The organism is Neolewinella lacunae, assembly GCF_014349155.1.
GTDB lineage: Bacteria > Bacteroidota > Bacteroidia > Chitinophagales > Saprospiraceae > Neolewinella > Neolewinella lacunae.
The window spans coordinates 40,666-144,736 of sequence record NZ_JACSIT010000139.1; the positions used below are offsets into that span (position 1 = coordinate 40,666).

Consider the following 104,071-nt stretch of genomic DNA (forward strand, 5'->3'; position numbering starts at 1 on the left):
AAGCCGCGACAATACCTTGCCCGACCCAAGCCCCCAAAAAAAAGCCCTCCCCATCTGTTAAATCCTCTTCCCAGCGCCACATTCCCCCCCGCAGCCCTATCTTGGTAGCAGAGAAAAGCCCTGTCCCCAACCCTGGGGGCCTATCTTTCCGGCCCTTACCTTCCGACCTCTACCAAACTTACCCATGCGGATTCTGTCGTTCTTCCTTTGGCTCTGCCTCACCGCCCCCCTTACCGCCCAGGTGGGTGGCATTTCTGCCTACGAGTTCCTCAACCTGCCCAACTCCGCTACCATCGCGGCCATGGGGGGGCACCACATTGCCTTGATGGACGATGACCTGAGCCTGGCCCTGCGCAACCCCAGTCTGCTCAATCACCGCATGGACCGCAGGGCGGCCCTCAGCCACGCCTTTCACCCGGCGGGCATCAGCAACAGCTCCCTGGCCTACGGGCACTACCGCGAGTCCATCAAAACAACCTTTCAAGTCGGCCTGCAATACGTGGACTACGGGGGGGACCTGGTGCGGCGCGACAACACAGGGACCGTGCAAGGAAGCTTCTCGGCTTCCGACTATGCCCTGACCATCGGCGCTGGCCACCAGATTGAAGATCGGCTTTCGCTCGGGGCCAACCTCAAGGTCGTATCCTCCCAGCTCGCGGGCTACGGAAGCATCGGGCTGGCCACTGACCTTGCCGTTCACTACCAGGATACCTCCGGCCGCTTCGGCATCAGCCTGCTGGCCCGCAACGCCGGCCGCCAGCTTTCCACCTACGACGAACTCAGCGGCCGCGAACCCCTACCCTTCGAACTCCAACTCGGCATCAACCGCGAACTGCGCTACCTCCCCTTCCGATTTTCCCTTATCTACCGCTACCTCGACCGCTGGAACATCCTCTACGATGACCCCGACGCCGAAAACACCTCCCTCACGCTGGGCCCCGATGATCAGCTGGCCGAACGCGGCGCCGGTGCCGTATTTCTGGATAACCTCGCCCGCCACTTCGTCTTCAACGGCGAACTCCTCATCGGCAAGGCCCGCAACTTTCGCCTCCGCTTTGGCTACAACCACGGCCTGCGCCGAGAACTTCGCCTGGTGGATTTTCGCAGCGGCGCGGGCTACTCCTTCGGCTTCGCCTTCCGCACCAAACGCTTTTCCCTGGCCTACGGACGCAGCACCTACCACCTCGGCGGCGGCATCAACCAGTTGGGGCTCGACATCGGGTTTGGGCAGCGTTAGGGTCAGATGACTTACGGGAATCCTCCCGGCACTACTCCCCTCCGGCAAAACCATCCAATAAGCGCCCGGTAGAAGCCCGGATTTTTCGCCGCAGCATGGGCGACCAACCCACCAACCACCCCGGCAGCCCTAGTGCCTGCCGCGACCACTTCCAAAGATCAAACACATCGGTGTGGCGGATGATTTTGCCGTCTTGAAACACGAAGGAGGCGTGAATTTCATTGACCACTTTGCGTCGCTTGGGCCCGTAGAAATATTCTGCCCGCCAGCTGGCACTGCCCCGGTCGCCCGTTGTCGCCACCTCTCCGTAGCTCACCCGCAACTCACTGCCCCCCCGGGAAAGCAGCATCCTCCACATATTTTTGGCCCGCTCGCCGCGCAACATCCCAAACGCAGGGTCTTCGAAAACGACATTATCCGCGTAGCAAGCCAGCATCCCGGCGGCATCACCCGCAGCAAAGGCAGTGTAAAATTGGTGGATCAGCGCGGCGTTAGAAGGCATTTTGACGGAGGCTTTTTTTGCAATATACACCAAAGGTAGTGATGGGTACTGCCGCAGCTTCAGCCTGACCCCCAGGTATTGTCGCGGCTTTAGCCAGACCTGTATAGTCGGGCTAAAGCCGCGACAATACCTTCCCCGCCTGAAAGGTCGGACGAAAGCCACGATAATACTAACCCCCTCAATTCGACATCTCCCGCACCGCCGCCGGCACCAGCAAATCAATCATCGACGCATTCTCCGGCCGGTATTCTACAAAATACCAAGGCGCGTTTTCCTTCCTCCGGATGGCAAACATGGATTTGCGGGTGGTTACCTTCAGAATGTTCCTGGTCCGGTCCACCGTCACCTTGCCGTAATTCTTTTCCAGCATCCGCACCACCCGCTGGAGGTTGTCTGGTTCGCAGTACTTTGCGGAAACGAGGTGAAAAGAGATGCCGTGGTGAAAATCGACCGGTGCGTAATCCACCCCCCGGCTGCTGACGATTTCCCCAATGCGGTCAACGGTAAAGTCGGTAACCTTGATGGTGATGTTTTCGTCCGATTGCAGGTTGTTGAACTGGTGGACCAACACTTCGCGGGGGACGATTTCAAACAGCTGGGGGTCCGTCAAATCCAGCAAGCCTTCTACGTTCCAGGCCATTGTTTGGCGGCCGTATTCGGCCAGTCGGTTGGCTATGGCATTGTATTCTCCTCCCGGCTGGGCGGCGAGGGAAAAAGCTAGAAAAAAAACAAAGCAGCAAGCAGATAGGCGCAAATCGGGATAATTTAGCAACGCGACCAACCGGAAGTCTCACTACTATAGAACGTAGGATCACCGAATCAGCCATAAGACATGGCAAAGATACGGGGCTCCGGTAGGGAAACCAGCAAACGGCCCGTTTTCCCGTATTATTTTTGCGAGGATGCTTGTTTCCTCTCCCCCCTGGTCTGATTTATCCGCTGCCCTGACGGGCGAACTGCACTTCGATGAAGCCCACCGGATGCTCTACGCAACCGACGCAAGTGTGTACCGGGAGTTGCCACTGGCCGTGGCTTTCCCCCGCCACGAAGCGGATATTGTGACCTGCGTCCGCTTCGCTGCCCAGCACGGCATCTCCATCACCCCCCGGGCCGGGGGCACCAGCCTGGCCGGACAGGCCGTCGGCGGCGGACTGGTGGTCGACGTCAGCCGACACCTCCGCCAGATCCTCGAAATCAACACCGCTGAGGGCTACGCGGTGGTTGAACCCGGCGTCGTCCGCGACCAACTCAACGCCGCCCTCCGCCCCCTCGGCTATTGGTTCGGGCCCAACACCAGTACCGCCAACCGCTGCACCCTGGGCGGCATGTTCGGCAACAACAGCTGCGGCAGCACGAGCATCACCGTAGGCAGCACGCGCGATCATACGCTGGCCGCCCGCGTGGTGCTTTCCGATGGGGAGGTACACGACATCGGGGCGCGGCCGCAGGTGCAGGCAAAGGACCTGGAGCAAGGAACGGCCACCGGAGCCCTCGCCCGTGCCCACCGCTACCTTGCCCAAACCCTGACCAACCCTGCCACCCGCCGCGCCATCGCCGAAGCTTTTCCCAACCCCGCTATTCAGCGTCGCAATACGGGTTACGCCCTCGACCTCATCGCCCGGCAAAAGCCCTTCGACCCGGCGGGGCCCGACTTCAACCTCTGCACCCTCCTGGCCGGATCGGAAGGAACCCTGGCCTTCACCACCCGCCTGACGCTGCGCATCCTGCCCCTGCCCCCCGCGGGTACGGCCGTGGTAGCCCTTCACTTCAATTCCATCGACGCCGCCCTCCGCGCCACCCAGGCCGTGATGCTACACCGGCCCTTCAGCTGTGAGTTGATGGACGACACCATCCTCCGCCTGGCCCTCGAAAACCCCGAACAACGCAAAAACGCCCGCTTCGTCGTCGGCATACCCCGCGCCCTGTTGCTGGTGGAGTTTCGGGCGGAGACCGACGCTGCCGCCGCCGCCCTTGCCCTGGCGGCCACCAGCCAGCTGGCCGGCGAGGCCCCCTACGCCCAGCCCGTCCTCGCCGGCAGCCCCGCCGCCAACCAGGTCTGGGCCCTCCGCGCCGCCGGCCTGGGCATCCTCGGCAATATGGTCGGCGACGCCAAAGCCGTAGCCTGCATTGAAGACAGCGCCGTAGCCCTGCCGGACCTGGCCGACTACATCGCCGACGTTACCAAACTCATGGACTTCTACGGCCAACACCCCGTGTACTACGCCCACGCGGGAGCCGGGGAGATTCACCTGCGGCCCGTCCTGGACCTCAAAACCACCCAGGGCCGCACCGACTTTTACCACATCACCAAAGACGTGGCCGCCCTCGTCAAGCGCTACCGGGGCAGCTTCAGCGGTGAGCACGGCGACGGCCGGGTGCGGGCACCGTTTCTGCCCGACTTGCTGGGCCCCGAAGTCTACCAACTCCTGGTAGGCCTCAAACGGGCTTTCGACCCCCAAAACCTCTTCAACCCCGGCAAGATCGTCGAAGCCCCCCCGATGAACGAAGGCCTCCGCTACGCCGCAGACCAGCCCACGCCGGAGTACCGGACGGCGCTGGACTTCAGCCGCGAAGGAGGCCTCCTGGCCGCGGTAGAAAAATGCAATGGCTCCGGAGATTGCCGCAAACTGGAAGGGGGGGCCATGTGCCCGAGTTACCGCGCCTTGCTTTCAGAACAACACAGCACCCGCGGCCGCGCCAATACCCTGCGCGAGGTACTCACGCAGCACCAACACGCCGAACCCTTCGGCCACCCCGCCCTGGCCGAGGCCCTCGACCTCTGCCTGGCCTGCAAGGCCTGCACCAGCGAATGCCCCAGCTCGGTGGACATGACCAACCTGCGCGCCGAGTACCTCTACCAGCGGGGGCGGGTGAGCCTGCGGACGCGCCTGTTTGCCGCCAACGAACACCTGTACGCCCTGGGGAGCTGTCTGCCAAAGCTGGCCAATTTCCTGCTCCGCACCACTGCCCCCGTCCTCAAACGCCTGGCGGGCATCGCCCCGGAGCGCAGTTTGCCCGTCTTCCCGGCCGAGCGGCTGCGCACCTGGTGGCAACGCACCCCTGCACCTGCCACCGGGCCCACGGTTTACCTCTTCGGCGACGAATTCACCGACCTCCAGGATCCGCACACCGGCCGCGCCGCCATCACTCTGCTGCGCCGGCTGGGCTACCAGGTGGTGTGGCCCGCCCACGCCAGCAGCGGCCGCGCCCAACTGAGCAAAGGCCTCCTCAACGCCGCCCGCCGCCGCGCCAGCCGCAACGTAGCCACCTTCGCCCCCCTCGTCTCGGCCAGCACCCCCCTGGTGGGCCTCGAACCCTCTGCACTGCTGGGCTTCCGCGATGAATACCCCAAGCTGCTCCGTGGCCAGGAAGCCGAAACCGCCCGCGCCCTGGCCCGGCACGTTTATACCCTCGATGAGTTTCTCTTCCGGGAATTTACCGAAGGACGGCTCAGCCCCGCCAGCTTTGGGCCCCACCCCGCCCGACTGGTCTTGCACGTGCACTGCCACGAAAAAGCCCTGGGCGAAGCCGCCCAGTGCGCCGCAACGCTCGCGCTGCCCGCCAATTTTTCCGTTACCCTTCTGGACAGTGGCTGCTGCGGGATGGCAGGCTCCTTCGGCTACGAAGCGGAGCACTATGACCTGAGCACGCGCATCGCCGAAGACTCCCTGCTGCGGCATCTCCGTACTTTGCCTGCCCACACCAAGCTCGTCGCCAACGGCACCAGCTGCCGCCACCAGGTTAAAGACCTCCTGGGGCTGCGCGCGCTGAGCACCGCCGAAGCCCTGCTGGCCAGCTGGGATCCGCTGGATTCCGGCCACTGAAGTCCGCAGCGCATAACCATGCCCCACCCTCTTGCGTTAAGCATTTTACCCCTCCCCAATTTCAGCGCTCCCGGAAGGAAATCCCCGCCAGGGCCGTTGCCGCCTTCATACCATTACCTATGTACCTGATTGGATCCGTGCTGGTTAGTACCGACGTCGTCGAAGAACAATTTGCCTGCAACCTGAGCGCCTGCAAGGGTGCCTGCTGCTGGGAAGGCGATTTTGGTGCGCCCCTCGAAGCGGAAGAACTGCCCATCCTCGACGACATCTACCCCCGCATCGCGCCTTTGCTCAGCCCCGAAGGCCGCGCCGCCATCGCAGCACAGGGGCGCTATACCAAATCCCCGGAAACGGGTGGACACGATACGCCCCTGCTCGCCAACGGCGCCTGTGCCTACCTCACCAAAAACGCGCTCGGCATTGCCCAGTGCGGCATCGAGCAGGCCCACCAGGCGGGGCTTACCGACTGGAAGAAGCCCATCAGTTGCCACCTCTACCCCATCCGGGTGAAGTCGCGGCCGGAGGTGCGTTTTGAAGCCCTCAACTATGACCGTTGGGACATCTGCTCGGCCGCCTGCACCCGGGGAGCCCAGGAGAAAATCCGCGTGTTTGAGTTCGCCCGGCCCGCGCTGGAACGCAAATACGGCACCGCCTGGTACGAAGAACTGGAAGCCGCCGTAGCCCAGGGAACGGAGTAAGCAGGTGCCAGCCCAACGCCCGGCTACCGGGCCATACCAGCGGGAAAATGCCAAAAATCACGGCCGAAATCCGGGATTATTTACCGATACCGCCAAAATTCCATTTTCTGGCATATTAACCACCTGATTATCAATAGCTAACGACCCAAAAAACAGCCTCACAATGAGAAAAAAGATGGAAATAATAAAAATAAAAAGACCGGTTGTGCAAAGCACAGCCGGTCCAGAAATAAACACCTAAAACCCTATTAACATCTTCAGAATGTTGGGGCAAACCAACACCCAGAAATTTATGAGTAGCCTGAGCAGGCACCCATCGTTCTTAAGTTGGTGATACGTAGTCTCTCCAACTTGATTGCGAAGTTAAGTACAATACTCGAACCTGCCAAAGATTTGTAAAAAAAATTTATGCTCGATCTGCTAATCGCCCTGGTGCTCGCCGTTGTCATGTTCAGTATTGGATTGAGTCTCAAAGCTTTATCTTTCAGAAGATTGTTTACATCGCCACTAGTGTTGGTACTTGGGTTACTCCTGCAACTATTGTACTTACCAGCTTTGGCCTTTGGGGTGGCGCTGTTGCTGGACCTTCCTCCAGCCTTTGCCACGGGCCTCGTGATTCTTTCGGCTTGCCCGGGTGGCCTAACGAGTAACTTCATCAGCTATCTCCTGAAGGCGAATACTACGCTGGCGGTCAGCCTGACGATTTGCAACACTTTTTTGTCCATGCTCACCATCCCGCTCATTGTGAATTTGGGGCTGGATGTGTTTTGGACGGGCGAGGGCCTGGCCCACCTCCCGGTGCTCCCTACGGCGGCGCGGATTTTTGTGGTGGTGCTGATTCCCGTCCTTCTGGGCATGGTCTTCCGGGCACGGTGGGAGGAGCGGGCGGAGGTTTTGCAGCGGCAGCTTCGTTGGGTCAGCGTCGTACTGCTGGGCATCCTGTTCGGTCTCAAATTGTTTGCGCCCAGCAGCGCCGGGGGCAGCAACCTGACGCTGGCAGAAATTGGCATCATCCTGCCCGCCTCCTTGCTCGTTAATGTCCTGGCCTTGTTCTCCGGCCACGTTTTTGGCAGGCTTTTTGGCTTCGGGCGCAATGCCCAGATCACGCTGGGCGTGGAGGTTGGTATCCAGAATACGAGCCTGACTTTTCTGATCACCTCTACCTTGCTGCAAAACGAGCAAATGCTCAAACCCGCCCTGGTGTACGCCATGTTCACCTTCTTCACGGCGCTGGCCTACGGTCTTTGGCTGAAACCCGGTGCGTGGCGGAAGATGCTCTAAAGCCGGGGTGCTGCCACACCTTCCCACTAATTTTCCTTTCCACTGTTGCTCATAATAAACGGAGCGCTTATCTTTGCACCCGCTTAAGCCCAGGGCCACCTGGGTTGGGCGCCTTTGGCGCGGTAGCTCAGCCGGTTAGAGCGTGCGATTCATAATCGCAAGGTCGGGTGTTCGAGTCACCCTCGCGCTACCAAAATGAAAAGGAGTTGGGGTTTTCCCCGGCTCCTTTTTGATTTTCCCAACCTCCCCTCTTTTTGCTGCTGGCGAGCAGCCATTTGGCGCGGCCGCAGGTGCAGCTACAGGGACCATGAGCAACGGAAGTCCCAGCACAGGTACTTTACTGTGGCACCCGCAGTAATTTCAACGCAGCATTATTTCTAGCCACGAGAAAGGCCGGGCGGCCGCCAACGGTAATGGGACGAATGGCGCGGACCTCGCCATCAATGCGCAAATTCCCCAGGCGCTGGGTCCCGAGGACTCCCTCCGGGCTCACCGTCAGGGCCTGTACCGTGCTGGCGTCGTACCAGCCCATTTCGATGTTGGACCCCTTGAAATTACCACCCACCAGCCAGGTGCTGCCGCCATTTTCCATGGCTGGCATCCGGGCGGCCGCGCCGAGGGTGGAATACTGGAGGGGATCGGGGAGCAGTTCGGTGGAGAAATTGCCGTTGCCGTCGTTGGCCAGGTAGGCGCTTTCCAACTGGGTGACCTGAATTTTTTTGGCCTTCGTCAGTTTGTCCTTCCCAAAAATTTCGTCCATGCTGGATTTGGCCATGTCCTGGGCAAAGAGGTAGCGCTTCTTCATGGACGGAAACTGCTTCATCAATTCGGAGTGGCTGGCGAAAGGGATTTCCACCCCTTTCACGTAATAGGTCAGCACCTGGTCGAGTTTCTCATCGCCATCAAAATCGTTGAGGTAGAGGGAAAGCGGAGTTTGGGGGGTGGGTTTGAATTTGTTGTTCGCGCCCAGGTTACCCGCCAGGATATCCAGGTCGCCGTCACCGTCAAAGTCGGCCGCCTCTACCGTATTCCACCAGCCGGCTACGGTAGTGAGTTCCCGCCGGACGAAGCGGTCGCCCTCGTTTTGAAACAGCAAAATGGGCTCCCAGTCTACGGCCAGGAGGAGGTCCTGGTCTCCGTCCTGGTCCAGATCCACCCACTGCCCGTCTTTCACCATGCCTGCTGCGGGTAGTTCTGGGGACCAGTCGGCAGTGCGGTCCTCGAATTGTCCGTTGCCCAGGTTGATGAAGAGGTAGGAGGCCGGGATTTCTCCGTAGAACCGGGGAACGACGCGGCCGGCAAAGAAGAGGTCCGTAAGCCCATCACCATTGACGTCGGCGGGCAACACCCGGGAGGCGGTCATGAAGAGGTCGGGGAAAACAGCCTGCCGGGTAAATTCGCCTTGGCCGTTGTTCACGTAGACGCGCTGGCCGCGGGGCTCCTGGTTGGCAAAGTACTCGTTGCCGCCGGCGGCGACCACCAGATCGAGATCGCCGTCATTTTCCAGGTCAAAAAAGGCAGCATCAACGTCTTCAAAAATGCTGTCCTGGTAAATTGCCCGAGCATCGCTTTGCTGAAAGGACCCGTCGGGCCGTTGGAGGTACAGGGCGCTGTGAAAGCGTTTGGAAGACCCCACGAAGAAGTCGTCTAACCCATCGCCATTCACATCGCCCACCGCCAGGGCTGGCCCTTCGGTGGAGACCATGTGGGGAATGAGGGGCTCGCGCGTAAAGTCGACGAAGGGATTTTCCTCGTGGAAAAAGTCAATACCAGTTTCCTGCGTAATGTCCTCCAGCGCCAGTTCAGCAGGACTGGCCACGGTACGCCGCGAAAAGTCGTAGGCAGGCAAGCCCGCCTCCCAGGCAACCGTCAGCAGGGTGTCGTATTGCACCGTCGGCATACGGGTGTAAGTGCGGTCGGGCCAGACGACAAGAATGGAGTCAATGTCTTCTACCCCCCCCAGGCCAAGGTGCAGGGGGCCGGCGCTGCTGGATTGGTAGCCGCGCACGGGGTAATTTTCATAAATCTTACGACTACCAGCGGCATAAACGATGGCAGAAGCCCCGATGGCATTGCGGTTGCCAGTGGGTCCGCGCAAGTCCAATTGTAAATAATGCCCCCGCCCGGGCTGGCCATTGATGAGGTTCTCGTACACGAAGGGCTCGTCGTCAATGTTGTTGGTCACCACGTCCAGATCCCCGTCGTTGTCCAGGTCGGCCACTATGGCGCTGCTGGAGTAGGATACTGCGCCGTTGCGTACCACCTCGCTGAGGTCTTCAAAGCGCAGATTGGCCTGGTTGCGGTAAAACTTGTTCTTTATTTTGACCTCTGGCATTTTATCCACGTAGGAAAGATCATCCTTATTGATGTCATTGAAGCTTTCCTTGAATTTGAGGTCATCGTTGGTCTTGAAGTTGATGTAATCGATGTCGTTCATCCGCCGGGGAATGCCGTTGCTGACGAACAAATCCTTCAGCCCGTCGTGGTCCATATCGAAGAAAAGCGGGGCCCAAGACCAGTCCGTAGCGTGAATACCCGCAAAGGCCCCGATCTCACTGAAGGAACCGTCACCGTTGTTCAGTTGCAGGGTATTGCGCGAAAACTGGGGGTTGTACCCGAAACCGAGCTTGAATTTAAAGACGTCAAAACCGTCTTCGCCCAACGAGCTTTTCAGGATGACCGGGTCTTCGGGCAACATATCGAGGGAAAGGATTTCCGCGTTGCCGTCGTTGTTGAGGTCGGCAATATCCACGCCCATGGAAAAGCGGCTGGTGTGCTGGATTTGCTCGGTGAGCACTTCCCGGAAGGTGCCGTCCTGGTTGTTGAGATAGAGATAGTCGTTTTCGTGAAAGTCGTTGCCGATGTAGAGATCGGGCCAGCCATCGCCGTTTATGTCGCCTGCCGCGACGCCCAGCCCGTAGCCAACGACGGAGCTGATGATGCCCGCGCTGGCGGTGATGTCGGTAAAACGCCCGCCGTCGTTGCGCAGCAGCCGGTCTCCCGACAAGGGGTGGGGGGCGTCTTTGAGGCCCGCCCTTTTGCCGAAGGTGCCGTTCTGGTGCAGGGAGTGGTTGAGTTGAAAAAGGTCCAGATCGCCGTCCAGGTCGTAATCAAAAAAAGTGGCCTGGGTACCGAAACCGACCAGGTCCAGCCCGTATTCGGCGGCCATATCCTTGAAAACCGGCGTGCCGTTTTCGATGCCTTGGCAGACGTAAAGCTGGTTGCTGCCTTGCAGGACGAGGTAATTGCCTACCTGCGAGACGTAGATGTCCAGCAGACCATCTTGGTTGATATCGACTACGGAGGCTCCGGTCGTCCAGCCGCTTTGGCCCGCGAGGCCCGCTTCTGCGCCGACCGGACGAAACTTCAACTGGCCTTCGTTGAGATACATTTTGTTCTCCCCCATGTTGCTGGTGAAGAACAAATCGATCAGGCCATCCTGGTTGAAATCCCCGGCGGCGAGGCCACCACCGTTGTAGAAATACATGTAATTGAAAACGTTGAACTCCGGGCTAAGGGTCAGGGTATTCCGAAAATCCAGGCCAGTCTCCGCCTGTCGCAGCAACTGAAAAGGAGGCTGGCTGGCTGGGGCCTCATTTTTCGGTTCGCAATTCACTAAAGCCAAGCCCAACCATAGTAATAGTCCTGCTTTTAAAAAGGAATTCATTCCTTGCATGGTATGTTTTTTTGCCGGCAAATCTTCCCGGAAGACCGTCCTTTTACTGAACGGGCGCGTTTTCCAACCTAAACACCTGCGGGGGGGCGTCGTTTACGGTGGCCACCAGATAGGCCCTCCCCCCGATGCTGATGCGGGTCAGCGACTTCATATCGCCGGCCACGGTAAAACCGCTGCGCTGGTTGGGCAGGAGGGCAAAATTGCCTTGGTTGTCGTTGAGTAACACGTGGCCGTAGCTCGCGTCGAGCTGCGAAAATTGGGGGAGAAAACCGGAAAAATTACCGCCCATTATCAGGTCAGTCGCTCCGTCGCCATTGACGTCCGTACAGCTGATGTCACAAACGCACGAGAGCTGAACCTCCTTGGGCAAGGGGCGCAGGGTAAATTGCCCGTTGCCCTCATTGATGGCTACGGCGGATTTGAAGTAGTTGGCCTCCAGCACGCGGGCTTTTCCCAGCGCTTCGTGCGTAAAGAGATCCTGTATCGATTTTTTGGCGTATTCCTCGTGTTTGAGGATGGTCTTTTTCAGGCCCGGCAGTTCGGCGGTCAGGTTACGGCGCATGGCCAGCGGCATATCTTTTCCGTCCAGGTGCTGCGTCATGATTTTTTCGGTGCGTCCGTTGTTGTCAAAGTCCGCCACCCAGAGTTTAGCGGGGTGTTCGGCGTCGGCGCTGAAGTAAAAATTCTCGCCCCGGTTGCCCAGGATGAAGTCCTGGTCGCCGTCGCCGTCCACGTCGGCAGCTTCAATGACGTACCACCAGCCGGCGTAGTTGGCCAGGTTGGTTTCCATTTCTTCCAGTTTTTGGCCGTTGAAAGTAAAGAAGCGGGGCGTTCCCCATTCACTTACAATGGCCAGGGCGCGGGCGCGGGTGCCGGGCCCGTTGTCGAGCGATGTCCAGACCGCATCAGTGACCATCCCTACGGATGCCAAAACCGGTGCTTGCTCCCGGGTAACGTCGCGGAACGATCCCGTGCCGTTGTTTTCGTAGAGGAAGCTGACGGTCTGGGCGGCGTAGTCCTGGGGTTTGCCGCGGGTCCCGACGAAGAGGTCGAGGTCGCCGTCACCGTCGTAATCCAGCGGCACGGCCACGGAGGTATTGTAGGCGTAACGGGGCAGCGAATTGCTGCGCATGCTGAAGTTGCCCGCCCCGTCGTTGAACAAGAGCTTATCCCCCAGAAAGGGGGAATTGACGCCATCAAAGTTGCCGCCCGATCCGGCAAAAATATCCAGATCGCCGTCGCCATCAGCGTCAAACAAGGCGATCCCCGTGTCTTCCGTTTCCGATAGCTGCCGGAAAATGGATTGCTCCTGCAAGACCAGTTTGCCGTCTTGCTGAAAGTACAATTGGGCGGCCTGGTAGCGGGCACCGCCGATAAAGAGATCGTCTTGGCCATCGCCGTTGAGGTCTCCGCTGGCGGCAATGGGGCCTTCGTTGGTCAGGGAACGGATGACTAAGCCTTCGTTGAGCAAGTCCAGGTAATCGTCTTCCCGATGGGCAATAAGTCCCAGGTCTACCGGCGTAAACGGGCGGTCGGCCAACTCCGTCTGGGCCGACTTATCCGCAGGAGCCCGGCGGGTGGCGGAAGCATAGTCGATGGTAAGCAGGGTATTGGCCGCAGGTTGCAGCAGGGTGCTGACCGTCCGATCTGGCCAGGTCACGCGGAGGGAATCTGCTCCTGGCCCTTGCCCCAGACCGAAAATGGCTTTGTAGTCCACGCTCGACTGAAATCCACGCGTGGGCATAACCTGAGCAGACTTTACTTCCTCTCCTTGGAAAACGTCAATGCGGGCACCAACGGCGAAGGTGTTTGTTCCGCTGCCCTTCAGGAGAACGGAGAGGTGCTGGTTGGCTAGCGTTTCTGAGCGGTTTTGCATCAGGAAGGTTTCCTGATTGACGTTGTTGACAACCAGGTCCAGGTCGCCGTCGTTGTCGAGGTCGCCGTAGGCAGCACCGTTGGAGAAGGAGGGCAGATCGCCGCCCCAGCTGAGGGTTACGTCGGTGAAGCTGAGGTCGCCGTTGTTCCGGAAAAACTTATTGGCGAGGGGCTCGGAAGGCATCTGGGCCAGGACTTTGTCAAAGGATTCCTTCTCTCCGGTCAGTACCATTTTCTGAACGACGTCGTTGGCGAAAAAGTCGATAAAATCCTGGTTGGTCAGGTTGTGGTAAATGCCGTTGCAGACGAAAATATCCCGTAAGCCATCGTTATCGGCGTCGAAGAGGAGTGCTCCCCAGCTCCAGTCGGTAGCCTCCACGCCGGCGAAGTGGGCGATTTCGCTGAATACCCCGTTGCCCGTATTGAGCTGGAGGGTGTTGTGCATGTATTGGTTGTAGAAACCGCGTTGTTTTTTGAGTTCAAAGACGTTGAGGTCTTCGAATTGTACCGTGGTTTTACGGCGATAGTCGCTTTCGGGCAACATCTCGGTGGCGAAGATCTCCGGCGCACCGTCGTTGTTAAGGTCGGCCATATCCGCCCCCATGGAGGCCAGGCTGAGGTGGCGGGTGCGCTGTTCTACTTCTTCGCGGAAGGTGCCGTCTTGCTGGTTGATGTAGAGATAGTCCCGCTCAAAGAAGTCGTTGGAGACGTAGAGGTCGGGGTAAAGATCGCCGTTTACGTCGCCGACGGTGATGCCCAGCCCGAAACCGATGAGGCTGCCGTAGATGCCCGCAGCTTCGCTGACGTCGGTGAATTTGCCATTGTCGTTGCGCATTAATTTGTCGCCGCCCCCTTTAAGGAAGTCGCGGACTTTCCAGTCGCGGGCGTACAGTTCGCGGTTGTTGCTGTAGTTGAGGGTGTTAACGGGGATGAAGCTGTTGTTGAGGATGTAGGCATCCAGGTCGCCGTCCAGGTCGTAATCGAAGAAGGCGACGTGGGTGGTGTAGCCTTCGTCGGCCAGGCCAAATTCCGTGGCAGCTTCGCGGAAGGTGCCGTCCTGGTTATTGATGAAGAGGCTGTTTTTCTGGTCGCTGCCCTTTTGGAAGCCGGCGTTGCAGACGTAGATGTCGAGCCAGCCATCGGCATTGAGATCCACCATTGCTACGCCGGTGCTCCATTTGTCGGCCAGTTCAATGCCTGCGGTGGTGGAGACGTCGTCAAATTTCCAGTTGCCCCGGTTGAGGTAGAGCTTATTGGGGCCCATGTTGGCGGTGAGGAAGACGTCGGCCAGGCCGTCGTTGTTGACGTCGCCGATGGCTACTCCGCCGCCGTTGTAAAAATTGCGGTAGTTGAAGATGTTGAAATCGGAGGAATTGACCACCTCGTTTTTGAAGGCCAGGCCGGTGGTGGCGGCGGGCATCAGGTCAAAAAGGCGTGGGCCATTTGCAACGGAGTTCTCCTGCCCTCCCTTGCTCCCACAAGCCAAACACAGCACCAGCGTCAGCGCCCCAATAAGGTACTTCATAGTAAAGATAGGTAAGTAGTAAAAAGGAGAGAGCGAGCGGATGGTCCACTCGCTCTCTCCGGCCAGGCAGGGTCATTTCATAGCAATGGCCCTTCCAATTTCCTGGTTAGTATCCAGGGTTCTGCTGCAGGTTGGGGTTAGAGTCCAGGGCCTGTTGCGGGATCGGGAAGAGTACGCGGGTGGGGTCGCTACTGGTCTTTTCCGTCCAGCTGTCGGTGAAGGTTCCGAAACGTACCTGGTCGATGCGACGGAGGCCTTCCCAGTAGGTTTCGAAGCTGCGCTCGGCCAGCATAGCTGCTTCGTCAATGGAGCCCAAGGTGGCACCACCGCGGGCGGTACGCATTGCGTTGATGGTGGCGAGGGCACCGGCGCTGTCTCCTTTGCGGAGTTGCGCTTCGGCCTTGTTCAGCTGCGCTTCGGCGTAGCGGAGGATGATGTATTTAGAAGCGCGGGCGGGGTGGTACTTGATGACGCGGATACCCTGGGCAGTTGGTGCGCCGGCGAGTTTCACCTCTTCGGTGAACTGGAGGGGCATCTGCGTGCGGGTATCAATAATGATATTGCCGTTGTCATCAAACTGCTGTCCTTGGAGCATACCGACGCCAATGCCGGAGAAGGCCGTTCCATCGGGCGTCGCGTCCCGGCCGAAGCGGGGGTCGTTCTGGTCCCACTGGTCGTAGAAATCAGAAATGGTGGTGAAGCCGTTCCAGCCGGAGGGGTTTTGGCTGTAGTGAAGCGTCATCATCCAGCGGTTCTGGCCGGAGCCTTGGTTGCTGACGAGGATGGGCTCTTTGTCGGTGCCAACTTCCCAGATGCTGAAGTAATCGTCGTCGAACTCGTAGCCTTCGGCCGTGAGGAGATCCGCGTACTGAATCACTTTGTCGAGGTCTGCGGGATCGTGCTGGTAGGGACCAGCGGGGTCGGCGGCCGTGTAAACGGCTTTATTGAGGTACATCCGGGTCAGGATGGCGTAAGCGGCTGCTTTGCTGCCACGGATGTTCTCGCCGGGCCCCACGCTGGGCAGGTTGCTGATGGCACCTTCTACCCTCTCGATGGCACGGTTGAGTGCTTCGGAACGGGAAAGGACGCGGGGAAGGACGTCCACGCCTTCGTCGAATTCACGGAAAGGAACCTGACCGTAGAGGTCAAGTACGTGCCAGATGTAGAACCCTTGCAGGAAGTTGGCCTGGGCAGCTTGCTCCGCATTGGGGTTGGAAGCCAGGATTTCTGCAGTTTTGAAGATCCGCTGGTTGAGGGCGTTCCAGGCGTTGAGCACCTGCTCGTGGGTAGGGTCCCAGGAGTGTGCGTGCAGGGTACGCCATACGCCGTTGTCTCCCCAGTCTACCCCACGAGTAGGTGGGATCATCTCATCGGAAGGGTGCTGGAAAAGGCTGTAAAGATTGGCCTGGTCGGTGAAGACGCTCAGGTCGTTGTACGCCGCTTCGATTAACTGCGCAGGGTCTCCTGCGCTCGCGCCGCCGGAAGACTCAATGACGACCGAGTCAATCTCTTCAACCTGAAGGTCGGTACAACTATTGAAGGCAAAAAAGGAAAAAGCCACCGTGGCGATAATTCCTTTTGAAAGATAGTTAGACTTCATGTCTTGTTTATTTAGGAAAGTAAACGGACAAAAATGTTAATGCACTTGGGAAGAATACCCAGAAATTCCAGGCCAATATACGCCCAAATGCATTAACAATTTGTCAGTTTAACTTCATAAGTTAATTAAAATGATGCGTTTACACCAATGGTGACGGTACGGGCCCGTGGGTAGGCCGTGTAGTCGATCCCGATGGAAGGAACACCATTGATGGGTTTGCTGATGCTGACCTCGGGGTCCTGGCCGCTGTAGCCAGTGATGACGAACAGGTTCTGACCAGAAACGGTGAAGCGCAGGTTAGAGAACACGTTGCCGGATACGGGTACGGTGTAACCGAGGGATACGTTCTGGAGGCGTACGAAGTCACCTTTCTCGAGGAAGCGGGTGGATACGTCGGGGGCATTGAGGGGACCTTCACCGTTTCCAACTACGTCACGGGTTACGTTGCGGCCGTTGGCCAGAGAGCCAGCGGTGAAGAAGGCGTTGGCCGTATTGCTGTAGATGGAGTGACCGAACTGGCCGGAGAAGAAGATGTTCAGGTCGAGGTTACCCAGGCGGAAGATGTTGGTAAGGCCACCGGTAAGGGTGGGCAGGGGGCTGGCACCGACGAACTCCTGAAAGTCACCGTTGGGATAGATGGATACCCCTTCTGCATCGTAACCGCCGAACTCCCGGAGGAAGTAAGCGTAAAGCGGCTGTCCTTCGGCAATCCGCTGGGCAAAAGCACCGGTAAGACCCTGACCGTTGATTTGTCCGGTATTGATCAAGCCGCTGAAGTTTTTGACTACGTTGTTGTTGTAACCGGCGTTGAAAGAGATATCCCAGCCAAAGTTTTCCTTGTCTACTGCGACGAGGTTAAGGGCAAGTTCTACCCCTTCGTTGATGATGTCAGCGTCGAGGTTGTCCCACACGAAAGGCGTAACGGCCGGCTGAGCAGAGGTGATCTGGATCAGGAGGTCATTGGTATTCTTGCGGTAGTAATCAAAAGAGCCGGAGATGCGGTTGTTGGCAAAACCGAAGTCAATACCAGCGTTGATCTGCGCGGTAGACTCCCACTTCAGGTCGGGGTTGGCAAAGGCGATGGTGCTCAGGTTACCACCGTCGATGTTGTCGACACCGTTGTTGAAGTTAAAGTCGCTGTAACGCTGGCGGGTTTGGTAGAGGTTGTGGGGCAACTCCTGGTTACCCGTGATACCGTAACCTACCCGCAGGCCGAGGTCGGAGAATGCATCCGGCACAAATCCCTCGTCAATCATACGCCATTTGAAAGCCGCCGAGGGGAAAACACCGTAGCGGTTTCCACCACCGAAGCGAGTGGAACCATCCGCACGGACGGTAGCCGTAAGGAGGTACTTATCGGAAATACCGAAGTTAACCCGGGTGTAGTAAGACTGAAGTTCGTCTACCGTGCGGAAAGAGTTCGTACCCACAGCACCTGCATTACCCAAAGACTGATTTGCAGAAGCCAGGTTGTTGATCATAATGTCCAGGTCAGACGTGCGGAAATCGGCGTAAGCAGCTCCTTTTCCGGCACGCTCGAAGCGCTGGTAGGAATAGCCAACAAGGCCGGTGAAGTCTACTGAACCCACTTTCCTGGTATAGGTGAAGTAGTTTTCCCACAGGTCATTCTCCACCTGGATATCGTTCAGGTTCAAACGGCCGATACCGAATACCCCGGTGCCGGCCAACAAGTCCCGGGACTGTGCATCAACGCGGCTGGAGAAAGAACGGTCCAGACCAACGACGGTCTTGAAATTCAGGCCTTCGGCGATTTTGAGGTCGGCAGAAACGTTGCCCAGCATGCGCAGGGTATTGGTGAAACCTTCGTAGAGGTTCAGCAGCGCTACCGGGTTAGGCTCGGTGTTGCTCAATTGGTTGAGGGTACCATCGGGGCGGAAAACGGGTTGCGTCGGGTTCGCTTTCAGGATGTTGCCCAGCAGGTCACCTTCAAAACCAGAGTTGGTCGTGATGGGAACGTTGTCGTCGTGGATGTCAGACACCGTTACTTGCGTACCGAGGGTCAGACGGTCGTTGATGAACTTCTTGGTACCGTTGAAACGAGCGGAAAGACGCTGCAGGCCAGACTCTTCCACGATGCCCTCCTGGTCCATGTAAGATACGGAGAAACGGTAGTTGCCGTCGGTATTACCGCCACCAAAAGAGAGGTTGTGGTTGGTGGTGATGCCCGTGCGGAAAATTTCGTCCTGCCAGTCGGTTTCGGTACCGCCATCCAGCACGGCGGCAGCCGCAGCACCGTTGAAGTCGGTGTAGGCGTCAAGGAATTCATCGGCGTTGAGCAAGTCGTAGCGACGGGAAATTGCGGCAAAACCTACGCTGAAGTTGTAAGACAATGAGCCACGCTCACCCGCACCAGACTTGGTAGTGATGATTACAACACCGTTGGCACCCCGCGAACCGTAGATGGCCGTTGCAGAGGCATCCTTGAGTACGTCAATACTGGCAATGTCGTTAGGGTTAAGGAAGTTGAGCGGGTTACGCGCGGTGGTGTTACCCAGACCGCTGATGGAACCGTCGGCGGAAGTGTTTTCGCCGGACAGCGGAACACCATCCACCACGAAAAGCGGGTTGTTGTTACCGCGCACGGAAGAAGTACCACGGATGCGGAAGTTGACGCCCGCTCCTGGCTCACCGCTGGTCTGCGTAATCTGCACACCGGCCGCGCGGCCCTGGATGAGTTCTTCGGGAGAGGTGATCACCCCGGCGTTGAAATCCTCTTCCGTAAGCGCAACCACCGCTCCGGTGATATCAGACTTCTTCACCGAACCGTAGCCAACAACAACTACCTCGTCCAGCAACTCGCCAGAGGAGAGTGACACGGTGAAAGTTGTCTGGCCATTGATGTCAACAACCTGGGTTGAATAGCCCGTGTAAGAAATGGTGAGGGATTCGGCGTTGGCGGGCAGGTTGATGGAAAACTTGCCGTCAAAATCAGTTACCGTTCCCGTGGTGGTTCCAGTAACGAGAACACTAGCCCCGATGAGGGGGTCGCCACTATCCGCGTCAGTTACTGTACCGTTTACAGTGGTCTGTGCCGTCAGCACGCCGGTAAACGCTACAAACAGCGCGAAAAGGCAACCACGCATAAAATGGTTGGAAATAAGCTTCATACTACTACTTAATGTTTGAAAATTGTGAATGTTATGTAACCCCTACGCATCCGTACGGGAGAGGGCGCTCGTCTTTGCAGGACGATGCCATGATTTACCAAAGTGTTGGGGGAAGCGTGTATCCGGCATTGCCTGAGCCGCCGGAACCGGAGAATTGCGTGATCGTGTATTGCATGTTCGTAAAACAAAAAATCCCAAGAATAGTATGCAGGCAAATATTATTGCGTAAACATCAACCAGAGCTGAGCCTTTTGCCCCGCAAAAATGATAATTCCCGGAGTAAGAAACAAGCTATGGCCTCATAATTTTCCCTGCCAATCCCTCGGGCAGGGCAGAGTAAACGCTAAAACTTAACACAAAAGTAACGAAACCGTTGGGCTAACGCTGCCTTAGGCCATAGAATTTTTCTCCAAACTACCGAAAGAGCGCAGGATTATTGCCAACGATTCTTCTTTTTCACCAAACCTTGTTCTGACAACGATTCAAAAAAATGCCTTCCACCGTCAAAAGTTGCGTTGCAACACCTAACTGACCGATCGGGAGACAGCCTTAGTATACTGCTTTGGCAATGGCCTCAATCGTGCTGGAATCGCCCATCGTGTAGTAGTGCAGGCAAGGGGCGCCGCGCTCTTTTAGCTCCTTGCTCTGGGCGATACACCACTCAATACCGACCTGGAGCCGGGCCGCGTCGGTTTTGGCATCGGTGATGGCCTTGACCAGGTCATCGGGCAAATCGATGTAAAACATGCGGGGAATGCTGTGCAACTGGTAGAGCTTGGTGAGGGGCTTGAGGCCGGGGACGATTGGGGCGTCGATGCCAGCGGCGCGTACCGCATCCACGAAGTCGAAGTACTTCTGGTTATCGAAAAACATCTGGGTGACGATGTAATTCCCGCCAGCGGCGATTTTTTCTTTCAGGTAGCGCAGGTCAATTTCGCGGTTGGGTGCTTCGAAATGCTTTTCGGGGTAGCCCGCTACGCCGATGCAGAAGTTCGTGCGGGAGGCTTCGTCGGAGACGGTGAGGTCGTCCAGATAAATCCCGTTGTTCATGTCGTTGATCTGCCGGACCAGGTCGGAAGCGTAGTGATGCCCATCGGGCTCGGGGATGAATTTGCCCTCGAACTTGCGGGCGTCGCCGCGCAGGGCCAATACGTTTTGCACGTCGAGGAAACCAAGATCGATCAGGGCATTCTCGGTGTCCTGTTTGGTAAAACCGCCGCAGAGTAAGTGGGGCACGGCATCCACACCGTAGCGGTGCATGATGGCTGCACAGATACCGACGGTGCCCGGGCGTTTGCGGATGGATGACTTCTCGTAGTAACCACTTGGCCGGCGTTTATAGACGTATTCCTCGCGGTGATAGGTAACGTCAATGAAGGGCGGCTTGAATTCCATCAAAGGGTCCAGCGTATCAAAAATGGCTTGCATGCTACCGCCTTTCAGGGGAGGCAGGACTTCGAAGCTGATGAGGGTGTTGCCTTTGGCCTGGGCGAAATAGTCGGTTACGCGCATTGTGCGTGAGCTGTGCTTGTTGGGGACGGCAAAGATACACGCTCACTTACGATATGCCGGAATGCCTTGCGTAAAGCTTTAGTAAAAGGCCTTCCTGGCCTTTTGGACCAATTGCTACCGCAAAGCCTCGGAGAAGCATGTGACGCGCGCAACTTATCTTGTCCGCCGGAGAACGCCGAGCCCACCCCACTCTTTCAGTTCCATACCCTACTGTGATGCATCCCGCGCTCGCTTTATCCATTGCTCTTTGTTGGCTCCCCTTTTTGCTGCCCGCCCAGTGTGACATTTTCCTCACGGCGGGCCCCGACCAGAAAGTTTGCCCGCCCGGGGGGAACACCCTCCTTCTCGGCGAGGTGCTCGGTGATAATGTGGTGGCGGTGCAGTGGACGCCCGAGGGCAGCGTTTCCGACCCGCGCAGCCTCACGCCGGTAGCGTTCGGGCCGGGCACCTATACCTTAACCGCCCAAGTCATCGACCCCACGGTCAACCTCATTGTCAACGGCGATTTTAGCGCTGGCGACTCTGGCTTTACCACCGAGTACGGGCCCGGGACGGGGGGGGCTTTCGGACCACTATCCACCGAGGGCACCTACGCAATTGTGGCAAATAGCAGCGCGGCCCACAGTAATTTTGCGGCCTGCTCGGACCACACCGGCGGAGGAAATATGCTGGTCATCAACGGAGCAACCACGCCTAACGAGCAGGTATGGTGCCAGACGGTTGCCGTCCCTGCCAATACCCTCCTCAGTTTTACCGCTTGGGTAGCTTCGGCCATCAGTGAAAACCCCGCTTTGCTTCAATTTTCCGTCAATGGAGAACTTTTGGGGGAAAGCTTCCGGGCCTCATCCGCTACTTGCAGCTGGAACCGCTTCGCCGAAAATTGGTTCTCCGGGGGTGCCATGAGCGCAGAAATCTGCATAGTGAACCAAAATACGGTGGGCTCGGGGAACGACTTTGCCATCGACGACATCTTCTTCGGCCCCTTGTGCGAACAAAGCGACGACGTAGAAGTGACCCTGGCCACCGTAAACGCAGAAGCACCCGCCACCGTTTTCCTCCCCTGCGACGGAGGATTCAGCGTAGTCCTCGACGGCTCGGCCTCCAGCGCTGGGCCTGGCTATTTTTACCAATGGTCCACCCCCAATGGCAACATCCTCTCCGGAGCTACCACCCGTACCCCCACCGTGGCTGGCGCGGGCACCTACGTACTGGATGTGAACTACGATAACGGCAGCATCCAGTGCACCGACCAAACCACCGTCGTGGTTGCCGAAAATCCGGAGATCCCCCTCGCCTTTGTAGACAAGTTCGGCGACATCACGTGCAATTCAACAACCGTCCAGCTCAACGCCCTCGGCTCCTCCTCCGGCCCGGGCTACAGCTACCAGTGGAGTACTACCGACGGCTTTTTGGTTTCCGGCACCACGGGCAGCAACCCCACGGTTGGAGCGGCAGGAACCTACCGACTGCTGGTAACCCACGGCCCCAGCGGATGCACCGCCACGGCGGAGGTCCGGGTGGACGAATTCCGGACGCCCCCGCCGATCCAAATAGAAACACCCGCTCCCTTGGGCTGCGGCAGCCCAACGGTGCAGCTCGACGCCCGCCCCTCTAACCCTGCGCCGGGGGTACAAGCCAGCTGGACCACCACGGATGGAAGCATAGTAAGTGGTAGCAACGGACTACGCCCCACCGTCGATGCCCCCGGCACCTATACCCTCCGTCTCACCGACGGGGCCACCGGATGTTTTAGCGAAGCTTCGGTGACGGTGGTGGCCAGCCCCAGTCCGGTCAGCGCCCAAATCACCCCGGCCGACACGCTGAGCTGCCGCCAAACCCAAATTGGGCTCGTTGCCGAAACTAATGGCAACAGCACCGGATTCACTTACGCCTGGAGTACGGAACTCGGTACCATCGTTGCGGGAGTTATGAGTGATTCCGCCACCGTTAGCGCCGCTGGCCCGTATTTCCTTACGGTGCTCGATCCCGCTACGGGTTGTGAGGCCCGGGATACCGTAGTGGTAGTGGCAGACCTTGTCTTGCCGGACGTGGCCGTCTCGTCCAACGGACCTTTCACCTGCGGCCGCGCCCTAATTACGCTGAACAGTATTGGATCCTCCATTGGACCTGCTTTTGACTACTTATGGTCGACCAACGATGGTACAATCCTCAGCGATACCACGGGCCCGATGCCCACGATCGGTGCCCCGGGGAGTTATACCCTGACCATTGAAAACCAGGCTAACGGCTGCCGCGCCGACAGTACCCTGCGGGTGGGCATTGATACTTTGGCCCCGGACATCAGTGCGGGGACGTCCTTCACCCTGACCTGCGCGGCCGAACAAGACACCCTGGCGGGCGCGGTACTCGGCGTACCGCCCCCTGCCTATACGGTGGCGTGGACGACCCTCGACGGAATAATTTTGGCCGACGCCGACAGCCTGCGCGCCATCATCGGCGCTCCGGGCACTTACCTGCTGCGGGTAACCAACCCCGCCAACGGGTGCAGCGCGCTCGATAGCGTGCGCATTTTGCGGGACGACAACCTGCCCACGGTGACCATCGCGACGCCGCCACCGCTGGATTGTAACGTGACGACCATTGACCTGAACGCCACGGGCAGCAACGCTGGCGCGGGATTTGCGCTGACCTGGTCGAGCCCCAACGGCAATTTCCTGGGTGCTACCGATGGGCTCGTGGCCCGGATTGGTGCGCCGGGCAACTACACCCTGCGCGTTCTCAATGTCGATAATGGCTGTGTGGATAGCCTGGGGGTCGTCGTTTTGCAGGATACCGTTCGTCCGGTAGTCACCGCGGCCCCACCCCTGCGGCTCGACTGCGCTACCCCGGTGGGCACGCTCCAGGCGACGGTGAATACGGCCGAGACTTTTGATTTCGCCTGGACCACGCCAAATGGCCGCATCCTGGCAGGCAGTGATGGGCCAAGTGTGCAGGTGGATACGGCGGGCACGTACCGGCTCGTGGTCAGTAATCCGCGCAACGGCTGTACGACGGAAAGCACGACTACGGTGACGGAAGACTTCCGGTCCCCAGTGGCCATCGTTGGGCCGACGCAGCGGGTATTGACCTGCCGCGACACCATTTTTGCCCTGGGCAGTACGGCCTTAGTTCCCGATTTGCGTTACGCCTGGCAAAGCAGTGGAACCCTGCCTGCGGGCAGTTTAAATGGACCTTCCCTCGTGGTTAATGCCCCGGCGACTTACCGTTTGCTCGTGGTCGACACCCTGAACGCCTGCCGGGATTCGGCGGTAGTCACGGTAACGGAAGACCGGGAGATCCCCGTCGCTACCGTGGAAACGCCCGCAGTGCTCACCTGTGTGACGCCGCAAACGACCTTACGCGGGAGCGCCCCGGCGGGCTTCACCGGGCTGGAGATCCGGTGGACCACTACGGGCGGAAACATCACCAGCGGGGCAACGGATTTCTTTGCCAACGTGGCGGCGGCGGGCACCTACCAGCTTCACCTGTTTGATCCCCGGACGGGCTGCGCAGACTCGGCACAGGTGGAAGTTTTGGAAGACCTGAATCCTCCGTTGGCGGAGGCTGGGTTGGATGCAGTAATCAACTGCGCAGCACCGGTAGCCACCTTGAGCGCGGAGGGATCGGCGAGTGGTCCGTCCATCAGCTACCAGTGGACTACCTCCGACGGAACTTTCTCCGGCCCGGCAGATGCTTTTACCAGCATGGCCACCGCCCCTGGCCACTACTTTTTGGAGGTCCGCAACGACCGGAATGGCTGTGCGGCCACCGACAGCGTGCGGGTGCGGGCGGATTTCGTGGAGCCGGTGGTTAACCTGGGCCCGGACAGTCTGACCCTGACCTGCCGGGATACCCTCTTCACACTGACCAACCAGGGAGCGAGTGCGCCGGGGTTGCAGTATGACTGGTCGGTACGTAACGGCGGAGCTTTATTGGGTGCAGATACCCTGCCGGTGGCCATGCTGCGTTCGCCGGGCGTTTACCTCCTTCGCATCAGCAATCCGGGGAACGGGTGCCGCGCCGAAGATTCCGTGCGCATCGGGCAAAACACGGTGCTTCCGCGCCTGGCCATCGTCGCACCCGCAGACCTGAACTGCGCCGTAACGGAGCTGACCCTCGACGCCACGGGCTCTTCGGCGGGTGCGGGTTTTGGCCTGCGGTGGACGACGGGAAGCGGCAACATCCTAAGTGGTGCCACCGGACCAACACCCGTAGTAGACGCGCCGGGCACCTACCAATTGAGGGTTGAGAACCTAAGCAATGGCTGCGTAGACAGTGCCCAAGTGACGGTGACCCAAGACCGCCAAGCGCCCGAAGCCAACATCGCCCTACCAGCATCGCTAAATTGCACGGATACGCTGGTGGTACTGGACGCGCGGACTTCCAGCCAGGGCAACCAATTTCGCTACACCTGGACCACCCCTTCCGGTAGCATCGTGGCAGGAAGCACTACGCTCTCCCCCGCCGTAGCGGCACCGGGTACTTACTTTTTGCGCGTAACGAACATCCAGAATGCCTGTTTCCGCCTGGATTCCGTGACCGTAACCCAGGACGCAGCTCCCCCGGTGCTCGCGCAACTTACGCCGGAGGTACTCACGTGTACCACGCGTTCGGTACTGCTCAATGCCTCGGCAAGCGGCGCGGGGGCGGAACCCTCGGTACGCTGGACCACCGTGAATGGCAATATTTTGTCGGGAGAAGACTCCTTCACCCCACGGGTAGACCGGCCGGGAGATTACCGCCTGCTGGTGATCAACCCGGAGAACCAGTGTACCAATGATCTCGTCATTAGGGTACTCCAAGACACCATCCCTCCCGGGTTGCTCCTGCCGGATACGCTCGACCTGGGTTGTGATACCATCCCCGTCCGCCTGGCGGCGATGGTAACGGATGCTGGCAGCTATCGCTTCGTTTGGACTACGGAAGGGGGACGCATCGTAGCCGACGGCAATACGGCGCGGCCGCAGGTGCAAGGTCCGGGCAACTACAGGGTGATGGTGACCAACGCCAACAATGGTTGCCAACGGGAGGGCAATGTCGAAGCCGTTCAGGACCTCCCCCTCGACTTCACTTTTTCCCTCGCGCCGCCGACTTGTGCCATGCCCCTAGGGACCCTCACCTTTACGGGTGTTACCGGCGGACGGGAGCCCTACCTCTACGCCACTGACGGAGGCCTCGGATTCCGTACCGATACGGTAGTGACGGGCCTCGCCCCGGGAAATTACCCGCTGGTGGTGCAAGACGCCCAGGGCTGTGAATTGCGGGCAAGCGTATCCGTTCCCAACCCGCCTGAGCTCGGCCTGGTCTTGTCCCCCCGGGTAGTCATTGCCCTGGGCGAAGACTATCGCCTCAATGCCCTGACCAACTATCCCGCTGCGGCCCTGGCCAGTGTATTATGGACACCCGCGACGGGACTAGATTGCCCCACTTGTTTGCGTCCCCGGGCTTCACCCCTAGCAAGTACGGTCTACACCCTTGAGATCAGTACTGCCGACGGCTGCGTGGCTACGGCCAGCACCGAAATCATCGTCGATCGCCAACGCAACGTCTTTTTTCCCACCGCATTCTCTCCGAACGGCGATGGCATCAATGATGTCTTCATCCCCTACGCTGACCCCAAACTGGTCAGCCGCGTAATGGCCTTCCACATTTACGACCGCTGGGGCAATGAAGTCTTCGTCGGCAGCGACTTCGCCCCCGGAGATGGCGCAGCGGGTTGGGATGGTCACTTCAACGGAAAAAGGATGAATCCCGCCGTCTTCGTCTTTACCGCCACCGTAGAATTTGTTGATGGCAGACAGGTGGATTACCGGGGAGAAGTGGCGCTGGTGCAGTAAAAACAAAAAGGTCGCTGAGCCCCCAAACAAAAGCGCCCCCGCCTGGATGACCAAGACGGGGGCGCTTCATGCTGTAATGCGCTCTGGAGCGTCCTTCAGTTAGTTCAACATCACCTTCTTGGCGGTGACGCCTTCATCCAGGCGAAGCTGGAGGATGTAGGTGCCGCGGGGCAGGTTGCCACGTTCGATGCGGAAAGTGCTTTGGTTAAGGTTGTTGAAGGTGGCAACAATGCGGCCGCTGAGGTCAATCACGTTGATGCTACGGATGGGGTGACCCGTGGCGGTTTTCACGGTAAAGCCTTCGTTGGCGGGGTTGGGGAACACCTCGAGGCCTACGGCGCTGTTCTGCACCAGGTCATTGCGGGAGGATACCAGTCCGTCCAGATCCAGGGCGTAGTAAGCGCGGGGGATGAAGTAGGCAATCAGGGTATCGATGTTCGCTTTGGCGGCGGCTGGGTCATCGCGGTGGGGGTTCGTCTGGTCTTCGCCGGCGATGATGTTGTTAGCGTTGAGGTTGGCCGTAGGTACGTTGACGTTGATGGCGGCAATCGTGGCGCGCAGGGCAGCTTCATCGAACCAGTTCCAAACGCCGGTAGTAGCACCCGAACCACCAACATTGGGGGGAACCGTGCGCAGAACGGGCCACAGGTTATCACGACCCAACTGGAATTCGTCCAGGGTGCTGGTGGGAATCGGCGAGGTAGTTGTCACCGTTTTGTAAGCGGCGCTGAACTGGTTGAGGATACGGGAGAGGCTGCCGAATTTGGACTCCAGGGCCACTGAGTTGGCAGGAACGAGGACGTCGTTGAGGCCTTTATCATTGGCAATCATGGTCACCAGGTTCGAGCCCTGAACGTCCACCACCGGCATGGGAGGAGACGTAGGAACAATAACGGTTCCGGCGTAGAAGGGCGCGAAGGGATCAGTCAAAGAGTGCATCGAAATGGTCGGCGCTTCTTCACTCATGCCATCCATCCAAAGGGTATCTCCCAGGGCACCGGCCAGGTTGACCGTGAAGGCTACATTGGAGTTGTAACCGGGGTGGTTTACGACGTTCTGCATCGTGGGCAGCAGACCCTGGGGATTGGAGTTGATGGCTTCGTTCACCAGCGGAATACCGGAGGGGGTGTAGAAGTTGGGGTTCTGGAGAATTTCATCCACCCGGTCGAGGAAGTTGTGGGCCAGCACTACGTAGCCACCGGAGCCAAGGCCCCAATAGGTAATCCGGCTGGTATCAATGCGGTATGGGTTGCCATCCTCGGCAACGCTCTTACGCAGGAACCGCGCCAGGGCGTGGGCATCCTGTGAAGCCCGGTATACGGCTTGCAGCAGGCTACCCGTACGAATGGAATCCGCCGTAGCGGTAGGCTGCCAGCCCTTACGGTAGGTGGCGGAAATGCCCACGTAGCCACGCTGCACCAGGCGGCTGATGATCTCCACGTTAGCAGAGTCAGTGGTTGAACCGTAAGGGCCACCGTTGAAGTACTGAGGAAGGAAGTTCCCCGTGTGGAAAGTTACTACCACTGGCCGCAGGGCCACCGTATCGCCCACGGGTTCGTAAACGTCCATCGTTTGGGGAACAGGACCGGTGGCACCCTGGGAAAGGGCGATGAGGTCGATATTGTTGGAGTAAACAACGTTGACCGTCGGGTCGCCTACCTCGAACAAGGGATCGATATAGCGGTTTTGCGCGGCCAGCGTGCTGCACAGACAAAGGCAGGCGGCCAGAAAAAGGGTTACGTTTTTAAGCATGACACATAGGTTGATTAAGAGCGATTGTGAAATTTATTTCCGCTTCCACTCGTAGGTAGCGGAGATATAGGCCAGGCGGCCAATGCGGGGGCCACCATATACCTGAAATACCTGGTTGTCTAAGATGTTCGAAGCACCAATCTTAACTACGGTGTTGATGTTCGACAGCGAGAAGTTGATCTGGGCATCGAGCAAGCCATAGCTCTCGATAAAACCCGTAAACTGCGGAGACCCTTCGAAGATAAACCCATCCACCCACTTGTAGGCAATACTGAAGCCAAACTCCCGGACGCCGTCACCCAGCAGACTAAACGGAACGTCGCGCCCGCTTACTCCCACGTTGTACTTATGTTCCGGGGTATTGAAGGCCGGAATGATGGGGTCGTCCGTTGCCGTATTGAGGATGTTCCAGCTGTAGTTGCCATTGAAGGCGAAGTAGTCGGCAAAGTAGTAGTTGCCCCCGATGCTGAAGCCCTGGGTAGTCACCCGGTCCGTCGCATTAGCCGATACCCGGTAAGCCTGGGCACCGGTGATCTGGGAATTGACAAAGTCGAGATCAACCCCCAGGTTGAAGCCAATGAAATCCTGGTAGAAACTATAGTAATACGTAGCATCCAGGTACAAACGGTCGAAAAAGGTAGAACGGTAACCCACCTCCAGGGTGCGGACCTGCTCGGGGCGGATCGGCGCGACGTCAAAGAAGACGAGGTCGCTCGGCATCCCCGAGTTGGAAAAGTTCCGTACGCTTTCAAGTGTGTTGAGGCCCGTCACCCCATCAATGTTGCCCAGCAGAATGGCCCGGCCTACGTTGTAGAACAGGTACTGGTCGTTCAGCGTAGGGTTGCGGATGGCCGAACTGAAGGAAACCCGCGCCGTCGTCCCCTGCGTAGGGGTGAAGACAAAGCTTGCCGCCGGACTGAACAGCAGATTAAAGTTCTGGTTTTTGTCCGCCCGCAAGCTCGCGCTGATCTTGTAGCGGTTGTTGAGGTGCAGCGTGCCGCCACCGTAGGCTCCAACTTCCCAGGTATCAATGTTGCGGCCCATGGTGTCCAGCAACAAGGTACCCCGCGAGTCGGGGGTAAACAGACGACCATTGGCACCCACCGTCATCTCCAGTCGGCTGTCGGCGTTGGGTGCCCAGACGTTGGCAAAAATTTTCTCACCGTGCAGGTGGTACAGCGCCGAACGATCGAAAAACAGGGTCCCCCCCTCGCTGGCCAGCGTTGAGGTGATGCTGTCAAAAGCCCGGTTAAAACGATCCGTGCCCACCACGTATTCGTCGCGGCTGTTGATGCCCCGTGCTGCCCGCGCCGCCTCGCGCGCATCGGCGTGGAAACCAAAGAGCAAGTCCTGGTTCTCCGGCCGGGCCAGGAACTCCCGCTGCTGCGCATCCTGTTCCGGCAACGTACAGTTGACGGGGAAACAGTTCGGCCAGCCTTCCAACATACGAATCTGGGGGGTTACCACCGATTGCCAGTAGCTGGAATAGTCTCCCGCCCAGGCCCCGTCGCTCTTGGAAAGGTCCTGGAGCTTGATGGCCGTAAAGTAGGGGTCGTAGCTCCGTCCAGCGTCTTCGTGGGTGACGTAGGCCCGCACGAAGAAGTTGTCCCGGTTGCGCAGTTCGATCCGGTGCTGAAAGAACTGGATGTCGCGTAGGCTGAAACGGTTGTCGCCCTGGTACACGGTAGTCCCGGTGCTGTAGTTGGTGGTCAGCAGCAGCTCGGTGCTTTCGAGCGTTTTCTCGGGCTGGAGGCGGAAATGGAAGGCTGCACCCAGCTTGAGGTTCTTGGAGTCGTAGTCCACCAGGTCCTCTTCGTTGTAGCCACCGCGGAAGATGTGACCGAGGCCCGGACGCGTGCGCAGGAAGCCGAAGTCGGTGGAGCTGCTGGCCTCGTCTCCGTACCGGTTGATCGCGTCGTAGCCGCCGGGGTTGCTCGGCGACTCCTCGGTGTCAAAAACCTGGTCGTAATTATCGGCCACCCAATCGTCGGCCCGGAAGCCAAAGGCATTGAGCTTATAGGCAAACCACTCATTGCCATCCTTATTCTTCAGGGCGTCGGCCCAACGGAAGCCGCCCTCGAACAGGTTGCGCTCGGCAACTTTTACCTGGGCGGAAAGCCCCTTTTGCAGGAAGGGGTCTTTGGTTTCGATCGCAATGACGCCGTTGAAGGCGTTGGGACCGTAAAAAGCGGAGGAGGCGCCCACTACGAGGTTGACGCGGTTGACGTCCAGCTCCGAAGCCCCCAGGAAGTTGCCCAGGGAGAAGTTCAGGCCCGGGCTCTGGTTATCGACCCCATCGATGATCTGGAGCGAACGCACGGGGTTGGTGGAGTTGAAGCCCCGCGTGTTGATGATCTTAAAACCGAGGCTGGCGGCGGTCAGGTCCACATCCTTAAGGCTGCCAAGGCCATCGTAGAAATTGGCCGCCGGCGTTTGCTTGATGGCAATGGCGTCGAGGGTCTCCACCGTCAGGGCCGCCTGCCGCTGCTTATCGCTGATGCGCTGGCCCTTTACCTCAATGACCTCGGTCGATATCACGTTGTCGCCCAGCGCAATGCTGAGGTCCTGGTCGGCGCTGGTCACTTCCACCTCCATCGGGGAATAGCCGATGTAGGAAAATTGCAGGATTACGGGCAGGCCGTCCACCGTCAGTTCCCAGGTACCGTCAATATCGGTTACCGTTCCCGTCGTCGTACCCTTGGCGAGTACGCTGGCACCAATCAGTTCATCGCCGCTGGACGCTTCAGTGATCTTGCCACGCAGGGTGACCTGGGCACTCAGCGTACCGCAAAAAAGAAGGCACAACAGTGCAGAAAAGTAGTTTGATAACCTCATACGCTTTAAAACATGATCGAGCAAAGAATCTCCCGGGTCGCCCTGGGGCTGCAATTTAGTGAAAATTCGCTAGCGTGGTAGTTTGGGTTGTTTTTTAACGGTAATTCCGACGGCTTCCCGGCAGGAAAGTGGCTTTTTTGGGCGCGGGCGCAGGTGCAGTGGCGGGGGACGAAGGAGCAACGCCAGGCCTCCTCCGCTCTTTGTCTTTTCCCTGGCACCTGCGGCCGCGCCCGCTGCCATTAACCAAGTTTAACGAACGCTAACCCTTAAGCGGCCGGAATGTGCTAGCTTTGCCGGGTATTTAGCCGAGGCTAGCAAATCCTGATTGGAAATACCGACCACCCCATGGGAAAATTGAATCGATTACATCAACTGACCGGCTGGCTGGTCTTTGCCATTGCCACCGTCGTTTACCTGCTCAGCGCCGAGCGTACCGGGAGCCTCTGGGACTGCGGCGAATTCGTCCTCGGAGCCTACAAAATGCAAGTGGTGCACCCCCCGGGAGCGCCGCTGTTCCTGCTGATCGGCCGCATGTTTGCCGGGCTGGGCGACGTCCTGGGCGGCAGCAACCAGGCCATGATTGCCTACGCAGTCAACGCCATGTCGGGCGTTTGCACGGCCTTTGCGGCGGCCTTTGTAGCCTGGATTACGATCCGTTTCAGCATCCTCACCATTCTGGGGCGCAGTGAAACCGCCGAATTGGGCAGTGGGCAGAATCTGGCCGTTGCCGCCGGCGGGCTGGTGGCCGGCCTGGCCACCGCCTTTTCCACCTCCATCTGGTTTTCGGCCGTGGAGGGCGAGGTGTACGCCATGTCTACCTTCTTTACCTGCCTGACGATCTGGGCCATGGTCCGCTGGTACACCCTGGCCGATACGCCGGCGGCCGACCGCTGGCTGCTCTTCGCGCTTTTTGCCTCGGGGCTGTCCATTGGCGTCCACTTGCTTTCCATCCTGACGATCCCCGCCATGGCGATCTTCTACTACTACAAGAAAAACCAGGAGACCAGCCTTTTCGGGCTCGGCCTTTCCGTGGTGGCTGGCGTGGTGATCATTGTCTTTATCCAGGCCTTCATCATCGTGGGCATCCCCACGATCTGGCAGTTTTTTGAAATTCCGCTCGTCAATACCTTCCGCCTGCCGGTGCATTCCGGCATCATTCCCACGCTGCTGTTGCTCCTGGGGGCGATGTACCTGGGCCTGCGCTACGCCCACCGCAACAACGTGGCCTGGCTGCAGCAGGTGGTGGTGGGCTTCGGCCTGCTGGTGATTGCCTTCAGCACCGTTGGCGTCGTGGTCTTGCGCGCCGAGGCAAAGACGCCCGTCAACATGAACAACCCCGATAACGTCACCAGCCTGCTGCCCTACCTCAACCGGGAGCAGTACGGCGAGCGCAGCCTTATCTATGGACAGACGTTTACCGCCGACGTCACCTCCACCGAGGTAGTCGACCGCTACGGGCTGGTAGATGGCAAGTATGAGAAAGGCGTCACCCAAAAAATCACACCGGAATACAGCAAAAAGATGCTCTTCAGCCGGATGTACGACAATACCCAGGGCCGCGTCAGCCTCTACAAACAGTGGATGGGCCTGGACCCCAGCCAGCCCCTGCCGCGCAACCGGCCCAACCAGGCCGATAACATCCAGTTCCTTTTCCAATACCAGATCGGCTGGATGTACTGGCGCTACTTCATGTGGAACTTCGCCGGCCGGCAGAACGGAGAGCAGGGTTTTTACAGCTGGGACAAAAGCTCCGGCAACTGGGTCAGCGGCATTAAACCCCTCGATGAAGCCCGCCTGGGCAACCTCGACGAGCTGCCCGACCACGCAAAAAACGACCCCGCGCACAACCGCTACTACCTGCTGCCCTTCCTCTTTGGGCTCATCGGCCTGTTCTGGCACGCCCGCAAGAACAGCAAGGACTTTATCGGACTGCTGACGCTCTTCGTCATCACCGGCATCGGCATCATCATCTACACCAATCAGCCCCCGAACGAGCCGCGGGAGCGGGACTACGTCCTGGTAGGTTCCTTCTTCACCTTCTGCATCTGGATGGGCATGGCGGTGCCGGCCCTGTACGGCCTGGCCAAAGACAAACTCAACCAGAAGGGCTTCGCAGTCGCTGCCGGCATCGGAGCGGTCGTGCTGGTCGCCCCCCTGCTGATGGGTTTCCAGAACTGGGATGACCACAGCCGCGCCTTACACTCCGGTGCGCGGGATTACGCCGCCAACTTCCTCGAATCCGTTGACCAGAACGCGATCATCTTTACCTACGGAGACAACGATACTTACCCCCTGTGGTACGCCCAGGAGGTGGAAAACATCCGCCCCGACGTGCGCGTGGTCAACCTCAGCCTCATTGCGGTAGACTGGTACATTGATCTGCTCCGCTACAAGATGAATGATTCGCCACCCATCAACCTGACGCTTACCGAAGACCAGTACCGGGGCCGCAAGCGCAACCAGATCCCCTACCTGAACCGCAACAACCCCGATGGCAACTGCGCCCGCGATACGCCCCAGAGCCTGGAGCAGTTCATGGCCACCCTGGCTTCCGAGAACCCCGTGCCCCTGCGCGGCGGCGGCAGCCTGGAAACCCAGTACGCCTCCTGCAACGTGGGCATTCAGGTGGACCCCCGCCGCCTGGCCCAGGCCCCCTGGCTCGTCCCCGCCGGCGAACAGGCCCAGCAGCGCATCCCCATCCGCATCAGCAACAGCCGCCTGCTCAAAGACGACATCGCCATTCTCGACATCATCAACTCCAACCTCTACGACCGGCCCATCTACTGGGCGGTGACCTGCCAGCAGAGCAAACTCCTCGGCCTGGAAGATTACCTCCAACTCGAAGGACTGGCCCTCAAGCTGACCGTAACCCCCAACGCAGGCGACCAGCGCAACTACGGCATCATCGGCAGCGGTGGAATAGACGCCGAAAAAACCGCCGACCTGGTCTTGAACAAGTGGCAGTGGGGCAACTTCGATAACGTGGACACCCACATCTCCACCAGCTATGCCCCCGCGGTGCAGTCCATGCAGATCGTCATCATGCGCACCATGCGCGACCTGGTGGATAACGGCCAACTGGAACGGGCCCTGGAAGTTGGGGATGCCTATTTCCGGGCCTTCCCCGACAAAAACTTCCCCTTCTTCTACCAGACCTACCTCATGCTGCAGCCCTACCTGGAAACCCGCAACGCCCAGCGCGCAGCGCCCGTCATTGAGCAGCTGGCCAGGAACGCAGCCGACCGGATGGACTTCTACAACAGCATCGACGAAAGCATCCGTCAGAGCAGTTACCAGAGCGACATCACCCGGGCCGAGAGCCTGATCCGTGGCCTGCTGCAGCAGATCCGCCAGCAGAACGCCCCCGAATTGCAGGCCAGCGTCGAGCAGATCCTCGGTGCCTACCTTTACATGGCCCCCGGAGAAACGCCCGGAACCCTGGAATAAGCCCCCGGCGAAACCATAAAACCACGGAGAGGCAACGACACCGCAGTCGTTGCCTCTTTTTTGTGTCCGCCACGAACAGAAGGCCAACGACTTTCCAAATTAAACGTTTTATTTGCGTGGGCCTACGCAGGACGGTCCGGCGCTTCACACCGTGTCGATCATTCCCCCTGCCAACCCGCCAATTCATCAAATCCTATTCTGCTATGTCTTTCTTTGATCGTTTTACCAAGTCTAATAACCCCCTGCTGAAGGAGGAATCCCTCAGCCGCGCCAGTTCCAGCACCCTGGACGGCAGCATCATTGAGCGGGCAGACGACAACGTGATGACCGTTAGTGGTGCGGTAAACAAGTCTTTCCTGATGGGATTGCTGCTGCTCCTGACGGCCACTTATTCCTACGCCAACCCCAGCGGGCTCTTCCTCTGGGGCGGTGCAATCGGCGGCCTGGTCCTGGTGCTCATCATGTCCTTTAAGCGTCACCTCTCCCCCACCCTGGCCCCCGTCTACGCGCTTTTAGAGGGCCTCTTCGTGGGTTCCGTTACGGCCATTTACGCCGCAGGCTTCGGTGCCGGCATCGTTTTCCAGGCGGTCTTGCTGACGATCTCGCTCCTGTTCATGATGCTCTTCGTTTACAAGACGGGCCTGATCCGCGTAACGCAAAAGTTCCGGACCGGCATCATGATGGCTACGGGCGGTATTTTCCTGGTCTACCTCCTCAATATCGGCCTCAGCTTTTTTGGCATCAACATGCCTTTCTTACACGAGGGAGGAATGATCGGCATCGGCATCAGCTTGTTCATCATCGGCATCGCTACGCTGAACCTGCTGCTCGACTTCGATTCATTCGACCAGGCTGCGGCCATGCGCGCACCGAAGTACATGGAGTGGTTCTGCGCCATGGGCCTCATCGTTACGCTGGTATGGCTGTACATCGAGGTGCTCCGCCTGCTTTCTATCCTGAGCAGCAACGACTAATCCGGGCGCGGCCGCAGGTGCTGTGCAGGTCGCCGAAGCAAAGGAAGACCTGACCCGGCAGCGGCCCTACGGACGGCGACAAAAAAGAATGGGGAAAACGGATCGTGTCCGTTTTCCCCATTTTCGTAAACAGCCTTTAAACAAAACTACTAGTGAGAATAAAGTGAGGCTGTAGAATCTTTCATCATCAAAACTATTGGTCAAACGCCCGGCCTTGCCCCTGCGCTGCCTGCTGCAAAAATAATTCTTGCAAAAATTTTACCCGCCAAAGAATTTTCCTCCCCCGAATGCCTGCTCAGTAGGCCGCTCGCAGCAAGTCTACGTACATCCGCCGGGCCTCTTCGATTTCGGCGACGTAGATGAACTCATCGGCGGTATGGCTGCGGGCGCTGTCACCCGGGCCGAGTTTCAGCGTAGGGAAAGGCAGCAGTGCCTGGTCGGAAAGCGTCGGTGAGCCATAGGTCTTGGCACCGGACCGCACCGCTAAGCCCGCCCGCACCAAAGGATGCTCGGGTGCAATGGCACTGGACTGAAGGCGGAGGCTGCGCGGAGTAAGCACTGCCGAACGGCAAACCCCGCGCAACTCCTCAACGGCCTCCTCGTTGCGGTAGGCTTCGTTGACGCGTAAGTCGATTACAAAAGTGGCGCGGTCGGGGACCACATTGTGCTGGGTTCCCGCCTGCAGGACCGTGACGTTGGCGGAGGTGGGGCCCAGGAGCTGGCTGGGCCGCGGGAAGACGTGGTTGCGAATGGATTGGATGTCGTCCAGGGCCAGGTAAAGGGCGTTGATCCCTTCCTGCCGGGCGGCGTGACCGGAAACGCCCCGGCACTCGCCGTCAATCACTACCAGGCCGCGCTCGGCAATGGCGAGATCCAGCAAGGTGGGCTCCCCGACGATGCCCGCCGTAATGGGGCCGAGCAGGGGCAGCAAGGCCGCTACGCCCCCCGCTCCACTGATTTCCTCTTCGGCGGTGGTGGCCAGCAGGAGGTTGCAACCGAGGCTGGGATCGTTTTCCAGCGCAACGAAAGCCGCAATGAGGGCCACCAACGCTCCCCCGGCATCGTTGCTGCCCAAGCCGTAAAGCTTGCCCCCTTCCAGGGTAGGTTGATACGGGTCGCGGGTGTAGCCAGCGGCGGGCTTCACGGTATCGTGGTGACTGTTGAGCAGGATCACCGGACGGCCCTCCACCCAGTTGCGGCTGCGCAGCCAAACGTTATTGCCGTGGCGTTGCGGTGCCAGCCCCCGCTCCCGCAGGAAGGCCTCGATCCGGTCCGCCGTCTGGTCTTCGGCCCGGGAAAGCGATGGCGTGGCAATCAGGGATTGAAGAAGTGCAAGGTACATGCGCAGGTTTTCGAAGAGGACACCGCTCGGCTTGAAAGGGCTTTCTCGGTAGGAGGCTACCGCTCCTTGCGCCTTTCGCCCGTCAGTTCGATGAAGCCCTGGATCTTGTCGTTCGGCACCGTCACGCTGAGGGTGTAGTGGGCGATCTTCCAGCCATTAGGTCCACTGCGGCGGACCACTGCGGTGCCCCGGCACGGACCCATCCAGGTGTGCAGGAGTTCATCCCAGTAAGCCACCTGGTTGGCGGGGTCGTAAAAAACGTGACGCTCGGTGGCGTTGAAATCCCAGGCTTTGCCACGGGCGAAGTAAGGGGCGGCAAAGCCCAGGAACTCTTCCTTGGTCCAGTGTTCTCCCTTATCGGTCCCGATGTAAATCCCGTCATCTTCCATGGCGTCAAAGAACGTGGCGGAATCCGCCTGTGCGGCGGCCAGGTGCCAGCGGGTAGCCAGGGCATCGATGGCGTCGTGGGGCGACTGGTCGGAAACGGCTTCGCAATCTCCCGCTCCGTCGCGCCGCGTATCAGTGATGTGGAGGACGCGCCAACGGCCATCCGCGCCGTCTTTTACCAGCTGGAAGGCATTTACCCCGCAGTGGTGCATTGCTCCCTGGTACATAAAGACGTACGGTGTCCAGGCCGTGGACAAATGCCCGTCGGTGCGGACTTCGGTATAGTGCAGTTGTTCATCCAATGCACCTGCGGCCGCGCCCTTGATCCCCTTAAACCAACGCGTGATGCTTCCTTCAGAAACCACCGTGCTTCCGTCCGGCTTGGTCACCACCGAGTGCAGCGTGGCCGAGGGATGGAAATAGGCACGCAGGCCAGTGGTATCGGCCGCTTTCATGGCTGCGAAAATGGACGTGATGGTCGCCTGCGGCGAATGCGTTTCCTGAGCGCGGGCCGCCAGGGACAGGAGTAAGAGGGCGAAGAGAACAGCAATTTTGCGCATAGCCGGGGGAATTTGCCGCTAAGTAAATCATTTTTTGGCTGGAGAGGTGCTCTCCAGCGGTCTTCAGGCCCCGGGCTGGCGCGTCAGCCACTCCACAAAAAGCCGCATCCCGAAGCCCGTCGCCTGCCGGTCTTTGGCGTAGGGCCCTTGCTTGAGGGCAACCCCAGCGATGTCGAAGTGTACGTAGGCGGGGTGGTCTTGCGTGAAAAACTCGAGGAACTTGAAGGCGTCGATGGCTCCCGTAATGGGCCGCCCGGAGAAATTCTTAATGTCCGCCACGTCACTGTCCAGGGCTTCGCGGTATTCATCCCAAACGGGCAGGGGCCAGACCCGCTCCGCACATTCTTCGCCAGCGGCGCGGAAGGCCGCCACCAGGTCTTCGTTTTTGCTCATCACGGCGGCGCATTCATAGCCGAACGTCCGGACCGCACTGCCCGTCAGGGTGGCCACATCAATCAGCGTACTGGGCGCGTAATGGCGCAGGGCGTAGCTCAGGCCATCACTCATCACCAGGCGGCCTTCGGCGTCGGTATCGATGATCTCGATGGTTTTGCCCGAGTGGCCGGTAATGACGTCGGAGGGTTTGATGCTCAGGGCGTCGACGCTGTTGTCGGTGCTGGGGACGATGCCCACCAGGTGCACGGGTAACTGCAGCCGGGCCGCAGCTTCCAGGGCCCCGAAAGTGGCCGCCGCCCCGCCCATGTCGGATTTCATCAGGTGCAGGTTGGCGCTGGGCTTGATGCTTAATCCGCCCGTATCGAAGGTGATGCCCTTTCCGATGATGGCCGTGGGTCCGTCGGTAGCCGCACCCGGACCCCGGTATTCCATGACGATGAGGCGGGCGGGGTCTTCGCTGCCGCGGTTGACGGCCAGCAGGGCCCCGAGGCCTTCCGCCGCGCATTCTTTTTCGTCCAGCACCTTTACCTGGTAGCCGTAGCGCTGGCCGGAATCCTCTGCCCAGGCCGCCAGGTACTGCGGACGTTTAACGTTGGCCGGTGCATCCACCAGGGCCATGATCCGCATTTGCACTTCGGCCAAAACAATTTCCCGCTGGCTGAGCCGAAAGAGGTTGTGCGCTGCCGCATCCGTGATGTGGTCGGGGACGGCCCGCGGCAATCGGATACCCGCCCCGGCGGCAGCGAGAGGGTGCGCCTCCTGGGTGGTCTTGAGTTGATCGGAGCGGTAAGTACCCAGCAACAGGCCACCCAGAAAAGCGGCTGTGAGGGCGTCGCTGCCCGTTTCATTGAGCAAATGCACGTGGGTGCGCAGCTGCTTGGCTTCGTGGTGGCTCAGGCGGCGGGCGAGGTCGCGCACTTTCGCCGCAGTGGGTGCTTCGGGCAGGCGCACCAGAAAGCCATCGGGGTCCAGCGACCGCAGGTATTTCCCCGGTGCCAGAATGCCTTCCAGCTCCGGATCATCGTCCCGAAAAAAACGGAGCGTAGTGGTTTCAGCGGGAAGGGAATGGTTGATGAATTGCATGCGGACTAGGGGTATCAGAAAATGGTTTTTAGGGGGAGGGAGGGACTAGCGCAGTCCCCGCGACTTCAGGTTGGCAACGTATACCGCGATGTTGCGGGTGTGGCCGGCCATCGTGCTGGCAAAGTTATGCTCTCCGCTGTTGTCGCCCCGGGCGCACATAAAGATGTAATCGTGCTTTTCGGGGTTCAAAACCCCGTCGATGCTCCCTACGCTGGGCATGGTAATCGGCCCCGGCGGCAGGCCAGTGTGGAGATAGGTATTGTAGGGGCTCTCGAAACTGGTGTGCGAGTAGAGGACGCGGGTGGTGAGAAAATCCCGCGTGGCAAAAACGGCGGTGGGGTCCGCTTCCAGGCGCATCCCCTGCCGCAGGCGGTTGAGGTAGAGGCCGGCCACGCGGGGCTGCTCGTGGGCCACCAGGCTTTCCTTTTCGACGATACTGGCCAGGATGTACACTTCGGTGGGCGTCATCCCCAGGGCCTTGGCTTTTTCACGGCGGCCCTCCGCGTCCCAGAAGCGCTGGTGTTCTTTGACCATGCGTTCCATAAACTGCCGGGGGGTGGCGTCCCAGTACATCTCGTAGGTGTTGGGGATGAAGAGGGTCTGGAGCGTCTCGCGCGTGTAGCCCAGGCTTTTGATGTAGTCCTGGTCTTGAAACAGACGGACGAAAGCCAGGCTATCCCCTTCGAGAAAGCGGGCGACCTTAGCGGCTACGTTTTCGGGCTCCCGTTCGGTGGTCAGGACGACTTTAACGGCCTCCCGGCTGCCGCTGCGGAGTTTGCGGAGTAAGTCGATGTACCCCATGCCGGGCTCCAGGCGGTACCGACCGGCCCGCATAACGGGTTTGCGGTAGGCCATCCGCTCGGCCAGCGGGTCAAACAGGGCACGGTCTGGCCGCACCCCAATGGCCGCCAGCGAATCCAGCACCTGCTCGTAAGTCGCTCCCGTCGGGATGGTCACCACGGGATTTTGCAAATCATTGGGCACCACCGGCGCCAGCATCAAGCGGTAGTAGACGTAGCCGGCAATGACGGTGCCGAGGATCACCAGGGCCAGAAGGATTTTTTTCAACATCGTTTTAGTCTTTGGGGGCTTTCGCCTAACGTGAACGCACCGGCCAGCAAAATTATGGAGTGGCGGAAGAAATAATCCCGGGAGGGCGGGGGCAGGCTTGCCGCCCGGTCCGCACCTCAGTACTGTTCCTGGGGCCCGGGGAAGTCTTTGGCCTTCACGTCGTTGACGTAGCGCTCGGTGGCGTCCTGGATCACGTCGAAGAGCTCGGCGTAGCGGCGCAGGAAGCGGGGGTGGAAGTCTTTGGTGAGCCCCAGCAGGTCGTGCGTCACCAGCACCTGCCCGTCGCAGTCCACTCCGCCACCGATGCCGATGGTGGGGATGGCCAGGGCCTGGCTGACTTTGCCAGCCAGGTGGGCGGGGATTTTTTCGAGGACCAGGCTGAAGCACCCCAGTTCCTGCAGCAGGATGGCGTCTTGCAACAGGCGCTCCGCCTCGGCCTCTTCTTTGGCGCGGACGGTATAGGTGCCGAATTTGTAGATCGACTGCGGCGTCAGGCCCAGGTGCCCCATCACGGGAATGCCCGCAGAGAGGATGCGCTTGATGCTGTCGGCCACCTCGGCACCTCCTTCCAGTTTTACCCCGTGGCCACCGCTTTCCTTCATGATGCGGATGGCGGAGCTGAGGGCAATCTTGCTGTCGCCCTGGTAACTGCCGAAGGGCAAATCTACGATCACCAGGGCCCGGTTGACCGCCCGGACCACGCTGCTGGCGTGGTAGATCATCTGGTCCAGGGTAATCGGCAGGGTCGTTTCGTGGCCGGCCATGACGTTGCTGGCCGAGTCGCCCACCAGCAGTACGTCGGCCCCGCCGGCGTCGAGTATCTTGGCCATGGAATAGTCGTAGGCCGTCAGCATGGCGATTTTCTCGCCGGCTTCTTTCATGGCACGCAGGGTACTTACCGTGACCCGTTTCGCATCGATTTTCTTGTTTACGCTCATGGCCGCGAAGATAGGCCTAATCAAGGGTTATTGGGCGCGGTCGCAGGTGCAGGGGGAAGGGACGGGGAGCGAGGGGCAACGGCCAGCAAAAAAAATCGTCCTTGCTGTAACATTTACCGGCCGGCCAACGTGACCAGTGCAAAGCTCCCACTTTTGGACCACTTCACCCACCTCATCCATTCGGTTCGCGACCGACTTTACCGGCTAGCCCTCCGGGTGGTCAATGACGCCGACGAAGCCCAGGACGTGGTGCAAGACGTCTTAGTCAAAAGCTGGAACAAACGCGAGGAGATTGCCCGGCTCGATAATCCCCCGGCCTGGCTGATGCGGATGACCCAGCACCAGGCGATTGATCGGCTCCGCGCGGGCCAGGTGCGCAGCGCCCGGGAACGGGAAGCGGCTGGCCCCGACCTCGATCCCCGCACGCCCTACCGCCTGGCCGCCTCCAGCGATAGCCTGAGCCACATCCACCGGATCATCCAGCAGTTGCCGACCGACCAACGCACCGTCCTTCACCTCCGCGAAGTGGAGGGCATGGAATACCGGGAAATTGCCGAAGTGACCCGCCTGAGCCCCGAGCAGGTCAAAGTTTATCTCCACCGCGGCCGCACCAGGCTCCGTACCCTTTTACGCCAAGAAAACATCGCTTAATTATGACCTCTGCCCAAGCCTCCGCCCTCCTGGACCGCTACTTTGCCGGGGAAAGCACCCTGGCCGAAGAAGCGCAACTCCGCCACTACTTCTGCGCCGGGGACGTTGACCCCGACCTGGCCCACTACGCCCCCCTGTTTGCCTACTGGACGGCGGCCAGTGACGTTACCGCGCCACGGAAGTCCCGGCCCGCCCGCCGCCTGCCCCTGCGCTGGCTCGCCGCCGTTGCCGTCGCCCTGGCCCTGGTCTTAGTGGCCAACGGCTGGCAACGCCCCACCCAGCCCCTCAGTGCTTTCCCCATCGCCGAAGCCAAGCCGGTAGACTGGAGCAAGTACGAGATAACCGACCAAAAAGAAGCCTACCGCGTACTCCGCGCCGCCCTCAAAACGGCCAGCACCGAACTCAACCGTGGCCCCCGCATCACCGTCCGGGAACTTCGCCAGGCAACTGAAGCCCTGCGTTGAGCTTTCCCAACCTTTTCTCCCACTCCTTTAATTATCAACAACCGTGAAATACCTCCTCCTCCCCCTGCTCTTCGTCTTTTACCTCGCACCTGCGACCGCGCAAAAATTGCCCCAAGACGCCATCTCGACCTACTTCAGCGAATACGTCGATGACCAAAATTTTTCCGCCGTCTACGTCAGCGGTAAAATCTTCCAACTCTTCCGCGATGCCGATCTTGATCTCGATGATCTCGACGAAGCGGAAGTCAAGGCCATCCTCGAAGTGGTCCAGGACATCCAGGGCATCCGCGTACTGCATACCGATGTGAACGCCACCGCCCTGTGGAAAGAGGCTAAAAACCGGATCCCGACGGACCGCTACGAGCTCCTTTTTAAGGTCCGGACGAAAGACGGCGACAACGTCGAGGCCTTCATTCAAGACGAAAAAGCCGTCATCAGCGAACTGTTTTTGCTGGTGGGCGCGGCCGATAATTTTGCCATGCTCAGCTTCATCGGCCGGGTGGACCTGACGAAACTGTCCCAACTCCAAAAAGCCTTGGATAACGAGTAGTATGCAGCGGAGCGCCAGGCTAGGGCCGGCGCTCCGCAACTGCTTTGCCCCCCATTTCTGCTAATCACAAACTCCTTTGTTATGTTCAGAACCTTACTTATTTTGCTTTGCCTCGGCGCCTTGCCTTCCATTCTTCCGGCCCAGAACCCTGTGGTGCGTGACTTCATCCGGCAGCACCGCAAAGGCGGCGAGAACATTGCCGTACGCGTCCCTGGCTGGCTCATCAGCCTGGCCAGCGACATCGGCGACCTGGCCACCGACGAGCCCGAGGAGGAACTCATCTTCGCGCTCGCCCAGGAATTCGGCACCACCCGCCTGCTGACGTTTAATACCCGGGATTTTGCTACGGACCGCGACGTGACCAAGCTTTTACACGATCTTGAAAGCGACTACGCCTACGAGCGCTGGGCCAGCTTCCGGGGTCCGGAGGGCGAACGCGTCCAGCTTACGGTCAGGATGGACGACGAGGTGATCAGTGAAATTGTCGCCATCGTCTCCGATCCTTCGGAGGAACGCACCTTTTTTGCCCACTCCCGCACCGACCTGACTGCCGAGGAACTGGGCCATATCCTCAATCGGCTGATGGCCGAAGAAGACACTACGGGAATAGATTAAGGATTCCCCAACCGCGTTTGAACTTTCTGCCCCGGTCCTGACTTTTGTTGGGGTTGGGCCGCGTGCTTGTGCCGTGCCCGCAACTTCCTCTTTTTCCTCCTCCCGCTATGGCCCAGATTAAGCCCGCTACCCTCACTTTTCTGCGCGAACTCGCTGCGAACAACAACCGTGAATGGTTTCAGGATCATAAAAAAGCCTACGACGCGGCCCGGGCCAACGTGGCGGAATTTGCCCAGGCGCTGCTGGACCGCCTGGCCCAGAGCGACGTGCTGGAGACGGCGGACGGAAAAAAATCGATGTTCCGCATTTACCGGGACGTGCGTTTCAGCAAAAACAAGGACCCGTATAAGACTACGCTTTCGGGTTACTTCGTCCGGGATGGCAAGTTGCGCCGGGGTGGGTACTACTACCAATTCTCGCCGGCGGAGTCCATCGTGGGAGGTGGTTTTTACGATATGGAGAGCCACGACCTGAAGCGGGTCCGGGAGGAATTGGCCGTGGATGGCGGCCCGCTGCGGGCAATCATGGCGAATAAGGACTTCGTGCGGATTTTCGGCGAGATGCGGGGCGAAAAGCTGAAGACGGCACCGCAGGGCTACGACAAAGCCCACCCCAACATTGATTTGCTGCGCTTCAAGCAGTTTTACGCCATGCGCGAGTTCACGGAAAAGGAAGTGCTTTCGGCGGGCCTGCTCGATTTGAGCCACGAGGCGCTGCTGGCATTGCGGCCGTTTTTTGACTACTTCACGGAAGTTCTCACCACCGACGCCAATGGCGAACTCATCGTTTGATGCTGTCGTTGCCCCACCTTTTTGTTGCGCCCAGCGCTCTCGGGGGGCGGGGGGTCTTTACTGCACGGGCCATTGAGGCGGGAACCATTATTGAACTGGCACCCGTCATTCTGCTGTCGGCGGAAGACCGCGCGCTGGTTCACCGCACCCACTTGCACGATTATTATTTCCAGTGGGACGGCGAGCAGGCCGCTATTGCCCTGGGCTTAGGCTCACTTTACAACCACTCGGGGGAGCCCAATGCGGAGTTTGAGCTGGATTACGACTTCGAGCAAATCCGCTTCGTCGCCCTGCGCACCATTGCCGCAGGCGAAGAAATCACCATTGATTACCGTTCGGGAGCGCCAGGGATGGAACTTTGGTTTGCAACCGAAGCCTGAAGGCACCCACTTCCCCTCAACGACTTGCTTTGCCGCCTTATCTGAATCGCAACCAAAGGGGCGAAGAGGATAGTGATTTTGAACATAAATCAACGATACGTCCATTTCGTTAAATGGAATACATAAATTAAATCTTTTTAGTGAAATCTGTTGCACAATCGGGGCAGATCATTGCATCTTTGCCAATGCAAGAACGGAACAACGGTGCTGTTCGTAAACAATGTAGAGTGATGAAATTGGCAGCCATGCCCGCTTGTCTCGCGGGTGGGGAACCAGGAATAAATCACGGCACGGTGCTGCGGGGCAGTTCGCCTCTCCGGAGCAAGGTACCACGACTAACCACCCCTTGCAGGTTCGACTCCTGCCTCTACAGCCAACCCGGTGCTTCGCTGGAAGCACCACATAATGTAGGATGACGAAATTGGCAGCCGTGCCCGCTTGTCTCGCGGGTGAGGGTACCGGGGATAAATCAGTCTCGTACTGACTAACCCCCTCTTGAAGGTTCGACTCCTTCTCCTACAGCCCGGGGCCCGTACGTACGTGCGGGCCTTTTTTATTTCCGACGCCGGAATTGCCCTGTGGGGTGATTCCGGCGTTTTGGTTGGTGGTGAGCCGCAAGGATTTTTTTTCGGGGTGAAAAGGGGCACTTGGCCCGCCGGAGAAATTAAACGACCTTTGCCAGCCCAAGCGTAAAACATCTCCGGGCGGGTCAGCAACCTGGCGGGGGAAAACTTGTTAGGTTTGGATAATTCAAAGCTTAAATTCTTGCCCTCCATGAGTATTGTCGAAATGAAAGTTCCCGTCATCGGGGAATCTGTCACTGAAGTCACCCTGTCTGCTTGGTTAAAAGGTGATGGGGAGTTTGTGGAGGTGGATGAGATGATCTGTGAATTTGAGTCCGACAAGGCCACGCTGGAATTCCCCGCCGAGGCTGCGGGGCGTTTGATCTACGTAGCCAGCGAAGGCGATGACCTAAAGATTGGTGCCCTGGTGGCCAAGATTGACACCAGTGCAACGGCCAACGGGGGCAGCTCCGCCCCTAAAGAGGAAACGACTAAGCCGGCCCCGGAACCTACCACGGAGGCGCCCAAGGCCAACGTTGCACCGGCCGAGCCCGCGCCCCAGCAGAACTACGCTGCCGGTACACCCAGCCCTGCCGCCGGGAAGATTCTCCGCGAGGCTGGCGTTGACGCCGCAAACGTAAACGGTACGGGCCGCGACGGACGCATCACGAAAGACGACGCGCAGAAGGCCGCCGCTTCCCCCGCTCCTGCGTCCCCCAGCCCTGCACCTGCGGCAGCGCCCGCCAAAGCCCCGGCCGCACCCGCCAACTTCAGCCGCGGTGAGCGGACGGAAAAGATGAGCCGCATGCGCCGCACCATCGCCACCCGCCTGGTACGCGCGAAAAACGAGACGGCCATGCTGACCACCTTTAATGAGGTGGACCTGACCGAGGTGATGAGCCTGCGCAACAAGGTACAAGACAAATTCGTAGAGAAATACGGCGTTAAGCTCGGTTTCATGTCCATCTTCGCCAAGGCCTGTGCACAGGCGCTGCTGGAGATGCCCGACGTGAATGCCTCCCTGACCGACGAAGGGAAGAGCCTGCAATACCATGATTACGTGGACATCAGCTTTGCCATTTCCACCCCAACCGGCCTGGTGGTACCGCCCATCAAAAACATCGAAAGTCTCCACTTTGCCGACATCGAAAAGGGCCTCAAGGACCTGGCCGCCCGCGCCCGGGCCAATAAGCTGAGCATTGAGGAAATGCAGGGCGGCACCTTTACGATTACCAACGGTGGGGTGTTTGGCAGTATGCTGAGTACCCCCATCCTGAATGAGCCCCAAAGCGCCATCCTGGGCATGCACAACATCATTGAGCGGCCGGTGGCGATCAACGGACAAGTGGTGATCCGCCCCATGATGTACCTCGCCCTTAGCTACGATCACCGCGTAATCGATGGCAGCAGCTCCGTGACTTTCCTGGTACGCGTCAAGCAATTGCTCGAGGATCCCACCCTGCTGCTGATGGGACTTTAGTAGTTTAATAGTTCATAGTTCACTAGTTCATATAAAAACTATGACCTACTGAACTATGAACTAGTGAACTACTAGACTACTGAACTACTAGACTACTGAACTACCCTACCGTTTTCCTTCTTCGCGGACGCTGCGGCGCTGGGCTTCCACTACACTGGCCCGGCTAAGGGCGTAGCCGACGGTAAACTCGTGGCTGCCATTGTTGTAGGGTTGAAAGCCGCCGAATCCCAGATCGTAAGAATAGTAGACCTGAAACCCGTTGAGGTTGGTGCCCAGCAAGAGACCGATGGCCCCGAGATAGCGGTAAGAGAGGCCGGCGATGAACTGGTCATTGAGGAAACCTGCCTGGAGGTTGAAGTCCATCATGAAGGGCGCATCCTGCACGTCGCGGATCATGATGCTGGGCGTCAGGTTCACGTTGAGTTCTTCCACCTTGAAGCGTTGCCCGAGGAGGAAAGTAAAATTGAGGCCCTCGTTGGTGTTGGATCCGGAGATGTTCTTGAGTCGGTTACTGACCAGGTTGTTGATGGTCAGTCCGCCGAATACCCGATCAAGGTAACTGCCGTAAACGCCGATGCCTGCATCGAATTGGTTGCGGCCGTCGAGTAAGCGCATGATTTCCAGGTCGCCGGGCTCAATTTGTGGATTATTCAGGATGCTGGGGTCCAGGGTCAGGCGCTGAAACTGCGTAAAAAAGCCAAAGGCCGCCTGGAAAGGCTGCACATCGCGTACGGCTTCCCCCAGCCCGAAGCGAAAAGCTACGTCAACCTGCCCTTTGAGGCGGCGCTGTTGGGCGGCCGATTCGGTGAAGATGGCTCCCCCGATGCCGAAACTCTGGCCGATGGGGCCGTTGATGCGGGCTGCAATGGTTTTGGGGGAATCTTCAAATCCCGACCACTGGGCACGGGCGTTGAGAAAAACGACGTATTCATCCGCAAATCCCGCTGCGGCGGGATTAAGGATAATGGGATTTTGTACGTAGTGGTTAAATATGGTTTCATCCTGGGCGCGGAGTGCGCCGAAGGCTACCAGCAATAACACCAGGGAGGGTAGCAGTTTTTTCATAGGAGCGGGGGGCTTGTTCGTTTTTGGGATGGGATGGGAGGTGGAGGCGGCCCCGGGGGGGGAGGACCGCCTCCGAAAAAGGTTGCTAATCTCTTACGATGGTGAAGGAGCCGCGCTGTTGCATGCGTTCGCCCAAGGGATTAGAGAATTCGAAAACGTAGTAGTAGGGGCCAGCGGGAAGCAGCACACCGTCGTTGGTGCGTCCTTCGAAGCACTGGAGGCCACCATCTTCGCTACAGTCGTAGTCGGCTACCTCGTAAACGAGTTGTCCCCAGCGGTTAAAGATTTCGAGGTTGTTGTTGGCGGCGGTTTCATCGCCTGAACAGAAGATGACGAGGGTCTCGTTGAGGCCATCGCCATTGGGGCTGATCACCTCACGGGTGCTCAGGCAAGGAAAACGCCGATCAAGCACGGTGGCCACCATGGTTACGGTTTGGCAGCCACTGCCGTCACTCACTTCAATGGTGTATTCCCCGGGGCAGAGGTTAGCGGCCAGTGCCGAGTTGCCTACTCCCGGCAATTGGGGCCAGTTGAAGCGGTACTCACCACTTCCACCAAGTGGCAAGACCTGGATGGCCCCGTTGCAGCCATCCGTAGCGTCGGTAGCTACAAAGGTGAGGGCGAGGTCTGCGGGTTCGGTTAATGAGTAGCTGGCTGTTTCGGTACAGCCGTTGGCGTCAGTGACGGTCAGGCCGTAATCTCCAGCCCCCAGATTTTGGATGCGGGGGGTAGTTGCGCCGGTAGACCAGCGGAAGGTATTGCCCCCCGCACCGCCGCTTACGGCAACGGAAAGGACGCCATCGCGGGTTTCCCCGCAGCTGATGTTGGTGATCGTTGGGGTAAGGACCAGGGCCGGAGGGGCCGTAACCGTCAGGGTCCGCACAATTTCACAACCACCGTCGTCGAGGACCGTCAGGGTGTAGGTCCCGGCCGCCGCGTTCTCTAAGACGCTGTCAATGCCAATGATCTGACCACCCAGAATGTACTCAAAAGTGTAGCTGCTCTGTCCGCTGATGACGGGGACGATCCGGCCATCGGTAGCATCAGGACAGCTTACGCCAAATCCATTGTAATCGGATACCACGGAGGCCGTAACCTGGAAGCCGGAGGTAACTCCCACCGTGTAGTTGCGCACCAGCGTCGCCCCCGTTGCATCACTAATGCTCAGGGTGTATGCTCCGGCACCCACGGAAAGCTGCTCACTGCTCAAAAGGTCTTCGGTGGTGGCCAGCACGGTCATTTCCCCAGCTCGACGCCAGGCAAAAGTATAAGGTTCCACGCCGCCAGAGATACTGACGTTGATGGATCCATCGGTACCATCCTGGCAAGAGACGTCAGAAATCCCCTCGAGCACTTCGTCAATCCGGCCAACCCGAAGGGTATCGGTAAGGGTTGTGCAGCCGTTGGCATCCGTAATGGTGGCGACGTAAGCTCCGGCGCATAACTGGGTGATGGTCTGCCCCATCTGTCCATTGTTCCACCGAACAGTATACGGGCCGGTGCCGCCAGCCAAAGAGAGGCTGACCATTCCGGAACAGTTCGTGTCTTCGGTGTCAGAAACAACGGTAGAACTCGGTACGATGGCGGAGGGGGCACCGACCGTTAGGCTGACCATCAGCATGCCGTCTTGTTCGTCGGTAACCGTAACCTCGTAGGTGCCGGGCGCAACAGAGATTTCGATGGTGGACGTATCGGAAGTAACTTCCAGGCCCACGGGCTCTACCCGTACTACGAAGGGACCGACGCCGTTGGCAATTACCAGGCGAATCACCCCATCGGCCTCATCGACACAAGAAGCGGGACGGGTGGAAGTGGCCACAAAAGCAATGGCTGCCGCCCCTACGGTGTAGCAAACGTTGCGGGTACAGTCGCTTTCGTCGGTCATGGTCAGGCAGTACTCTCCGGGAGCCAGGCCCGTGCGGTTCTGGGTGGTGGGGCCGTCATCCCATTGGAAAGTATAGGGCGCATTGCCCCCCGTGGGGGTCAACGTGATGGCACCATTATTCCCCATTGTCGCAGCCGTAACCGTTCCGCGGGCACGTAACTGGGCAGGCGCATCAACGGTGATGGTGGAGACTACCGTGTTCATTCCACTCGTGACGGTAACGGTATAATCGCCCGGACTCAGGTTGTTCAGGTCTTGGGTCGTTTGCGGAAGGGGTGATCCACCCTGGCTCCACTGGTAGTTGTAGTTCCCCGTGCCACCGCGGACGGTGATGTCAATCGATCCGTTGTCTTCGCCGAAACAACCAGGATCTACGGTGAAAGAAACTACGGCCAAGGCTTCAATCACGGCAAAACACTGGCTACGGGTACACATAGCATTGTCCGTCACCGTAACGCAGTAAGTTCCAGGGGTGGTGATGTTGGCGGGGTCCTCCACCGTCGAGGTATAGCCGCCGGGGCCCGTCCAGGCGTAAGTATAGGGATTACGGCCGCCGGTTACGACGAGGTTTACCCCGCCGCTGCCGTCGCGGATGTCCACCGGCGTGCCACCAACCTGAAGGGAAGCGGGCTCTGACACCATAATATTGGTTTGGCTGACTACACAGTCGTTGTCGTCGGTGATGGTAACCGAGTAAGATCCTCCGTCCAGGTTGTTTTGGGCCAAAACATTATCGGGGAGGTTACCACTCCAATCAATGGTGTAAGGGGCTTGCCCTCCCGAAATCTGCAGGGTGATGCTGCCGTCTTCTTCTCCGTTGCAGGTGACCCCGCTGACGGGACCAACCTGTAAAGAAAGCGGTGTGGGATCAACCAGGGTGTAACTGCCCGTGGTGGTTTGCCCGGTGCTGCCGTTGGTAACCGTCACAGAGTAGACACCCGCTGCCAGGTTGCTCGCCGTCGCCGTAGTAGAAACGTTAGGGAGCCAGCGGTAGGTCAGGCTGGGTCCACCACTCACCGTAAGGCTGATTGATCCGGTATTTCCTCCCGCACAGAAGGGGGCGATGACGTTGGCATCTACGATGGCTGGCGCGGAGCCGCCGTTGACCTGGCCGTTCAGCAGATCTGAGCTCACAATGCCGGTGAGCGTCTCAAATTCGATGGCAGTTGGGGTATTGCCGAAGGAAACCGTAGTAGCTGTGCTGGCCAGAACGCGGAAACAAAGGTCATACAAGGCTCCCCCATCGGGCAGGGTATTGCCCATGGCGTTGTCGTCCGACCAGATGATGCGCAGGACACCAGGCTGGCTGCTGTTGACCAGCAAGTTGCCGTTGAAAGCAAAGCTGGCTTGCCGGCCTACGTAGGCCAGGACGGCGGGGTCGTAGTTGATCGTGTACTGGAAGGATACCAGGTCAATGGCTTCGTAGCCAATAACCGGCAGGCACACCGTATCGCCCACCGAAGCCTGGGCCGACCCAATCTGGAAGGTCAGGCCATCAATGACGGGCGCGTTGGGGTTGATGCTGCCGCCGATGGGGATTACCCCGACGTTCTGTCCGCTGGCATTGCGCGCCTGCACCAGCGTGGGGCTATTGGCAAAATTGACATTGGTCGCTACCAGGCGGTCTACCGTAAAGCAGACGTTGAGCAGGCGCTGACCGTCCGCCAGAGTACGTCCGGCCGTTCCCGGGGCAGTCCAGTTAAAGGTCAAAACCCCAGCAGTTGGATTGGTCACGTTGGCTGCCGTTATGCTGGGCAGGCCAAAGTTCGCCACGCGGGCAAAAGTCACGGCCGTAGCGTCGTAGGTGATCGAAAAGCTCAGGTTGGTGATGGAGGTAAAGTCCGTCACCACAATGCCAATACAAACCTCCTCTCCTACTGCGCCATCGGCACTGCCGAGGTCAAGGACGAGGTTATCCGGCACCCCACCACAATTTTCTCCTTCGTTGATGGTGCCCGCCACACGGTCAAAAGGCACAATCGGTTGGTTTTCGGGGGTACTGACCTGTGCGGTAAAACCCGGCAGGGAAACGATTTCCACCGGCGTTTCACAGACTTCCAGCACCCGGAAGCAGAGGGAAAGAATACTGTTGCCATCTGGCACCGAATTGGCCTCCACGTTGGGATCAAACCAGATAACGCGGACTACTCCGGGCGTAGGACTAAAGCCCTGCAAGCCAGCCAGTGCGCCGGTAGACGTTGCGCTGACGAACTCCAATTTTGATGCATCGTAGGTGATGGCGAATTGCATCGAGGCAGCATTCTCGAAGTTGAAGGCCCGCACATCCACGCATACCTCGTCGTTTACTGCTCCGTCGGCATCCCCCGATACCAGGGTCAGGTTATCGTAGGTCACCACGCCACCCGCATTAATTGTTCCGTTACTGGTGTTAACCGTCAGGTTGGTGCCCTGGCCGTTGGTCGCCGTGGCATTGGTGATCGAGACGGTCGTCTCACTGCCCGTCAAGACGGTCCAACACACGGTAAACAGGGCCTGTCCGTTGGCCAGGGTGCGCGGTGTGGCCGAAGTGTAAGTCACCCTCACCTGTCCTGCCGTGCCCGTATTGAAGTTGCCCGCGCCAAAGCCAGGCAAGGCAGAGTTGGCCGTGACGGAGGCCAGTTGGAGTACTGCGGGGTCAAAGTTGAGGGTAAGCGCCAGGTTCGTCAGGTTGGTAAAATTGGCCACGTCGACCTCAACGCACACCTGCTGCCCCACGCTGGCCGTGCCATCCCCAACGTCGAGCCCAAGCGGGCTGGCCGCACAGGGTGCGCAGTTGGGGCCACCGCAGTCTACCCCCGTTTCTCCGTTGTTTCGGATGCCGTCGGTACAGGTTTCCGTGACCGTACAACCGTTGATCATCCCCGGATTGCCAATGGGGTTGGGCAGTTGACCGGTGGTTGAGTTGGCCGTGATGTTCGTCACGGTCAGGTTGGTCGTTCCCGCACTGTTATTGGTGAAGCACAGGGTACCAATTACCGAGCCATCGGGGTAAGTAACGCCCGTTTGCGACTGCTGAAAGTAAATAATGCGCACCCGCCCGCTGTTGGGCATATTGACCAGCAGGGGGTCACCCAGACCTGGATCAGAAGAGGAGCTTACCAGGCTGACACTGCCCGCCGGAAATTCCACATCCGCCTGGAAAGCCGTAATGTTGGTGAACTTGCCCACCGTAAGGTCAATACAGGCCTGGGCCCCCTGGGCAATTCCACAGGCATCGCCGAGGCACAGGCTGAAGTTGTTGGTGCCCATGCCACAGCTGGTATCCGGACCGCCTCCCGTGTTACAAGGCGCACAGCTGCCACCGCAGTCGATGCCAGTCTCGTCGCCGTTCATGATGCCGTCGGTACAGGTGGGCGTAGTGCAGTTTACGTTTACTGCGCCGGGGCCACCCGTGGCGGGTACCCGCGTACCTTGGTCGTCGAATGCCCGCAGCGTAGTGGCGGGGTTGAAGAAGGTCAGCGGCGTTGCCGCAGCAACTTCCACCGTGAAGCAAAGCTCAAAGGCTATCGCGTCGGCCGCCAAAGTCACCCCCGTCAGGTTAGGGTCGTTCCAGATGACGTTGAGTCTTCCATCCGATGGGTTGCCGGGGGAGGTGCCTTCCACCAGAGCCGCGTTGGGAATGACCCGCGTAAATTGCAGGTTGGCCGGGGCATAGTTCAAGGAAAACTGGAGACCGCCCAGCGCGTCGAAATTACTGATGTACACGGGTACACAGACCTCTGCACCTGCGGCCGCGCACTCACTACCCACACAAATTTCCACGTCCGTCGGGCTCGAACCGCATGCCGTAGACTGGCAGGGGGCACAGTTCGGGCCACCGCAATCAATGCCCGTCTCGCCGTTATTCTGGATGCCATCGTTGCAGGTAGGCTGCACCGTACAGTCGTTGATGGAGCCTCCGTTTCCAATGGGGTTCGGCACCTGGCCGCCGCTTGCACTCGCCGTGATGTTGCCCAGGCTGAGGTTGGTGATTCCCGCCATCTGGTTGGTGAAACACACGGTGGCAATCACGTCACCGTTGGCCACGGTCGCTCCCGATTGATCGTTTTGGAAGTACAGCAAGCGTACCGTGCCGGCGTTCACTACGTTGACCTGAATGGGGTCGACCAAGACCGGTGAGGTGGTAATGCTCTGGTAAAAAAGCCGCCCGCTGGGGAAGGTAATGTCGGTCTGGAAAGCCGTAACGCCGTTAAAATTGCCAGCCGTAATGTCCAGACACACGTTAGCCCCTTGCGCAATGTTACACGCATCGCCGAGGCAAAGGCTGAAGTTGCTGGTGCCCATGCCGCAGTTCGTGTCCGGTCCGCCACCACCCGTATTGCAGGGTGTGCAGCTGCCGCCGCAGTCGATGCCCGTTTCGGTGCCGTTCATGATGCCATCGAAACAGGTTGGGGTAGTCGTACAAGGGGGGCAACTGCCACCACAATCGATACCCGTTTCCGTGCCGTTCATGATGCCGTCGGAACAGGTGGGTGCGGTCGTACAACCGTTGACGGAACCATCATTGGCCACGGGGTTGGCAATGATGCCGGTAGTGGTGGTTCCGGAAATGTCCGCCAAATCAAGAATCTTGGTCCCGGCGGTATTGTTGGTAAAACAGATCGTCCCGAGTACGGTACCGTCGGGGTAGCTCACCCCCGTCTGGCTCATCTGCAAATAAATTACCCGTACTTGTCCGCTGCTGCGCATGTTCACCAGCGGAGCATCCACCAATCCAGCGTCAAAAGTATGCGAAGAAAGCGCCAGACTGCCCGCCGGGTAGTTGATGTCGAATTGAAAAGAAGTCACGTTGGTAAACTTCCCGACCGTAATGTCGATGCAAGCCTGGCCGCCAGCGGGGATTCCACAGGCATCGCCCAGGCACAGGCTGAAATTGTTGGTGCCCATGCCGCAGTTCGTATCCGGGCCACCCGTCGTTGCACACGGCGCACAACTTCCGCCACAGTCAACCCCCGTTTCCGTGCCGTTCTGAATACCATCCGAACACGTAGGTTGGGGCGTGCCCCCGCAGCCATTGACGGAGCCGTCATTGGCGATGGGGTTAGGAACTTGCCCGGTGGTATTGCTGGCGGTGATGTCCGCCAGGTCCAGTACCGTAGCCGCCGTACCCCCGTTGTTGGTAAAGCAAACGGTGCCAATCACGGTGCCATCCGGGAAAGTCACCCCGTTCTGGTCGGCTTGAAAATAAATGACGCGCACCTGCCCGCTGTTGCGCATATTGACCAGCAGAGGATCTGCCAAAGCAGGATTGGAAGTAAAAGAAGCCAGGCTTACGCGCCCGGCGGGGAAGTTGATATCCGTCTGAAAAGAGGTGATGTTCGTGAACTTGCCCACCGTAATATCGATACAGGCCTGGCCACCTTGGGCAATGCCACAGGCATCGCCCAGGCACAGGCTGAAGTTATTGGTGCCCATGCCGCAGTTCGTATCCGGGCCACCCGTCGTTGCACACGGCGCACAACTGCCGCCACAGTCAATACCCGTTTCCGTGCCGTTCTGAATCCCGTCGGAACAGGTAGGCGTAGTGGTACACGGTGGGCAACTGCCTCCGCAGTCGATGCCCGTTTCGTTCCCATTGCGGATACCGTCGGTACACGTGGGCGTGGGCGTGCAAGGTGGGCAGCTTCCGCCGCAATCGATACCCGTTTCATTACCATTCCGAATGCCGTCCGTACACGTGGGCGTTGGTGTACAGGGAGGGCAGCTTCCACCGCAATCAACGCCCGTTTCGTTGCCGTTCCGGATGCCGTCGGAGCAGGTAGGCATTCCACCCGTACCCCCGTTGACCGTTCCATTACTCACCGTGAAGTTGGACACGATCATTTCGTTATCGTTCGTAATTTCGATGGGGATGGAGTTGCTGGTTATGCTTACCGTCGTCTCCACTTCCTGCAAAACATTGAAGCAGATGGTACCGAACGTGAAAGGCCCGGCGTTGGTGAAACTGGTAGCAAAGAAGGGGCTCCACACCGCCCGGATATTACCCGGGTTCGCAGCTTGGTTGATGAAGGACATATTCACGCCTCCAATATTGCCCGTTCCTGAAACGAAAGCCAGCACCGCCGGGTCAAAACTGACCGTAAACTGTATCCCAGCAATGTTATTGAAGTTGGTGCCAATGAGGTTGACGCACACTTGTTCGCCTACCGCACCGTCGTCGTCCGAAACAATCAGGCCGAGGGGTTGCGCGCTAAGGCTGGTGGCGAAGCAAGACAGCAGCCCGCCCAACAGCAAGTAGTAAAATAGCTTCATCTAAAATTTCAGTTGATGGGATTAAAATCGAATGCTTTTGGAAAGACCCCGCTTAGCGCCTACGCCGTTGAAAAATCACTTTGCGGTGCAGTTGCTCCCGGTCTGTGGTAATTCGTACAATGTAAGTGCCGTCGGCAGGAAAATCCGCAGCTGAAAGTTCATAGTTTACGGTTCCGGAGCTGATGGACCAGGGACGCCGGAACAAGGTCCGCCCCCCCGCATCCAGCAACTCCAGCGTCGCCTTGCTGGTGTACTGGAGATCCAGCGTGATCCGGCTGAAGTCGCTGAAAGGGTTGGGCGCCACCCGAAAGCGATCGTCTTCCCCCATCGCCGTCAGCGAAGAGGAGCCCTGGATGATGACTACCCCCGGCACCAGGGTCGTGGTTACCGCCTGGTTCAGGCTGTCCGAAAAGGAGTAGCCGACGGGGATTTCCGTAAATTCAATCGGCGTTTCCAGGCTGACCGTCCGCAGGGGCAACAGGCGCAGGGTAAAAAGACGGCTGCTGTCGGGCAGCATCAACCCCCGCAGGTTACTGTCGAATTCCAGGTAGCCAATCCGGCCTTGTTGTACCTGCCGGCGATTGAAGTTGTCTTCAAAAGTCCCGCCCAGCGCAATGTCCGTCACCCCAACAAATTCGAGCGCCAGGGTGTCCCAGGTCAGCGAAAACTGAATCCCGACGACGTGCTCCAGGCCAATGCCCCGGACGCTCACCAGAACTTCCTCATCGGAAGTTCCACTGGCATTTTCAACGTAAATTTTGGTTTCCTGCGCCCGCAGAAAACACGTAGCCAAAAGCAACAATGCCGTTGCCCCAAGGCCGCGGTACAAAATCGGTATGTTCATTGAATCGGGATTATAAATCCAAGACGATGGCCTCTAATGTGTATTTCCGCCCGCTAAGGTAGCTATTTTCCGGCATCCTGCGGGGAGCAATCAAAATTCGCACTGCGCCCGCCTCATTTTGCTGCGCAGCTGTTGTTATGGGGCGCCGGAGCGCAGGTGCCGGGAACGGGGAAGGAGCAATGCCCCACCCTTCAGCCCGGAAATACTACCGACCACTCAGGCCAGCACCGGACCCGGAGCAGCAAACGGCCTCTTTTACAAAGCGCTGTCTGCCGCACCGGGCCCGGGTTAATCCGCATCGGCCACCTAACCGGCAACGTTTATTGCACAATCATTTTCCGGGTAGCCGTAAAGTCGCCGGCCCGCAGGGTGTAGGTAAAGACACCAGCCGCGCCCAATTCTGCCCGGAATACTGTCACCTGGTTTTCGCCGGCACTTAGCTCCAGCGTGCGTTGGCTGACCACCTTGCCCGTAAGATCCCGGATGGTCAGTTCACCCGCGCCGCCCGTCTCCGCGCGGAAGCGAATGACGGTGGATTCTTTTACCGGGTTAGGGACGTTTTGCAGCAGCGCCGCAGGGGCCTCCGTCTCCGGCGCATCGCCAAAGTCAATGGCCAGGCCCTGGTGCTGGCCAGCGGCAGTGTAGCCCTCGGCGTACACCACTTCACTGTTCACGGAAAGGACCTCCCGCAGCGTCACGTTGCGTTCCGCCACTACCGTCACCCGCAGCAAAGGCAAAGCCGTAGCCAGGCCGTCCGGCGTATGGAAACTAAAGGGTATCATTCCCCGGCCCAGGTAGGCGGGGTTGACGTTGCCCGCCTCCAATTGTCCGTAGTCCAGGCCGGTAATCCGGACGCCCTCGCCAAAAACGAAGGTACCCTGTACACCTGCCAGACCGGCCGTTGCACCAGCTTCCAGTGCGATTTCGTAGGTGTTACCAGCCATCATCGCAATGTTTTCAGCCGCAAACGCCCGTTCTCCAGCCACACCCCGCGGACGACGGATACCGTCTCCACTGGCGTCTCCTACCATGATGGCAATCAAGTCGGCATCCCGGACGTTGGCGGCCAGGTTGTTGACGTTGACCACTTCAGGGAAGTTGGTAGCCCAGGGGTTCTGCGCCACGGGGAATACAAATCCAGCATCCACAAAACGGTAGGCCGTATTGTCGTTGTAGCTGTCGTCCAGGCCCAGGATGAGGCGACGGATGGCAATGATGTCCTGCACCGTAATCTCCTCATCGTTGTTCGCATCCGCCGCCAGACGACGGTAGGGCGAGCCCAGATCCTCCAGTCCCAGTATGTGGCGGGTGATCAACACAAGGTCAAAAGTGGAAATGCCCTGACTGTGGTTGATGTAGTCATCGAAGAAGGCGTCGACCGTAAAGTCGCGGCCCACTACCAGCCCATCAAAAACGTAGCGCCCTTGCCCGTCGCTCAGGGTGGCCAGGTTTTCAATCTCCCCGGTAAGGGTCAGTTCCACGCCCCCTACTGCAACTCCGTTTTCGGAGAGAATGGTGCCACCAATGGAACTGCGGTTCTCCTCCAAACAGGCGTTCTCGGCCCGCTGGACAAGAACGAATACCGCGCAGTAGTCAGCCCGCCCCAGTGGGTCGAAGGCGTAAACCCGCACGGGAACCGTAGCGTCGCTTTCACAGTCCAGAAGGATGCCGTCGCGGCCCGCCACGGGAGTGAATCCGGCTTCGTTGGCCTCTGCTTCTGTGTAGATAGAATAAGTTACGGTGCCGGAGCAGTCTTCGACTTCGCTGGCAATGAAGTCGGTAGCCCAGATGGCGGCGTTGCCCCCACCCTCACCGTTTGGCATAAGGGTGACGGTAAGCTGGCCGATGCAGATGGGCGTGGGCGCTTTAGCGTCTTCTACGCAGAATTCGATAACTTCCACGTCGACATTGCCACATCCGTCGGTACCGCGTACCCGGATGGCGTGGCTGCCCGTGGGCACATTGGCCAGGGTCACCGTGTAGTCACCCTCGCCGTTGTCGCTGACTTCACCGGGCAACAACAGGCGGGTGCGGTCAAAACCTGCACTCAGTTCGTAGTCCAGGTCCAGTTCAATCCGGAAGCCCAGTTGCTCCTGGGCCGTACACTCGTCGGTCAATTCAAAACGCAGGACGACATCGCCGGTGCAGTTGGCCCCGAGGGCTTCAAAGCAGGTCTCCTGATTGTTTTCCGTAATCGTGGGCGCTTCCTCGTCGTAAATCTTTACGTACTGAATGTAGCGGAAGGCACCCCGGCTGTTATCGACGCCGTAGGTGAAATTGTCGTTGTTGTCGTTGCCGTTGTGGTCATCCGTTCCATCGTTGTCGTTGCCATCATCCACCGGCCAGGTAAAGCCATTGTTGTTGCGGATGGCATCAGCATCCAGAACGGCGGTGTCGTCCGTCGTAGTGGTCAGGCTGCGGGGCAGGAGATGCAGGAAGGTGCGTTCGCGGAGGTTGTTGTCTCCGTCAAAATCCCGTGGGAGGAGGTAGGGCTGCCCAAAAGTGTTGTATTCGCACCAGTTAATGACCAGGTACTCGATGCGCAGTTTGTAGCATTCGTCTACCGTGCTTTCCAGCGTATCGGTGCTGACCTCCGTCGTGATCAGATCACAGGCGCTACGGATGACTTCTACTCCGCCGATGTTTGGCGTCATACGGCAGAAGGCCTCCGTATCCCCGGGGAAACTGATAATGTAGTCGTGCACGGCGCTGACCGTAATCCGCTGCTGGCAAATCTGTAGGTTGGTAAAACCCTCCCCATCGGTTGCGGTGAAGGTCCGGGTGAAAGTACCTACCCCACAACTGTTGATGCCTCCGGTGATGGTTTGGGTGAGGGTCACCTCACAGTTGTCTTCGCCGGCTGCCGTGCCAAAGGCCGCGTCGAGTTCTTCGTCGCTGGCTTCCTGGATGATGGCGGGCAGGCCAACCGCTTCGTACGCCTGGCAGGTCAGGAAAACAGGGGCGGGTGGCGTACACGTGGGGGCCAGCTTGTCTTCCACCAGCACGCTGAGCCAGCAGTAGTTTACGTTGCCCGCAGCGTCGGTCGCCCGCAGGCCCACCAATACTTCGCCGAGATCGGCACAGGTCACCTCAATCCGCTGGCCGTAGCTCGCTCCTGCCAGCAGTTGGTAAGTGCCGTTGGCGTTTTGCCGTACCCGCCCGATGGCGAGTTGTACGCCCGAGCAATCATCGTAGCTGCCGTTGTCCAGCATCTCCGGGGTGAGCACCGCCAGGCCCAGACTGCCATCCCCAGTTTGGGATAAGCCTGCCGTAAGGCTGACGTTAAGCCCGTCTTCGCATACCGCAACGGGAGCCGTCCCGTCTATGATCCGGATGTCTACGTCCGTGAAGTCCCGGTTATCGCAATCATCCTGGTAAGTGTAGCGGATCACGTGGTTGCCCACGGGCAGGAGCGGAGAGATTTCCGCACCGACGTTGTTGAGGTTGAGAAAAACGGTGCCGATGCTGGGAGCATTGGTGTTACCGTTGGGGAAAATATCGGCACGCAGGGTCAGTGCTCCCGAACAGGCATCCACTAAGCGGATGCCCGGCATATCCAGGCGAATGTAGGCTCCACACTGGTTGCCAGCGTTGGTAACAAACTGCAGCGGTCCTACGTCGGGTAAACCATCGAAGTTGAGGTCTTGGGTAGGTGCCGTAAAGGTCGGGGGCGTAAAGTCCCCGATTTTGAGGATTTGCGTGAAGGTGCGGACGTCCTCGGGGGCACACCAGTCGATAACGGTGTACGTACGAATGACTTTGTAGGCCAGCGGGCAGGTAGGAATCACCGGCGAGTCTTCGTAAGTGAGGCCAAGGTTACAGAAGGTAGCCCCTTGTCCTAAAACCAGCGGAATCTGCGTGCCGTCCGGGCCGTTCAGGAAGGGAAGATCACCGGGCTGGGGGGCGGGAACATCCCCAAAGTCCAGTCCCAGGGCATTCAGTTCATCGCATTCGATGGTCACTACGTCGGGGATGTTCGAAACGTCGAGGTCATCCAGCGTGGGGCGAACGAAGGTGATGCTGTAACTGGCCACCGCCGGCGCATTTTCTTCACCGGAAGCGCTCGGGCAGCTGCCGTCGGTTGCCGTGAAGGTCCGCGTCAGTTCCACGTCGTTGCACAGCGGGTCCACGGAGGAGCGCGTAACGATGTCGTTAACGCAAACTTCCACGATTTCCGAACAGTTGTCCGTCACCTCGGGCAGGCCACCACCCGCCAGCAGACGCGCAAGCAGGGCCGGGTTGAGGGTGCCGGGAACGATGCTGTTGGTCCGGGTATTGACCGAATAACAGCGGTTAACCGTGTTGGCCAGTAGCCCCAGGTCGATGCCCTCGATCGCCGTACAGTAAAGCGGCCCGGCGGGAGCCGTGGGTACCGAGGTGAAGACGGGCGGGGTCTTGTCTTCGGCCACCACCGTCATCCAGCCCGTGGTGAAACCGGCAATTCCTTCGGCCGTAATAACTACCCGGAAGGTTCCGCAGTGGTCAATCACGGGCCCGTTGGAGGGGTCGCTGTCCTCCACCGTAATGGTGAAAGCATCGTAAGGAAGGTTGCCGTTGCCATCCGCGTCAAATTCTCCCACCAGAATTTCCTGGGGGATGACGGTGGCGTTGCAGAGATCGTCCAAAGTGATGTTTACGCTGGCAATGGTAACCAGGGCAACACTATCCGTTTGGGCCGCAAGGAGGTTGGTAAGTAGAAGCGCCAACCCAAGCACTAAAGTGCGTAGGATTTTTGTCATAAGATCACGATTCTTGAGATTACAGAAAAACAAAAACACTGTTACTCTTCTCTCAAAGCAGGGCGGCGGTGAACCGCAAAAACACAGGAACAATTTTATACGTCTCGCAAGAATTGGGAGCGATTCCCGCCCGGATATCCTGCCTGTAAGCGACAGAAACGCGGGCCAAGACGCGCGCTTCATTGCATTCAGGAGGGCAAATGAGGCCGTACAGCACTCACCTTTCCTTCACGAGGGACGTATCACCACTGAGTAACATCGAAAACAAAGATACAACACACAAACGTAACCCGCTGACTTTTAACATTGTCAAAAAGCCTTTCTTGTACGCGCACCCGGCCTGGCCCTGCCAAGCTGGGCAAATCAGGAATTGTAAATAAGCCAGATGCTGCCTGCCTGAATCGACCATCCCTATTTTTTGGGGCCACGGCGTTGCGGCCGTCCACCGGTAGCCGCCGGCGCCTTGGCACGCCTCGCTCCTCCACCGCGCTTTGCACCTGCGGCCGCGCCCTTCTCCGGCTTGGCGTGCTGATGGGCCGCTGCCTTGGTACGGGGAGTGCTTTTGGCAGCGGGTTTGGTGGCCGCCGGCCCGTGTTCGTGCGCGTGAAGGACCTCCACCAGGGCCATGTCGATGCGGCGGCGGGTGAGGTCAACGTCTTCGATGCGCACCCGCACACTGTCACCCATCTTGAGCTTTTTGCCACTCTTGCGGCCGGTGATGAAGAGCTTGCCCGCGCCGATGTCGTAGGGCTCGTCCATGTCGTCGTAAGAAATCATCCCCTCCACGTAGTTCTCGGTCAGCTCTACGAAGACGCCAAAGTCGGCCAGGCCATTGATCACGCCATCGAATTCTTTGCCGACATTATCGAGCATAAACTCGGTCTGCTTGTACTTGATGGATTCCCGCTCGGCCGTCACCGCCTTGCGTTCCTGGGCACTGATGTGCTTGCAAAGTTCCTCCAGCTTGAGCGGGTTGGTTTTGTAGAGGCTTCCCTTTTCCAGGTTGGCGAAGAGGATGCGGTGCACCAAAACATCGGCGTAGCGGCGGATGGGACTCGTGAAGTGGGTATAGTTAGCGAAGGCCAGGCCATAGTGGCCAATGTTCTGGGTGGTGTAGACCGCCTTGGCCATCGTGCGGATGGCGATGGGCGAGAGCATCTTTACCAGCGGGTCTTCGGCAGCTTTGCTCAACAGGGCATTATAGCTTTTGGCAATGCTCTGCGGCGAACGCAGGTCCATCTCGTAGCCCAGCGCCTCCGCAAATCGCGCCAACTCCTGTACCTTATCGAAGTCCGGCTCATCGTGAACGCGGAAAACGAAGGGGATGACCTCCCGCAGGCTTTCCGCCTTTTCGACCATGAAGGTGGCCACCTCGCGGTTGGCCAGCAGCATGAAGTCTTCGATGAGCATATTGGTATCGATGCGCTCCTTGATGTACACTTCCAGCGGCGTGCCGTCTTCGGCCAGGCGGAAGCGGACTTCGTTGGTCGCAAAGTCGATGGAACCTTCTTTGAAGCGCTTCTTGCGCAGCGTCCGGGCAATCTGGTCCAGCAAAACGAGTTCCTCCCGGAAGTCTCCCTCGCCCGTATCGAGCACTTCCTGCGCCTCTTCGTAGGTGAAGCGGCGATCGCTATGGGTTACGGTGCGGCCAAACCAGCGTTTGCGGATCTGGTGGGTTTTGGGGTCGAGGGTGAATACGGCGCTGAAGGTCAGCTTATCCTCGTGGGGACGCAGCGAACACAATTCGTTGCTGATGCGCTCGGGCAGCATCGGGCACACGCGGTCTACGAGGTAAACGCTCGTGGTGCGCGCCGCCGCTTCTTTATCGAGGGCGCTGCCGGGCCGGACGTAGTGGCTGACGTCGGCGATGTGGACGCCAACCTCAATTTGTCCGTTTTCGAGCATCTGGATGGAGAGGGCGTCATCGAAATCTTTAGCCGTCAGGGGGTCGATGGTGAAAGTGGTCACCTCCCGCATATCACGGCGGATGTTGATCTCCTGGGGGCTGATGTTGGCGGGCAGGGCCTCGCTTTCGCGAACGACGTCTTCGGGGAAGGTGATCTGGAAACCGTTATTGATCAAAATGCTCTGCATTTCAATCTCGCTGCTGCCTTCGGCTCCGAGCACGGCGGTGATCGTCCCGCTCAGTTGGCCGAAACGGTTGGGGGTCCAGTCGTCAATCCGGACGACCACTTTATCGTCTTTCTGTCCGCCGAGCATTTCGGCGCGGTGAACGGCAACGGCCAGTTTGTGGCCGCCGGGCTGTTCCACTACTACTTCGGCGTATTTGGGGTACTCCATGAGCGTACCGACGAAGTGAGTTACGCTGCGCTCCAGTACTTCCACCACTTCGCCTTCCGGCTTGCGGCGGCGCGGAGGCGTCCAGTAGCGGACCTTCACTTTGTCGCCGTCCTGGGCGTTGCTCAGGCGGCGGGCGGGCACGAAGATGTCGTTGTCGTCCCCTTCAATAACGATGTAGGCATCGCCCGTACGGGTCAGGTCAACGCGGCCTTCGGCGTAGTCGGAGCTTTGCTTTTCACTGAAGTCGCGGGCCAATTGGTATTTGAAGTTGTCGGTGGCGCGGACTTTCCCGTCCGCTTCCAGTTGCACCAGAGCGGCCAAGGCGCTATCGACGCTGTTTTTGACCTTGAGTTTGCGGATGAGTTGTTTGGGATTGAACTGCTTGCGGTCGTCGTGCTGGAGTTCTTTGAGAATGGCGCGCGCCAAGTCGCGGGCCTTGAGCTTAGTGCCCTTAATTTTTTGCTTAGACATTATTCAGGGTGTTGCAGCGCCCCATTGGCACTGGCCGCCAGTTCGGGCGGGCTTCTGGTTTAAGGTTATCATTCAGCTAAAGGAACGGCGGACAAAGACGAAAAGTTTTCCCGTCCGTTCACCGGGCAGCAAATCGTCATTGGAAGGTCATATTTTTTTGCGCGGACGCAGGTGCCGGGGGTGGGGAACAAAAGCGGGGGAAGGCCAGTGGGCCCAAAGCCGTACCTTCGCTCCATGCCCTCTCCCTACCAACCAACGAACATTGCCATCATCGGTGCTGGCCCCGCCGGTGCGGCCACGGCCCTGCGCCTGTCTTACCTGGGTATCCCGTGCGTACTGATCGATAAAGCAGGCTTCCCCCGCGACAAAATTTGCGGAGATGCGCTGAGCGGAAAGGTCCCTACCCTGCTCAATCGCCTGGACCCGGCGATCATGGACCGTTTCCGGCAGCGCTTCCGGCCGGTCGATGTTTGGGGCATCCGCTTTTATCCCCCGTCTAAAAAACTGATCGAGTTGCCTTTCAAGGTGGGCTACGAGCGCATCCCCGACGAGGCTCCCGGCTACGTTGCCAAGCGCCTCGATTTCGACGCTTTCCTGATCGAGGAAGTTCGCCGCCGCCCCAACATCGAGCTCCACCTCAACACCGAGATCAGCAGCTACGAAAAAACGCCCACCGGCTACCGCATCCAGGCCAAAGACGGTGGCCCCGCCTGGGAGTGTCGCCTGCTGATCGACGCCAGCGGTGCCCACAGCCGCTTCAGCCGCAAGGAAGCCGGGCAGGAGGTAGACCACGACCACTACGCCGCCGCCGTACGCGCCTACTACCGGGGCGTTACCGGCTTTCACCCCGATAACTTCATCGAACTGCACTTTCTGGAGAAGTACAACCCAGGCTACTTCTGGATTTTCCCCCTGCCCGGTGGCCAGGCCAACGTGGGGCTCGGCATGCGGTCCGACATTGTCAAGAAGAAAAAAATCAACCTCCGCGAAGCCCTCGATGAAATCATTGCTTCGCCGGATTTTGCCCCCCGCTTCGCCAACGCCGAACAGATTGATCCCACCGCAGGCTACGGCCTTCCCCTCGGCTCGAAAGAGCGCACCCTTTCCGGAGACAACTACCTGCTGACGGGAGACGCCGGCCACCTCATTGACCCCCTCACCGGCGAAGGCATCGGCAACGCCACCTACTCCGGTTTCATCGCCGCAGAACTGGCCGAAAAATGCCTGGCCGAAAATCGCTTCGACGCCGCCTTCCTGGCTGCGTACGACGTGCGCATCGCCCGGGTGTTGCGCACCGAGTTGCGCCTGAGCTACCGCATGCAGCAAATCATGCAAATAAAATGGCTGACAAATTTGCTCACCGGCATCGTCGCAGCCAACCCTAAGGTCATTGAAGTACTCTGTAGGATGTACACGGACTTCGAATTGCGCAAACAAATCGTAAAACCGCTCTTCTGGTGGAAACTATTTAGGGCAAAAACCGGAAAAATGCCCCTGCCGGAAACCGTGGAAGCCGAACGTTAAGCCTTTTTTAACACTTTCCAGGAGAAAATTAATGGGAAAAACGTAACAAATGGCTGGCCATCGGAGTTAAAGAGAAAGTTGATTAAGTTTCATATACTAGTGAGTGTAAAGTGAGCCTCCGGCCCTGTATGATGGGCCAGGAGGTTCTTTTTTTTGTGCACTATCTCCATTTTTTGGGTATAATTATTGCCTCGCTTCTTTTTCAGGCCAAACCTTCTACCCCCATCCCGAACAGGGCAAAGTCGTACTTACACGGGTCTTCGGCGTCAAAGCGGCGCACGGCAGCGGTCAGTTCCAGCACCGCCTGCCAGTCGTTTTGCTTGCGCCGGAGGAGTTTTAGTTTGCGGGCAACACGCTCTACGTGGACATCCAGCGGAAGGCAGAGCTGGGCCGGCCGGATGCGTTTCCAATCCCCGAAATCCACGCCGTTGGCATCCTGGCGGACCATCCAGCGCAGGAACATGCACAGGCGTTTGCAGCGGGATTTCCGGGCGGGGGTAGCTACGTGCTTGCGGGTGCGCAAGGGGGCGTCGGGCAAGCTGAAAAAAAGATGGTGAAAGCCCAGCAGGGCGGGCTCGATGGTCTGGTCTTCGGGCCGCAGGTGGCGGGCAAAGGCATCTTCCAGAGAGAGATGCCGTTGGTAGTACCACTGCAGGAAATCCAGGAAATAATCGGTGTCGACGTGCGTAAAAGTCCGGTGTTTCCAATTGGCGAAGCGGGCGCGGTCTTCCGGGCGGTGCTCCAGGATAAACTGGTGGGGTGCACCGTCCATCAGTTCCAGCAGTTGTGCTCCCTTCTCGATGATGGTGGCCCGGCGGCCCCAGGCGAGGGTGGCAACCAGAAAGGCAGCGATCTCCCGGTCGAGGGGGTCGCTGAAGGCGTGGACCAGCCCGATGGGGTCGTTGGCAATGAAGTCGCGCTGGTTGAAGCGGTCGTGGTAGCGGTTGAGTAGATCGGCAGTGGCGCTGATGGTAATATAAGGTTGTGGGCAGTGAGTAAGTTAACGTCAGGTTGGGGGTATGCAACGTAGATATTCGCTGATTTTCGGATGCTTAGATCGCAACGCTTTTTGGGTTCGGTAGTTTTGTAGTTCGGTAGCGGGGCATTGTACACTACCGAACTACAGTACTACCGAACTGCTTGCTAAAGGCCGTTGAAGACCAATTAGTTGTGATGATCGCGAGGGCTCAACCCCACGTTAAATTAAATCTCCTTGAGGCTGGCGAGGTCTCCCGTACCCAGCCGGGCGATGAGGGCGGCGCCGTAGGCGCTGGCCTGGGGTGCATCGGCGACGGCCGTTGGCCGTCCGGAGCGTTCGGCCAGCAGGTCCATCCAGGCGGGGCTTTGGGTGATGCCGCCGCTGACGTGCAGGCGGTGGGGGGTACCGACGGCGGCCTCCAGTTGACGGAGGATGGCCAGCAGGTTGTCGGTGACCCCCTCCAGCACCGCGCGGGCCAGGTGACGGTGATCGTGAAAACCCCGCAGGCCTTGCAGGCTGGCCGTGGCACTGGCGTCCCAGATGGGTGCGCGCTCGCCGTAAAGGTAGGGGAGGAAGGCAGGGCTGTCTTCCCGCGCTACGCTGAGGCCGGCGTTGATGAACTCGCCCACGGAAGTGAAATGCCCGACGAGCAATTCCTGCCAGAATTCCAGGGCTTTGCCGCCGTTGTTAGAGGCACCACCCACGACGTAGTAATCGTCCAGCATCCGGTAGTTAAACAGCCCGTGGGCGGGGTCGATGCGCGCCTGGCGGTGGGTGGCGCGCACCGCAGCACTGGTGCCCACGGTGATGGCCACTTCTTCCGGCGAAAGCAAGCCGCTGCCGAGGTTGGCCAAAACACCGTCGGAGCCCCCCAGGAAAAGGGGTACGCCGGAAAGACCCAGTCGATCGGCCACCTCCGGCAACCAGGTCAGCTGGTGGGTGGCCGGGCGAACGGTGGGCAAGCGGGGTTCATCTTTGGTGTACGCCCCCGGGGCGGTGGCGGCGGCCAGGGCCAGGGCTGACCACTCGCCCGCAACACTGTCGTAGAGGCCGGTAGCAGACGCCAGTTGTTCGTCCAGCACCGCCTGGCCCGTCCAGGCACTCGTGAGGATTTCTTTGATCCCGCGCACGTAGCGGGCTTCGGCAAACAGCCCGGGATCGTGGAGGCGCAGCCAGCGGTATTTGACCAACGGCGACATGGGGTGTACCGGCGTCCCCGTACACCGCAGCAACTCGCGGCGCTGGGCGGGGGAAAAGTCGGCCATCACCACCTCGGCGCGGGTATCGGCCCAGGTGATGATCTCGGTCAGTGGCCTTTCCTGTTCATCCAGCAGAAAGATGCCGTGCATGGGGCAACTCAGGCCCACGCCGCCTGGAGTGCCGGGGCTTTCCCGAATCAAATCTTGCAGCGCCTGCTCGGCCGCCTTCAGCAGGAGAGCGGGATCCTGGATGGCTGCACCGGGCGAGGGATGCTCCAGGGGGTAGGCCTGGTTGGTGTTGTGCAGCAGCTGCCCCCTGCGGTCGAAAGCACAGGCTTTGACGGAGGTAGTGCCGAGATCAAGACCAATAAAATAGTCAGCAGAACTTGCCATGGGGCGCTAAGGTCGGGCGAATAATCCTCCTCTGGGGCCGCCGGGGGTGATTTTTTGCGGGAGTGACGCGCAGGCTGCGGGGTTTAAATCCTGCGCTCCTTCTGCGGGAACCTTATCTTGCGGGCTGACAACAATTGCCCGCCATGCCAAAATCTTTGCTCCCGCTCGTCCTCGCCCTGCTCTTCGGTGGCCTGCCCTGCACCTGCGTCCGCGCCCAGCAAGCTGCTCTCCCCGGCAAAAAAGCCATCACCGTAGAAGACATGCAAGCGTGGAAACAGATTGAAAACGAAGTGCTGAGCGCCGACGGGAGCTACGTCCTTTACACCCTGCAAGCCGACGTTGGCGACCCCGTGGCGGTACTCTACCACCCCGCCAGCAAAGCGGAACGCCGCATCCCCCGCCTGCACCAGGCGCGGCTCAACTACGAGGGCACCCATCTGATCGGCCTGCTGAAGCCCTCGCTGGAAAAAACGCGCAGCATCAAGCTCAGCGAGAAGAAAAAAGCCAAAGAGAAGCTGGCGGAGATGGATAGCCTCCTCGTCTGGAAACTCGGCGAAGCCACCCCCACCATCATCCCCCACGTCTACAACTTCAAAACGGGCGAACGTTGGGGGACGGACTACGCTTACACCACCACGTCGGCCCTGCCCGACAGCCTGCGCAAGGGGCTCGACAAAGACGCCAAGCGCCTGGTGGTGCGCAGCTACACCACCCAAGACAGCTTCTACCTGGAGGGCGTACTGGGCTACGTCCTGGCCCGCGACCAACCCATGGTACTGGCCCACCAGGCCGCCAAAGACAGCAGCTGGCAGGAAGGCGTACTCTACCTCGACACCCGCACCCTGCCCTGGAAGGCCCTCCAGGCCGGCGGGGGCAGCTACACCGGCCTGGCCCTGAGCCACGACGGGCTGCAAGCCGCTTTTCTGAGCGCCGAAAAAGACAGCAAGGACCCCCAAAAACCCTTTCATCTCCACCACTGGCGGCAGGGAAGCGCGGCTACGAAGGTCAGCGCCGACCCCGGCGCGTGGCTGCCCTCCGGCTACCGCATCAGCGACGACCGTACGCCTTACTTCAGCGATAACGGAGACTACCTCTACTTCGGCACCACCCCCCGCCGCCCCGAGCGGGATACGACCCTGCTGGACGACGAAGTGGCCGACGTGGAAGTCTGGCGCACGGAAGATCCCAGGCTATATACCCAGGAGAACGTCCGGCTCAAAGAAGAACAAAAACGGACCTACCTGGCCGTCTACCGCACCAAAACCGGCGGTGCCCTCGAACTGGCTACGCCCGAGCGGCCCTACGAATACCTGCCCCGGGGTGGCAATGGCCCGTACGCGCTGGTGTACGATGACCGGCCCTACGCCAAGTCATCCACCTGGGAAGGTTTTCCCAGCGCCCGCAATACCACCCTCATCAACCTGGCCAATGGCCAGCGGCAGGCGATGCTGGACGGTGAGCTCACCCCCGTCCGCTGGCTCGAAGGCGGGCAATATTTGGTGTGGTACAACCCCACCGATACGACCTGGAACAGCTTCGACCCCGCTACCGGCCAGGCCCACGTACTGACCACCAACGCCACCGGCATTTTCTACGACGAGCGCAATGACCAGCCCGCCCACCCCGATGACTACGGCTACGCCGGCACCCTGCGCGGCGGGAAGGCTTTTTTAGTTTACGACCGTTACGACCTCTGGCAACTCGACCCCAGCGGTAAAAGCGCCGCCCGGCGACTGACCAGGGGCCGCGAAGCAGGGCAGACCTACCGCCTGCAAGACCTCGACCCCGAAAATCACTACGTTGACCCCGCCGTGCGCCAACTCGTCAGCGTTTTTTACCAGGACACCTACCACGGAGGCTTCGGCTGGCTCAATTTTAGTGACGGAAAAGTCAGCATCCTGCAATCCGGCCCCAAAAGCTACGGCAGTTTCACGAAGGCGCGCCTGGCCGACCGCTACCTCTACACCCAGGGAGACTTCCGTGAATTCCCCGACCTGCGCTATACCGCCGACCTGGGTAAAGCGGCCCCCACCATCTCCCGCGCCAACCCCCAGCAGGAAGACTTTGCCTGGGGTACCGCCGAACGCTACCAGTGGATCGATAACCAGGGCCGGACGCTGAGCGGCATCCTGGTTAAGCCCGACGGCTTTGACCCTACCAAGCAGTACCCGCTGCTCGTCAACTACTACGAACGCAGCAGCGAGAGTGTGTACAGCCACCGCACGCCCGTGCCCGGGCGCTCGTCCATCAACTACGCCCACTACGTCAGCAAAGGCTACCTCATTTTCAATCCTGACGTCATTTATCGCGTAGGTTACCCAGGGGAGAGTGCTTACGACTGTGTGATGAGCGGCGTGACCAGCCTGCTTGGCGAGGGCTTTGTAGACCGGAAACGCATCGGGATGCAGGGGCACAGCTGGGGGGGCTACCAGGCGGCTTACCTGGTAACCAAAACCGACCTTTTTGCCGCAGTGGAAGCGGGCGCACCGGTGGTGAACATGTTCTCGGCCTACGGCGGCATCCGCTGGGGTACGGGCGTTAGCCGGCAGTTCCAGTACGAACGCACGCAGAGCCGCATCGGCGGCAGCCCTTGGGAGTACCCGCTGCGGTACCTCGAAAACAGTCCCTTGTTCACCACCGACAAGATCAACACACCGCTGCTCATCCTGCACAACGACGCCGACGGGGCCGTGCCCTGGTACCAGGGCATTGAGTGGTTTACGGCCCTGCGCCGCCTGGGCAAACCCGCCTGGATGCTCAATTACCGCGGAGAGCCCCACTGGCCGGTAAAAGCGCCCAATCGCGCCGACTTCCAGACCCGCATGGCCCAGTTCTTTGACTACTATCTTCAGGACGCTCCCATGCCAAAGTGGATGGCCGAGGGGGTCAGTCCCATCGAACGCGGCATCGAGCAGAACCTGGAGCTGGAAGAGAAGTAGGGCGCGGCCGCAGGTGCGGGGAAAGGAGTAAGGGAGCAAAGGGGGAAAGGAGTAAAGGAAGAAAGGGGGAAAGAGGAGCCTTCTCCACTTTACCACTAAATCCCTAAACACTGTTCATCTGAGTGTGTCTGGTTTTTGCCCAGACCCGGAGAGTCGCCCAGTGTAGCGAGGGGGTTTTATCCCCTCGTCTTCGTTTGTAAATGGGGGACACACTTAGATGAACAGTCTCAATCCCTACAAAAAAAGCAATTGCTGTAGGGAGAAGGCCTTTTCGGTGCCATCCTCCAGGCCCAGGCGGAGTTGGCCAGCGGCATCGACGCCCAGGATGGTGCCTTGGAAGGATTGGCCGGTGGCGACTTCGCGATAATGGGCCGCTACGTTCAGGCGGTAAAGTAGGTGGTGGTACTGGTCTCCCAGCGCGGCGAGCTGATCCGGGGCGGTGCGGGCGTAGGATGCGCTCAGGGCTTGCCAGAGCTGAGTGGCAACGGCTTCGCGGTCGTGGGCCCGACGGGTCAGGATTTGGAGGGAAGTGGCGGAGGCCGCCAATTCGGCAGGAAAAGCTGCCTCATTGACGTTCAGGCCGATCCCGAGGACCGACCAGGCCAGCTGGTTGCCGCGCAGGCCATTCTGGACGAGGATACCGGCAATTTTCTGTTGGCCGACGTACACATCGTTGGGCCATTTCAGGCGCACGGCGTCTTGCCATTCGGCTGGCAGGAAGGCCTGTACGGTATGGGCCACGGCGATGCCGGCCAACTGGTTGAGGGCGAAAAGGGCGTGCAGGGGCAGGTGGCTGGGGTAGGCCACGATGCTGACCGTGAGGTTGGCACCGGGGGTGGCGTGCCAGTGCTTACCGCCCTGTCCGCGGCCCTGCGACTGTCCTTCCGCCCAAAACACGGCCCCCGGCTCCGGCCATTCGCCGGCATTGATGGCCCGGATGGCCGCCGCATTGGTGCTGTCTACGGAATCAAAGCGGTAGGAAACTTTAGGAAATAGCTGAATGTTAGCGTAAGACAAAAGCGGGCAATTGAAAGATTCCAGCGCCGTGCTTCCCCCCTTGAGGAGCCTACGCGCAAAGTGGAGGAGTTACTTGAACCAATGCGGTTTTGAGTATATTTACTGCGCAAGGTAACCTTCGCCCCCTTGACGTCGTTCTTAAAGGGAACGATTTTTGCTACTAATGTTTCAGCTAAATTATTGATTTGAATACGTCCGTAAAACGCGCTCCGCAGGCTGCATCGAAAACGATGGAAGTCCGCCTGGAGCTGATCCTGGAAAGCATCCAGGACATCAAAGGAAAGAAGTCGGTGCGCATTGACCTGCGTAAGTTGGAAGACCGCCCTGCCGACTATTTTTTCATCTGCGAGGGGGACTCCTCCACGCAGGTAAGTGCCATCGCTGCCAACGTCCAAAAACGGATGAAGCACGAGCTCGGGGAACTCCCCAAGGCCGCCTCCGGTGGACGGCAGGCCAATTGGGTGTGCCTGGACTACTTCGACATTGTAGTCCACATCTTCCACCCCGACACCCGTAAGTTCTACCAATTGGAAGACTTGTGGAGCGACGGAATCTTCAAGGCCTTTGATAACCCCTGATTTGTCATTAGCCTAAATACCGCACGGTTCCACCCAACGAAATGGGAGATCGTACGTTAGCCTTAATCATATGAGTACGAACAATCAAGATAACAAGCCCGAAGCTGGCGGCCCCAAGTTCCAAAGTTACTGGCTCTACGCCATCATGTCTTTGGTACTCCTGGCTCTGGTCATCTCGAGCCTGGGAACGGGGTCTACGCCGGAAATCGACAAGACCCGGCTCTACCAGATGCTGGAAGACCGCGGGGCGATCGTGAAGATCGACCTCGTCAACGGCCGCACGGCGGAGATTTACATCGACGATGCCAAAAAAGGCGAAGGTGGCCCCTACCAGGACGCTGCCGCCAAGGGCCTGGGTGGCGCGGGTTACGACTACCTGTTGCAGGTATCCGACGCCGGCGTGTTTTCCGACTTCCTCAAAGAGGCGCAAGACAACCTCGAGATCCCCTTTAAGGAGCGGGTGCGGGTTAACCCCGTCAACCGCACCAACTACCTGGGGGAAGCGTTGCAGTGGCTGTTGCCTTTGGGGATCATCATCCTGATCTGGGTCTTCCTGATGCGCCGCATCGGCGGAGGCGCGGGCGGCCCCGGCGGGCAGATTTTCAACATCGGCAAATCGAAAGCGACGCTCTTTGACCAAAACAGCAAGGTGAACATCACCTTTGCCGACGTCGCCGGCCTGGACGAAGCGAAGGAAGAAGTCATCGAGGTGGTCGACTTCCTGAAAAACCCCAAAAAATACACCGCCCTCGGGGGCAAAATCCCCAAAGGTGTCCTCCTGGTAGGCCCTCCCGGCACGGGTAAAACCCTGCTGGCCAAAGCCGTGGCCGGTGAGGCGGGCGTTCCCTTCTTCACCATGTCGGGCTCCGACTTCGTCGAAATGTTCGTCGGGGTAGGTGCCAGCCGCGTGCGGGACTTGTTCAAGCAGGCCCGCGAAAAAGCTCCCTGTATCATCTTCATCGATGAGATCGACGCCATTGGCCGCGCCCGCGGCAAAGGCAACATGCAGGGCGGCAACGACGAGCGGGAAAATACCCTGAACCAGTTGCTGGTGGAGATGGACGGCTTCAGCACTGACAAGGGCGTCATCCTGATGGCGGCCACCAACCGACCGGATGTCTTAGATAGTGCCCTGCTGCGCCCCGGCCGTTTTGACCGGCAGATCGGCATTGACAACCCGGACCTGAAGGGCCGCGAAGCCATCTTTAAGGTTCACCTCAAAACCATCAAGATCGACCCCAACACGGTGGATGCTTTTACGCTGGCGGAAATGACGCCCGGTTTTGCGGGTGCCGACATTGCCAACATCTGTAACGAGGCGGCTTTGATTGCTGCCCGTCGCAACCAGGACAGTGTCACGCTGGACGACTTCAACTACGCCCTCGATAAAGTGATTGGCGGCCTGGAGAAGAAGAACAAGCTGATCCACCCCGACGAGAAAAAGATCATCGCCTACCACGAAGCGGGCCACGCCATCTGTGGTTGGTACCTGGAGCACGCCAGTCCGCTGGTGAAAGTCACCATTGTCCCCCGCGGCGTAGCTGCCCTGGGTTACGCACAGTACCTGCCTAAGGAGCAGTACATCACCCGCACCGAACAGATGCTGGACATGATGTGCATGACCTTCGGAGGCCGGGCGGCGGAGCAGGTGGTGTTTAGCAAAATCAGCACGGGTGCCCAGAATGACCTGGACAAGGTGACTAAGATGGCTTATGACATGACTACCGTTTACGGGATGAACCCCGAGGTGGGACAGGTGAGCTTCTACGGCATGAGCCGTGATTCCTACACCCGTCCCTACTCCGATGAAACGGCCACGCTGATTGACACCCAGGTGCGCATCATGCTCGATCAGCAGTACCAACGGGCCATTGACCTCCTGACGGAAAAGCGGGAGCAAATGGAGTTGCTGGCTACGGAGTTGCTGGATAAAGAGGTGCTGAGCCGCAAAGACCTGGAAAGGCTGATCGGCCCCCGCCCCCACGATACCGAAGTAGAGCCCCAGGAGTGGGCTGGCGTGATCGACAATGCCCACGACCCGAACAGCAATGGTGTAGTGACGCCGTAGGGCTATTTTCCGCTAACTGCGCGTGAGCCGTTGACGCAGCCTACACCAAAACCGGCCCAGGGATACTCCTTGGGCCGGTTTTTTTTAGCCGATTTACACTGTCGCTTCCCCACGCCGCTGCTCCGTCGACACCTCCGATGAGCCCCAGCACTGACTAAGGTCTGGTGCAGGGTACGCATCGGAGGAGCGCCGGAACAGCTGAAGATTTTACGTAGGAGGGGCGCTGCGCTGACGAATGAAATCGGGTCAGCGCTTCAAGCAATGCACCAAAAACTTAGTGGGCCGTAGGTAAATAAGTGGTTCAATAAACCGGGGCAGGGGCTGGGTGGGGCTAAAGCCGCGACAATACTTACCAAGACTCCAGGCAACTTCATGCTTAACTCCAGGTAACTCCATGGGCAAAATAAGGACCGCAGATCCAAATAGTCGGGCTGAAGCCGCGACAATACCTTGGGGACCTTCGGTCTGGGGAGTCGGGCTGAAGCCGCGACAATACCTTGGGGACCTTCGGTCTGGGGAGTCGGGCTAAAGCCGCGACAATACCTTAGGCGCAACAACGGGGTGGGCAGCGGGCAGCGCCAGCAGCAAAAAGACGCAGAACATGGAGACCCCAGCGGAGGTCTCCAGGGTATTTTCCACCTGGCAGCTCAGGAAAAAGAGCGTCCATACCGCCAGGAAGACGGGTGCCTTCCGGCGGATACCGACGGCGGCGAGTAGGAGAAAACTGCCCAGCGTGAGCAAGCCGCCCAGCAGGCCACTACCCGCCAGGGCGCTGATGAACTGGTTGTGGGGTCTTTTGGCTTCGGCCCCGGGCAGGGCGGAGGCGTAGCGGCGGTCCATCTCCTGGCGGAGGTTGCCCGGGCCGACGCCCAGCCAGGGGTGGTCTTGCCAAACCTGGAGGCCGAGGCGGAGGCTGGTGAGGCGGCCCTGGTCGCTGTACGCCCCCGTATCTGCGGTAGGATCGCGGTGCAGCAATTCGTAGCGGGCGTAGTTGAGTTTGGTGCGCAGGGAGGGGATGGTGAGATAGGCAAGCGCAGGTAAGAGCAGCAGCCCCAGCAGGGCAGCAAGCGCCGGCCACCAGGTGCCGCGCTCCCAGGCCAGGGCCATTGCCAGTACGGCCAGCCCACCGTATGCGCCGGCCAGTCCGCTGCGGACCGCCAAAAAGTGTTGTCCGGCGAAGAGAAACAGGCCCAGCCCCAGCCAAAGCCAGCGACTTCCCCCGGCCCGCAGGCGGTAGGCGGCAACGCTGAAGAGCGTCGCCAGCGCCACCAGCAGACTGAAGCGGACGTGGTTGCGGGGGACGGGCATGGCCTGCCCCCGTTCGATCATCCCGTTGATTTCGTCAAAATGCAGGGCGTAGTTGATCAGTACGGCGGCGAGAACGGCGGCCAGGAAAAGGACGAAGCCGCCGAAGATCCAGCCCCGTTGTTGCGCCGTGAAGTCGGGCAAGCCGGGCCAGACGAGCGGCAGGGCCAGCAAAGGAATCTTGATGCGCAGGCGTTCGGTGTAGTAGGGCCAGTCTTCCGTTTGCCAAAAACCCAGGAGCAGTACCAAATACAGGAGGGACATTCCCCAGAAAAACGGCGAACGCAGCGTTGCGGGCAGGCGCTTTCGCCACTGGGGGTTCAGGCCGGCCAGCGGATCGAGCAGGCCGAGCACGACCAAGCCAATGAGGCCAACCGAAAGAAAAGGGGGAGAAAAGACCAGTCCAAAGGCCACCCCGGCCAGCATCAGCAGGCTCAGGTACAGGCGGGCCAACTCGGTATGATCGCGGGAGAAAAGCGGCATGGGCGGGTAAGTACGGGGGGTAAAGGACGGGCTTTTTCAGGGGATACCACGGAGGGAGACTTCCGTTGCTCCCTTCTTCCGTTCCCTGCACCTGCGGCCGCGCCCAAAAAGGGACCACCGTGGAAAAAAATGCGCAAAGCCAGCAGAATCTTTGGCGGGGGCGGTGGAGAAAGGTGCTTCATCCTATCTTTGCGCCCTATGACAAACCAGGCATTCGAAAAAGTACGGGAATTGATGCGGGAAATGGAGGCAGCGACGGCGGCGACGCCCGAAGCCGTGGAGGCCTTTCGCATCCGTTACCTCGGCACCAAGAACGTGCTCAAGCCCCTGATGGGCGAAATGCGCAACCTGACGAACGAGGAAAAACCCGCCTTCGGGCAGTTGGTCAACGAAGCTAAGGACCTGGCCCAGGCCAAATTTGACGCCCTGCACGCCGCCACCCAGGAGCAGGCGGGCGCGGGGGCGGGCGCGGACCTGGACCTGAGTGCTCCGGCCGAACCGCTGCCCCTGGGCAGCCGCCACCCCGTTGCCCTGACGATGCGCCGCATCGTCGCCATCTTCGAACGCATCGGTTTTACCGTCGCCGAGGGGCCCGAGGTAGAAGACGACTGGCACAACTTCAGCGCCATGAACACGCCCGAAGACCACCCGGCGCGCGACATGCAAGACACCTTTTACGTTGGCGAAGGCCTGCCTGCGGGCCCTCCCCCACCCCACGGTGGTGCGGGTGCGGCCATGCTGCTGCGTACGCACACCAGCCCCGTTCAGGCCCGCACGATGGAGAGCCAGCAGCCGCCCATCCGCATCATTGCGCCGGGGCGGGTGTACCGCAACGAGACGATCAGCGCCCGCAGCCACGCCCAATTTCACCAGGTGGAAGGGCTTTACGTGGCCGAAAAAGTGAGCTTTGCCGACATGAAAGCCACCCTGCTGCACTTCGCCCGCGAGATGTACGGCGACCAGACGCGCATCCGCCTGCGGCCCAGCTACTTCCCCTTCACCGAGCCGAGCGCGGAGATGGACATCTGGTGGGGACTGGAAACCGAACACGACCACCGCATCACCAAGGGCACGGGCTGGCTCGAAATCCTCGGCTGCGGCATGGTGGACCCCCAGGTACTGAGCAACTGCGGCATCGACCCCGAAAAATACACCGGGTACGCCTTTGGCATGGGCATTGAGCGGCAGGCCATGCTGCTTTACAACATCACCGACATCCGCCTGCTCTTCGAAAACGACGTCCGCTTTTTGCGGCAGTTCCGCAGCGTACTGTAAAACCGTAGGGCGCGGCCGCAGGTGCTCCCCCCCAACCCCCCGAAGGGGGGAGTAGGGACAAAGGAGCGGAGGAAGCCCACCCACCCCAAACGGGGGAGCTGGCCCGCTGGCAAAATTCCCCTGGCTTTTTTTGCGGGGATTCCGGCCGACTGGGTTAGCGGGCCTTACCTTCGCCACCGCGCACCAAAGCCATCTGCCATGATCAGCTACCATGCCTACCGAAATGGCCGTTTGGAAACCGTGGAAACCTGGGAGTCGGGTTGTTGGATCCAGCTGCGGCCCCCTTTTGCCGCCGATGAACTGGCCAACATCTCCAAGGAATACGATTTTCACATCGACTTCCTGACGGACCCGCTGGATACCGACGAACGCTCGCGCTACGAGCGGGAAGACGAAACGCGCCTGATTGTGATCAACACCCCGGTGCTGAGCCAAGCGGAAGGGGATAACGATGGCATTTACATTACCGTGCCGGTTGGTCTCATTCTTCAGGAAGAGCACATCATCACCATCACTGCTTCGGAGAGCCACCCGGTGCTGCGGCTCTTCGAGGAAAACAAAGTGAAAAACGTCAACCCCGCCAACCGGCCCAACTTTGTCCTGCGCATCTTTGAGCACACCGTTTACCGCTACCTCACCTGCCTGAAGCGCCTCAACGTCAAGCGCAACCTCATCGAAAAAGAGCTGTACGACAGCAGCAGGAACCGGGAGCTCAAGCAACTGCTCAGCATTGAGAAATCGCTCGTCTACTTCATCAACGCCCTCAATGGCAACGAACTGCTGAAGATGAAAATGAAGCGCACGGACTTCCTGGGCATCCGCCACGATGAAGACCTCAGTGACCTTTTTGAGGACATCATTGTCGACAACGGGCAGGCATTGGAAATGGCCAACATCTACACCAACATCCTCAATGGGACGATGGACGCCTACGGTTCCATCATCTCGAACAATCTCAACATCACCATCCAGCGGCTGACGATGATTACGATTGTGCTGACCGTTCCGATGGTCATCGCCTCGTTTTTTGGGATGAACGTTTTGGTGCCTTTTCAGGAAAGCCAGCATCCGGCGGCTTTTACGGGGATCATCGCGCTTTCGATGCTGCTCAGCTTTGCGGTAATCTTTTATTTCCGGAAGAAGAAGATGTTTTAATGGTGGGCAAACACCGCTCGTAGCGGAGGGGTTAGAGGGGGTGTAAATCACTCGCCCTTCCCCCATGGCCTTTTTCGGACAAATCATCAAAACCCTGCTGGAAACCAAGCATGCCCTGCTGCCCCACGAGCCCTCCGACCCGGTGGAAGCCCAGGAGCGACAGCTGCGCAAACTGCTGGAGACGGCGAAAAACACGGCCTTTGGTAAGTTCTACAACTTTTCCGGCTTGTTGGAAGCGGACGACATCCGCCAGGCCTACGCCGCCGCAGTGCCCATCCACGACTACGATGCGCTGAACGAGCGCTGGTGGAAACAGCAACGCCGCACGCCCGACATCACCTGGCCGGGAAAACCCGATTTTTTTGCCCTCAGCAGCGGCACCACCGGCAAAAAAAGCAAACGCATCCCCGTCACCACCGACATGCTGGCCTGCACCCAGGCGGTAGGCCGCGGCCAGGCGGAATGCCTGGCCAACTTCGACCTGCCGGCCGAGCTCTTCGAAAAAGACATCCTGATGCTCACCAGCTCCGCCGACCTCCACGAGAAAGACGGCTGGCGGGAAGGCGAAATCAGTGGCATCAACGTGAGCAACCTGCCCGATTTCATGGAGGGCTACTACAAGCCGGGCCTGGAAATTGCCAAGATTGCCGACTGGGACGAACGCGTGCAACGCATTGCCGAAGCGGCCCCGACCTGGGACGTGGGTGCCCTGGCGGGCATCCCCAGCTGGATGGTGATGATGCTCCGCAAGGTCATCGAGGTCAATCAGCTCAAGAATATCCACGAAATCTGGCCCAACCTGCAAGTGTATACCACCGGGGGCGTCGCCTTCGAACCCTACCGCAAAAGTTTCGAAGCCCTGCTGGCTCACCCCATCATCATCATGGATACCTACCTGGCCAGCGAAGGCTTTTTTGCCTTCAACGCCCGGCCCGGTACGATGTCGATGGAACTGGCCATGGACCACGGCATCTACTACGAATTTATCCCCCACACCAACGAGGGCTTCGACGCCACGGGCACCCTGCTGGAAAAACCCCGCGTCCTTGATTTCCGGGAGGTGGAGGAAGACAAAGACTATGCCCTGCTGGTGTCCACCCCGGCCGGCGCCTGGCGCTACATGATCGGGGACACCATAAAATTTACCGACAAGGCCAAAATGGAGATGGTCATCACGGGCCGGACCAAATACTGGCTCAACGTGGTAGGTTCCCAGCTCTCCGAGGAAAAGCTCAACGCCGCCATCCAGGCCCTGAACGATGCGCTGGACTGCGACGTCAAGGAATTTACCGTAGGGGCCATCGCCACGGAGGAGGGCGACGACTACCTCCACCAGTGGGTGCTGGGCATGGAAAAAGGCCAGGTCACGGAGGAGCAGGCCGCTGCCTTTCTGGATGAGCACCTGCAATCTGTCAACAAAAACTACCAGGTGGCCCGGAGTAAGGCCCTCCGGGGAGTGAAGGTAAAAATCACCAACGCGGATACCCTCTACCGCTTTCTGGAAAAAAAGAAACAGAAAGGCGGGCAGATCAAATTTCCAAAGGTGATGGCCGAGGAAGACCTGCGGGGCTTGCTCGCCTTTATGAAGGAGTAGCGGGCGGGCCGGTAGGGCAGGCAATATTTATCCTGTTCTGGTCATTCTTCCAGCAGAATGACGGCTTTTACGCTGGGCGGACAAATATTCTAAATCTTTTCCGCCCCAAAGCGTGGTGCAGCCCGTTCTTTTTACGGAAATTTGCGCTGTTTTACCAACGGGCCTCGTTGTGCGGTCCGTTCCCCTCGGCAGCGTGCCAAAAAGTGGGCAGCAAACTGCCTGCCGCGACCGGGGAAACATCCGCAGAGACCATCAGCAAGATCATGAGTAATTTCTCCCATATCTCCAACGCTCACCCGAGCTACATCGAGAACCTTTACGAACAGTTTTCCCGGCAGCCCGACTCCGTCGACAGCAGCTGGCGGGATTTTTTCCTCGGCTTTAACTACGCTACCGACAATGGCAACGGCACCGTTCATGCCAACGGCACGGCGCTGCCCCAGACATCGGAAGGGGGTATTGACTGGGAACACGTTGCCAAGGAACTCAAAGTCTTTGCCCTCATCAAGGCCTACCGCGTGCGTGGGCATATGGATGCGGCCATTGACCCCATCAATGAATTTGACGATCCCGATGCCCTCCTGGAGTTGGCGCGGTTTGAGCTGAGCGAAGCGGACCTGGGCATCACCTTCAAGGCGGCCGAGCAACTGTTTTTGCCCCCCAGCACCCTGCAGGAAATCATCAACCACCTGCGGAAAGTCTACCTGGGCAGCGTCGGTTTTGAATTCGACCACATTTTCCTGCGCGAGAAGCGCCGCTGGCTCCGCACCCGCATTGAGCAGCACGAGCCCGAGCGTGCCTATGGCCTGAGCGCCGAGGACAAAACCCACATTTTGGGTCGCCTCAACGACGCGGTTGGCTTTGAGGACTTCCTCAAAACGAAGTACGTGGCCCAGAAGCGCTTCGGCCTCGAAGGCGGCGAGAGCACCATCGTTGGCCTCGATACGCTCATCAACAAGGCGGCCGGCCTGGGCGTCGAGGAAGTCGTCATCGGCATGGCCCACCGCGGCCGCCTCAACGTGCTGGCCAACATCATGGGCAAGAGCTACGAAAGCATCTTCCAGGAGTTTGAAGGCGTCATCCCCGAAGACGTACGGGGCGACGGCGACGTCAAATACCACATGGGCTACAGCAGCATCATCCGGACCCGCGATGGCCACGAGGTGAACGTAAAACTGGCCCCCAACCCCAGCCACCTCGAAGCGGTTAACCCGGTCGTCGAAGGCTTCGCCCGCGCCAAAGCCGATATGCTCTACGGCAACAACTACGAGCGCATCCTGCCCATCCTCATCCACGGTGATGCGGCGGCAGCGGGCCAGGGCATCATGTTTGAAACCGCCCAGATGAGTGAACTGGAAGCCTACAAAACGGGCGGCACCATCCACTTCATCATCAACAACCAGATCGGCTTTACCACCGATTACAAAGACGCCCGGACGAGCATCTACGCCAGCGGGGTGGCTGCGGTGACCCAATCGCCGGTCTTTCACGTCAACGGCGACGACCCCGAGGCGGTGCTGTTCGTTTCGCGCCTGGCTGTCGAATACCGGAACACGTTCAAGTCCGATGTTTACATTGACATGCTCTGCTACCGCAAGCACGGCCACAACGAAGGAGACGACCCCGGCTACACCCAGCCCGGGATGTACGAAAAAGTAAGGAAGCACCCCGACGTGCGCAAAATCTACATCAAGCGCCTCGTCGAGCGGGGCGACATTGCCGAAAAGGACGCCAAGAAGCTCGGCAAAGACTTCAACGAGCGCCTGCAAGGCATCCACGCCGATGTCAAGAATAAAGACATCCCCTACCGCTACCAGCCACCGGAAGAAGCCTGGCGCAAGCTGGAAAGCGACCACTGGCAGGAGAAGTTTTTTGCCTCCTCCCCTACCACGGGCGTAGCGCTGGAGACGGTCAAAAAAATCCTCCGGCACCTGGTGACCCTGCCGAGCAATTTCACGCCCGTGGCGAAGGTCAATCGCCTTTACGATGGTTACCAGAAGGCGGTGGAAAGCGACCAACTCGACTGGGCGTTGGCCGAACTGACGGCCTACGCTACTCTCCTGCTGGAAGGCCACAACGTACGAATGAGTGGCCAGGACGTCCGCCGCGGCACCTTCAGCCACCGCCACGCCGTGCTCACCAGCGAAGACGGCCAGCAAAAGCTCAACCGCCTCGATGGCATGGAAGAAGGCCAGGGCAAACTCCACATCTTCAACTCCCTCCTCTCCGAGTTTGCCGTACTGGGCTTCGAATACGGCTACGCCACGGCCAGCCCGGATAACCTGGTGGTGTGGGAAGCCCAGTTTGGCGACTTCGCCAACGGGGCGATGACAATTTTCGATCAGTTCGTCGTCTCCGGCGAAAGCAAGTGGAGCCGGATGAACGGCCTGACGGTGCTGCTCCCCCACGGCTACGAAGGGCAGGGGCCGGAGCACTCCAGCGCCCGCCTCGAACGCTTCCTGCAGCTCTGCGCGGAATACAATATGGTGGTGGCCAACGTGACGATGCCCGCCAACTTCTTCCACCTCCTGCGCCGGCAGTTGAAGTGGAACTTCCGCAAACCCCTCGTGGTGATGAGCCCGAAATCCGGCTTGCGCCACCCCATGGCCGTCAGTGCTGCGGCCGACTTCGGACCCGACACCCGCTTCCAGGAAATCATCGATGACCCGACGGTATCTGCCAAGGGCAACAAGAAAATCAAGCGGCTCCTGCTGTGCTCCGGTAAGGTGTACTTCGACCTCGCCCAGCGCAAGGAAAAAGACCAGCGGGACGACGTCGCCATCGTTCGTTTCGAGCAACTTTTCCCGCTGCCCACGGACCAGGTGAACGCCATCCTCAAGCGCTACGAAGGTGCGGAGGTCGTTTGGGTCCAGGAAGAAAGCCGCAACAGCGGGGCCTGGAGTTACATCAGCGAGCACTTCCTGTACAACGAGGCGATTGGCGTCAAGCTCCGCTACATCGGGCGGCCCGCGACGGCGTCTCCCGCCACGGGCTACAAGAAAGTCCACGATAAGGAACAGGCCAAACTGCTGGATGAGGCCTTCGCATAGCCCGTTTGGGCGCTGACGCAGGTGCAATGCCGAGAATAAAGGAGCGAGGTTGGGTTTTGGCCCGGCCTCGCTTTTTTTATTGCTTAAGCGGTCGATTACGGTTTACGAGGTGATAAATCAGCGCATCGGGGCTTAAACCAATACGAAATTGTGGCAAAGACTTACCAGAAACGAAGCCCCGAGAGGCTCTTTGAAGCGGTAAGCCATTCGTGTGGCCAATGTTAAATTTTTACTTGTTGCCAAAAATATTCAAATGATTTTCTTTATGCTATTGAAAAAGGCAGTAGATTGCTTTAAATAGATTTGTCTCTCATCAAACATTCATAAAGCATGCCTATGTGAAAGAGAAGAACTATCTCCAATAGATGACACCCTCATCAAAAAGGAAATACCCTGCACCGTAGAGAACATGCAAATGGCCTACGAAAGCCTCATGGCCAACGAGACGGCATCAAGATACCCTGATCTGGGTTCAGGCCAAGAGAAATCCTTTGGTAGCTACGTTATTTCTACCACCCACTACTACTACCGCTTCCTGCCCCAAGACAGCAGCCAATACGAGCAACTGCTCGCCGATGAGATACTTGCGGTATCTGATACACCTTTTGAGTTGGAAGGCCAAGACAACGGAGTAAACTACGTAGACCCAAGTATTGCCAGTACGGGTTCCCCATTTACCTACTACTATTCTGTTGTTCCCGTTGGGTATGCATTACCTAATGGAATCCAAGCGGAACACCTCGCTGATCTTCATTTTACCCCTGAAGACGAGATCGGAGCAGAACCCACCCCAGCTGAGCTGGAAGCACTCGATTTCTACTATAACCTCAACCTCGAAGCCCTCAAAATAAGTGGACAGCTGCCCGAGGAAGAAAGACGTGAACTGCGGTACATGACCAGCAGTAACCCTAACCCTCTGCAAAGTATGTCTTACGAGGAGGTAATCAGAGATAAAATCCCTTTTGACCAAGTACTGATCGTATTCTCTGACATTGACGTTGCCAAGAGCCGCAGACTATGGCCCCCCAGTGGTAGCATTACCGTAGAAGAGGACGTACTGTCGTCTATTCAAGGATCGATGAGAATGGTTGGGGTAAGAAATGCACACGTCAAAGTGCGCAAATGGGGCTGGTTGGTCATCCAACATGCTGAGACTACTAAAACAGGAGCTTTCGTGACATCCGCCACCAGAACCCAGCGGGTGAAATACGCAGTTTACTTTCAGCCCAGAGACAAGCGATTCACGGTGAAGGCAGGCACCATTTTTACTGATGCCAGGCACCGAGGGACTAATTCTTACGAAAGAGGCCAATGGCTACAGAGCTTCCCCCTGGCAAGCGACGAGCACCGTTCGCACTTCTATGCACTGGTTCACAATGCTGCTGCGGATTATACTTTTGACTGGGTGGAACATCCAGACTTCATGCTAACCCGGCCATGGTGGGGCATTAGAATTTCTGCTAAATTCAATTCAACATCGTCGAACTACCTTGGTTTTCTTAATTCCTCAATTGTCCCCTTGGGCGGGTCAGTTCCCGTATTTCTCTCAGAAATTAGGGTTTCGCGTTACAATGGAGACGAGAAAAATCGAATCTACAAAGGAAGCGACGGCATTTACGCCACTACCACCCACGAACTGGCGCACGCAGGTCATTTCGCTATGGACCGACTCATGTTCTTAGGATTCAGCGGCCTTTTTGACGTAAAACAGCGTGACCTGATGATTGAAAGCTGGGCGGAAGGCGTGGAGACGATTGTTACTAATCATCGGTATGATGCGATTGCACCAGGAAGTAACATAGATTACAATAGTTTCCGACAAGAACTTGGTGTCGGCTCTCAAGGCAGTCCTAATGCCATTTCGAAGTACACACCGTTGTTTATTGACTTAAATGATCGTATCAATCAAAATACTATTTTTGCCAATTTCATTCCTCGCCCTCCTGTAGACAGAGTGTCAGATTACACGATAAGTCAAATGCAAACAAGCCTAAAAACATCCAGAACACTAGTCCAGCTAGAAAACCGACTAAGAGTTAATCATGACAATCCTACCGAAGAAAACTTAGCAGAATTATTTATTTATCCTCTGGAAGTTCTTGCAACCTTGCAAGATTAAATATAACAAGTAACCTGTTATACTTTCTAAAAAAATATATGCGGAACAATAAGTTAATTTTACTTGTCTTTGGCACTTTCCTTATCTGCACTTTAAGTTGTACGGAGCCAGATAGTGATTGGTACACCTGCAACATTAAAAACGAAGCAACATCCGAGGTCAAGATACGCTTATTTTTAAGGGCAAATATCCCCCCTTACGATTCTCTGATTATCCGCCCTGGTGAGACAAAAGCGTTTGGGAAATACTTTTCTCCGGCACCAGCAATTTACGGTTGCGAAGCGCGGAAGATTGAATTTATCTTCTCTAATGGGTTGGGATATATATGTACGCGTCCAGAACTTGGCCCTAATACATCGGAGTTGTGTTTTCTCAATGGAAAAGACCCTTTCCTACCTCCTCGGCTTCCAGAAGGCGAATTGGGCTCTATCACAACCATCACCCAAGAAGACTTTGAAAACGCCTATGACCTTTAGCCGCAAAAGAGGGTAGCTGGTTGTGCTAAAGGAGTTTGACATCTTGATTGGAGAAATGAGTTGTTTTGTGTGCCCCACAGCTGTACTCCAAAATCTCCAAAATGAGTAATCACGTTCATAAGCATTACTTCTCACTGATTGCCCTATTCGTACTCTTGTCCTCAGGCTGCCCATTTGGCCAGGAGCCTGATGAATTCTTTTTTGATTGTTTCGTGGTCAATGAATCAAATTCCTCAGTTAAAGTATTACTTCATCTTAGAGGGAACTTACCTCCTTATGACTCCGTCTTTATCGCCCCAGGGGAAATGTCGTCAATAGGCAGGTACTTTGCCACGGGTTGGTCAAGTTACGACTGTGATGCGCGAAAAATCCAGTTCATTTTTGAAAATGGTAAGGGGTACGTTTGTACGCTTAGACCTGATAATACGACAAATGATTCAGCGCTCTGCTTCCTTGGCGCTAAGGATCCGTTTGTAGCACCCCAGTTACCAAACGAAGGATTCGGCTCTATCACAACCATCACCCAGGAAGACTTTGAAAACGCCTTCGAGCTTTAGGAATAGGCTGCGCAGACCAACGGGGCAAAGGGCACACCAACTCTTTTCACCACCAGCCCTATCTTGCGGAAAATAACCAACCAACAGCCCGCATGCAACGCACCATCGTTTACGCCGTCGCCGCCCTCTTCTTACTCGCTTCCGGCATGGCCATTAATGAGGCCCTGACGCGGGCGGAGGTCGCCACCGCCGCCAAAGTCCTGGCCCTGGATTTCTGGGACGCCGAGGAAATCGACCTCGCCCTCCCCGACTTGGAGGAACAAATGAAGAACCTGGCAGAAATCGGCCACGCGGAAATCCCCAACGGGCTATCCCCCGCCCTGGTGTTCAATCCGGTGCTGCGGGCGGAGCAACTCCCTGCTTCCAAGACGGTCTCTGCACCTGCGTCCGCGCCTGAATACATCACCGTCATCGGTGGAAAATTGGATTTGCAGTGGGCCAACATCGAGCAGCTGAGTCACATGATTTTCAACCGCAAGGTCAGCTGCCGCAGAGTAGCCGAATTTTACCTCAAGCGGCTCAAGACCCACAACCCTACCCTGCACTGCGTCATAACCCTGACCGAGGAACGCGCCCTGGCCCAGGCCGACGCGCTGGACGCCGAACTGGCCGCCGGCAAGTACCGGGGCCTGCTCCACGGCATCCCCTACGGTGCCAAAGACCTGCTGGCCGCCAAGGGCTACCCCACCACCTGGGGCGCCAAGCCCTACGCCGGGCAAACCATTGACGTGGATGCCTCCGTGATCGAACAACTGGATGCCGCAGGTGCAGTCTTAGTGGCTAAACTCAGCATGGGCGCCCTGGCCTGGGGCGACGTCTGGTACGGCGAAATGACCCGCAACCCCTGGGATACGACTAAGGGCAGCAGCGGTTCCTCCGCCGGGTCGGCCAGTGCCGTAGCGGCGGGCCTGGTCCCCTTCGCCATCGGCACCGAAACGCTGGGCAGCATCGTCTCCCCCAGCACCGTTTGTGGCACCACCGGACTGCGGCCCACCTTCGGCCGCGTCTCCCGCCACGGCGCGATGGCCCTGAGCTGGACGATGGACAAAATCGGCCCCATCACCCGCTCGGCCCGCGACGCAGGACTGGTACTGGCCGCCATTGCCCATTACGACCCCCGCGACGGCCACGCCATCGAGGCTGGCTTCCAGTACCACTGGCCCGAGGCCCCGAAAAAAGGTACCCGCCTGGGCTACTACAAATCCCGCATGGAACGGGATTACCCTTTTCACGACCAAGACTCCCTGGCCCTGGAAACGCTGCGTCGGCTGGGCTATACCCTCGTCCCCATCGAACTGCCTGAGGAGCCCGACATTCGCTTCGTGCTCAACGTGGAGGCTGCCGCTGCCTTCGAATCCCTGACCCGCAGCAACCGCGACGATGAACTGACGCGGCAAATCCGCAACGCCTGGCCGAACGTGTTCCGGACGGCGCACTTCGTCCCGGCCGTCGCCTACGTGCAAGCCAATCGCCTCCGCCGCCAACTGATGGAGGACTTCGACGCCGCCCTCCAGGCCGCTGAGGTCGATGTCTACGTCAACCCCAGCTGGCATTCCAACAGCCTGTTCATCACCAACCTGACCGGCCACCCATCCATCACCGTCCCCAACGGCCTGAACGAGGAAGGCACGCCCACCAGCATCACCTTCACCGGCAAACTCTTCCACGAACAGGCCATCATCGACGTCGCCGCCGCCTACCAGGCCGCCAGCGGGTGGGACGAACTGCACCCGAAGGGATTTTGAACGCAGGTTTGCAACCCTGCCCAGCCAACATCGTCCTTGGAGAAAAATACCCAACCATGAGATCGACACTCTTTTTCTTACTCCTTCTCGCCATCGGCAGCGTCAGCGCCCAGAAAAACTACAACAACAGCTGGGGCGGCTGGAGCAACAAAGTGAAGGGCAACGGCGAGGTCACTACCGATAGCCGCGACCTGAAAAATTTCACCGGCATTTCGGCCTGCTGTAACCTGCGCGTAGAGCTGCGGCAGGGCGGTTACGACGTGCGCGTGGAGGCAGAAAGCAATCTACAGGAATACATCCGCACGGAAGTCAGCGGCGGCCGCCTGGAAATCGGCTTCGCCCGCAACACCAACATCCAGGCGCAGCGCGACATCGTCGTTTACGTCACGCTCCCGGAGCTGGACTACCTGAGTGCATCGAGCAGTTCGGAAATTGTCACCAAGACGGCCTTTACCGGCGAAGACCTGGAAATTGGCGTGAGCAGCGCGGCTTCCATCAAGGCAGAATTCAGCGGCAGGGAAGTCCGGGCGGATGCCAGCAGTGGCGCGCGCATTGAACTGGCCGGGCGGGCCGACCGCATCCGGGCCGAGGCGAGCAGCGGCGCAGGCGTCCGGGCGGGCGAATTCAGCACCAAAATTGCCCGGGCCTCGGCGAGTTCCGGCGGTGGTGTCACGGTCAACGCCAGCGAAGAAGTGGAGGGCGAAGCCAGCTCCGGCGGCAGCGTCCGCTACCGGGGCAAGCCCAGCGGCGTCGATGCCAACAGCAGTTCCGGCGGCAGCGTCAAGCCCGATACGAACCACTCCCACTAAAACCATTACCGCTTACTAAAGGGCCACTCCTAAACGCGGGTTCTAGCCGATAGTCGTCCTATATTTATGGCACAATTACTCGTTAAGAGTATCATAGGGATGACTTTAGAAGCCCGGACCAGTAGAGGTCCGGGCTTTTTTTATGCCCATTATTTTCATGGGCGCGGCCGCAGGTGCGGGGGGAGGCGGCGTACGCATGAGCTGGGTGGGGACTCTTTCCCCACTTGATCACCGGATCACCGGATCCCCGGATTACGGATGCTGCGCATCCTTCATCCGGGGATATGAAAAAGGATGCGTAGCATCCTCCATCCAGAGCCTCTCAAACCTCCCCCTCCAATCAATAAGGATCCACGTCCACCGCTACCTTCACTCCAGAGAGTCCCTCCGTAACGCCCAGCTTATCGACGGCGCGGGTAACGATACTTTTGACGCGTTGGACTGCTACGGGATCTGGTTGGAGGCGCACGACGAGTTCCTGGAGGTAGTTGGTTCGCAGGCGCGCCACACTCGGTTCGAAAGGCTGGCTGACGCAGTCGCCCAGGGCGTGGGCCAGCCAGCTGCCAAGCAATTTGGCGGCTTCTTCCACAACGTGGCGCTTGGGGTGCCGGAGTTGCAGGTGAATCATGCGGCGGTAAGGCGGGAAGCCAGTCTCCTGGCGATGGCGGCTTTCGCGTTCGATGAAATTCTGCCAGTCGTTATTGAGCACATCGGTCAGGACGGGGTGCTGGCGGTCGTAGGCCTGGATGATGACCTTGCCGCGGCGGTGTTTGCGGCCCGCGCGGCCCGCCACCTGGGTCATCAGGTGAAAAGCCCGTTCATCGGCCCGGAAGTCGGGGAAACGCAGGAGCTGGTCGGCGCTGATGATGCCCACCAGGCCGACCCGCTCGAAGTCGAGTCCTTTGGTCACCATTTGCGTCCCGACGAGGATGTCGAGGTCGCCGGCTTCGAAGCTGGCCAGCAGGTTGGCCAGGGCATCTTTGCCACGGACGGTATCGAGGTCCATGCGCCCCATGCGCGCCTCGGGGAGGAAGATTTTGAGTTCGTCCTCAATTTTTTCGGTGCCCGTGCCGCCGAGTTGCATGCTGGGGTGGGCGCAGGCGGGGCAGCTATCGGGGGGCGAAAGGACGTAGCCGCAGCAGTGGCAGCGCAGGCGGTGCTGGTACTTGTGGTAGGTGAGGCTGACGTCGCAGTTGACGCACTGGACGGTGTAGTTGCAGGTGGGGCAGAAGTAAACGGGGGCAAATCCCCGCCGGTTTTGGAAGAGGATCACCTGCTCGCCGCGCTCCAGGGTGGCCTTGATTTCGCGGAGCAACGTGGGGGTAAAGAAGGGATGGTGGTTGCCTTTGCCATCGTCTTCGCGGGCGTCGGCCAAGACGACTTCCGGCAGGGCGAGGCCGCCGAAGCGCTCGTGCATGGAGACGAGGCCGTACTTGCCCCGGCGGGCGTTTTCCCAGCTCTCCAGGCTGGGCGTGGCGGTGCCGAGGAGGGTTTTGGCGCCGTGGAGGTGGGCCAGGTAGACGGCGACATCGCGGCCGTTGTAGCGCGGGTTGGGCTCCTGTTGTTTGTAGCTGGGGTCGTGTTCCTCATCAATGACGACGAGGCCGAGTTGGGAGAAGGGCAGGAACAGGGCGGAGCGGGGGCCAACGACGGAGGTCTTCCCCGCCAGCACCGCCTGCCAGATTTCTACCCGCTCCATGTTGTTGAGGCGGCTGTGGTAGACGGTGATTTTATCGCCCAGCACGGTCTGGAGGCGTTTGACGATCTGCCCGGTCAGCGCAATTTCCGGCAGCAGGTAGAGCACCTGTTGGCCGGCGTCAATGACCTCCTGCATGAGTTCGAGGTAAACGCGGGTTTTTCCGCTGCCAGTGACGCCGTGGATGAGGACGGGCTTTTTCTCAACGAGCAGACCCCGCACCTGCGCCAGCGCCCCAATTTGCTGTTCGCTCATGGGCTGGGCGGAAATGGTGTCTTCTTCGCCGCCGCCGATGCGGCTGACTTCCCGCTCATACAATTCGAAGATGCCCTTTTTGACCAGGGCCTTTATCACGGAGTCGGTGGCTCCGGTGCGCTTGGTGAGGTCGGCCCGCCGGACGAAGGGTTGTTGGCGGACGACCTGAAAAAACTCTACGAGCACGGCCGTTTGCAACTCCGAGCGCGAGACGAGCTCGAAGGCGGCCACCTGCTCCTGTTCGGTGCGGTAGGCGGGGCTGAAGCGGACGCAATTGACGACCTTGGGGCGGTAGCGCTCCTGGAGTTCCTCCTGTAGAAAGACGATGCGGCGGTCGAGCAGGCGGCGGATGACGGGGTAAACGGTTTTGACCTGGAGGATGTCGCGGACGTCCTTGAGGGTCAGTTGCTGCTGTAGCGTGAGGGCCTCCACGATGAGGTATTCCTGGTCGTCGAGCTGCGCGGCGTCGTCGCTGAAGAGCGGCCCGAGGGTGATGATGGTCTCGCTGGTGAGCTTGAGGTGGCTGGGCAGGCCGGCGTTCATCACCTCCCCCAGGGTGCAGGCGTAGTAGCTGGCCATCCAGTCCCAAAGCTGCAACTGGGCCGGCGTGAGGAGTGGCGCGACGTCGATGACCGACAGGATGGGCTTGACCTTGTGCCCCGGTGCCTTGCCGTGGAGTCTCCGGACGATGCCCGTATAATGCTTGTTTTTGCCGAATTGCACCTCCACCCGCAGCCCCGGCTCCAGACTGGGGACATACTCCTCCGGGACCGAAAAAGTATAGGTCTGCCTCAGCGCGAGGGGCACGATGACGTCGGCGTAGATGGTGCCAGCGTCCGGCAGCGGCGTGTTGTTCGGAGTCAGCGGGCTGGTTTTTTTGGTGCCGGGCACGTTTTTTTTACTACTATTTGTGGCAAATGTACGGTTTTTTTTTTGCGCTCTGCGCAGGTGCAGTGTGGGGATTTATGGAGCCGGGGGGCGACCTCCACTACACCCGCCCAACGCCGCACGAAAACTCCAAGTAACTCCATGCCCCACTCCAAGCAACTCCATGGGCTAAAAGCCGGACGGGACGTCCGGAGCCGGGGGGTGGGAACGACCTCCAGCAAATCCCCTCCCCCACCCTATCTTAGCGCCTTACCCAACCGCCACCAAAAACGCGCCGCCGCATGAAACTCTCCGCCATAGTAGCCACCGACCGCCGAGGCACCATCGGAAAAGACGGCGACATCCCCTGGTATTTGCCGGGCGATTTGCAATTTTTCAAGCGCACCACCCTGGGCCACCCCGTCATCATGGGCCGCAAGACCTTCCGCAGCATCGGCACGCCCCTGCCCAAGCGCACCAACCTGGTGATGACCCGCGACGCCTTTTTCACCGGCACCGGCATCATTGTGGTCCATAGCCTCCGCGAAGCACTGGCCCACCCTGCCGTCACGGAAGCCCCTGAAACCTTCATTGTCGGCGGCGAAGAGATCTACCGGCAGAGCCTCGACCTCGTCTCCACCGTCTACCTCACCATCGTGGACGCCGACATTGAGGATGGCGACGCCTTCTTCCCCAAACTCGACCCCGCCGATTGGGAGGAAGTCTGGAGCGAAGGCCACCAGCCGGATGCTAAAAACGAGCTGGCCTACCGCTTTTCGCGCTGGGAGCGGAGAAGGGATTGAATGAAAGAATAATTGAATAAGCTGCTGCCTACGGCGGTCAATTATTCAGTTATTCATTCACTAATAGACCAACTCATACAACTGCGCCTCCTCATTCAAAGTGAGCAGGGGGGCATCCTGGTCGTTGCGGTACTGATGTTGCAGGAGTTGGCAGCCGATGGCACATTCCATGCAGCGGGATTTCTCGCAGTAGTCGGTTTTTAGCTGTAGGAGGGCCTGGCTATCGGCGGCAGACTGGGGTACGAAGCCCATTTGTTCCCAGCGGCGGATGACGTTATTGGCTTCGGCGGGCAGCTCGGCCAGCAGTGCGTAGGCGCGTTCGGCGTAGCGCTCGTCGAGGCGGGAGCGGCCGTAAGCCACCAGGGCCGGAGCGATGGTATTGATGAGGATGGATTGCACCGTATCCGTGCCCAGGCGGCGACTGCCGGGGTGGCCCTCCTTGCCGAAGCGAAAGTGGGTGCGCCAGTAGTTACTCAGTCCCACCTCAAACATATTTTCCAGCTCTTTGGCGTCGGCCGCAGCGAGGGATTTACCGAACAATTGCCCCGTGCGGTGCAGCATGGCCGCCAGCTGGGCAATGCGGACGGTAGGGAAATTATTGGGGCGCAGGCGCAGGTAGCGCCAGGCCGCAGCGGGCATGGGCTGGAGGGCGTACTTGACGCGGAGCAAGTCGTATTCCCGGCGCACCAGGGTCACGTAGGCATCTTCGCCTTCCTCGGGGGTGGGGAGTAGGCCGGACTGGCCGAATAGGAGGGCCTCCAGTTGTAAAAGACTGTGTTTATGCTTCAACAGCACCCGCAGCGGTACGGAGCGGGCAAGCATTTCCATGGCATCGCAGTTGACGCGGCCACCCAGGGCACGGGCGAGGAAATGGTAGAAGACCTCTTCCCAGCCGCGGTGATTTTGCTCCACCGCCCGTTCAAAGCGGTGGCTGCGGGCGGTGATGCGTTCGCCCAGGACTTGTTCGAGCCACTGCTGGCGGGTGGGCTCGGCTACTAGGTGGAGTTGTTGCTGGCAGGGGATCCAGTTTTGGTTGTGGGTGAGCCGCCAGTAGGAAGCGAGGAGGCCGGCCGGGATGCGTTCCCGGAGTTCCAGGCAGGGAATCCGCTGGCCGTTGCGGCGGAAAACGGGGCGGTCTTCTTCCAACACGACGTGGAGGATGACGTTGTCGTAAGCCGGGTCGCTTTCGTGGCCGTGGGTGTACCATTCGCTGGCCTTGACGTGCATTTCGATATTGCCCGCCCACTGGAGGCCGTCGATGCGCAGCTGGCCGCCGCTGAAATCCGGGCCACCATCGCTATTGTGCTGGCCAAAATTTTGGATACTGAGGGTTTCTCCGGTAGTGGTGCGGAGATCGCGGAGGTCGAAACGCGCCTGCCGCCAGAGGAAATGAAGGAAGTCTTCACGCATGGCAAAGGAATTGCCGGCGGAAGGAGTAAAAGGGTCTTGCGGGGTAAAGATAAGGGCATTCAGCAATTAAACAACAAAAAGTTTTTATTTCAAGCGAAAATATTAAAATGCTTTTATCGGCCGTCTCCTTGGCTGTGCAATAGAATGCCTTCTTTGCTGTCCCCAACTTCGCTCTCCCCCTTTGGGGGTCGGGGGGCGTCCGTACTCCCCCCTTCGGGGGGTCGGGGGGGAGCACCTGCGGACGCGCCCTATTGCACAGTTCCAGAAAAGAAATTATCTTTGCTTAAATTTTAAACTAAGCACCATGCTAAGCTCGCATCTCAGCCAAGTATACCGCCCGGATTTTGGTTTGCTCACCGACCTGTACCAGCTGACGATGGCGGCGGGCTACTACGATCGGCAGCTACACCGGCGCAAATCCATTTTCCACCTGTTTTACCGGTCGGCACCTTTCGGCGGAGAATTTGCGCTGGCGGCGGGTTTGCCCCTGGCCGTGGAGTTGGTACGAGGCCTGAAATTCAGCGCCGACGACGTGCAGTACCTCGGGCGGCTGACCGGAGCGAATGGGCAGCCGCTGTTCCGCGAGCCCTTTTTGAACTACCTGCAGCGGATGCGTTTTTCGGGCGACATCTACGGGGTGCCGGAAGGAGAAATTGTGTTGCCCCACGAGCCGCTGCTGCGCGTGGAGGCCAACCTTATTGAGGCCCAGCTGCTGGAAACGGCCCTGCTTACGGTGCTCAACTTCAGCACCCTCATTGCCACCAAAGCCGCCCGCATCCGCGCGGTGGCGGGAGACGATACGGTGCTGGAATTCGGTTTGCGGCGGGCCCAGGGCATTGACGGCGGCCTCACCGCCAGTCGCTCGGCCTACCTCGGTGGTTGTGATGCGAGCAGCAACGTCTGGGCGGGCCGCTACTACAACATTCCCGTGCGCGGCACCCACGCCCACAGCTGGGTGATGGCCTTCCCCAGCGAGGAAGAAGCCTTTGACGCCTACGCCACGGCCATGCCGAACAACACCATTTTCCTGGTCGACACCTACGATACGCTCGGGGGCATCCGCGAGGCCATCCGCGCGGGCGAGCGCCTGCGGCAGCGGGGCCACGAGATGCTGGGGATTCGCCTGGACAGCGGCGACTTGCTCCAGCTCTCCATCCAGGCCCGGGAAATGCTCGACGCTGCGGGCTTCCCCAACGCCAAAATTGTGGCTTCCGATAACCTCGATGAGCACACCATCCAACACCTCAAAGCCAGCGGAGCCCGCATCGACACCTGGGGCGTGGGCACCCGTCTGGTGACGGGCCACGAAAGCCCCGCCCTCGGCGGCGTCTACAAAATGGCGGCCATCGAAAATGCGGACGGAGAGTGGGAAACCCGCGTCAAACGCTCCTCCACCCCCGCCAAGGCCAGTAACCCCGGTCGGCTCGGCATCCGGCGCTATGCCGATCCCGCCAGCGGCCAGCCCCTGGCCAGCCTGCTTTACGACGATTTGGGAGACCCACCCAGCGGTCCGCTCATCACCGCGGCCGGCACGGCCTTTGACCTGCCCAGCGGAGCCCGCACCGAGGAACTGCTGCAGCCCGTTTTCCGGAGCGGCGACCTGGTGATGGACTTCCCCACGCTGGCCGAAAGCCGCTCAAAGGCCATCGAAAACTGGGCCCGCTGGGCACCGCTCGTTGGTCCCCACGCCATTCCCTACGGGCTCGATGCCCGGCTCCACGCCCAAAAGCTGGCGCTGTTAGCGGATCACAAAGCCTAGCGCTTGTCAATTCATTGCTTACTTTTGTCTTACCATGTACACTTACGAATATCCCAGGCCTTCGGTTACGGTCGACATTGTTGTCTTCGGATACGACGGAGGCAAACAGTTAAAGATGCTGCTCATCCGCCGGGGCAGTGAGCCTTTTAAAGGATGCTGGGCCTTGCCCGGTGGTTTTGTGGACATGGAGGAAGACCTCGAACAGGCCGCTTTCCGGGAACTGGAAGAGGAGACGGGGGTAAAAGACCTTTACCTGGAACAACTCTTCACCTTCGGCAAACCGGGCCGCGACCCCCGCGGGCGGGTCATCTCCGTGGCCTACTTTTCGCTGGTCAATCTCCAGGACCACCCCGCCGTGGCGGCCTCCGACGTCGATAAGGCCGAATGGTTTGCCCTTGATGAGCTCCCGCCGCTGGCCTTCGACCACAACGACATCATCCAGGTAGCCACCAGCCGGCTCAATGCTAAGGTCCGCTACCAGCCCATTGGCTTTGAATTGCTGCCCGAGGAATTCACCCTCGGCCAGCTCCAGCAGCTCTACGAAACGGTGCTCAACGTCGAAGGCTTCAATAAGCGTAACTTCCGCACCCGCATCCTGCGTACGGGCATTCTGGAAGAAGTGGGACGGCAGAAAAACGTCGCCCACCGCCCGGCCGTCCTCTACCGCTTCAATCAGGAGACCTACCGCCAGCTGGCCGAGCAGCGCGACAGTGGCGTACTGCGCCGCGCCCTCGATTTTGAGATCTGACCTCCCCTTTTTCCGGACAAAAAACTTCCGCACGCATGGTTTCCATCATCATGGGCTCCGATTCTGATTTACCCGTAATGCGCGCCGCCGCCGAGGTGCTCGCCACTTTCGGGGTGCCTTTTGAGGTCACCATCGTTTCGGCCCACCGCACCCCTGACCGCCTGTTCAGCTACGCCCGCGCAGCCGCCGACCGCGGCATTCAGGTCATCATCGCCGGTGCCGGGGGTGCCGCTCACCTGCCCGGCATGGTGGCCAGCCTCACGCCGCTGCCCGTCATCGGCGTGCCCATCAAGAGCAGCAACAGCATCGATGGCTGGGATTCGGTCCTCTCCATCCTCCAAATGCCCGGCGGCATTCCCGTCGCCACCGTGGCCCTCAACGGAGCAAAAAATGCCGGGCTCCTGGCCGTCCGCATCCTCGGTGCCCAATCGCCCGACCTGCGCCAGCAAATGGCCGACTATCAGGAAAAACTCCGCGCCGAAGTAGAGGAAAAATACCAACGCCTGGAACGCGACGGCTGGCAGTAAGGCCAGATTAATGGGCGCGGCCGCAGGTGCTCAGATCAGAACAAGGAACCAGGCAAGTCCTCCCAAAGCCTACTTTCTCTCCTCCGGAAGTACACGAATACCGTAGCGATTCGCCCACGCAGTAACCCATCCCCGTGGCGCAGGAAATAATTCTGCGCAAGTTGGTGGGGAACTGCCTCCCAGGGCCTATCTTGACCGGGAAATACCTGAACGCATTCAGCCCCCACTACGCCCACCGTGGCAGGGGGCTTTTTTTTGCCCTGAACTTCCGGCCGGAGCAAACTTCAAAAGCCCCAAAGCCAAACCGACAAGGGCAGCCGCTCCCGCCTAGGTTGAGACCCTCTGGGTCGATCCAGCTAAGCACAGTGGCGTATTCTCCTACGACCAAGAGGGTCTCGACCTGGTAAGCGTTTGAGCCTCCCCCGGTAGGTTGAGACCCTCTGGGTCGATCCAGCTAAGCACAGTGGCGTATTCTCCTACGACCAAGAGGGTCTCGACCTGGTAAGCGTTTGAGCCTCCCCCGGTAGGTTGAGACCCTCTGGGTCGATCCAGCTAAGCACAGTGGCGTATTCTCCTACGACCAAGAGGGCCTCGACCTGGTAAGCGTTTGAGCCTCGTCCGGTTGATCTGGGGTTGAGCTCTAGTCTGGCGAGGCTCAACTTAGACAAACCCTTAGCGCAACTCAGTGCCCTTAGTGGTTCAAAAACAGGTCGAAGGCCAAGCCCCGCAAGGGCTAAATCTCGTAAGCGTTTTGCGCAATCAGGTGGTCAGCGACCGTACGGCGCAGGGCCTTCACATTGCGAATGGGGTACTGCGTGAAGCGGCGCAGGCCAGCGGCGAAGGTATCCAGCAAGTTCTCCTCCGCGAAGCTGGCGATGGCATCGAGGCCGTTTTTGGCGATGCGGGCGTTGACGTCGTGAAACAATACCTGCAGGATGGCATCGTAGAGGGCCTGGGGCTGACGGCCCTTGCCGGTAATCCGGAGCCGCTGGAGCCGCAGCAGGGTGGACTCTGCGTTGAGCAGATCCGCCAGCATATCGGCTACGTTCATGAGCACTTCCTGCTCGTCCTTCAGGTTCACCCGGCCATCCATCTGCGCCTTGGCGGCGGCACCTACGACCATGAGAATGGCCTTCTTAAAGTTGGCAACGGCTTTGATCTCGGCACCGTATTCGCCAGCGGGGACACTCGTGTCGGCGGGCTGGGCGAGTTCTTTCTGGACGTTCCAGGCGGGGCCGACAATGTCGATGGCTCCCTTCAGCGCCCGCCGCAGGAGCATATCGACGCTCAGCAGGCGGTTGATTTCGTTGGTCCCTTCGTAAATGCGGTTAATGCGCGCATCACGGTACATCCGGGGGGCCAGGGTTTCTTCACTGTAGCCCATACCGCCGTGGATTTGCAGGACCTCATCGACCGTATAATCGAGCAATTCGGAACCGATGAATTTCAGCAGCGCGCATTCTATGGCGTATTCCTCGGCGCTCAGGCGCTTGGCTTCGGCGAAGGTCTTGCCCTCCGCTTCGAGGGATTTATTCATGTCCTGGATCAACTGACTGACCCGGTAAAGCGCGCTTTCCCCGGCGAAAATCTGGATGGCCGCCTCGGCAATCTTGTACTTGATGGCTCCGAAATTGGCAATGGTCTGCCCAAACTGCACGCGTTCGTTGGCGTAGTTGATGCCAATCGTCAGTGCCCGCTTGGAACCGCCAACGCTGAGGGCGTGCAGCTTAAAGCGGCCAACGTTAAGCACGTTGAAGGCAATCAGATGCCCCTTACCAATTTCCCCTAGGTAACTGTCGGCCGGGATGCGGACGTTCTCGAAGAAGACCTGTCGGGTGGAACTGCCCTTGATGCCGAGCTTTTCTTCCTCCGCGCCCAGGGTAAGGCCTTCCAGGTGCCGGGGCACGATGAAGCCCGTGAACTTATCCCCGTCCACCTGGGCAAAGACGATGAATACGTCGGCAAAACCCGCGTTGGAGATCCACATCTTCTGGCCGTTCAGCACGTACTCGTCTCCGTCCAGCACCGCAGTGGTTTTAGCCCCCATAGCGTCAGAGCCGGAGCCCGGCTCGGTCAGGCAGTAGGCGGCTTTCAACTCACCGGTAATGAGGCGGGGCAACCACTTGGCCTTTTGTTCTTCGGTACCGTAGTAAAGGATGGGCAACATGCCGATGCCCGTGTGAGCGGCAAAAGACACGGTAAAGGAGCCAGAGCTGCCTCCCATCACGTCGCAAATCAAGGTATTGGTATTGGTATCCATCTGCAAGCCACCGAAGGACTCGGGCATGTGGCTGCCAAGGAGGCCCAGTTCGGCCATCTTATCCAACAACTTCACCGCAATACCGTCTTCCTGCTTCTCAATCTTGTTGAGGTTCGGGACGATGTCCTGGCGGATGAAGTCTTCCACCGTCTGTTTGACCATCAACTGTTCTTCGTTGAAGTCCTCCGGGCTGAAGGTTGCGGCAGGAGAGAGATCGGCGATGAGGAACTCTCCTCCTTTTAAGACTTTCTGAGCTGCTAAGGTGACGGACATGATGCGACGGATTGAACGGTTAGCGAATTTTCGCTGCGAAGTTAAGTACTGAGGATCAGCCAGTCAACTCTTTGGCCTACTATTTAGCGAAATTTCGCTGAATATTGCATCTCAGGTGGCCGCAGGCACCCGCGCTCCCGCTGCCTGGCCGAACGCCCCTTTTGGCGATTGGGGGAAGACTCCCAAACGCCTTGGGTACCGCACCCGGGGAGCTACGCGGAGCAAAAGCGCTACGAAGCTGTATATTGCCTACCGAACCATTTAGCGACTAGTATGCGATCTTCCTCATTTTCCTTTCCTGGCCTGAACGCTACCGGGCCAGCCCTTCTCCTTTCGGCCCTGCTGTTCCTGCTCTTCAGCGGGGTGATGCGGGCCCAAATGCCCGCTGCCAAGGGGCGCCTGGTAAGCTCCGTAGAGAGCCGTCAGGCGAAGCTCATCGAGATGTCCGACAAAATCTGGGCCCTGGCCGAGGTAGCTTTTGAGGAGGGAGAAAGCGCCAAAATCCTGGCCGACTACGCCGAGCAGCAGGGCTTCCGCGTGGAGCGCGGCGTATCGGAGATGCCGACGGCCTTCATCGCCGAGTACGGGAGCGGGCAGCCCATCATCGGCATCCTCGGCGAGTTTGACGCCCTGCCCGGCATCAGCCAGAAGGCCGTCCCTACCAAGGAGCCCCTCCGTGAAGGTGCCGCCGGCCACGGCTGCGGCCACAACCTCTTCGGCGTCGGCAGCCTCGCCGCGGCCATCGCCATAAAGGAAGCCATGCAACGCGGTGAGATCAAAGGGACCGTCCGTTTCTACGGTACGCCCGCCGAAGAAAAATACTTTGGCAAACTCTACCTCGCCCGCGATGGCAAGTTCGACGACTTAGCCGCCTGCCTGGACTGGCACCCCGCGCCCAAAATCGAAGCGGACGTACAGTCTTCCCTGGCGCTGGTGGATTTCATCGTGGAATTCCGGGGGCAGGCCGCCCACGCCAGCGGTGACCCCTGGAACGGCCGCTCCGCCAGCGATGCGATGGAACTCATGAGCGCGGGCATCAACGCCTACCGCGAGCACGTCCAGCCTACCGTCCGCATCCACACCCACATGCAGCAGGCGGGCGACGTAGTGAACGTCGTACCCGACTACGCCCGTTTCTGGGTGCGCGTGCGCGACTCCAAACGCGCGGGCATGGTGGCCGTCTGGGAAAGGGTCCAGGAAATCGCGAAAGGCGCAGCCATCATGGCCAACGTCGATTACGAGATCACCCTCGTCTCCGGGCTTCACGAAGTGCTCGTCAACCGCGCCGGCGGTGAAGTGATGCAGCAAAACCTCGAGCTGCTGGGCGACATCACCTATACCCCCGAGGAAGTGGCCTTCGCCCACGGCATCCAGGAAGCTACGGGCAAAAAGCAGGTAGGCATTGATGGCAAGGTGAAACCCCTGGAAGAAACGCTCGAAAATCCCGGAGGCGGCAGCACCGACGTGGGCGACGTCAGCTGGCTGGTGCCGGAAGTTCGCCTCGGCGTCACTACCGCCCCCGTCGGCACCCCCTGGCACAGCTGGGCGGTCGTCGCCTGCGGCGGCATGAGCATCGGCCACAAGGGCATGCTCTACGCCGGCAAAGCGCTGGCCCTGACGATGTACGACCTCTACCAAAGCCCGGCAACGCTGGAAAAAATGCGCCAGGAATTCGAAACGCGCCGCGGCGATGGGAAATACGAAGCCATTTTGCCCGCCAGCGGACCGCCCATTCCCGGCAAAAAATAGGGGCGCGGCCGCAGGTGCTCCCCCCCGCGGGGCCGTCTAAAAAGTCTACTAGGGGGGCATTCTGGTACAAAATACGAAAAAGTAGTATTTTGAGGCTGTTCCCATCCCCGTAGCCGATGAGCACAAAAAGAGCAGTTTTCAAGCCTGACCTCCAGAACCAAGGCTTGCTATTCCCTCCACATCTTGCCGACATGGTACCGCCTCATCATAAGGCGCGGCTGATCAGCCAGATTATAGATGGGATGAACATTGATTCGATCCTAAGCACCTATTTAGGAGGTGGCAGTAGCGCGTACTCTCCTCGGATGCTGCTTAAGGTGTTGGTTTATGCCTATTCTGATCGGGTGTACTCATCTCGTTCGATTGAGAAGGCTTGCTATGAGAACGTGTGCTACATGTGGCTAAGTGGGATGTCCACTCCCGATCACAATACGATCAATAACTTTCGCAAGCACCGCATGGGTGGCCGGGTAAAGGAAGTGTTTGCCCACGTTTTGTTGACTTTACATGAACAAGGCTATGTCAAGCTGGATGATTACTTTTTAGATGGCACTATACTGGAGTCAGTAGCTGGCCGGTACACCTTCGTTTGGAAGTCAAACGTTGAGCGTTACAAGAAGTCGGTGCTAGACCAGATAGGGATGATCGTTTCTCAGATTGACGCTTTATGTGAAAAAGCGGATAAAGAGGATGAGCAAGCTGCCGATGGGGATGATCAAGGGGACAAACTCAGCGACAGTGCAGCAGTCCAAGAAACGATTGATCGACTCAACAAAGCCTTAGAAAGTCAGTCCCCCAGCACCAAGGAGGAAGCCAAAGAGGTCAAAAAGGCAAAGACAAAACTGAAAAACCTGGAGAGCAAGTCCTTGCCCAAACTCCAGGAATATGAGCGCCAGCAAGAATTACTGGGAGATCGGTCGTCTTACTCTAAAACGGATCATGGTGCTACGTTCATGAGGCCCAAAGACGACCACTTGGGCAACGGGGAGCTAAAACCCGGCTACAATGCTCAAGTGGGAACGGAAAACCACTTTGTTGTAAACTGGACAATGCACCAGACGCCTTCTGATGCGGCCTGCCTCATTCCTCATCTTGAAGACACCGAATCGATCTTAAGCCAAATCGGATTGAACTTGCCCAAGGCCATTACAGCCGATGCGGGGTATGGCAACGAAGAGGCCTATCGCTATTGTGAGGGCAAGGAGATAGAAGCCTACCTCAAATACCCGGGCTATTACAAGGAAGAGCAAGGAGTACTTAAAGCGCCATTTGCGCCAAGCCAGTTATACTATAACGAAGAGCAAAATGTGCTGATATGCCCCATGGGTCAGCATATGACGTATTGTGGAGAGGGAGAGGAGAAAACAGCAAGTGGGTATATCCGTGAAACAAGTAAGTACAAAGCCGTCAATTGCATAGGCTGCCCCTTGCGCGGGATGTGTCATAAACAAGACGGCAACCGAGTGGTAACCATTAGCCACAAAGGTCAAAGCTATCGCCAGCAAGCCCGAGCTCGTCTGAGCACGAAAGAGGGTAGAGCAAAGTGCCTGCGCCGTAACGCAGAAGTCGAGGGCTTCTTTGGCAACTTGAAGGCCAATCTGGGAAGACGTCGGTTTACACTAAAGGGACTTACGGGGGTTAACATTGAGATGGGCCTCCTTTCGATAGCCACAAATCTTCGTCGATTACATAAATTATCGATTGAGCAAGGGCGTAGTCTGCTTACTCCGGTCGTACAAAGGGCCCAAATGACCTAAAACGGCCCAAAAATCCGTCTAGACGGCATTTTTAACTCCCTGAAGGCCCACCCAGCATGTGGGGAGGCCCAAAAAAGGAACACATATTTTTTCTTAAATGTGTCAGAACGCAACCAGCACAGCCACCGTGGCGCACCCCACAGCTTTGGGGCTGACTTTTTAGACGGCCCC

59 protein-coding genes and 1 tRNA gene are annotated in these 104,071 nt (G+C 58.8%); 34 read left to right on the forward strand and 26 right to left on the reverse strand.

Annotation, left to right across the window (positions count from 1 at the left end):
- Nucleotides 1-184: 184 nt before the first annotated feature.
- A complete protein-coding gene (gene porQ / locus H9S92_RS15480; protein WP_187467601.1) occupies nucleotides 185-1,237 on the forward strand; it encodes a type IX secretion system protein PorQ in 1,053 nt (350 codons plus the stop codon).
- Between the two features lie 31 nt (nucleotides 1,238-1,268).
- Here porQ and H9S92_RS15485 read toward each other — a convergent pair whose 3' ends face one another.
- Both H9S92_RS15485 and H9S92_RS15490 read right to left on the reverse strand, forming a co-directional pair.
- Nucleotides 1,269-1,739 (reverse strand): nuclear transport factor 2 family protein, encoded by a 471-nt coding sequence (locus H9S92_RS15485; RefSeq protein ID WP_187467602.1) that lies wholly within the window; start codon nucleotides 1,737-1,739, stop codon nucleotides 1,269-1,271.
- 178 nt (nucleotides 1,740-1,917) lie between these two features.
- On the reverse strand, nucleotides 1,918-2,493 hold the full coding sequence (locus H9S92_RS15490) for a hypothetical protein (RefSeq protein WP_187467603.1): 576 nt from the start codon (nucleotides 2,491-2,493) through the stop codon (nucleotides 1,918-1,920).
- A 148-nt stretch (nucleotides 2,494-2,641) separates the two neighbouring features.
- On the opposite strand from H9S92_RS15490, the gene H9S92_RS15495 reads away from it, so the two are divergent.
- From H9S92_RS15495 to H9S92_RS15510, 4 genes are all read left to right on the forward strand, one after another.
- Nucleotides 2,642-5,563: an FAD-binding and (Fe-S)-binding domain-containing protein gene (locus H9S92_RS15495; protein ID WP_187467604.1), complete on the forward strand. Its 2,922-nt coding sequence runs from the start codon at nucleotides 2,642-2,644 to the stop codon at nucleotides 5,561-5,563.
- Between the two features lie 119 nt (nucleotides 5,564-5,682).
- On the forward strand, nucleotides 5,683-6,261 hold the full coding sequence (locus tag H9S92_RS15500; RefSeq protein WP_187467605.1) for a DUF3109 family protein: 579 nt from the start codon (nucleotides 5,683-5,685) through the stop codon (nucleotides 6,259-6,261).
- A gap of 408 nt (nucleotides 6,262-6,669) precedes the next feature.
- Nucleotides 6,670-7,542 carry a bile acid:sodium symporter family protein gene (locus tag H9S92_RS15505; protein WP_187467606.1) on the forward strand — a complete coding sequence of 291 codons (873 nt, stop codon included), beginning with the start codon at nucleotides 6,670-6,672 and terminating at the stop codon, nucleotides 7,540-7,542.
- A 116-nt stretch (nucleotides 7,543-7,658) separates the two neighbouring features.
- Nucleotides 7,659-7,735, forward strand: a tRNA-Met gene (locus tag H9S92_RS15510).
- Between the two features lie 144 nt (nucleotides 7,736-7,879).
- Here the strand turns inward: H9S92_RS15510 and H9S92_RS15515 are convergent.
- The 5 genes from H9S92_RS15515 to H9S92_RS15535 all read right to left on the reverse strand — a co-directional run bounded on the left by H9S92_RS15515 (nucleotide 7,880) and on the right by H9S92_RS15535 (nucleotide 20,858).
- Nucleotides 7,880-11,158, reverse strand: coding sequence for a VCBS repeat-containing protein (locus H9S92_RS15515; protein ID WP_290283558.1), 3,279 nt, complete (start codon nucleotides 11,156-11,158; stop codon nucleotides 7,880-7,882).
- A gap of 103 nt (nucleotides 11,159-11,261) precedes the next feature.
- Nucleotides 11,262-14,618, reverse strand: a complete 3,357-nt coding sequence (locus H9S92_RS15520) for a VCBS repeat-containing protein (protein ID WP_187467608.1) — start codon at nucleotides 14,616-14,618, stop codon at nucleotides 11,262-11,264.
- A gap of 106 nt (nucleotides 14,619-14,724) precedes the next feature.
- Complete coding sequence (locus tag H9S92_RS15525) at nucleotides 14,725-16,218, reverse strand: RagB/SusD family nutrient uptake outer membrane protein (RefSeq protein ID WP_187467609.1); 1,494 nt, start codon at nucleotides 16,216-16,218, stop codon at nucleotides 14,725-14,727.
- A 125-nt stretch (nucleotides 16,219-16,343) separates the two neighbouring features.
- Nucleotides 16,344-19,346 (reverse strand): SusC/RagA family TonB-linked outer membrane protein, encoded by a 3,003-nt coding sequence (locus tag H9S92_RS15530; RefSeq protein WP_222936134.1) that lies wholly within the window; start codon nucleotides 19,344-19,346, stop codon nucleotides 16,344-16,346.
- Between the two features lie 549 nt (nucleotides 19,347-19,895).
- Complete coding sequence (locus H9S92_RS15535; RefSeq protein ID WP_187467610.1) at nucleotides 19,896-20,858, reverse strand: methylenetetrahydrofolate reductase; 963 nt, start codon at nucleotides 20,856-20,858, stop codon at nucleotides 19,896-19,898.
- Nucleotides 20,859-21,073: 215 nt separating this feature from the next.
- Here H9S92_RS15535 and H9S92_RS15540 point away from each other — a divergent pair, with 215 nt between their 5' ends.
- Nucleotides 21,074-26,695, forward strand: coding sequence for a T9SS type B sorting domain-containing protein (locus H9S92_RS15540; protein ID WP_187467611.1), 5,622 nt, complete (start codon nucleotides 21,074-21,076; stop codon nucleotides 26,693-26,695).
- A 99-nt stretch (nucleotides 26,696-26,794) separates the two neighbouring features.
- Here H9S92_RS15540 and H9S92_RS15545 read toward each other — a convergent pair whose 3' ends face one another.
- Both H9S92_RS15545 and H9S92_RS15550 read right to left on the reverse strand, forming a co-directional pair.
- Nucleotides 26,795-28,447, reverse strand: a complete 1,653-nt coding sequence (locus tag H9S92_RS15545; protein ID WP_187467612.1) for a T9SS type A sorting domain-containing protein — start codon at nucleotides 28,445-28,447, stop codon at nucleotides 26,795-26,797.
- Nucleotides 28,448-28,480: 33 nt separating this feature from the next.
- Nucleotides 28,481-31,282 (reverse strand): TonB-dependent receptor domain-containing protein, encoded by a 2,802-nt coding sequence (locus H9S92_RS15550; RefSeq protein ID WP_187467613.1) that lies wholly within the window; start codon nucleotides 31,280-31,282, stop codon nucleotides 28,481-28,483.
- Between the two features lie 345 nt (nucleotides 31,283-31,627).
- Here H9S92_RS15550 and H9S92_RS15555 point away from each other — a divergent pair, with 345 nt between their 5' ends.
- The gene (locus H9S92_RS15555) at nucleotides 31,628-34,729 is read left to right on the forward strand and encodes a glycosyltransferase family 117 protein (RefSeq protein ID WP_187467614.1); all 3,102 of its coding nucleotides are present in this window, start codon (nucleotides 31,628-31,630) and stop codon (nucleotides 34,727-34,729) included.
- A 203-nt stretch (nucleotides 34,730-34,932) separates the two neighbouring features.
- Nucleotides 34,933-35,703 (forward strand): Bax inhibitor-1/YccA family protein, encoded by a 771-nt coding sequence (locus tag H9S92_RS15560; protein ID WP_187467615.1) that lies wholly within the window; start codon nucleotides 34,933-34,935, stop codon nucleotides 35,701-35,703.
- Between the two features lie 295 nt (nucleotides 35,704-35,998).
- Here the strand turns inward: H9S92_RS15560 and H9S92_RS15565 are convergent, their stop codons facing one another.
- From H9S92_RS15565 to panB, 5 genes are all read right to left on the reverse strand, one after another.
- Complete coding sequence (locus tag H9S92_RS15565; protein WP_187467616.1) at nucleotides 35,999-37,045, reverse strand: M20 family metallo-hydrolase; 1,047 nt, start codon at nucleotides 37,043-37,045, stop codon at nucleotides 35,999-36,001.
- A 56-nt stretch (nucleotides 37,046-37,101) separates the two neighbouring features.
- Complete coding sequence (locus H9S92_RS15570) at nucleotides 37,102-37,992, reverse strand: nuclear transport factor 2 family protein (protein ID WP_187467617.1); 891 nt, start codon at nucleotides 37,990-37,992, stop codon at nucleotides 37,102-37,104.
- Nucleotides 37,993-38,055: 63 nt separating this feature from the next.
- Nucleotides 38,056-39,471 (reverse strand): leucyl aminopeptidase family protein, encoded by a 1,416-nt coding sequence (locus tag H9S92_RS15575; RefSeq protein WP_187467618.1) that lies wholly within the window; start codon nucleotides 39,469-39,471, stop codon nucleotides 38,056-38,058.
- A gap of 45 nt (nucleotides 39,472-39,516) precedes the next feature.
- Complete coding sequence (gene mltG / locus H9S92_RS15580) at nucleotides 39,517-40,542, reverse strand: endolytic transglycosylase MltG (protein WP_187467619.1); 1,026 nt, start codon at nucleotides 40,540-40,542, stop codon at nucleotides 39,517-39,519.
- 116 nt (nucleotides 40,543-40,658) lie between these two features.
- Entirely contained in the window at nucleotides 40,659-41,480 is an 822-nt protein-coding gene (panB, locus tag H9S92_RS15585; protein ID WP_187467620.1) for a 3-methyl-2-oxobutanoate hydroxymethyltransferase, read from the reverse strand.
- Between the two features lie 153 nt (nucleotides 41,481-41,633).
- Between panB and H9S92_RS15590 the strand changes: the two genes are divergently transcribed.
- From H9S92_RS15590 to odhB, 7 genes are all read left to right on the forward strand, one after another.
- A complete protein-coding gene (locus tag H9S92_RS15590) occupies nucleotides 41,634-42,131 on the forward strand; it encodes an RNA polymerase sigma factor (protein WP_187467621.1) in 498 nt (165 codons plus the stop codon).
- A 2-nt stretch (nucleotides 42,132-42,133) separates the two neighbouring features.
- Nucleotides 42,134-42,595 carry a hypothetical protein gene (locus tag H9S92_RS15595; protein WP_187467622.1) on the forward strand — a complete coding sequence of 154 codons (462 nt, stop codon included), beginning with the start codon at nucleotides 42,134-42,136 and terminating at the stop codon, nucleotides 42,593-42,595.
- 43 nt (nucleotides 42,596-42,638) lie between these two features.
- Nucleotides 42,639-43,145: a DUF4252 domain-containing protein gene (locus H9S92_RS15600; RefSeq protein ID WP_187467623.1), complete on the forward strand. Its 507-nt coding sequence runs from the start codon at nucleotides 42,639-42,641 to the stop codon at nucleotides 43,143-43,145.
- 81 nt (nucleotides 43,146-43,226) lie between these two features.
- Complete coding sequence (locus H9S92_RS15605) at nucleotides 43,227-43,760, forward strand: DUF4252 domain-containing protein (protein WP_187467624.1); 534 nt, start codon at nucleotides 43,227-43,229, stop codon at nucleotides 43,758-43,760.
- A 107-nt stretch (nucleotides 43,761-43,867) separates the two neighbouring features.
- The gene (locus H9S92_RS15610) at nucleotides 43,868-44,551 is read left to right on the forward strand and encodes a DUF2461 domain-containing protein (RefSeq protein ID WP_187467625.1); all 684 of its coding nucleotides are present in this window, start codon (nucleotides 43,868-43,870) and stop codon (nucleotides 44,549-44,551) included.
- Nucleotides 44,551-44,931, forward strand: coding sequence for an SET domain-containing protein (locus H9S92_RS15615; protein ID WP_246463917.1), 381 nt, complete (start codon nucleotides 44,551-44,553; stop codon nucleotides 44,929-44,931). Before H9S92_RS15610 ends, H9S92_RS15615 begins: the two co-directional genes overlap by 1 nt.
- A 774-nt stretch (nucleotides 44,932-45,705) precedes the next feature.
- On the forward strand, nucleotides 45,706-46,974 hold the full coding sequence (gene odhB / locus H9S92_RS15620; RefSeq protein ID WP_187467627.1) for a 2-oxoglutarate dehydrogenase complex dihydrolipoyllysine-residue succinyltransferase: 1,269 nt from the start codon (nucleotides 45,706-45,708) through the stop codon (nucleotides 46,972-46,974).
- 105 nt (nucleotides 46,975-47,079) lie between these two features.
- Here the strand turns inward: odhB and H9S92_RS15625 are convergent, their stop codons facing one another.
- The 5 genes from H9S92_RS15625 to rnr form a co-directional block, all read right to left on the reverse strand.
- The gene (locus H9S92_RS15625; protein ID WP_187467628.1) at nucleotides 47,080-48,039 is read right to left on the reverse strand and encodes a PorP/SprF family type IX secretion system membrane protein; all 960 of its coding nucleotides are present in this window, start codon (nucleotides 48,037-48,039) and stop codon (nucleotides 47,080-47,082) included.
- Nucleotides 48,040-48,124: 85 nt separating this feature from the next.
- Nucleotides 48,125-56,176, reverse strand: coding sequence for a cohesin domain-containing protein (locus H9S92_RS15630; RefSeq protein ID WP_187467629.1), 8,052 nt, complete (start codon nucleotides 56,174-56,176; stop codon nucleotides 48,125-48,127).
- Nucleotides 56,177-56,228: 52 nt separating this feature from the next.
- A complete protein-coding gene (locus H9S92_RS15635; RefSeq protein WP_187467630.1) occupies nucleotides 56,229-57,020 on the reverse strand; it encodes a T9SS type A sorting domain-containing protein in 792 nt (263 codons plus the stop codon).
- 320 nt (nucleotides 57,021-57,340) lie between these two features.
- A complete protein-coding gene (locus H9S92_RS15640) occupies nucleotides 57,341-61,759 on the reverse strand; it encodes a T9SS type A sorting domain-containing protein (RefSeq protein ID WP_187467631.1) in 4,419 nt (1,472 codons plus the stop codon).
- Between the two features lie 411 nt (nucleotides 61,760-62,170).
- Nucleotides 62,171-64,531: a ribonuclease R gene (gene rnr / locus H9S92_RS15645; protein WP_187467632.1), complete on the reverse strand. Its 2,361-nt coding sequence runs from the start codon at nucleotides 64,529-64,531 to the stop codon at nucleotides 62,171-62,173.
- Between the two features lie 234 nt (nucleotides 64,532-64,765).
- Here rnr and H9S92_RS15650 point away from each other — a divergent pair, with 234 nt between their 5' ends.
- Complete coding sequence (locus H9S92_RS15650; RefSeq protein WP_187467633.1) at nucleotides 64,766-66,055, forward strand: NAD(P)/FAD-dependent oxidoreductase; 1,290 nt, start codon at nucleotides 64,766-64,768, stop codon at nucleotides 66,053-66,055.
- Nucleotides 66,056-66,257: 202 nt separating this feature from the next.
- Here H9S92_RS15650 and H9S92_RS15655 read toward each other — a convergent pair whose 3' ends face one another.
- Together H9S92_RS15655 and H9S92_RS15660 are read right to left on the reverse strand one after the other, a co-directional pair.
- Nucleotides 66,258-67,031: a TIGR02757 family protein gene (locus H9S92_RS15655; protein WP_320055168.1), complete on the reverse strand. Its 774-nt coding sequence runs from the start codon at nucleotides 67,029-67,031 to the stop codon at nucleotides 66,258-66,260.
- Nucleotides 67,032-67,258: 227 nt separating this feature from the next.
- A complete protein-coding gene (locus tag H9S92_RS15660; protein WP_187467634.1) occupies nucleotides 67,259-68,626 on the reverse strand; it encodes a gluconokinase in 1,368 nt (455 codons plus the stop codon).
- A 143-nt stretch (nucleotides 68,627-68,769) separates the two neighbouring features.
- On the opposite strand from H9S92_RS15660, the gene H9S92_RS15665 reads away from it, so the two are divergent.
- A complete protein-coding gene (locus H9S92_RS15665; protein WP_187467635.1) occupies nucleotides 68,770-71,565 on the forward strand; it encodes an alpha/beta hydrolase family protein in 2,796 nt (931 codons plus the stop codon).
- 234 nt (nucleotides 71,566-71,799) lie between these two features.
- Here H9S92_RS15665 and H9S92_RS15670 read toward each other — a convergent pair whose 3' ends face one another.
- The gene (locus tag H9S92_RS15670) at nucleotides 71,800-72,582 is read right to left on the reverse strand and encodes a biotin--[acetyl-CoA-carboxylase] ligase (protein ID WP_187467636.1); all 783 of its coding nucleotides are present in this window, start codon (nucleotides 72,580-72,582) and stop codon (nucleotides 71,800-71,802) included.
- Between the two features lie 185 nt (nucleotides 72,583-72,767).
- On the opposite strand from H9S92_RS15670, the gene rsfS reads away from it, so the two are divergent.
- The gene (rsfS, locus tag H9S92_RS15675; protein ID WP_246463919.1) at nucleotides 72,768-73,160 is read left to right on the forward strand and encodes a ribosome silencing factor; all 393 of its coding nucleotides are present in this window, start codon (nucleotides 72,768-72,770) and stop codon (nucleotides 73,158-73,160) included.
- A gap of 70 nt (nucleotides 73,161-73,230) precedes the next feature.
- Nucleotides 73,231-75,228, forward strand: a complete 1,998-nt coding sequence (ftsH, locus tag H9S92_RS15680) for an ATP-dependent zinc metalloprotease FtsH (RefSeq protein ID WP_187467637.1) — start codon at nucleotides 73,231-73,233, stop codon at nucleotides 75,226-75,228.
- Nucleotides 75,229-75,753: 525 nt separating this feature from the next.
- Here ftsH and H9S92_RS15685 read toward each other — a convergent pair.
- On the reverse strand, nucleotides 75,754-77,016 hold the full coding sequence (locus tag H9S92_RS15685) for an O-antigen ligase family protein (protein ID WP_187467638.1): 1,263 nt from the start codon (nucleotides 77,014-77,016) through the stop codon (nucleotides 75,754-75,756).
- 198 nt (nucleotides 77,017-77,214) lie between these two features.
- Here H9S92_RS15685 and H9S92_RS15690 point away from each other — a divergent pair, with 198 nt between their 5' ends.
- From H9S92_RS15690 to H9S92_RS15730, 9 genes are all read left to right on the forward strand, one after another.
- Nucleotides 77,215-78,291 carry a phenylalanine--tRNA ligase subunit alpha gene (locus tag H9S92_RS15690; protein ID WP_187467639.1) on the forward strand — a complete coding sequence of 359 codons (1,077 nt, stop codon included), beginning with the start codon at nucleotides 77,215-77,217 and terminating at the stop codon, nucleotides 78,289-78,291.
- A 198-nt stretch (nucleotides 78,292-78,489) separates the two neighbouring features.
- On the forward strand, nucleotides 78,490-79,446 hold the full coding sequence (locus tag H9S92_RS15695; protein WP_187467640.1) for a magnesium transporter CorA family protein: 957 nt from the start codon (nucleotides 78,490-78,492) through the stop codon (nucleotides 79,444-79,446).
- Nucleotides 79,447-79,510: 64 nt separating this feature from the next.
- Nucleotides 79,511-81,040, forward strand: a complete 1,530-nt coding sequence (locus tag H9S92_RS15700; protein ID WP_187467641.1) for a GH3 family domain-containing protein — start codon at nucleotides 79,511-79,513, stop codon at nucleotides 81,038-81,040.
- A gap of 263 nt (nucleotides 81,041-81,303) precedes the next feature.
- Entirely contained in the window at nucleotides 81,304-84,090 is a 2,787-nt protein-coding gene (locus H9S92_RS15705) for a 2-oxoglutarate dehydrogenase E1 component (RefSeq protein ID WP_187467642.1), read from the forward strand.
- Nucleotides 84,091-84,505: 415 nt separating this feature from the next.
- The gene (locus H9S92_RS15710; protein ID WP_187467643.1) at nucleotides 84,506-86,209 is read left to right on the forward strand and encodes a hypothetical protein; all 1,704 of its coding nucleotides are present in this window, start codon (nucleotides 84,506-84,508) and stop codon (nucleotides 86,207-86,209) included.
- A 38-nt stretch (nucleotides 86,210-86,247) separates the two neighbouring features.
- Nucleotides 86,248-86,685 carry a hypothetical protein gene (locus tag H9S92_RS15715; protein ID WP_187467644.1) on the forward strand — a complete coding sequence of 146 codons (438 nt, stop codon included), beginning with the start codon at nucleotides 86,248-86,250 and terminating at the stop codon, nucleotides 86,683-86,685.
- Between the two features lie 101 nt (nucleotides 86,686-86,786).
- Nucleotides 86,787-87,242, forward strand: a complete 456-nt coding sequence (locus tag H9S92_RS15720) for a hypothetical protein (RefSeq protein ID WP_187467645.1) — start codon at nucleotides 86,787-86,789, stop codon at nucleotides 87,240-87,242.
- 92 nt (nucleotides 87,243-87,334) lie between these two features.
- Nucleotides 87,335-88,987 carry an amidase gene (locus tag H9S92_RS15725; protein WP_187467646.1) on the forward strand — a complete coding sequence of 551 codons (1,653 nt, stop codon included), beginning with the start codon at nucleotides 87,335-87,337 and terminating at the stop codon, nucleotides 88,985-88,987.
- 56 nt (nucleotides 88,988-89,043) lie between these two features.
- On the forward strand, nucleotides 89,044-89,796 hold the full coding sequence (locus H9S92_RS15730) for a head GIN domain-containing protein (protein WP_187467647.1): 753 nt from the start codon (nucleotides 89,044-89,046) through the stop codon (nucleotides 89,794-89,796).
- A gap of 340 nt (nucleotides 89,797-90,136) precedes the next feature.
- On the opposite strand, the gene priA is transcribed toward H9S92_RS15730, so the two are convergent.
- On the reverse strand, nucleotides 90,137-92,638 hold the full coding sequence (gene priA, locus H9S92_RS15735) for a replication restart helicase PriA (RefSeq protein WP_290283557.1): 2,502 nt from the start codon (nucleotides 92,636-92,638) through the stop codon (nucleotides 90,137-90,139).
- Between the two features lie 278 nt (nucleotides 92,639-92,916).
- Here priA and H9S92_RS15740 point away from each other — a divergent pair, with 278 nt between their 5' ends.
- Nucleotides 92,917-93,417: a dihydrofolate reductase gene (locus H9S92_RS15740; RefSeq protein ID WP_187467648.1), complete on the forward strand. Its 501-nt coding sequence runs from the start codon at nucleotides 92,917-92,919 to the stop codon at nucleotides 93,415-93,417.
- A 60-nt stretch (nucleotides 93,418-93,477) separates the two neighbouring features.
- Here H9S92_RS15740 and H9S92_RS15745 read toward each other — a convergent pair whose 3' ends face one another.
- Nucleotides 93,478-94,827: a DUF2851 family protein gene (locus tag H9S92_RS15745; protein WP_187467649.1), complete on the reverse strand. Its 1,350-nt coding sequence runs from the start codon at nucleotides 94,825-94,827 to the stop codon at nucleotides 93,478-93,480.
- Nucleotides 94,828-95,131: 304 nt separating this feature from the next.
- Here H9S92_RS15745 and H9S92_RS15750 point away from each other — a divergent pair, with 304 nt between their 5' ends.
- The 3 genes from H9S92_RS15750 to purE are packed head-to-tail and all read left to right on the forward strand — an operon-like array spanning nucleotide 95,132 to nucleotide 97,861.
- Nucleotides 95,132-96,586 carry a nicotinate phosphoribosyltransferase gene (locus H9S92_RS15750; RefSeq protein ID WP_187467650.1) on the forward strand — a complete coding sequence of 485 codons (1,455 nt, stop codon included), beginning with the start codon at nucleotides 95,132-95,134 and terminating at the stop codon, nucleotides 96,584-96,586.
- 34 nt (nucleotides 96,587-96,620) lie between these two features.
- Nucleotides 96,621-97,334, forward strand: a complete 714-nt coding sequence (locus H9S92_RS15755) for an NUDIX hydrolase (RefSeq protein WP_187467651.1) — start codon at nucleotides 96,621-96,623, stop codon at nucleotides 97,332-97,334.
- A gap of 35 nt (nucleotides 97,335-97,369) precedes the next feature.
- On the forward strand, nucleotides 97,370-97,861 hold the full coding sequence (gene purE, locus H9S92_RS15760; RefSeq protein ID WP_187467652.1) for a 5-(carboxyamino)imidazole ribonucleotide mutase: 492 nt from the start codon (nucleotides 97,370-97,372) through the stop codon (nucleotides 97,859-97,861).
- A 733-nt stretch (nucleotides 97,862-98,594) separates the two neighbouring features.
- Here purE and H9S92_RS15765 read toward each other — a convergent pair.
- Nucleotides 98,595-100,394: an acyl-CoA dehydrogenase family protein gene (locus H9S92_RS15765; protein ID WP_187467653.1), complete on the reverse strand. Its 1,800-nt coding sequence runs from the start codon at nucleotides 100,392-100,394 to the stop codon at nucleotides 98,595-98,597.
- Nucleotides 100,395-100,667: 273 nt separating this feature from the next.
- Between H9S92_RS15765 and H9S92_RS15770 the strand changes: the two genes are divergently transcribed.
- Together H9S92_RS15770 and H9S92_RS15775 are read left to right on the forward strand one after the other, a co-directional pair.
- Complete coding sequence (locus H9S92_RS15770; RefSeq protein ID WP_246463920.1) at nucleotides 100,668-102,143, forward strand: amidohydrolase; 1,476 nt, start codon at nucleotides 100,668-100,670, stop codon at nucleotides 102,141-102,143.
- A 116-nt stretch (nucleotides 102,144-102,259) separates the two neighbouring features.
- On the forward strand, nucleotides 102,260-103,900 hold the full coding sequence (locus H9S92_RS15775) for an IS1182 family transposase (protein ID WP_187464761.1): 1,641 nt from the start codon (nucleotides 102,260-102,262) through the stop codon (nucleotides 103,898-103,900).
- Nucleotides 103,901-104,071: the final 171 nt, after the last annotated feature.

What these genes read in the sequence shown, in the direction of transcription:
- H9S92_RS15595 (WP_187467622.1), top strand. Translation starts at nt 42,134, where the DNA reads ATGACCTCTGCCCAAGCCTCCGCCCTCCTGGACCGCTACTTTGCCGGG.
- porQ (WP_187467601.1), top strand. Translation starts at nt 185, where the DNA reads ATGCGGATTCTGTCGTTCTTCCTTTGGCTCTGCCTCACCGCCCCCCTT.
- H9S92_RS15740 (WP_187467648.1), top strand. Translation starts at nt 92,917, where the DNA reads ATGAAACTCTCCGCCATAGTAGCCACCGACCGCCGAGGCACCATCGGA.
- H9S92_RS15715 (WP_187467644.1), top strand. Translation starts at nt 86,248, where the DNA reads ATGCGGAACAATAAGTTAATTTTACTTGTCTTTGGCACTTTCCTTATC.
- ftsH (WP_187467637.1), top strand. Translation starts at nt 73,231, where the DNA reads ATGAGTACGAACAATCAAGATAACAAGCCCGAAGCTGGCGGCCCCAAG.
- H9S92_RS15525 (WP_187467609.1), bottom strand. Translation starts at nt 16,218, where the DNA reads ATGAAGTCTAACTATCTTTCAAAAGGAATTATCGCCACGGTGGCTTTT.
- H9S92_RS15695 (WP_187467640.1), top strand. Translation starts at nt 78,490, where the DNA reads ATGATCAGCTACCATGCCTACCGAAATGGCCGTTTGGAAACCGTGGAA.
- H9S92_RS15765 (WP_187467653.1), bottom strand. Translation starts at nt 100,394, where the DNA reads ATGTCCGTCACCTTAGCAGCTCAGAAAGTCTTAAAAGGAGGAGAGTTC.
- H9S92_RS15615 (WP_246463917.1), top strand. Translation starts at nt 44,551, where the DNA reads ATGCTGTCGTTGCCCCACCTTTTTGTTGCGCCCAGCGCTCTCGGGGGG.
- H9S92_RS15745 (WP_187467649.1), bottom strand. Translation starts at nt 94,827, where the DNA reads ATGCGTGAAGACTTCCTTCATTTCCTCTGGCGGCAGGCGCGTTTCGAC.
- H9S92_RS15630 (WP_187467629.1), bottom strand. Translation starts at nt 56,176, where the DNA reads ATGAAGCTATTTTACTACTTGCTGTTGGGCGGGCTGCTGTCTTGCTTC.
- H9S92_RS15660 (WP_187467634.1), bottom strand. Translation starts at nt 68,626, where the DNA reads ATGGCAAGTTCTGCTGACTATTTTATTGGTCTTGATCTCGGCACTACC.
- H9S92_RS15635 (WP_187467630.1), bottom strand. Translation starts at nt 57,020, where the DNA reads ATGAACATACCGATTTTGTACCGCGGCCTTGGGGCAACGGCATTGTTG.
- H9S92_RS15730 (WP_187467647.1), top strand. Translation starts at nt 89,044, where the DNA reads ATGAGATCGACACTCTTTTTCTTACTCCTTCTCGCCATCGGCAGCGTC.
- H9S92_RS15575 (WP_187467618.1), bottom strand. Translation starts at nt 39,471, where the DNA reads ATGCAATTCATCAACCATTCCCTTCCCGCTGAAACCACTACGCTCCGT.
- H9S92_RS15535 (WP_187467610.1), bottom strand. Translation starts at nt 20,858, where the DNA reads ATGCGCGTAACCGACTATTTCGCCCAGGCCAAAGGCAACACCCTCATC.
- H9S92_RS15545 (WP_187467612.1), bottom strand. Translation starts at nt 28,447, where the DNA reads ATGCTTAAAAACGTAACCCTTTTTCTGGCCGCCTGCCTTTGTCTGTGC.
- H9S92_RS15565 (WP_187467616.1), bottom strand. Translation starts at nt 37,045, where the DNA reads ATGTACCTTGCACTTCTTCAATCCCTGATTGCCACGCCATCGCTTTCC.
- H9S92_RS15530 (WP_222936134.1), bottom strand. Translation starts at nt 19,346, where the DNA reads ATGAAGCTTATTTCCAACCATTTTATGCGTGGTTGCCTTTTCGCGCTG.
- purE (WP_187467652.1), top strand. Translation starts at nt 97,370, where the DNA reads ATGGTTTCCATCATCATGGGCTCCGATTCTGATTTACCCGTAATGCGC.
- H9S92_RS15485 (WP_187467602.1), bottom strand. Translation starts at nt 1,739, where the DNA reads ATGCCTTCTAACGCCGCGCTGATCCACCAATTTTACACTGCCTTTGCT.
- H9S92_RS15755 (WP_187467651.1), top strand. Translation starts at nt 96,621, where the DNA reads ATGTACACTTACGAATATCCCAGGCCTTCGGTTACGGTCGACATTGTT.
- mltG (WP_187467619.1), bottom strand. Translation starts at nt 40,542, where the DNA reads ATGTTGAAAAAAATCCTTCTGGCCCTGGTGATCCTCGGCACCGTCATT.
- H9S92_RS15665 (WP_187467635.1), top strand. Translation starts at nt 68,770, where the DNA reads ATGCCAAAATCTTTGCTCCCGCTCGTCCTCGCCCTGCTCTTCGGTGGC.
- H9S92_RS15690 (WP_187467639.1), top strand. Translation starts at nt 77,215, where the DNA reads ATGACAAACCAGGCATTCGAAAAAGTACGGGAATTGATGCGGGAAATG.
- H9S92_RS15505 (WP_187467606.1), top strand. Translation starts at nt 6,670, where the DNA reads ATGCTCGATCTGCTAATCGCCCTGGTGCTCGCCGTTGTCATGTTCAGT.
- H9S92_RS15700 (WP_187467641.1), top strand. Translation starts at nt 79,511, where the DNA reads ATGGCCTTTTTCGGACAAATCATCAAAACCCTGCTGGAAACCAAGCAT.
- H9S92_RS15555 (WP_187467614.1), top strand. Translation starts at nt 31,628, where the DNA reads ATGGGAAAATTGAATCGATTACATCAACTGACCGGCTGGCTGGTCTTT.
- H9S92_RS15570 (WP_187467617.1), bottom strand. Translation starts at nt 37,992, where the DNA reads ATGCGCAAAATTGCTGTTCTCTTCGCCCTCTTACTCCTGTCCCTGGCG.
- H9S92_RS15640 (WP_187467631.1), bottom strand. Translation starts at nt 61,759, where the DNA reads ATGACAAAAATCCTACGCACTTTAGTGCTTGGGTTGGCGCTTCTACTT.
- odhB (WP_187467627.1), top strand. Translation starts at nt 45,706, where the DNA reads ATGAGTATTGTCGAAATGAAAGTTCCCGTCATCGGGGAATCTGTCACT.
- H9S92_RS15560 (WP_187467615.1), top strand. Translation starts at nt 34,933, where the DNA reads ATGTCTTTCTTTGATCGTTTTACCAAGTCTAATAACCCCCTGCTGAAG.
- rnr (WP_187467632.1), bottom strand. Translation starts at nt 64,531, where the DNA reads ATGTCTAAGCAAAAAATTAAGGGCACTAAGCTCAAGGCCCGCGACTTG.
- H9S92_RS15770 (WP_246463920.1), top strand. Translation starts at nt 100,668, where the DNA reads ATGCGATCTTCCTCATTTTCCTTTCCTGGCCTGAACGCTACCGGGCCA.
- H9S92_RS15605 (WP_187467624.1), top strand. Translation starts at nt 43,227, where the DNA reads ATGTTCAGAACCTTACTTATTTTGCTTTGCCTCGGCGCCTTGCCTTCC.
- H9S92_RS15650 (WP_187467633.1), top strand. Translation starts at nt 64,766, where the DNA reads ATGCCCTCTCCCTACCAACCAACGAACATTGCCATCATCGGTGCTGGC.
- H9S92_RS15710 (WP_187467643.1), top strand. Translation starts at nt 84,506, where the DNA reads ATGGCCTACGAAAGCCTCATGGCCAACGAGACGGCATCAAGATACCCT.
- H9S92_RS15720 (WP_187467645.1), top strand. Translation starts at nt 86,787, where the DNA reads ATGAGTAATCACGTTCATAAGCATTACTTCTCACTGATTGCCCTATTC.
- H9S92_RS15775 (WP_187464761.1), top strand. Translation starts at nt 102,260, where the DNA reads ATGAGCACAAAAAGAGCAGTTTTCAAGCCTGACCTCCAGAACCAAGGC.
- H9S92_RS15495 (WP_187467604.1), top strand. Translation starts at nt 2,642, where the DNA reads ATGCTTGTTTCCTCTCCCCCCTGGTCTGATTTATCCGCTGCCCTGACG.
- panB (WP_187467620.1), bottom strand. Translation starts at nt 41,480, where the DNA reads ATGAGCGTAAACAAGAAAATCGATGCGAAACGGGTCACGGTAAGTACC.
- H9S92_RS15540 (WP_187467611.1), top strand. Translation starts at nt 21,074, where the DNA reads ATGCATCCCGCGCTCGCTTTATCCATTGCTCTTTGTTGGCTCCCCTTT.
- H9S92_RS15610 (WP_187467625.1), top strand. Translation starts at nt 43,868, where the DNA reads ATGGCCCAGATTAAGCCCGCTACCCTCACTTTTCTGCGCGAACTCGCT.
- H9S92_RS15520 (WP_187467608.1), bottom strand. Translation starts at nt 14,618, where the DNA reads ATGAAGTACCTTATTGGGGCGCTGACGCTGGTGCTGTGTTTGGCTTGT.
- H9S92_RS15500 (WP_187467605.1), top strand. Translation starts at nt 5,683, where the DNA reads ATGTACCTGATTGGATCCGTGCTGGTTAGTACCGACGTCGTCGAAGAA.
- H9S92_RS15625 (WP_187467628.1), bottom strand. Translation starts at nt 48,039, where the DNA reads ATGAAAAAACTGCTACCCTCCCTGGTGTTATTGCTGGTAGCCTTCGGC.
- H9S92_RS15750 (WP_187467650.1), top strand. Translation starts at nt 95,132, where the DNA reads ATGCTAAGCTCGCATCTCAGCCAAGTATACCGCCCGGATTTTGGTTTG.
- H9S92_RS15550 (WP_187467613.1), bottom strand. Translation starts at nt 31,282, where the DNA reads ATGAGGTTATCAAACTACTTTTCTGCACTGTTGTGCCTTCTTTTTTGC.
- H9S92_RS15685 (WP_187467638.1), bottom strand. Translation starts at nt 77,016, where the DNA reads ATGCCGCTTTTCTCCCGCGATCATACCGAGTTGGCCCGCCTGTACCTG.
- H9S92_RS15725 (WP_187467646.1), top strand. Translation starts at nt 87,335, where the DNA reads ATGCAACGCACCATCGTTTACGCCGTCGCCGCCCTCTTCTTACTCGCT.
- H9S92_RS15705 (WP_187467642.1), top strand. Translation starts at nt 81,304, where the DNA reads ATGAGTAATTTCTCCCATATCTCCAACGCTCACCCGAGCTACATCGAG.